This is a genomic window from Dialister sp. i34-0019-2H8, assembly GCF_042846925.1.
Classification (GTDB): Bacteria; Bacillota; Negativicutes; order Veillonellales; family Dialisteraceae; genus Dialister.
Genome location: NZ_BAABYQ010000001.1, coordinates 107672 through 223014 on the forward strand (window position 1 = coordinate 107672; position 115343 = coordinate 223014).

The 115343-nt window shown below is 53.3% G+C and carries 92 protein-coding genes (2 of these 92 running past the window's edge); 63 read left to right on the forward strand and 29 right to left on the reverse strand.

The features are described 5' to 3' along the window. The 5 genes from ACGG9R_RS00345 to ACGG9R_RS00365 form a co-directional block, all read left to right on the forward strand. Positions 1-1148 carry the 3' portion of an ABC transporter ATP-binding protein/permease gene (locus tag ACGG9R_RS00345; RefSeq protein WP_390150120.1) on the forward strand. The gene continues 550 nt to the left of window position 1, outside the view, so 1148 of the gene's 1698 nt are visible here — the last part of the coding sequence; the start codon falls outside the window, past its left edge; it ends in the stop codon at positions 1146-1148. Between the two features lie 196 nt (positions 1149-1344). Then, positions 1345-2112, forward strand: a complete 768-nt coding sequence (locus tag ACGG9R_RS00350; protein WP_390150122.1) for a 6-carboxyhexanoate--CoA ligase — start codon at positions 1345-1347, stop codon at positions 2110-2112. 633 nt (positions 2113-2745) lie between these two features. Next, entirely contained in the window at positions 2746-3903 is a 1158-nt protein-coding gene (locus tag ACGG9R_RS00355) for an aminotransferase class I/II-fold pyridoxal phosphate-dependent enzyme (RefSeq protein WP_390150125.1), read from the forward strand. A gap of 316 nt (positions 3904-4219) precedes the next feature. Then, entirely contained in the window at positions 4220-4723 is a 504-nt protein-coding gene (locus ACGG9R_RS00360; RefSeq protein ID WP_390150128.1) for a hypothetical protein, read from the forward strand. Between the two features lie 895 nt (positions 4724-5618). Then, positions 5619-6863, forward strand: coding sequence for an aromatic amino acid transport family protein (locus ACGG9R_RS00365; protein WP_390150131.1), 1245 nt, complete (start codon positions 5619-5621; stop codon positions 6861-6863). A 513-nt stretch (positions 6864-7376) separates the two neighbouring features. Here ACGG9R_RS00365 and ACGG9R_RS00370 read toward each other — a convergent pair. The 3 genes from ACGG9R_RS00370 to ACGG9R_RS00380 form a co-directional block, all read right to left on the reverse strand. Further along, complete coding sequence (locus ACGG9R_RS00370) at positions 7377-8114, reverse strand: nucleoside phosphorylase (RefSeq protein ID WP_390150134.1); 738 nt, start codon at positions 8112-8114, stop codon at positions 7377-7379. A gap of 44 nt (positions 8115-8158) precedes the next feature. Continuing rightward, complete coding sequence (gene fliB / locus ACGG9R_RS00375) at positions 8159-9091, reverse strand: flagellin lysine-N-methylase (protein WP_390150136.1); 933 nt, start codon at positions 9089-9091, stop codon at positions 8159-8161. Between the two features lie 610 nt (positions 9092-9701). Continuing rightward, positions 9702-10112 carry a peptide deformylase gene (locus ACGG9R_RS00380; protein ID WP_390150139.1) on the reverse strand — a complete coding sequence of 137 codons (411 nt, stop codon included), beginning with the start codon at positions 10110-10112 and terminating at the stop codon, positions 9702-9704. 134 nt (positions 10113-10246) lie between these two features. Here ACGG9R_RS00380 and ACGG9R_RS00385 point away from each other — a divergent pair, with 134 nt between their 5' ends. Next, positions 10247-10807, forward strand: coding sequence for an NAD(P)H-dependent oxidoreductase (locus tag ACGG9R_RS00385; RefSeq protein WP_390150142.1), 561 nt, complete (start codon positions 10247-10249; stop codon positions 10805-10807). Positions 10808-10903: 96 nt separating this feature from the next. Here ACGG9R_RS00385 and ACGG9R_RS00390 read toward each other — a convergent pair whose 3' ends face one another. Beyond that, a complete protein-coding gene (locus tag ACGG9R_RS00390; RefSeq protein ID WP_390150143.1) occupies positions 10904-12082 on the reverse strand; it encodes a hypothetical protein in 1179 nt (392 codons plus the stop codon). 230 nt (positions 12083-12312) lie between these two features. Continuing rightward, entirely contained in the window at positions 12313-12813 is a 501-nt protein-coding gene (locus ACGG9R_RS00395) for a hypothetical protein (RefSeq protein WP_390150146.1), read from the reverse strand. Positions 12814-13056: 243 nt separating this feature from the next. Between ACGG9R_RS00395 and ACGG9R_RS00400 the strand changes: the two genes are divergently transcribed. From ACGG9R_RS00400 to ACGG9R_RS00485, 18 genes are all read left to right on the forward strand, one after another. Further along, positions 13057-13179: a hypothetical protein gene (locus ACGG9R_RS00400; protein WP_390150149.1), complete on the forward strand. Its 123-nt coding sequence runs from the start codon at positions 13057-13059 to the stop codon at positions 13177-13179. 442 nt (positions 13180-13621) lie between these two features. After that, entirely contained in the window at positions 13622-14638 is a 1017-nt protein-coding gene (aroF, locus tag ACGG9R_RS00405) for a 3-deoxy-7-phosphoheptulonate synthase (RefSeq protein WP_390150152.1), read from the forward strand. A 335-nt stretch (positions 14639-14973) separates the two neighbouring features. After that, complete coding sequence (locus ACGG9R_RS00410) at positions 14974-15843, forward strand: prephenate dehydrogenase (protein WP_390150154.1); 870 nt, start codon at positions 14974-14976, stop codon at positions 15841-15843. Next, the gene (gene aroB, locus ACGG9R_RS00415) at positions 15824-16891 is read left to right on the forward strand and encodes a 3-dehydroquinate synthase (protein ID WP_390150157.1); all 1068 of its coding nucleotides are present in this window, start codon (positions 15824-15826) and stop codon (positions 16889-16891) included. The genes ACGG9R_RS00410 and aroB overlap by 20 nt, the downstream gene beginning before the upstream one ends. A gap of 525 nt (positions 16892-17416) precedes the next feature. Continuing rightward, on the forward strand, positions 17417-18697 hold the full coding sequence (gene aroA / locus ACGG9R_RS00420) for a 3-phosphoshikimate 1-carboxyvinyltransferase (RefSeq protein WP_390150159.1): 1281 nt from the start codon (positions 17417-17419) through the stop codon (positions 18695-18697). Positions 18698-19004: 307 nt separating this feature from the next. Then, positions 19005-20090, forward strand: coding sequence for a chorismate synthase (gene aroC, locus ACGG9R_RS00425; protein WP_390150162.1), 1086 nt, complete (start codon positions 19005-19007; stop codon positions 20088-20090). A 331-nt stretch (positions 20091-20421) separates the two neighbouring features. After that, complete coding sequence (pheA, locus tag ACGG9R_RS00430; protein WP_390150165.1) at positions 20422-21255, forward strand: prephenate dehydratase; 834 nt, start codon at positions 20422-20424, stop codon at positions 21253-21255. A gap of 287 nt (positions 21256-21542) precedes the next feature. Continuing rightward, positions 21543-22352, forward strand: coding sequence for a shikimate dehydrogenase family protein (locus ACGG9R_RS00435; RefSeq protein WP_390150168.1), 810 nt, complete (start codon positions 21543-21545; stop codon positions 22350-22352). Between the two features lie 378 nt (positions 22353-22730). Then, the gene (locus ACGG9R_RS00440; protein WP_390150171.1) at positions 22731-23237 is read left to right on the forward strand and encodes a shikimate kinase; all 507 of its coding nucleotides are present in this window, start codon (positions 22731-22733) and stop codon (positions 23235-23237) included. Between the two features lie 509 nt (positions 23238-23746). After that, entirely contained in the window at positions 23747-25732 is a 1986-nt protein-coding gene (locus ACGG9R_RS00445; RefSeq protein WP_390150173.1) for a DHH family phosphoesterase, read from the forward strand. After that, the gene (gene rplI / locus ACGG9R_RS00450) at positions 25729-26175 is read left to right on the forward strand and encodes a 50S ribosomal protein L9 (protein WP_390150175.1); all 447 of its coding nucleotides are present in this window, start codon (positions 25729-25731) and stop codon (positions 26173-26175) included. The genes ACGG9R_RS00445 and rplI overlap by 4 nt, the downstream gene beginning before the upstream one ends. Positions 26176-26435: 260 nt before the next feature. Continuing rightward, positions 26436-27443, forward strand: a complete 1008-nt coding sequence (gene rfaE1, locus ACGG9R_RS00455) for a D-glycero-beta-D-manno-heptose-7-phosphate kinase (protein WP_390150178.1) — start codon at positions 26436-26438, stop codon at positions 27441-27443. A gap of 356 nt (positions 27444-27799) precedes the next feature. After that, positions 27800-28792 carry a glycosyltransferase family 9 protein gene (locus ACGG9R_RS00460; RefSeq protein ID WP_390150181.1) on the forward strand — a complete coding sequence of 331 codons (993 nt, stop codon included), beginning with the start codon at positions 27800-27802 and terminating at the stop codon, positions 28790-28792. A 365-nt stretch (positions 28793-29157) separates the two neighbouring features. Continuing rightward, positions 29158-30360 (forward strand): glycosyltransferase, encoded by a 1203-nt coding sequence (locus tag ACGG9R_RS00465; protein WP_390150183.1) that lies wholly within the window; start codon positions 29158-29160, stop codon positions 30358-30360. Continuing rightward, on the forward strand, positions 30357-31577 hold the full coding sequence (locus ACGG9R_RS00470) for a glycosyltransferase (protein WP_390150186.1): 1221 nt from the start codon (positions 30357-30359) through the stop codon (positions 31575-31577). Before ACGG9R_RS00465 ends, ACGG9R_RS00470 begins: the two co-directional genes overlap by 4 nt. Further along, positions 31574-32737: a glycosyltransferase gene (locus ACGG9R_RS00475; RefSeq protein ID WP_390150188.1), complete on the forward strand. Its 1164-nt coding sequence runs from the start codon at positions 31574-31576 to the stop codon at positions 32735-32737. Before ACGG9R_RS00470 ends, ACGG9R_RS00475 begins: the two co-directional genes overlap by 4 nt. Next, positions 32730-33926: an O-antigen ligase family protein gene (locus ACGG9R_RS00480; protein ID WP_390150191.1), complete on the forward strand. Its 1197-nt coding sequence runs from the start codon at positions 32730-32732 to the stop codon at positions 33924-33926. Before ACGG9R_RS00475 ends, ACGG9R_RS00480 begins: the two co-directional genes overlap by 8 nt. 35 nt (positions 33927-33961) lie before the next feature. Further along, positions 33962-35059 (forward strand): glycosyltransferase family 9 protein, encoded by a 1098-nt coding sequence (locus ACGG9R_RS00485; protein WP_390150194.1) that lies wholly within the window; start codon positions 33962-33964, stop codon positions 35057-35059. A gap of 125 nt (positions 35060-35184) precedes the next feature. Here the strand turns inward: ACGG9R_RS00485 and ACGG9R_RS00490 are convergent, their stop codons facing one another. Next, the gene (locus ACGG9R_RS00490) at positions 35185-36168 is read right to left on the reverse strand and encodes a glycosyltransferase family 8 protein (RefSeq protein ID WP_390150197.1); all 984 of its coding nucleotides are present in this window, start codon (positions 36166-36168) and stop codon (positions 35185-35187) included. 84 nt (positions 36169-36252) lie between these two features. Here ACGG9R_RS00490 and ACGG9R_RS00495 point away from each other — a divergent pair, with 84 nt between their 5' ends. The 3 genes from ACGG9R_RS00495 (at position 36253) to ACGG9R_RS00505 (ending at position 40470) form a co-directional block, all read left to right on the forward strand. After that, complete coding sequence (locus tag ACGG9R_RS00495; RefSeq protein WP_390150200.1) at positions 36253-37338, forward strand: NAD-dependent epimerase/dehydratase family protein; 1086 nt, start codon at positions 36253-36255, stop codon at positions 37336-37338. A gap of 34 nt (positions 37339-37372) precedes the next feature. After that, positions 37373-38605 (forward strand): nucleotide sugar dehydrogenase, encoded by a 1233-nt coding sequence (locus ACGG9R_RS00500; protein WP_390150202.1) that lies wholly within the window; start codon positions 37373-37375, stop codon positions 38603-38605. A gap of 113 nt (positions 38606-38718) precedes the next feature. Next, the gene (locus ACGG9R_RS00505; RefSeq protein WP_390150205.1) at positions 38719-40470 is read left to right on the forward strand and encodes a phosphoethanolamine transferase; all 1752 of its coding nucleotides are present in this window, start codon (positions 38719-38721) and stop codon (positions 40468-40470) included. An 88-nt stretch (positions 40471-40558) separates the two neighbouring features. On the opposite strand, the gene ACGG9R_RS00510 is transcribed toward ACGG9R_RS00505, so the two are convergent. Beyond that, positions 40559-42226, reverse strand: a complete 1668-nt coding sequence (locus ACGG9R_RS00510; RefSeq protein WP_390155016.1) for a ribonuclease J — start codon at positions 42224-42226, stop codon at positions 40559-40561. A gap of 69 nt (positions 42227-42295) precedes the next feature. Here ACGG9R_RS00510 and ACGG9R_RS00515 point away from each other — a divergent pair, with 69 nt between their 5' ends. The 10 genes from ACGG9R_RS00515 to ACGG9R_RS00560 all read left to right on the forward strand — a co-directional run bounded on the left by ACGG9R_RS00515 (position 42296) and on the right by ACGG9R_RS00560 (position 53533). Next, positions 42296-42487 carry a hypothetical protein gene (locus ACGG9R_RS00515; protein ID WP_390150207.1) on the forward strand — a complete coding sequence of 64 codons (192 nt, stop codon included), beginning with the start codon at positions 42296-42298 and terminating at the stop codon, positions 42485-42487. A 53-nt stretch (positions 42488-42540) separates the two neighbouring features. Next, complete coding sequence (locus ACGG9R_RS00520) at positions 42541-43494, forward strand: YybS family protein (RefSeq protein ID WP_390150210.1); 954 nt, start codon at positions 42541-42543, stop codon at positions 43492-43494. A gap of 80 nt (positions 43495-43574) precedes the next feature. Continuing rightward, positions 43575-43766, forward strand: a complete 192-nt coding sequence (locus tag ACGG9R_RS00525; protein WP_390150213.1) for a hypothetical protein — start codon at positions 43575-43577, stop codon at positions 43764-43766. A gap of 129 nt (positions 43767-43895) precedes the next feature. Continuing rightward, a complete protein-coding gene (locus tag ACGG9R_RS00530) occupies positions 43896-44474 on the forward strand; it encodes a prepilin peptidase (protein WP_390150216.1) in 579 nt (192 codons plus the stop codon). Next, positions 44410-44916 carry a hypothetical protein gene (locus ACGG9R_RS00535; protein ID WP_390150219.1) on the forward strand — a complete coding sequence of 169 codons (507 nt, stop codon included), beginning with the start codon at positions 44410-44412 and terminating at the stop codon, positions 44914-44916. The genes ACGG9R_RS00530 and ACGG9R_RS00535 overlap by 65 nt, the downstream gene beginning before the upstream one ends. 500 nt (positions 44917-45416) lie before the next feature. Then, entirely contained in the window at positions 45417-46787 is a 1371-nt protein-coding gene (gene dnaB / locus ACGG9R_RS00540) for a replicative DNA helicase (RefSeq protein WP_390155019.1), read from the forward strand. Between the two features lie 315 nt (positions 46788-47102). Further along, the gene (locus ACGG9R_RS00545; protein ID WP_390150221.1) at positions 47103-47465 is read left to right on the forward strand and encodes a type II secretion system protein; all 363 of its coding nucleotides are present in this window, start codon (positions 47103-47105) and stop codon (positions 47463-47465) included. Between the two features lie 416 nt (positions 47466-47881). Then, complete coding sequence (locus ACGG9R_RS00550) at positions 47882-48877, forward strand: L,D-transpeptidase (RefSeq protein WP_390150224.1); 996 nt, start codon at positions 47882-47884, stop codon at positions 48875-48877. Between the two features lie 478 nt (positions 48878-49355). Continuing rightward, the gene (locus ACGG9R_RS00555; RefSeq protein ID WP_390150226.1) at positions 49356-51419 is read left to right on the forward strand and encodes a transglycosylase domain-containing protein; all 2064 of its coding nucleotides are present in this window, start codon (positions 49356-49358) and stop codon (positions 51417-51419) included. A 536-nt stretch (positions 51420-51955) separates the two neighbouring features. Next, a complete protein-coding gene (locus ACGG9R_RS00560; RefSeq protein ID WP_390150229.1) occupies positions 51956-53533 on the forward strand; it encodes an IS1182 family transposase in 1578 nt (525 codons plus the stop codon). 134 nt (positions 53534-53667) lie between these two features. Here ACGG9R_RS00560 and ACGG9R_RS00565 read toward each other — a convergent pair whose 3' ends face one another. Then, positions 53668-54183 (reverse strand): flavin reductase, encoded by a 516-nt coding sequence (locus ACGG9R_RS00565; RefSeq protein ID WP_390150232.1) that lies wholly within the window; start codon positions 54181-54183, stop codon positions 53668-53670. A gap of 236 nt (positions 54184-54419) precedes the next feature. Between ACGG9R_RS00565 and ACGG9R_RS00570 the strand changes: the two genes are divergently transcribed. Further along, on the forward strand, positions 54420-54677 hold the full coding sequence (locus tag ACGG9R_RS00570) for a hypothetical protein (RefSeq protein ID WP_390150235.1): 258 nt from the start codon (positions 54420-54422) through the stop codon (positions 54675-54677). A gap of 3 nt (positions 54678-54680) precedes the next feature. Continuing rightward, positions 54681-55115, forward strand: coding sequence for a LuxR C-terminal-related transcriptional regulator (locus tag ACGG9R_RS00575; protein ID WP_390150238.1), 435 nt, complete (start codon positions 54681-54683; stop codon positions 55113-55115). Between the two features lie 526 nt (positions 55116-55641). Here ACGG9R_RS00575 and ACGG9R_RS00580 read toward each other — a convergent pair. After that, complete coding sequence (locus ACGG9R_RS00580) at positions 55642-56700, reverse strand: ADP-ribosylglycohydrolase family protein (RefSeq protein WP_390150241.1); 1059 nt, start codon at positions 56698-56700, stop codon at positions 55642-55644. Positions 56701-57109: 409 nt separating this feature from the next. Here ACGG9R_RS00580 and ACGG9R_RS00585 point away from each other — a divergent pair, with 409 nt between their 5' ends. The 6 genes from ACGG9R_RS00585 (at position 57110) to ACGG9R_RS00610 (ending at position 64348) form a co-directional block, all read left to right on the forward strand. Next, positions 57110-57991 carry a DUF2156 domain-containing protein gene (locus ACGG9R_RS00585; protein WP_390150244.1) on the forward strand — a complete coding sequence of 294 codons (882 nt, stop codon included), beginning with the start codon at positions 57110-57112 and terminating at the stop codon, positions 57989-57991. Positions 57992-58145: 154 nt separating this feature from the next. After that, the gene (gene eis, locus ACGG9R_RS00590) at positions 58146-59399 is read left to right on the forward strand and encodes an enhanced intracellular survival protein Eis (RefSeq protein WP_390150247.1); all 1254 of its coding nucleotides are present in this window, start codon (positions 58146-58148) and stop codon (positions 59397-59399) included. A 704-nt stretch (positions 59400-60103) separates the two neighbouring features. Continuing rightward, entirely contained in the window at positions 60104-60373 is a 270-nt protein-coding gene (locus tag ACGG9R_RS00595) for a GIY-YIG nuclease family protein (RefSeq protein ID WP_390150250.1), read from the forward strand. Positions 60374-60416: 43 nt separating this feature from the next. After that, complete coding sequence (locus ACGG9R_RS00600) at positions 60417-61052, forward strand: DUF2232 domain-containing protein (protein WP_390150253.1); 636 nt, start codon at positions 60417-60419, stop codon at positions 61050-61052. A 647-nt stretch (positions 61053-61699) separates the two neighbouring features. Continuing rightward, positions 61700-62605, forward strand: a complete 906-nt coding sequence (locus ACGG9R_RS00605; protein ID WP_390150255.1) for an oxaloacetate decarboxylase — start codon at positions 61700-61702, stop codon at positions 62603-62605. Positions 62606-63688: 1083 nt separating this feature from the next. Next, the gene (locus tag ACGG9R_RS00610; protein ID WP_022106262.1) at positions 63689-64348 is read left to right on the forward strand and encodes a metal-dependent transcriptional regulator; all 660 of its coding nucleotides are present in this window, start codon (positions 63689-63691) and stop codon (positions 64346-64348) included. Between the two features lie 150 nt (positions 64349-64498). Here ACGG9R_RS00610 and ACGG9R_RS00615 read toward each other — a convergent pair whose 3' ends face one another. From ACGG9R_RS00615 to ACGG9R_RS00645, 7 genes are all read right to left on the reverse strand, one after another. Then, positions 64499-65302 carry a helix-turn-helix domain-containing protein gene (locus ACGG9R_RS00615; RefSeq protein WP_390150258.1) on the reverse strand — a complete coding sequence of 268 codons (804 nt, stop codon included), beginning with the start codon at positions 65300-65302 and terminating at the stop codon, positions 64499-64501. 575 nt (positions 65303-65877) lie between these two features. After that, on the reverse strand, positions 65878-66591 hold the full coding sequence (locus tag ACGG9R_RS00620; protein WP_390150261.1) for a hypothetical protein: 714 nt from the start codon (positions 66589-66591) through the stop codon (positions 65878-65880). Between the two features lie 83 nt (positions 66592-66674). Next, a complete protein-coding gene (locus tag ACGG9R_RS00625) occupies positions 66675-67700 on the reverse strand; it encodes an NAD/NADP octopine/nopaline dehydrogenase family protein (RefSeq protein ID WP_390150263.1) in 1026 nt (341 codons plus the stop codon). Positions 67701-68563: 863 nt separating this feature from the next. After that, positions 68564-69631, reverse strand: coding sequence for a 3-dehydroquinate synthase family protein (locus tag ACGG9R_RS00630; RefSeq protein WP_390150266.1), 1068 nt, complete (start codon positions 69629-69631; stop codon positions 68564-68566). A gap of 674 nt (positions 69632-70305) precedes the next feature. After that, positions 70306-70659 (reverse strand): 4-oxalocrotonate tautomerase family protein, encoded by a 354-nt coding sequence (locus ACGG9R_RS00635; protein ID WP_390155022.1) that lies wholly within the window; start codon positions 70657-70659, stop codon positions 70306-70308. 539 nt (positions 70660-71198) lie between these two features. After that, on the reverse strand, positions 71199-72260 hold the full coding sequence (gene trpS / locus ACGG9R_RS00640; RefSeq protein ID WP_022105693.1) for a tryptophan--tRNA ligase: 1062 nt from the start codon (positions 72258-72260) through the stop codon (positions 71199-71201). Between the two features lie 120 nt (positions 72261-72380). Beyond that, positions 72381-73211: an MBL fold metallo-hydrolase gene (locus tag ACGG9R_RS00645; RefSeq protein ID WP_390150269.1), complete on the reverse strand. Its 831-nt coding sequence runs from the start codon at positions 73209-73211 to the stop codon at positions 72381-72383. Between the two features lie 121 nt (positions 73212-73332). On the opposite strand from ACGG9R_RS00645, the gene ACGG9R_RS00650 reads away from it, so the two are divergent. Then, positions 73333-74232, forward strand: a complete 900-nt coding sequence (locus ACGG9R_RS00650) for a LysR substrate-binding domain-containing protein (RefSeq protein WP_390150272.1) — start codon at positions 73333-73335, stop codon at positions 74230-74232. Between the two features lie 272 nt (positions 74233-74504). On the opposite strand, the gene ACGG9R_RS00655 is transcribed toward ACGG9R_RS00650, so the two are convergent. From ACGG9R_RS00655 to ACGG9R_RS00700, 10 genes are all read right to left on the reverse strand, one after another. Next, positions 74505-75095, reverse strand: coding sequence for a virulence RhuM family protein (locus ACGG9R_RS00655; protein WP_390150274.1), 591 nt, complete (start codon positions 75093-75095; stop codon positions 74505-74507). A gap of 68 nt (positions 75096-75163) precedes the next feature. Then, positions 75164-75385: a hypothetical protein gene (locus ACGG9R_RS00660; RefSeq protein ID WP_390150277.1), complete on the reverse strand. Its 222-nt coding sequence runs from the start codon at positions 75383-75385 to the stop codon at positions 75164-75166. A 235-nt stretch (positions 75386-75620) separates the two neighbouring features. Beyond that, on the reverse strand, positions 75621-78707 hold the full coding sequence (locus tag ACGG9R_RS00665) for a type I restriction endonuclease subunit R (protein ID WP_390150280.1): 3087 nt from the start codon (positions 78705-78707) through the stop codon (positions 75621-75623). Between the two features lie 2 nt (positions 78708-78709). Then, a complete protein-coding gene (locus tag ACGG9R_RS00670) occupies positions 78710-79744 on the reverse strand; it encodes a virulence RhuM family protein (RefSeq protein WP_390150283.1) in 1035 nt (344 codons plus the stop codon). Between the two features lie 2 nt (positions 79745-79746). Continuing rightward, positions 79747-81105: a restriction endonuclease subunit S gene (locus ACGG9R_RS00675; RefSeq protein ID WP_390150285.1), complete on the reverse strand. Its 1359-nt coding sequence runs from the start codon at positions 81103-81105 to the stop codon at positions 79747-79749. Next, positions 81102-83108 carry an N-6 DNA methylase gene (locus tag ACGG9R_RS00680; RefSeq protein WP_390150288.1) on the reverse strand — a complete coding sequence of 669 codons (2007 nt, stop codon included), beginning with the start codon at positions 83106-83108 and terminating at the stop codon, positions 81102-81104. The genes ACGG9R_RS00675 and ACGG9R_RS00680 overlap by 4 nt, the downstream gene beginning before the upstream one ends. 84 nt (positions 83109-83192) lie before the next feature. Beyond that, positions 83193-83372 carry an excisionase family DNA-binding protein gene (locus ACGG9R_RS00685; RefSeq protein WP_390150290.1) on the reverse strand — a complete coding sequence of 60 codons (180 nt, stop codon included), beginning with the start codon at positions 83370-83372 and terminating at the stop codon, positions 83193-83195. 262 nt (positions 83373-83634) lie between these two features. Next, on the reverse strand, positions 83635-85011 hold the full coding sequence (gene rlmD / locus ACGG9R_RS00690; protein WP_390150292.1) for a 23S rRNA (uracil(1939)-C(5))-methyltransferase RlmD: 1377 nt from the start codon (positions 85009-85011) through the stop codon (positions 83635-83637). Positions 85012-85247: 236 nt separating this feature from the next. Further along, positions 85248-85859: a M15 family metallopeptidase gene (locus ACGG9R_RS00695; protein WP_390150295.1), complete on the reverse strand. Its 612-nt coding sequence runs from the start codon at positions 85857-85859 to the stop codon at positions 85248-85250. Positions 85860-86292: 433 nt separating this feature from the next. Then, positions 86293-86898, reverse strand: coding sequence for a TetR/AcrR family transcriptional regulator (locus ACGG9R_RS00700; RefSeq protein ID WP_390150297.1), 606 nt, complete (start codon positions 86896-86898; stop codon positions 86293-86295). Between the two features lie 424 nt (positions 86899-87322). Between ACGG9R_RS00700 and ACGG9R_RS00705 the strand changes: the two genes are divergently transcribed. The 4 genes from ACGG9R_RS00705 to ACGG9R_RS00720 all read left to right on the forward strand — a co-directional run bounded on the left by ACGG9R_RS00705 (position 87323) and on the right by ACGG9R_RS00720 (position 92919). Then, positions 87323-88720 carry an NAD(P)/FAD-dependent oxidoreductase gene (locus tag ACGG9R_RS00705; protein ID WP_390150300.1) on the forward strand — a complete coding sequence of 466 codons (1398 nt, stop codon included), beginning with the start codon at positions 87323-87325 and terminating at the stop codon, positions 88718-88720. Then, the gene (purB, locus tag ACGG9R_RS00710; protein WP_055237228.1) at positions 88720-90012 is read left to right on the forward strand and encodes an adenylosuccinate lyase; all 1293 of its coding nucleotides are present in this window, start codon (positions 88720-88722) and stop codon (positions 90010-90012) included. The genes ACGG9R_RS00705 and purB overlap by 1 nt, the downstream gene beginning before the upstream one ends. Positions 90013-90557: 545 nt before the next feature. Next, positions 90558-91208 (forward strand): prepilin peptidase, encoded by a 651-nt coding sequence (locus tag ACGG9R_RS00715; protein WP_390150303.1) that lies wholly within the window; start codon positions 90558-90560, stop codon positions 91206-91208. A 553-nt stretch (positions 91209-91761) separates the two neighbouring features. Beyond that, the gene (locus ACGG9R_RS00720) at positions 91762-92919 is read left to right on the forward strand and encodes an ABC transporter substrate-binding protein (protein WP_390155025.1); all 1158 of its coding nucleotides are present in this window, start codon (positions 91762-91764) and stop codon (positions 92917-92919) included. 457 nt (positions 92920-93376) lie between these two features. Here ACGG9R_RS00720 and ACGG9R_RS00725 read toward each other — a convergent pair whose 3' ends face one another. Together ACGG9R_RS00725 and ACGG9R_RS00730 are read right to left on the reverse strand one after the other, a co-directional pair. Next, complete coding sequence (locus ACGG9R_RS00725; protein ID WP_390150306.1) at positions 93377-94660, reverse strand: glutamate-5-semialdehyde dehydrogenase; 1284 nt, start codon at positions 94658-94660, stop codon at positions 93377-93379. Between the two features lie 110 nt (positions 94661-94770). Further along, positions 94771-95649 (reverse strand): hypothetical protein, encoded by an 879-nt coding sequence (locus ACGG9R_RS00730; protein ID WP_390150309.1) that lies wholly within the window; start codon positions 95647-95649, stop codon positions 94771-94773. Between the two features lie 614 nt (positions 95650-96263). Here ACGG9R_RS00730 and lpxC point away from each other — a divergent pair. From lpxC to lpxA, 3 genes are all read left to right on the forward strand, one after another. Then, positions 96264-97094 (forward strand): UDP-3-O-acyl-N-acetylglucosamine deacetylase, encoded by an 831-nt coding sequence (gene lpxC / locus ACGG9R_RS00735; RefSeq protein ID WP_022105982.1) that lies wholly within the window; start codon positions 96264-96266, stop codon positions 97092-97094. A gap of 96 nt (positions 97095-97190) precedes the next feature. Then, a complete protein-coding gene (gene fabZ, locus ACGG9R_RS00740; RefSeq protein ID WP_390150313.1) occupies positions 97191-97646 on the forward strand; it encodes a 3-hydroxyacyl-ACP dehydratase FabZ in 456 nt (151 codons plus the stop codon). A 242-nt stretch (positions 97647-97888) separates the two neighbouring features. After that, positions 97889-98707, forward strand: coding sequence for an acyl-ACP--UDP-N-acetylglucosamine O-acyltransferase (gene lpxA, locus ACGG9R_RS00745; RefSeq protein ID WP_390150316.1), 819 nt, complete (start codon positions 97889-97891; stop codon positions 98705-98707). A 554-nt stretch (positions 98708-99261) separates the two neighbouring features. On the opposite strand, the gene ACGG9R_RS00750 is transcribed toward lpxA, so the two are convergent. Next, a complete protein-coding gene (locus ACGG9R_RS00750; protein WP_390150319.1) occupies positions 99262-99936 on the reverse strand; it encodes an RsiV family protein in 675 nt (224 codons plus the stop codon). Between the two features lie 338 nt (positions 99937-100274). On the opposite strand from ACGG9R_RS00750, the gene ACGG9R_RS00755 reads away from it, so the two are divergent. From ACGG9R_RS00755 to ACGG9R_RS00800, 10 genes are all read left to right on the forward strand, one after another. After that, positions 100275-101300 carry a deoxyguanosinetriphosphate triphosphohydrolase gene (locus ACGG9R_RS00755; protein WP_390150322.1) on the forward strand — a complete coding sequence of 342 codons (1026 nt, stop codon included), beginning with the start codon at positions 100275-100277 and terminating at the stop codon, positions 101298-101300. 1171 nt (positions 101301-102471) lie between these two features. Continuing rightward, entirely contained in the window at positions 102472-102843 is a 372-nt protein-coding gene (locus tag ACGG9R_RS00760; protein ID WP_390150325.1) for an ArsR/SmtB family transcription factor, read from the forward strand. A gap of 445 nt (positions 102844-103288) precedes the next feature. Continuing rightward, on the forward strand, positions 103289-104632 hold the full coding sequence (locus ACGG9R_RS00765) for a hemolysin family protein (RefSeq protein ID WP_390150327.1): 1344 nt from the start codon (positions 103289-103291) through the stop codon (positions 104630-104632). 3 nt (positions 104633-104635) lie between these two features. After that, a complete protein-coding gene (locus ACGG9R_RS00770; RefSeq protein ID WP_390150330.1) occupies positions 104636-105079 on the forward strand; it encodes a hypothetical protein in 444 nt (147 codons plus the stop codon). Positions 105080-105443: 364 nt separating this feature from the next. Next, complete coding sequence (udp, locus tag ACGG9R_RS00775) at positions 105444-106253, forward strand: uridine phosphorylase (protein ID WP_390150332.1); 810 nt, start codon at positions 105444-105446, stop codon at positions 106251-106253. A 400-nt stretch (positions 106254-106653) separates the two neighbouring features. Beyond that, entirely contained in the window at positions 106654-108033 is a 1380-nt protein-coding gene (mnmE, locus tag ACGG9R_RS00780; protein ID WP_390150335.1) for a tRNA uridine-5-carboxymethylaminomethyl(34) synthesis GTPase MnmE, read from the forward strand. 767 nt (positions 108034-108800) lie between these two features. Beyond that, the gene (mnmG, locus tag ACGG9R_RS00785; RefSeq protein ID WP_390150337.1) at positions 108801-110672 is read left to right on the forward strand and encodes a tRNA uridine-5-carboxymethylaminomethyl(34) synthesis enzyme MnmG; all 1872 of its coding nucleotides are present in this window, start codon (positions 108801-108803) and stop codon (positions 110670-110672) included. Between the two features lie 301 nt (positions 110673-110973). Beyond that, complete coding sequence (gene rsmG / locus ACGG9R_RS00790) at positions 110974-111684, forward strand: 16S rRNA (guanine(527)-N(7))-methyltransferase RsmG (protein WP_390150340.1); 711 nt, start codon at positions 110974-110976, stop codon at positions 111682-111684. 724 nt (positions 111685-112408) lie between these two features. Beyond that, a complete protein-coding gene (locus tag ACGG9R_RS00795; protein ID WP_390150343.1) occupies positions 112409-113764 on the forward strand; it encodes a sodium-dependent transporter in 1356 nt (451 codons plus the stop codon). Between the two features lie 294 nt (positions 113765-114058). After that, positions 114059-115343, forward strand: the 5' portion of a protein-coding gene (locus tag ACGG9R_RS00800) for a sodium-dependent transporter (protein ID WP_022106136.1). Its footprint extends 71 nt past the window's final position; the window shows 1285 of its 1356 coding nt (coding positions 1-1285); its start codon is at positions 114059-114061; its stop codon lies beyond the right edge, outside the window.

Genomic DNA, 115343 nt, shown 5'->3' on the forward strand with positions numbered 1-115343 from the left:
CGTACCATATCTACGGCTATCTCGTGTGGGCAGCACTCATCTACTCCCTCATCGGCACATGGATCACGCACCGGGTCGGGCATCGGCTCGTGGGGCTGAATTTCGTGCAGCAGAAGCTGGAAGCAGACTTCCGCTATGCCATGGTGCGCCTTCGGGAGACGGCGGAAAGCGTCGCCTTCTATGACGGTGCGGCGCGCGAGCGGGGGATCCTTTCCACTCGTTTCGGAAAGCTGATCGAGAATACGATCTACATCATCAAGAAGCAGAAGCAGCTTTCCTGGCTCACCAATTCCTATGGGCAGATCGCGATCATTTTCCCCTTCGTCGTCGCGGCGCCCCGCTATCTTTCGAAGCATATTTCCTTAGGCGGCCTTATGCAGGTGGCGAACTGCTTCGGCAAGGTGCAGGAATCGATGTCCTACTTCGTCGACGTGTACAGCTCGCTGGCGGAGTGGCAGTCCTGCGTGGACAGGCTGCTCACCTTCGATGCACACATGGCGGCCATTCGGGAAGAGACAGAGTGCGCGGGAGAGGCAAAGCGGCGAGAGGGGAAGGAGCTCCGTCTCTCGGATGTGGAGATCGCTGTCCCCGGAGGAAGGGTGCTCTGCCGTCATCTGGATGCGGTCATTCATGCGGGGGAGAAGGTCATCATCAAGGGGCCCTCCGGCTCTGGGAAATCGACGCTCCTTCGTGTGCTCGCCGGTTTCTGGCCCTATGCGAAGGGCGAGATGATCCTGCCTCTCAAAAAGGAGACCATGTTCATCCCGCAGAAGCCCTACATGCCGATGGGAACGCTCGCCGAAGCCGCTTCGTATCCGGATATCGGGCTTTCGCGGAAGGAGTGGGAAGCGCTCTTTGTGTTCTCCGGACTTTCCCACCTGATCCCGCTGCTGGACAGCGAAGGCGACTGGAGCCATATCCTCTCTCTGGGTGAGCAGCAGAAGCTCGCTTTTGCGCGCGTTTTCGCGAAGCGTCCCCGCTGGGTCTTCCTCGATGAAGCGACATCCGCGATGGACGAGGAGACCGAGAGCCGCCTCTACGGGCATCTCGCCGCCCTCCCCGGCATCACCGTCGTCAGCGTGGGTCATCGCTCCACGCTGGACAAGTGGCATGGGAGGGTGTGGCCGCTCAAGACAGAAAAGCACTGAGCGTCGGGGCGGCGGGCAGGGGAGCTATTGTAAACTGCGCGTTATTGTTAATCTTGACAAACGCCGGTCAACCTCTTTACACTATGATATATGCGCCGAAGCGAAGGCCTCGGCTTTTTTTTGGGCCAGATAGTCAACTTGAAGAAACGGGAATGTTTACAAATAGCGAGGGCCAGTCGAATTCTTTCTCAAAGGAGTGACACCATTGTTGTACAGTGTAAAGATGCGTTCGAGCCTGGGCGGCTCACATGGCGTGGGGGGACGTCATATTTCCGGAGCCGAAAGGATCGTGCCCGAGGATGGACTCGAGGAGCAGGTGATCGCCATGCTGCGCCGTGCGAGGACGCACGAGCGCGGGCGCGCCGATTTCATTCAGGTGAAGGTGGGGGAGATCAAAGAGAAGGACATCATGACCTGCCCCCTGATCCCGGTGTACCAGATGGATACCAGAACGAAGAGCGAGGGGCGCAAGGCTGCGAAGAAGGAGCTACTCCGCATCGGCGTCAGCAAGGCCGCGGTAGAAAGCGCCTTCCGCGAGCTGGAGTCTTTGACTGACAGCATGCGCGGAGCGATCGTGATGGATGCGGTGACGGGCGAGCGTCTCGATGACCGCGCCGAGCGAGGTGTGCGCTGCAGCAACATGGACTGCGAGGATACGGCGCTCTATGAAGCGCGCATGGCAGAAAAAGGGCTCGGCGGAGATCATCCGCGCGAAGCCCTCGTCCTCGCCTCGAAGGTGGCCTATGGCCCCGGCACGGTCGCCGAGCTCTGCTGGTCGGATGATCCGGACTATGTGACAGGCTATGTGGGCTCCAAAAAATTCGGCTATGGACGTATCACTGTCATGAAGGACATGGGGGATCCCGTAGGCGGCCGCGTCTTTTTCGTCGAGCACGGCACCGATGTGGCACGGTATGACGACTATATGCAGAATCAGGTCGTGCTTGTGAGGATGGGAGAGTAGGGAGCGGTGTCTAAGAGACCAAGAGACTAAGAGACTGGGAGACATCAGACTTGCGTATCGTCATTTCGAGCGTAAGCGAGAAATCTTCCTTGCAGACCGATAAACGAAGGATGTGTGAAAGTAGAAATACGTAGCACCAAGGCGTCGTTTCCGTACAGTGCCTATGTGATACTGTCGCAGTGCAAGAAAGACCATCGGCTGCGCTCGGGATGACGACGGCGCGAAGCGCTATCAAAATTTCGCGGCGTTTCCATATGATTATGCGCCGTACCACCATTTCGCATTCCTAATTTCTAATTTCTCATGCAAGAGCGACTTTCATCCACGATCAAGGGGCAGTACGTCTCATAGGCGTAATGCTATTAAGTTAAGGAAATCGTTAGCTACGTAACGTCTTGCTTCCCCCTTCGGGGGAAGTGCCGAAGGCAATAGGGGCATGCTAACGGTATAGCGTGCTATGTTGAATAGTCCGATGTTATCGATATTCCAACACTTTCATGCAATACCGCTACGTAGCCCCCTCAGCCCTTCGAGCAGCTCCCCCGATGGGGAGCCAAGAACGTTCTGCCGCTTAACTTAATAGCATTACTCATAGGTGGGCGCTGCACCCATTTTCCTAAGCGAGGTATACCCATGAAACTGCAAGACATTCCATCAGCACTGTCCGCCATTGCGGACGAAGGCCGTTTCCGGAGGGTCGAAGACCTGCGAATGGTGACGGCATCCCGCGGAATAAGGCGGGACGGGAAGGAATACATCGTATTCAACTCCAATGACTACCTGGGCATGACCCATGAAGGCGAAGTCATGGCTGCCGCGCGGCGCGCGGTGATCTATGGCACCGGCTCGGGCGGTGCGCGGCTGACTTCGGGGGCTGTTTTCGAGCTGTCCGAGCTGGAGAAGGCGCTCGCAGCCTTCAAGCATGCAGAAGATGCGGTGATCTTCAATACAGGCTATATGACGAACCTCGGCGTCCTTTATGCGCTCGCCGGCAAGGGCGACGTGATCTTTTCCGATGCGCTGAATCATGCGAGCATCGTGGATGGCTGCCGGATTTCCAAAGCAAGGGTCGTCGTCTATGCGCACTCCGATATGGAGGATCTGGCAAGGCTTCTGGCCGAGACGCCCTGCGAAGGACAGCGCTTCATCGTGACCGATGGCGTTTTTTCCATGGACGGCGACATCTGCCCGCTGCCTCCCCTTCTTTCTTTGAAAAAGAAATACGAGGCCTGTCTCATCGTCGATGATGCACACGGCGTGGGCGTCATCGGCGACACCGGACGCGGCACGGCAGAGTACTATCACGAGAGCGGCATCGACATCCAGGTGGGGACGCTCTCCAAGTCGCTCGGCGCCGAGGGCGGATACGCGGCGGCTTCGAAGGAGATCACGGACTATCTCAGAAATGTCTCCCGCCCCTTCATCTTCTCCACCTCGATCTCTGCGGTGACAGGGGCGAGTGCGCTGGCGGCGCTTCGACTTCTGGAGGAAAATCCTTCTCTCTACATGAGGCGGCTCCGCTTCAATACCGCTTACATGAAGGCGAAGCTCTCAGAGGCAGGCATTCCCGTCCTTCCGGGGGATACCTCCATCCTTCCGATCATCATCGGTGATGAGAAGCAGACGCTCGCTTATGCCAAGGCCTGCCGCGAAGACGGCATCCTTCTCTCTGCCATCCGTCCGCCGACGGTACCTGCCGGTACGAGCCGCATCCGCCTGACCGTCACCGCCGCGCACACGAAAGATGAACTCGGCCGCGCAGCGGAAGTGATGAAGAGGCATTGGAGGTAGAAAGGGTTCAGGGTTCAGGGTTCGGGGCTAGCCCCGGGGCGTGCCGCCCCTTGATTGGGGATGAAAGCTTTGCTCTCTAGTTAGAAGTGAGGAGTTAGGAGTTAGGAGTGGTGGTGCGGCGCATAAAAATCAGAAGCGCCGCAAAGTATAAATAGGGCGATGCCCGAAAGTGGTATGTAAGTCACTAGTCACTCGAGGCTCCTAATCCCTAGCCACTAATCCCTAGCTACTAACCATCCCTGCTTTCAAACTTAGCCCCAGAGGCTCACCTTGAACCCGCTGTCCCCGTCCACCCATTTTCAAAAAGGAGAAAAGCATGCAAAAGGAAAAGGCCATCTGTGCCACCGGAGAAAGAAAACTCATCATTGACTGCTGCGAGACGGCGCTCCTCGCAGTCTTGATCGCCGTATCCGGCACCTTCCGCATACCGGGCATCGTGCCGGGGACGGAGTTCCAACTCTCTGCGCCGATCGCCGTCGCGATCTGCGGTGTCTTCGGCTTCAAGAAATATATCACGGCGGGGATCCTCGCTTCGCTCATCGGGCTCTCGCTCGGAACGGCGACGCTCCTCAATGTGGCGATCCAGATGTCCTTCCGTTTGGGCGTCGGTGCGATTTGGCTTCTGATCGGGTCTGGCAAACTCTTCTACATCATCTCCGGCCCCATCGGTACAGCGCTCGCGCGCGTGGTGATGTACTTCCTCCTTGGAAAAGGCCTGACACTCATGCTCATCGCCGCAGCGCCCGGTATGGCTTTCACTGCCGCGACTGCGTGGATCTTCGCGAAGGTATTCAAGCGCTGTCGGATCAGCGGTGAATGAGAGCAGAGATCAGTGACTGGTGACTAGCAGCTGGTGACTAGGGATCAAGGAAACTTCCGAATCAAGTGAGGAGTGAAGGTACGGCGCATCCAATGAGGAAGCGCCGTGGAGTTTTGATACCGCTTCGCGCCGTCGTCATTTCGAGCGTAGCCGAGAAATCTCTATTGCAGAGCACTCATTGCCTGATGTGAGGCAGCACCAAGACATCGTTTCCCCTCAGTGCATACACGCTGCTTTCCGCAGTGCAGTAGAGATCCCTCGGCTGCGCTCGGGATGACGAGGCCGGAGAATCCCAGTCCTCCGTCCCTAGTCCCTATATTCCCCTTATAAATTTCCTTGACAAGCCCGTTCTTATAGAGTATTCTTTTGGTCGTAGAGAAAGGGCGGAGCAGTATCCCTGTGAGCTGTATCCGAAAAAGCCCTGACGCCGCACAACAATGATCGCTTGGATTGTCACTGACCGAGACGAATGCACAAGAGCTGCATCCTTTTGGGATGCCTTTTTTATGGCTGCACGCAAAGAACCGCATTCCTTTTGGAGTGCGGCTTTTCTTTAGTGAGGAGTGAGGAGTGAGGAGTGATGGAAGGGGCGCAGCCTATTTATAAAGCGCCCCAATACCCCTCTTTTATTCTTGCTGCGCTTTTATATGTAGATGCGCCGCACCTTCACTCCTCACTTAGGGAAACGCTGATTAAATCACAGAATCAGATTTCATATGGATTTTTATCCATAGCGTCGTCGACATCCTTCTTAAATAGCTCGCTATTCGCGCCCTCTGTCTCCTCGCTCTGTATAAAAATCCAAGAATGAAATCCGATAACGATTTAATCAGTGTTTCCCTAGACTATTTTTATGAAAATCAGTGACACTTTCCGGAAAGGATTTCCCTCATCTATGTCTTACCTTGAAAGCGCTGCACCGGTGAAGAGCCGGGCAACAGCCAGCGGACTCAAAACGAGCCGCCTCACCTTCTGTGAAGCGGCGATGATGATCGTCGGATCCACCATCGGATCCGGTGTCTTAGGACTTGCGTATGCTTCGCGGAGGGCAGGCTGGCCGGTGCTCGTCATCTGGCTTGCCGTGGCGGCTTTGATCTCTGCGGTTTCCATGCTCTATGTCGCCGAGGCATCGCTTAGGACACGCCTGCCCCTGCAGCTCTCGGGCCTTGCCGAGAAATATATCGGCAAAGCCGGATCATGGCTCCTATTCTTCGCGGTGGGGGCGACGAGCTTCTGCAGCCTCATCGCCTATACGAATGGCTGCGGGAAGATCCTTGCAGACCTTCTGGGGATCTCCTTCGAGGCGGGGAGCCTGCTCTTCATCCTGCCCGCCGTCGGCGTCATCTGGTTCGGCCTCAAGGCGACGGGCGTTGCGGAGAAATTCATCAGCAGCGGCATGATCGCGATGCTCCTCGTGCTGGCCGGCGCCTCCTTCCTCTCTTCACGTGTGCCGGTGGGGGATATCCTCTACACGGACTGGACGTATGCGATGCCGATCTTCAATATCACGGTATTCTGCTATGCGGTGCAGTACATGGTGCCGGAAGTCGCGCGCGGCTTTTCGCACCAGCCAGGGAAGCTGGTACCCTCGATCCTCGCAGGCTTTGCGATCTCCTTCGTGATCCTTGCGATCGTCCCGCTCTCCGTCTTTCTGATGCTGCCGCTTTCGGAAATCACGGAGGTTGCATCCCTCTCCTGGGGGCGGGCGCTCTCACATCCGATCTTCTACCTGCTGGTGAATGTATTCGCCTTCTGTGCGATGCTGACATCCTTCTGGGTCATTTCAGAAAGCTTCCTGACGAATATGGTCGACCAGTTCAAGCTGAAGGATGAATTCCACGTCCCGACCCGGATCGCGATGCTCGCCTTCATCGTCCTCCCGCCATTCCTGCTCGCCTTCTTCGGCGCCGTGAGCTTCGTGAATGCCATTTTCTTTGCAGGAACGTTCGGTGGCATCATCATGTCCATCCTTCCCGTCTTCATGCTGCGGGGAGCCAGAAGGTCGGGAGATATGGATCCCGTCTGGACCTGCGGCTGGATCGCAGATCGTCCGATTCAGATCCTCCTCATCGTCATTTTCTCCGCGGCCGGTCTTTACGCACTGGCCAGCATGGCCGGGATGCTTCCGGCGGGATGGTGAGCCGATCAGACATGAGAAAAAAGGGGCTGTGAAGAAATGAATCCTCATTTCTTCACAGCCCCGTGGCGGCTTCGCCGCCTTTTTTAGAAGATGGTATTCTCGTATCGCAGCCTTCCCCCTCTAGGGGAAGGTGCCCGAAAGGGGCGGATAGGGTGACTATGGCATGAAAGACAGCTGGGATAAGATTTCCCGGTCACTCTTATGAGAGCTGCAAGTCCCCGCGGCAGATTGAACGCGAAAATGAGATGATCGTTATTTCACATCGCCTTTTCTATTTACTATTTGCGGCAAGCCGCTGCGTTCCCCGTTGAAGTTTGAAAGCAGGGGTTGGGGATTAGTGGCTAGGGATTAGGAGCAGCGAGTGATTTGTGACTTGAATGGTACTTTCGGGCTTCGACATTATTTATACTCCGCGGCGCTTCTATATTTTTATGCGCCGCACCAGCACTCCTCACTCCTCACTCCTCACTCGAGAGCAGAGCTTCCATTCAGGGTCAAAGGGCGATCCCTCTATCACATCACTTGGGCTGCCGCAAGCCCGATCTCCAGCGCAGCGTTTCTACCGCGGTAGCCCCAGCCGCGCGGATCATGGGAGAGAGAGGAAAGCGTATCTGCGGTGAAGAGGATCTGCGCGAATTCCTTCCCGCGGAAGCGGGCGCACGCAGCGAGCGCTGCAGCTTCCATATCGACGACATTACAGCCTGCCCTGCGGCGGGCTTTTATTTTTTCCTTCGTCTCGCGAAAGAAGCCGTCGCTTGTCCATGTGACAGCAGGCGTGAAGGGGATGCCCTTCTCTTTCATCCATGCCTCGATGCGAAGGCGCGGGGCTTCATCGAAGGAAATCCAGTCTCCCGCCTCCTGATAGTGGAAGGATGTCCCTTCCTCGCGGAAGGCTTTTTCTACGGGGAGAAAGGCATTCTCCGGAAGGTCGGTGAGCGCGCCGCAGCAGCCGATGGCGAGGATCTTTTCTGCGCCGTAGGCATAGAGACGCTCCTCCATCAGAACGGCCGCAGGCGCACCGACGGGGGCCTGCATGAGTGCGATGGGGCCGTCTGGCGTCTGGAGCTCATAGATGGGGAAGCTTTTCGTGATCGAGGCGAAGCGTCCGAGGGGCGTTCCGCCTTTTTCTCTGGCAAAGCGCTCGATGCGCGTTTCGCTCAGGAAGGCGAAGAGGCAGCGGGCGGGCAGATGAAGGGAAAGCTGTTCGAAGTCCGGAGCGATGAGCCCGGGCGCGGGATCGAATGGAGTCATGAGGGAGGCCTTTCTGAGGATGACTGGTGACTAGGGACTAGGGATTAGTGATTAGAGATTAGGAAATGAGAAGTCAGCGCCTCGATCTGATCTCTCCAATTATCCGTATCGTACTCGATCTGCTCTGACCAGCGGGAGACGGCGCGGAAGGGATCGCCGGTGCGCATGGCCTCGAGGTAGATGAAGAGCGTACTTTCCGCGGCAAACCGGGCGAGTACGGAGACGGGAACGGCAGGCTGATCCCAGTCCTCGGGGCTCGCAAGGTCCAGCTGGCGATAGATGATGTACTGGTAGATGGCATCCCAGAATCCTGCGGGGACTTTGGGCGGGTGCGCCTTGGCCTCGTTCACTAAGTCTTCGGCGCATGCCTGCATCCAGGAGAGGTCCTTCGTCCATGCGGCATCGATGGGCTCCGTGTCTGCCATCGCATCCAGCATGGCGGACACGGCTTTGGGGGAAAGGTCGAGGGTGAAATGGCATTCTTCCTCGGAGAGGGGAAGAAACAGTTCATCCATGAGCTGGGAAAATGTCACGGTCATGAGTTTCTGTTCGGCTGCTTCCGGATCCAGAAGCTCGAATGTGAGGGGCAGGTGCTCGGCGATCTCTTCCACCGTGCGCTCGCAGCAGAGCCCCGTGCCGGATAGCTCGGCGCCGCATGGGTATTTGTAAAAACGCGGGTGCTCGCGGCAGATGTCGCAGAGCGCATCCTCGCCGAGCTCCAGTACCAGACGGCAGAGCCCGTCTTTGTTCAGGAAATGGCAGTAGCCATTCTCGTTCAGCTTGAAACAGGTGGAACCATCCTCCGACGTTCCCATCCATTGCCGGAGCTCCTGACACAGCGGGTTCTTGAGTGTTTGGTAATAGTCCTTCGTGTCTTCGTCGATGTCGATCTCCCACGTCTGGCAGCAGGTGTGCCGGCAGGCGCCCGCCTTGCAGCGGAAATCAGGGAAGAATGTGGGGAAAATGGTCAGGGACATGGGGATGCCTTCTTTCAAAAAAATAAGGAATGAGTGGCTAGGGATTAGGGATTAGGGATTGGGGATTAGGAGTGACTAGTGACTGGGGTTCTTCGGTATCGTCATCCCGAGCGCAGCCGAGGGATCTCTACTGCCCTGAAGGAATCAGCGTGTATGAGCTGAGGGAAAACGATGTCTTGGTGCTGCCTCACATCAGGCGATGAGTGTTCTGCAATATAGATTTCTCGGTTACGCTCGAAATGACGACAGCGCGAAGCGCTATCAAAACTCCGCGGCGCCTCATTATTTTTTGCGCTGCACCAACCACTTTGAACCTATAGAACCCGCTGAACCTCTTTCATTCACAATCAAGGGATGGCGCGTCCTCGCGGCTAAGTTTGAAAGCAGGGATGAGTAACTAGGGATTAGGGATTGGAGTGACTGGTGACTAGTGACTGGTGACTGAAATGCCATCTTCGGGCATCGCTCTATTTATATTCCGCGGCGCTTCCATATTTTATGCGCCGCACCACCATTCCTAATTCCTCATTCGAGCAAAGCTTTCATTCAGAATCAGTGGACGGCACGCCCCACGGGCTAACCCTGAACCCGCCAACCATCAACCTGAACCCTAAATCAACTTTCCTTCCAGATGATCCATCTCGTGCTGGATGACTTCTGCGACGAAGCCTTTGAATCTCTTTTTCTTCATGCGGAAAAGCTGGTCGAGGTACTTGATCTCGATCTCCTCATAGCGCGTGGTCTTTCGCTCGCCGGAAAGGGAGAGGCAGCCCTCCTCGGCTTCGTAGGGGCGGGCAGCGGAAAGGCGCTCGGGATTGTACATGATGACGATATCCTTCCCCTGACGGAAGGCGATGATGGCTTTGGCAAAGCCGATCATGTTCGCGGCGAGCCCCGCGCAGGTGTCTCTATGGGCGGTGAGGGTGTCTTTCAGGTCTTCGGCGATGGCCTTGTCCTCGAAAGTGGCGGGCGCAGCCTTCTGCTGAAGAAATATGATGTCTTTCACAATGTCTCGTTTCATGGGATGTCCTTTCTGCGGGAGGGGGAACGTGGTAAAATGGGGAAAAGGGGCCACTGGCCTGTTTTGAGAGTCCTTTTGAACCGGCAGGACCCATGGAATCTGCTTTTTTCTATTATACGAAAGAAGGAATCATTATGGCAAAGGTTATTGTAATTTCCGGTCATCCGCATTTGGAACGCTCGATCATGAACAAGACCATTCTGGAAGAGCTGAAAAAGGCTGCCGAAGGCGGTGCATCGATCGCGATCGATGATATCGCAGAGAAGGGCTGCTGCCATTTGGATGTGGCAGCGGAGCAGGCTCTCCTGAAAGAGGCCGATACCATTGTATTCCAGTTCCCTGTCTACTGGTTCAATGCACCGGCCATGTTGAAGCACTGGTACGAAGAAGTCTTCATCCCGGGCTTTGCACATGGCGAAGGGGCGAGCGGGCTTAAGGGCAAGAAGCTCATCATCTCTGCGACGGCCGGCGCTCCGGACGGTGCATACAGCACTGCCGGCATGGGTCATACGCTCGATGAATTCTTCGATAACTTCTATGTCATGGCGGCTATGACCGGTATGGAAATGGCCAAGCCGATCCTGACCTATGGCGCAATGTTCATCCCAGGCGTTTCCACCGAGGCCGACAAAGAGAAGCTCGTATCGCTCGCAAAGGAGCATGCGAAGAAGCTGCTTTGCGAGATCGGTGACTAGTGACTAGGATCGCCTTGCTTTCCGCTCTTACACGGATCTTAGACCCCAAAGGGGCTGTGAAGAAATGAATCCTCATTTCTTCACAGCCCCTTTGTTTTATTCCTGTTGCTCTTCTTTTCTTTTTCGGGCATGTGCATAAATGATCAGGTTGCTTTGCAGTGTTTTTACCGTTGCACTAATTTTGGCAGCACGTTCTTTGCTTATCAGCTCATTTTTGGCAAGTTCTTCCCGGATGGTGTTTTCGATCCAGTCTGAAGGGAGCTTTTCAAACCAGTGATTGGTGAAATCGGTTAGTTTGACCTGTTTTTCCTGTTTTTCTGAAAATGGATAAGCTGGCTGTTTGAATGGACTGATCAGTTCTACGGGTGAATCAAACCAGAGTGAATTGCCGTTATCAAAAATGGGGGCTACGCCTTGAAATTCCAGGGTATTGACATTGCGGATAAATCCAAAATTTCCGAAATGCCGGTCTGTATTATTGATGAGATAATCAAATTGCAGCATGGCATCTATATCCTGTTTGACATGGGGAATGCCTAGTTTCTCTCCGCATGCGATGAAATGCCGGTATGCTCCATCCTGCCTTTTAAAAGGAAGTACCTGTAAAATTTCATAAGCTGGAATGTATTCTGTATCCGGGGTAATAAAGGTTGGACAAATGGAGTAGATATTCTTCTCTATTTTTTTTACTTCATAAGTCACATGAGGTAATTCTGCTTTTTGAAGAATTTTACTTGCGATGATTTCATTGGTAATTTGCTGATAGTACGGCTTTTTACCTGCTTTGGCAAGATAGCGTATGTCATTCTGAATAAACCAGTATTTAGGCAGGTTCCCATTGGAGCTGTAGTCAGGGGAAAATCCTGTGGGTGGTTCCCATGAGGTGATTTCATTTCGGAAACTCATGCCGAGCGGATGTCCTGAAAAGTCATTTTCAAAGAAATTGACATCTTCCCACTGCATGAGGCTACCGTATGGCTTAAACCAGTATTGATCGTTTAGGTTGAGTCCCAAACTTTTTAGAGACAATGAATTGATTCGTATGTCTGTGTTTTTAAATACGCTTCCCGCAAGTGCTCTTGTTTTCGGAATGTTTCTATAATTGATCCATTCCTGGAAAGCCTTTTTCTCTTTCATCCTTTTGTCCCGATATTGAACGGATAATGGAATTCTTCGAGAATCGTGTACTTGCAGGATCTCTTCTACATCTCCATAGTAGGGATCCATTTCTACGTCCATCACTTTGTTGTTTTTTTGCATGAAAGTATATTTCATAGATGGTATCCTCTTTGATCTAAATACAATCTTTCTTTGTCTAGTATATGGAATGTCTTTTGGCGTTGCAAGCCTATGACATGGAATACTAGATGCAAAAAGGGGCTGTAAAATAATAGCTCCATGAACACGAAAAAGGACTTTCGATTTTTGCGAATCAAAAGTCCTTTTTGTCTGAAGTCTCCGAGTCTAAAGGCTCCAAGTCTAAAGATCCTAGTCCCCAGTCCCCATCACAGCGAGAATCCGTCTGTGGCATCGCCCGGTTTATCGAGACGGCGGGCGACGTCTTCGTAGCATTCACCCAGATGGAAGACGAGGACATTCAGCGTGTCGCGGACGGTCTCGGGGTCGAAGTGTTCGTTCGTGGAGGTCACGCAGACATCGAGGAAGACGTTGTCATCGCTGCCGATCGTGTATTTCACGATGGCATGCTCCCCATTCAGCTTGTTCAGGAAAGGGACGAAGGTCTTTCTGGCAGGGCCCTTCGGCGCAGTGCCGAGGTGGACGCGGATCATGGTGTACATGCTGTTGTCCGTGATGACGGCGCAGACCAGGCGGTGCTTGCCCGCAGGCAGTGCGGTCATGAAGACGACGGTGTCGTAGGAGTCATGTGCATCCTGACGGCGGAAGAAATTCAGCCCTTCCTTCTTGAGGTAGGACTCAAATGCATCTGCCTTGAGATTTTTATTGAAATTGCCTTTTGTCGGGAATGGGATCGTATTGTCAGCCATGAGAGAGCCTTTCTGCACCATGTGCGGAGAAAATTTTAATGTGACTTTATTATAGCGGTTCGAGGGGCAGGGGGCAAGGCTTTGGGGCTTTCCGTGGGGCGGATAGGGCGGCTGTGATAGGAAAGATGAATGACCGAGAGAGCCCTCCGGTCTCCGGTCACGCTGCGCCCCGATAAATCTTCTTGACAATCGGAAGGGCGCTGGCTATACTTGGTATAACTTCGAACGAAAGGAAGAACCACCATGAGACAGATCTCTGACACCATGAGAACTGCATATGCGTATGACTTTACCGTCAGCTATTATTATGGCTGCGGCTATTTGGTGTACACAAATTCTCATGAGCGGATCACCCCTTCCAGATAAGCAGGATAGGAATCGAGGACAGGCCCACGAGAGCCTGTCCTTTTTTGTTAGGGGAATGGTTCAGGGTTAGCCCGTGGGGCGTGTCGCCCTTTGATTGTGAATGAAACTTTGTCTGAATGAGGAATTAGGAATGAGGAATTAGGAATGAGGAATTAGGAATGAGGAATTAGGAATGAGGAATTAGGAATGAGGAATTAGGAATGAGGAATTAGGAATGGTGGTGCGGCGCATAAAAATCAGAAGCGCCGCGGAGTATAAATAGTGGCGATGCCCGAAGGCGGTATTCAAGTCACCAGTCACTTGCGACACCTAATCCCTAGCTACTCATCCCCGCTTTCAAACGTAGTTTGTGGGCTTCCCCTGAATCCATAAATCCATTTCTTTCGAAGAACGTATACCGTAGAATAGAAGCATTGCCTGAAGGCAAAGAGGAGGAATTCGTATGATTATCGTTATGAAACAAAATGCACCGCTGACAGAGATCGAAAGACTTGAGGATGAGCTTCGGGAGAAGGGCTTCCAGGTCGACAGAAGCCGCGGCTCGAGCAAGGTCGTACTGGGACTTGTCGGAGATACGACGAGCCTCGATGAGCGCGATTTCCTGAGCAATGAATGGGTCGACAAGGTCATGCGTGTGCAGGAACCATACAAGCGGGCGAGCCGTGCCTTCCATCCGCAGGACTCGGTCGTCGATGTCGCCGGCGTGAAGGTCGGCGGGAAGAAGCTCGTCGTCATGGCAGGGCCGTGCTCCATCGAGACACCGGCGCAGATCGGTACCATTGCATCGGCGGTGAAGGCATCCGGCGCATCGATGCTGCGCGGCGGCGCGTTCAAGCCGAGAACGTCCCCCTACTCTTTTCAGGGGCTTGGCGAGAAGGGGCTCGATATGCTGATCTCCGCGGCCAGAGAAGAGAAGCTCCCCGTCGTGACGGAGCTCATGAGCGCAGACAAGATCGGCATGTTCTTGGAGAAGAAGGTCGACCTCATCCAGATCGGCGCGAGAAATATGCAGAACTTCGATCTTCTGAAAGCGGTCGGCCGTCTCCATGTGCCGGTGCTTCTGAAGCGCGGGATGTCTGCGACGATCGAGGAATGGCTGATGAGTGCGGAATACATCATGTCGGAGGGAAATCACAATGTCATCCTCTGCGAGCGCGGCATCCGTACCTTTGAGAAGGCGACGAGAAATACGCTCGACCTTTCGGCAGTGGCAGCGGTGAAGCGCATGAGCCACCTGCCGATCATCGTCGATCCGAGCCACGCGACCGGCCGCCGCTGGATGGTAGAGTCCATGGCCATGGCAGCGATCGCTGCCGGTGCAGATGGCATCATGTGCGAGGTACATAATGATCCCGAGCATGCATGGTGCGATGGCGCAGAGTCCATCACGCCGGAGACCTTCGAGCATATGATGGGGGATCTTCGAAAGCTCGCCCCGATCGTGGGAAGGGAAATATAGGGGACTAGTGACTGGTGACTGGGAGATGGCAGACTCTCGTATCGTCATTTCGAGCGTAAGCGAGAAATCTTTGTCATTCGCGGTCAGAAGTACGATGTCAGAAAATCCCAAACGGGAAACCTGTTATTCGCAGACCTTCGGGCATCGCCCCATATATACTCGCGGCGAAGCCGCCACCTTCCCCCTTTGAACCTGATGAACCCTTTTGAACCTGCTCCCCCTCTTTCACAAACAATCAAGGGACAGCACGCCCTATGGGCTAACCCTTGAACCCTCTCCCTCTCATATATTACAATGACCATAGCAACACGATTTCAACAGAAAAGAGCACATACATGGACAGCAATCACGACTTTAGCCACTTTACGATCGCCGTTATCGGCCTTGGACTGATGGGCGGCTCCTTTGCCAAACGTTTCAAGGCCATCGGCAGCCGTGTCATCGGGATCAACCGCACGGCAAGTGTCGCGCAGGAAGCACTTCGGATGGGGATCGTGGATTCGATCTCCGAAGAGGATCTGAAAGACGCAGACATCGTCATTTTCTGCACACCGGAAAAGGGGACGATGGCATTCATTGAAAAGAAGATCGGACTTTTGAAGAAGGATGCCGTGCTGACAGACATCGCCGGCGTGAAGAATGATTTCGCCGAAAAAATTCAGGCAAAGCTCCCAGAGGGGATGGATTTCATCAGCGGACATCCGATGTGCGGGCATGAAGGGGCGGGACTCTCGCAGTCGGACGCAGAGATTTTCCTCGGTGCGAACTACGTCATCATCCCACAGGCGGGAAACAGCGCCTCGCACATCACGCTCATCGAGGAGATGGCGCGCGCGCTCGGCTGCCGGCATGTGCCGAAGGTGACAGCCGATGCGCATGACCGTGCGATCGCTTACACGAGCGACCTCACGCATGTCATCGCGACGGCGCTCATCCAAAGCAAGTCCTATAATAAAGAGACGAAGTATTTCATGGGCGGCTCTTTCCGTGATGAGACGCGCGTGGCGGATATCAACGGTCGTCTGTGGACATCGCTTTTCCTGTCGAACCGCGAGAAGCTGCTGGATGAGATCGACCGCTTCAGCGAGAAGCTGCAGGTGCTCAGGGATGCGATCGAGAGAGAGGACAGCGAGGAAATGGAGGCTTTTCTGAATGAGGCAGGCAGACGAAGGAGGGAACTCATGCATGAAGACAGTGAAGGTTGATCTGGGAAGTGATTCGTATCGGATCGAGATCGGGCGCGGTCTCCTTTCGAGCGTCGGTGAAAAGCTGAGGCAGTTGACGAAGGCGGAGAAGATCGCCGTCGTGACGGATGATCATGTGCGCCGCATCTATGGAGAAAGGATCAGAGAGATCCTAAAGGGCGCCGGCTTTGACGTGAAGGTGATCGCCATACCGGCAGGGGAAGCCAGCAAGAATCTTCGTGTCTTCGGTGACGTGCTGGAGGCGCTTGCCGGCTTTGATATGTCAAGAAGCGATGCGCTCGTGACACTCTCCGGCGGCGTTCCGGGGGATCTCGGGGGATTTGCCGCTGCCTCCTACATGAGAGGCATTGATTTCTTCCAGATCCCGACCACCATTCTGGCGCAGATCGACAGCTCTGTCGGCGGCAAGGTCGCTGTCGACCTTCGAAGCGGGAAGAATCTGGCGGGCGCTTTTTATCAGCCCAAGGGCGTATTCATCGATCCGGACCTGCTCTCCACCCTGCCGACCCGCTACGCACATGATGGTCTGGCCGAAGCGGTGAAGTACGGATGCATCGGTGACCGTGAGCTTTTCGAGCTCTTCGAGTCCATCGAGACAAAGGAGGATCTGGAGAAGAATATCGAGGAGATCATCCTGCGGAGCGTCCTGCAAAAGACGAAATTCGTAGAAGAAGACCAGTACGACAATGGCAGCCGGCAGATGCTGAATTTCGGCCATACCATCGGTCATGCCATCGAGCGTTACTTCCATTACAGCACCTACACCCACGGCGAAGGCGTCGCGATCGGCATGAGTCTCCTTTCCGCGCAGAGTGAGAAGCTCGGCTATACGGAGAGCGGATGCACCGACCGCCTGCGTGCTGTCCTGAAGAAGCTCTCGCTTCCGACCGCCATCGGCGTCCCGGCGGAGGAGCTCATCCTGCATGCACTGCACGATAAGAAGCGCCGCGGCAAGGAGATCACCTTAGTCGTTATGAAAGAAATCGGTCGGGCAGAGCTTGTGAAAGTCCCGACAGAAGCGCTCGCTGACTGGATCGTGACGGAATAGAAGAAGGGGTTTAGGGTTCAGGTTGATGGGTTCAGGGCTCTCGTGGCGGCTTCGCTGCAAATATAAATTCTGCGCTTTGTGCCGCACCACTTAGCCTTCCCCTCGAGGGGAAGGCTGACGATACGAGGGAAACCTGCGATCAAGAGACCTTCGGGCATCGCCATTATTTATGCGCCACACCATCCCTGTTGAATCCTCAGAACCTATAGAACCTGCTGAACCTCTTTCACTCGCGATCAAGGGGCGAGTCGCCCCAGGGCTAACCCTGAAGTTTGAAAGCAGGGATGGTTAGTAGCTAGGGATTAGGAGCCTCGAGTGACTAGTGACTTGAATACCACTTTCGGGCATCGCCCTATTTATACTTTGCGGCGCTTCTGATTTTTATGCGCCGGACCACCACTCCTAACTCCTAACTCCTAACTTCTAACTGGAGAGCAAAGCTTTCATCCCCAATCAAGGGGCGGCACGCCCCGGGGCTAGCCCCGAACCCTGAACCCCGAACCCTTTTCCCCAAGGAGTACCACTATGCATATCACCATCACACCCGCGCCGCTTTCCGGCGTGCTCCGCGTGCCGTCCTCAAAAAGCATGACGCATCGCGAGCTGATCGCCGCTGCGCTTGCCAAGGGGGAAACGACGCTCTCCGGCGTGACCCCGTCACAGGACATCGAAGCCACCGTCCGCATCCTTTCGCTGATGGGCGCGCATTTTACAGAAGAGGCTACCGAAGACGGCCTCACCTTCCATATTTCCGGCGGCCTTTCCCCGCAGGAAGGACGGCTCGAAGCTGATGCCGGAGAGTCCGGCTCGACACTGCGTTTCCTCATCCCGCTCGGTCTTATTTCAGGGAATGCCATCCGCTATGTGGGGCATGGCCGCCTCTCGGAGCGCCCGCTGACACCGTACTACGGGATCTTTGATGAGAAGGGAATTTCCTTCGACAACCGGGACGGTCTTCCTCTCACGGTCAAAGGGCAGCTTCCCGGCGGGCGCTATGCGCTTCCCGGAGATGTCAGCTCGCAGTTCTTCACCGGCCTCCTCTTTGCACTGCCGCTTGCCGGGGATGACTCCGTACTTATCAGCACGACCACGCTGGAGTCGAAGAGCTATGTCGATATGACGCTGGATACGCTTGCCCGTCATGGCATCACCATCCATGAGAAAAGCCCCGAGCTTTACGAGATCCCGGGCGGGCAGTCCTACAAGGCGGGCGCATTTGCCGTGGAAGGGGACTACTCGCAGGCCGCCTTCTGGCTAGTCAGCGGTCTCACGGGAGCAGGCATCACGCTGCAGGGACTTTTCCTTGACTCAAAGCAGGGGGACAAAGCGATCCTTACCATCCTTAGCAAGATGGGCGGAGACATCTGCGAAGAGAACGGCATGATCTCTGCTAAGCCATCGAAGACACGGGGGACCGTGATCGATGCCGAAGACTGCCCTGACCTCGTGCCCGCGCTCGCCGCCCTTGCCGCTGTCAGCGAAGGCACGACCGAGATCATTCATGCCTCTCGCGTGCGCCTGAAAGAATGTGACCGTCTCCATGCCATGGCTGTCGAGCTCACGAAGCTCGGCGCGGACATCGAAGAAAAGCCCGACGGCCTCTTGATCCGCGGCCAAGACCACCTCACAGGCGGCGCCGTCTCCTCATGGAACGACCACCGCATCGCTATGGCCCTCGCCGCCGTCTCTGCGAAATGCAGTGCGCCTCTGACCGTCGAAGGTGCTGAAAGCGTCCGGAAATCGTACCCGACATTCTGGGAGGATTTCAAGCGGGTCGGGGGACGGCTTGTGACTGGTGATTCGTGACTGGAAGACTTCAGACTCCCGTATCGTCATTTCGTGCGAAGCGAGAAATCTTTCTTGCAGATCGGTAAGCAGTAAGTACGAGATAGCAGAACAACGTAGCACCAAAACTTCGTTTATTGAATGGCGCATACATGCTGGTCTCCGTACTGCAATAGAGATTTCTCGGCTACGCTCGAAATGACGATACGAGAACATCATAGTCTAAAAATTGCGGCGAAGCCGCCACCACAACCCCGAACCCCGAACCCCGAACCCCGAACCCTGAACCCTGAACCTTGAACCTTGAACCCATCAAAGGACATATTCTATGAGCAATACATTCGGACAAAAACTGAAAGTCACCATTTTCGGTGAATCCCATGGCACTGCCATCGGCTGCATCATCGACGGACTTCCTGCAGGGATCTCCATCGACTGGGACGCCGTGCGCCGGGATATGGCGCGCCGCGCTCCGGGCAGCAGCGCATTGGCGACCCCGCGCAGGGAGAAGGACGCTTTTGAGATCCTCTCCGGCTATTTCAATGACCGCACGACCGGGACACCGCTCGCGATGGAGATCAGAAATGGCGATCAGCATTCGAAGGACTATGGCATTCTGAAAGACTGTATGCGCCCCGGACATGCCGACTACACCGGACATGTGAAGTATGGCGGATACAATGACTACCGCGGCGGCGGCCATTTCTCCGGCCGCATCACCGCGCCCCTGACCTTTGCGGGCTCCATTGCCCGGCAGGTACTCTCTGCCAAAGGCATCCATATCGGCGCGCATGTCACCCGTATCGCGGGGATCGAGGACCGCCGCTTCGATCCTTTGGGAGAGAGCGAGGCGACCTTCGCTTCTCTTCGTGAAGAGACGCTCCCCGTCCTCACCAAGGACATCGGTGAGAAGATGGAAGCCGCCATCCTCGCCGCCAAGGCGGAGGGGGACTCCGTCGGCGGCATCGTCGAATGTATGGTGACCGGCCTTCCCGTAGGGCTTGGCGATCCCTTCTTTGATTCGCTGGAGAGCGAGCTGTCCCACATGATGTTCTCCATCCCCGCCGTGAAGGGCATCGAATTTGGAGACGGCTTCGGCCTTGCGGCGATGAAAGGCTCGGCGGCGAATGATGGCATGCACTGGGCGGAGGGGAAGGTGGAAACAAAGACCAACCACAATGGCGGTATCTTGGGCGGTATCTCCGGCGGCAATCCCGTGATCTTCCGCCTCGCCATCAAGCCGACCGCCTCGATCGGAAAACCTCAGCTCACCGTGAACCTCGCCGAGAGGAAGGACACCCTCCTCACCATCGGCGGCCGTCACGACCCCTGCATCATCCCTCGCGCGATCCCTGTCATCGAGACCGCCGCGGCACTTGTCATCCTGGATGAGATATTGGTGACTGGTGACTAGTGACTGGGGAACAACAGTCCCTCTCGCGTCGTCATTTCGAGCGAAGCGAGAAATCTTTCTTGCAGACCGATAAACGATGCATGTGCGAAAGCAGAAATACGTATACCAAGGCATCGTTTCCCTGCCAGTTCTTATGTGATACTGACCGCAGTGCCAGGAAAGACCCTCGGCTACGCTTCCGATGACAACGGCGCGTAAATTCCGCAGCACTTTTAATTTTTATGCGCCGCACCACCATTTCTCATTCAAGCGAAGCTTTCACCCGCAATCAAAGAGCACCACGCCCCACGGGCTAACCCTGAAGACAGCACCTTTTTTTCGGAGACATCCTATGACACATACACTCAAAGTCGGCTGCTATGGCGCGAAAGGCTCTTACACCTACGAGGCCATGGAGCAGCAATTCGGCAGCAAAGAACGGGAAGAATCCTATTTCCCTTTATTTGAAGACGTCGTGAAAGCCGTGAAAGACGGCACCATCGACTACGGGGTCCTCCCCATCGAGAATTCCTCGACCGGCGGCATCACCGAAGTCTACGACCTCATCCAGAAATACGACTGTGCCGTCGTCGGAGAGCAGATGGTGAAGATCGAGCACAACCTTCTTGGCATTCCCGGCGCGACCTTGGACGACATCGACACCGTCTATTCCCATCCGCAGGGCTTCCGTCAGTGCCGTCCCTTCTTCAATGAGCACAGAGACTGGACGCTCGAGCCGTATTTCTCCACGTCTCGGAGTGCAGAGCGCGTCGCCGAAGACGGCAGGAAGAACCAGGCCGCAGTCGCCAGCCGCACCGCAGCCCGCCTCTACGGGCTCTCCGTCCTTGCGGAAAATATTTATTTCAATCAGAGCAACTACACCCGCTTCTTCATCATCGCCCCGAAGATGGAGATCACCGAAGATGCGGACAAGATCACCCTCGTCATCTCCGTCAAGCATGAGCCGGGCGCGCTCTACCACGTCCTGGGCTACTTCTTCTACGGCGGCATGAATATGACGCACCTCGAGTCCCGTCCCATGGAAGGCCATCCCTTCGAGTACTTCTTCCACATCGACGTCAAAGGCCGCATCCACGACCCATCCAACGCACAGACACTCCACGGGCTCGCTTCTATGTGCACGTACTTCAAGATCCTGGGAAATTATCCGTCGTGTAAGAGATAGTGGCTGGGAGACGTCATCTCCACCTCGTATTGTCATTTCGCGCGAAGCGAGAAATCTTTGTCATTCGCGGGCAGGCGGCCGATGGGGAAGCCTCAAACAGGAAACCCGATGCCTCGCAGATCTTCGGGCCTCGTCCCTTTTCGTCATCCTGAGCGGAGTCAAATGTCGTTTGTTAGAAAAGTCGTGTGCGGAATGTGGAGCACTGAGCCGAAGGATCTCGGCGAAGCCGCCGCCTTCCCATTGAACCTGTTGCCCCCGTAGAACCTGCTAACCCCAAGGAGATTTTTATGAAACTCGGACTGATCGGAGAAGTGCTCGAACACAGCCTTTCTCCTGTAATTCACGAAAAACTATTTCACAAGCTGTCCATCCCCGGGCGCTACGACCTCATCGAGATCCCCAAGGACCACTTCGCTGAAATACTGCGGGATACCCTCACCGCCTCAGACGGGCTGAATGTGACCATCCCCTACAAGCTCGATGTCATCCCCTTTCTGGATGACATTTCCCCGGAAGCAAAGACCATCGGCGCGGTGAATACCATCGCCAGGACAGACGGAAAGCTCGTGGGATACAACACCGACTACTTCGGCTTCCAAAGAACGCTCCGAAAGATCGATGCCAAGGTCAATGGAAAGACCGCCGTCGTCCTCGGTCACGGCGGTGCGTCGCGCGCCATCATCCAGTGCCTTTATGATGAAGGCGCAGCAGAGATCCGCGTCATCTCCCGCCATCCGGAGAAGGTGGACTCCGATCTCCGCTCCTTTGCAGAAGAGCGCCGCGTCCGTCTCATGGACTACGCCGCTTTTGAAAGAGAGGCAGAAGGCGCACTTCTCGTGAACGCCACCCCGGTCGGCATGTATCCCAAGGTCGGCGTTTCACCGATCTCCGAAGAGGCCGCCCGGCATTTCTCCAAGGTCATCGACATCATCTACAACCCGAAGGAGACCCGCCTCCTCCATGACGCTTCGCATGCGGACAAGGCCAATGGCATGTACATGCTCGTCATACAGGCCATCGCGGCGGAAGAGATCTGGCTGGAAAGAGAGATCCCCGATCGCATCGCAGAAGAGATCGCAGAAGAAATGAGTGACTAGTGACTGGGAGACTGGGTGGCATTCTTTCTCATTTGTCTTTCATGCCGCCTGTGTCCTATCCGCCCCTTCGGGGCACCTTCCTCTCGAGGGGAAGGCTGACGATACGAGAATACCATCATCTAACATGGCGGCGAAGCCGCCACTACAAGTTTGAAGGCAGGAATGAGTGACTAGGGATTGGTAGCTAGGGATTAGGTTTGCGATACGAGAAAACCGCTGGTTTCAAACCTCCGCGGCGCTTCTATATTTTTATGCGCCGCACCAGCCCCTTTGAACCTCTTGAACCTATAGAGCCCGCTGAACCTCTTTCATTCGCAATCAAAGGGGCAGCACGCCCCGAGAGGCTAATCCTTAGCCCATTTTCCCAAAGGAGCATTCATGAAAAATATCATCCTGATCGGCATGCCCGGCTGCGGGAAATCCACACTGGGGCGCGCACTGGCCGGAGCCCTGCACCGCTCCTTCGTGGATGCCGACACCTATTTGGAAGAAAAAGAAGGAAAGAGCATCCCCGAGCTCTTCGCCGTGAGCGAAGACTGCTTCCGTGATGCCGAAGAACGCACCATCGAAGCCCTCGCAAAAAGGGAAAGCCTCGTCATTGCGACCGGCGGCGGCGTCGTGAAGCGCGCTGTCAATATCGAGCGACTGAAAAAGACCGGCACCATTTACTTCATCGACCGCCGCCCCGAAGACATCGCAGGCGATGTAGGGGTCAGCACCCGCCCCCTTCTTGCCGAAGGCAGTGCGAAAGTCTACACGCTTTACCATGAGCGCATCACTCTCTATCGCAAGGCGGCAGACGAGATCGTGGTGAATGAGGGTTCGCTGGAAAGCGTGCTCGAAAAATTGACGAAACTGGCGATCAGGGGACAGGGAATCATCTGACGCGGATAACGGGCTTGTAAGAAGAAAGATGACGAAGCGGTGCATGAAAATACAGGCAAGATAGGTTCCTGCGATGAAATATGTCTTTCCCCAAGCACGTATTGATATAGCATAGACCCGTTTTCCCGTTCCCGTGCGATCACCGATAAACAAAGAATCTTAGGCAGAGGAGGGCTCCTTTTTATGGGGCTTTTTTTCTTTGTGAGGCGGGATAGAGGGTCTCGCTTTCTTTCGGTGCATGGATCGAGCTTTTAGCCATGGCGGCGCGTTCCTCATTAGTGGCATGAGGGGCGGCGTTTGTGGACAGACCTTTTATCCTCGAGGCTGTCTGCGATGGATGTCAAAGATCCATTGCCCGAAAGGGCGATGGGGGAGAGCCTCCCCTCTGCCCTCTTGCATTCTTCTCCTGTTTCGAGTACGATAAAGAGTAAGAATCGTCGAAAAAATCGGCGGGTGCTGCCCGTGAGACAGGCCGCCTCCCGATTTCGTAACGAACAAAGGAGACAACTATGCTGAGCGATATATGGGTATATACGAGGACCGCGAAGCTCATGATCGGCCTCCTGCTCCTGGCCGCACTGCTGCTTGCCACGCAGAATTGGCCGCTGGGGCTGCTCTTCTTTATCATCGTGGCCGGGGTCATCGTCTACGTGAAGCGCTCCGACTACGGACAGGAGAAGAAGCTCCTGCGCTATCTGGATGACCTGTCCTCGGGCGTTTCGGCCGGTACGGTGTATGCGGTGAAGAACCTCCCTGTCGGCATCGCGATGATGGATGAGAAGAAAGAGCTGGTCTGGGCGAACAATGTCTTCCGTGGCTGGCTCGGCGAGGGAGCTGAGGTCGGAGTCCGTTTTCAGGATCTCATCACCGGGCAGAAGATCTCCAAGATCTGGGGCAAGACCGGGTGGTTCGAGTGCCATGCGGGCGAGTCCTTCTTCCGTGTTTTCTACAAATTTCTGGACACCGGAGAGAAGAACGATACGCACTTCATGGTATTCTACTTCATGGACCGCACGGATGTCGAAAAAGCGGTGAAGGCGTGCGATGAAGCGCGGCCGGTCTTCTGCCTCATCCGTATCGACAATGTGCCGGAGGTCACCGCGGACCTCACCGATGTCGAGCGCTCGGCCCTGCTCTCGGATGTCACGGAGAAGGTTCTCTCCTCCTTCAATGCGAAAGAGGGCTTCATCAAGCAGTACTCGACGAATGATTTCGTGGCGTGCATTTCACACAAGGCACTTGCGGAAATGATGGAGAGTAATTTCGAGATCCTCGATGCAGTCCGCGCGATCCATACGGTGAACCGCATCCCGGTCACGCTCTCCATCGGCATCGTCCAGAGCAGCGATTCCTTCATGAAACAGTTCGAAGAGGCGCAGGTCTCCCTTGACCTCGCCCTTGGACGCGGCGGGGATCAGGCCATCGTCCGCCTCGGGAAGGAAGTGAAGGCCTTCGGCGGGAAATCGCCGACGTCCGTCTCCTCCACCCGTGTGCGCGTCCGCGTCGTCGCACAGGCGCTGAAGGAGATCATCGAAGACGCAGATATGGTGCTCGTCATGGGGCATAATCATGAAGACTTCGATGCCTTGGGATCGGCGGTCGGCGTTGCCCACCTCGCGCGCGCCTCCCATGTCGAGGCGCATGTCGTCCTCTCGAAGGAGCGTGACACCTGCCGCAAGATGGTCGATGCCATCCAGAAGAGCGGTGCCGCCGAAGGGCTCCTCATCGATGAGAGCGAGGCAAAGGGACTCATGACGGATAAGACCGTCGTTATCATCACCGACACGCACATCCCCGAGCTCGTCGCAGCCCCGGAAGTCCTCAAAAAAGCCGTGAAAAAGGTCGTCATCGATCATCACCGCCGTGCGGCCTCCATCATTAGGCAGCCGCTCTTGACATACATGGAGCCATCCGCCTCATCGGCGTCCGAGCTTGTGACCGAGCTCGTCCAGTACTACGGCGGGGATGAAGAAATGAATGAGATCGAGGCGTCCTGCCTCTATGCAGGCATCGTCGTCGATACGAAGAACTTCGCCGTCCAGACCAGCGTCCGTACCTTCGACGCGGCGAGCTTCCTGCGCCGCTGCGGGGCAGATACGAAGCTCGTCCACAGGCTCTTTGCGGAGGACATCCACTTCATCAAGACCAAGGCAGAGATCCTGGCCCATATGAAGCTCATCGATAACTATATCGCGATCGCCGAGTGCCCGGAGGGGACAGAAGACTCTCAGGTACTCGCCGGACAGATCGCAGACTACCTTGTGACCGTGAAGGAGATCCGGACCAGTTTCCTTTTCTATCACACAGACAATGGACTCTGTCTCTCTGCCCGCTCCGACGGCTCGATCAATGTACAGGTCGTCATGGAAGCCTTGGGCGGCGGCGGTCATCTCACCGTGGCAGGCTGCCAGCTGGGCAAAGATGGAAATAAAGAAGCAGCGGAAAAGGTCATCCTGACCCAAGTCCGTAAACAAGTAGAGGAGGAAAAAGAATGAAAGTCGTATTACTGCAAGACGTAAAGAAAATGGGAAAAAAGGGCGACGTCATCGAAGTCGCTGATGCGTATGGCCGCAACGTGCTCATCCGCAAGGGCCTCGGCGTAGAAGGCACCAAGGCAAACCTCAATACCGCCTCCCAGCGTCAGGAGGCGAAAGAATTCAAGAGCAAGGTCGCAGCAGACGAAGCCGTCATCATGGCCTCCCAGCTCAAGGCCGTCAAAGTCGTCATCAAAGTCCAGAGCGGGGAAGACGGCCGCATCTTCGGCTCCGTCACCGGCAAGGACATCAGCGAAGCTCTTGAGAAGCAGTACAAATTCAAGCTCGAAAAGAAAAATATCCGCCTCAAAGCGCCGATCAAGACCGTCGGTGAATATGACGTAGAGGTCTGGGTCCACCAGCAGGTCACCAGCACCGTCCACGTCTCCGTCATCACAGAATAAGAATGACAAGAATTCCCCGAGATTTATTCCCGGGGAATTTTTCTTTGTATGCGATCAGTGACTGGCGACTAGAGAGCGCTATGCTTCTCTCCCGTAAATGCTTTTTTGATGGAGGAAAACCCAAGAGTGTATAACATCTTTTCCAACTATGAGATCGCTGCCTGCGCTATTTTCCGTGTATTCTCATCGAAGGGAACCTTCAAATGTGATAAAATAAAGCCAATAGAGAGTCCCTTAGAATGATAGGGCAGCTCGGTTATATGATGGAATTTGAGGAACTTATGGATAAGAAGGAACTTTATAGCTTTGTCGCCACGCGCACATCCCAGTGCCGGATCCTTGTCGCAGGTGACGTGATGCTCGATAAATACTACTACAGCGAAGTGACCCGCATTTCACCGGAAGCCCCCGTGCCGATCGCGCACGTGCGATCGGAAATGGAAACGCTGGGAGGCGCAGCAAACGTGGCGCACAATCTGACGCGCCTTGCCTGTCAGGTCAGCATTGCAGGCTTTGTGGGAAAGGACTATCACGGAAAGAGCCTGCTTGAAAAACTGCGCGCCAGAGGAATTGACGGAGCCGGCCTTATTCCGACCGATCGTCCGACCACGACGAAGCTGCGCGTGATCGGCGGTCATCAGCAGATGCTGCGTCTCGACTTTGAAGAGTCCGCCGCTGTGACGGGAAAAGAGGCGGAGCATTTCCTTGCCGGCATCTACAAGAAGCTGGATGAGGGGCTGGACTGTCTCATCATTTCCGACTACGGCAAAGGGGCATGCACCGAAGAAAACTGCCAGAAAATCATCGCCGCCTGTAAAGCGCACCACGTGCCGGTCATCGTGGATCCGAAAGGGACGAACTGGATGAAGTACGCCGGCGCTGACTACATCACGCCGAACCTCAAGGAGATCAATGCGGTGCTCCCCGATCCCATCCGCAATGAAGATCAGCCTGTCGAACAAGCAGCTCGCGACGTGATGAAAAGATTCCATCTCGGCAGCATCATCGTCACCCGCTCCGAAGCCGGTCTCTCCTTCATCCGGGAGGAGGAGATCGAGCACATTCCGACCAAAGCGCAGGAAGTCTTCGATGTCTCCGGCGCAGGGGATACCGTCATCGCCGTCTTCGCTATGGGCATCGCCGGCGGTATCGCACCTGTGGCCAGTGCTTACCTTGCAAATCTCGCTGCCGGTGTCGTAGTCGCCAAGCTCGGCACCTATGCCGTCAGCCGCGAAGAGCTTCTGAAAGCACTTGAAAAAGAAAAATAGAGGCAATGGGTTCCATGGACTTAGGGAAACGCTGATTCCATCGCAGGATCAGATTTTATATGGATTTTTATACATAGCGTTGTCGACGTTCTCCTTAAATAGCTCGCTGTTCGCATCGAATGTCTCCTCGCTCTGTATAAAAATCCACTGATGAAATCCAATAACGATTTCATCAGTGTTTCCTTAAACGATCTACTCTTATGGCAAAAGGACGCGGAATACATCCGCGTCCTTTTTAGTGGAATTTTCATCGAAGCAGCTGCTGAAATGTGATAAAATAAACATATATTTTATCATTCCGATCCGCCAAAGCGCCCAAGATACGGCGAGCTGAGCCGGATCCAAGGACATCTATCATGCCAAAGACGTATAAAAATATCCTGATCATAAAAATGAGCTCCTTGGGGGACATCATCCACGCGCTCCCCTCCCTCTACGCCCTGCGCAAGGCCTATCCCGATGCCAAGATCACATGGGCCGTACATCCTGCCTTTGCGGGGATCCTTCCCGGCAAGCCGTGGATCGATGAAGTCTACCTCGTCGACCGGAAACGCATCAATCAGCTCTCCTACTGGAGAGAGATCCGCAAAGACCTGCATGCGCATCACTTCGACCTCGTCATCGACCTGCAGATGATTGCCAAGAGCGGGCTCATCTCCTTCCTCTCCGGCGGCAAGAAAAAGATCGGCTATCATGATGCACGTGAAGGCAGCTTCCTTTTCAGCAAACCGATCTCCGGCTCCCATAAGCACGGACACATCATCGAGCAGCTCTTAGACGTCATGCGCTATCTGGGCTGCCCCGCAGACAAGATCGAATTTACCCTCCCTGACCTGACAAAAGAAATGGAAACTGTCACCATGCTTCTCCGGACAAACGGCGTCAAAGGCCGTTACGTTCTTCTCGTCCCAGGCACCCGAGGTGACTATAAGAAATGGCCCATCGAGTACTGGGGCGAGCTTGCAAGGAAACTCGCCGAAGACAAGATCACCACCGTCATTGCGGGCTCCAAGGGCGAAATGCCCATGGGCGAAGCCATCCGGAAGCTCTCTCCTTCCCCGTATACCGTGAACCTTATGGGACAGACGAACCTCTTAGAACTCGCCGCTCTTGAAAAAATGGCGGCACTTCACATTTCCAGCGACACCGGCCCCCTCCACATCGCAAACGCCGTCCACACTCCCATCATTGCCCTCTTCGGGCCGACACTTCCGGACAGAAGCGGCCCCTATGGGAATGACAACAGCCACGTCCTTTTGGCAGAGCATCCGGGGACAAAAGAATGTAAGATGGCAAGCCTCCCGATGGAGAAGGTGTATCAGCTGGTGCGGGATATGATGAGCGGGTAGTGCGCTTATTTTCGGATCGTATGGCTCATGTACGTGCGGTGTAATCCATGGGTGGCGCCTGATCCTATGATGCCTGTTTATTTCAGGGAAAGCACGGATTAGATCATCGCTCGCAAGATCCCATGCTTTTCTGGCCTCCAGATGAGCTACGGCTCTATCAGCCAACTACATATGTGTATGGGATCAAAGAGAAAGAAGAGCATGACCGGTGACAGCCATGCTCTTCTTTTTGCATGTTTCACGGAAAATGCCTGTTATCAGAGTATGATATAATGATAGAAAAAACTCTAGGGATGCTGGCAGGTCGCTCTGCTGATTTTTGCCGGCATCCGGGCTAAAAATGTATCATGCAGGGAGAGAGATCCATGAAAGTCATGCTGGCAGATTTTCATAAATTCATTGGCTACAGCGGCGGCATCGAGAACGTCTTTGCTAAAATGGCGAGCGCCCTTTCTGAAAGAGGTTACGACGTCATCGCCGTCTTTGCAGATGAGAAGACAGAGGGAGAGCCCTTCTTCGCCGTGCCCAAGAGCGTGAAGCTCCTGAACCTCTACCACTTGCCGGGAGAGAAAGCGGTGAAACCGAGCGGACTTACGAAAGCGCTCCGCGAAGTCATCCGCCCCTTCTCCAGAGCGGCAGCCCGAGATCAGAATTACCGCCTGCTCTATCAGGCGAAAGCACAGCTGTCACGGCTTCTCGAAAAAGAAAAGCCGGACGTGATCGTCTCCTTCCGTGAACCCACCGGACGGTTGCTTTTGGATGGCGTGGGGACGAAGATCCCCGTGATCTCCATGCTGCACAATGATCCGGATGAGATCTTCCGCGGCTCGCCGGCGGAGGAAAGAAAGGCTTTAGAAAAAAGCGCTGCCATTCAGGTGCTGCTCCCTTCTTTTATTTCCAAAGCGAAAAAATATCTGCACTACGACCACTTCATCGCGATACCGAATGCGGTGAACGCGCCGCACGTCACGGCAGATCATCTCGCAAAGAAGGACAAGTACACCATCACCTGCGTCGGCCGCCTCACCGGCCGTACCAAGCGTCAGCATCTCCTGATCGAAGCCTTCGCCAAGCTCGCTCAAGGCCATCCGGACTGGCAGGTGCAGCTGTGGGGAGACACCTACGATAAGCCCTATGTGGCTTCGCTCAAATCAAAAATAAAGAAGTACGGTCTGGAAAAGCAGGTATTCCTCTGCGGGACGACAAAGGATATGGATGCTGTCTGGAAAGAGACAGACATCTTTGCATTCCCCAGCCATCACGAAGGGTTTGGATTGGCCTTAGTAGAAGCAATGTGCTGCGGCATTCCGGCGGTCGGCTATCGAAGCTGTCCGGCGGTGAATGAGATCATTGTATCGGGGGAGAATGGTATCCTTTGCGAAGACGGGGTAGACCCTTTGTCGCAGGCGCTGGGTCGCTTGATGGATGATCGAATGCTTCGTCGGACCTATGGAGAAGCAGCGAGAAGCATGGCGGAGAAGTATCATGCGGAGAAGGTTTGGGAGCAGTGGGAAGGATTATTGCGTAGATCGTTGGGCATCAGGTATAGCAAAGGAGGCGTTTCATGAATATTTTAATTGCCCATTTTTGCACTCACTGGGTGCAGTGCAGCGGTGGCGTAGAGAAAGTCGTTTGTAAGTTTGCCAATGAAATGCTTAAAAGGGGTCATGAAGTAACCGTATTATATATTGACCAAAAAGAAGGGGCTCCATTTTTTCCTTTGGATCATCGCGTAAAAACAATTAATATCCTTTATGAAAATGGCCAAAAAGCTATTTCTGAAAAACTACCGGTTAGATTGCGCGCATGCCGAGAGTTTTGGAGATTGTTCAGCTTGAAAAAGGCACGAGCAATCAATGCGGAATATAAAGGGAAACTGTATGGACGGCAAATCCAAAAAATGATATTACAACAGAAGCCAGATGTGGTTGTAGCGTGTTCAGAACAGTCTATCAAGTATGTAATTGATGATGCAAAATGTAAAGTTCCAGTAATTGGGATGATTCATTCCGGATGCCACGAAACGATTCCGGAATTATCTGGAGCAGAACTTTTTGCGATGGGGAAATGTAAGGTGATCCAGGTGCTATTGCCTTCCTATATTGATACATGCAAGAAATATATCAGAGGGGGGGCTCGTTTTGTTGCTATTGGAAATGTGGTAGAACCAACTACTAGACTCGCAAAACATAATGAAAAGAAAGAAACACATAAGATCGTGTGCGTGGGGGTGTTTAGTGAACGAAAGAATCAGCAGTTATTGGCAGATGCGTTTACATTGATTGCATCTAAATATCCAAGTTGGAGCGTTGAATTTTGGGGCAATTACCATTCTTCTAAAGGAATGCAGATAAAAAAACATATTGAAAAGGGGGAAAATACCCAATTAAAAATCATGGGAACAACCACAAATATTGAAGAGGTGTATGCTTCTGCGGATGTTTTTTGCATGCCGAGCCATCTGGAAGGATTTCCATTGGCTTTGACGGAAGCCATGGCAGCTGGACTACCCGCAGTCGGACTAAAATCTTGTCATGCGGTGGCAGAGCTTATAGAAAATGAGAAGAGTGGACTTCTGGTGGATAACAGAAAAGAAGCACTGTCTGCTGCCTTGGAAAGATTAATGAATGATTCAACCTTGCGCAAACGAATGGGGAAAGAAGCACGTCATGCTATGAAAGCCTATGCGCCAGATGTGATTTGGGGGAAATGGGAAGACTTGCTTCAGGCTGCAACTGGGGATTTAGCAGAATATAACAAAAATGAAAGGAATAATTTGGTATGAAAATAGTTATGGCCTACTTTGAAAATGTGGCTGATTGCACAGGAGGGCTAGAACGTATTTTATGCGATTTTTCTAATGCAATGGTGGAGAGAGGGCATAGTGTGTCTATTGTGACGAATGATGAGCATGATGGAAGCCCATATTATCCGTTGAATTCTTCTGTTTCTGTTATTAATTTGAAGGCAGTGCTGGGGGGCGAAAGGCGGCTCTCTTATCAAGCGAAGATCATTCGGGAGGTGTTTCGATTTTTTGGAAAGAAATATGTAAGAGTTTGGAAAGAACAATATCGAAATGGATATATAAAAAAGATATTACCGGAAATTATTAGAAACATCTCGCCGGATATTATTGTTTCCTATAATAACGAAACTACTGGGCAACTATATCGGGCAGGCTTGAATATACCTTATGTTACTATGTTTCATAGTACGCCGGATTTTTTGTGTAAAAATATGACTAAGGCAGAGAAAGCGGGGCTGGAAGCAAGTCGAGTTGTTCAGGTACTTACGCCTTTGGCTGTCGAAGAAGCAAAAAAATATTTTAAAAATGACAATATTATTTGTATTCCAAATGAAGTTCACCAATATCGGTACGATGTAAGACGAAAGCGAGAAAAACATATTATAATAAATGTGGCACGCTTAAATAAGTTAGCCAAGAGACAACATTTGTTAGTCGAGGCGTTTGGAAAGGTAGCTGTAGATTATCCTGATTGGGAGTTGCAACTTTGGGGAGATGGAGATGCGAAATATATAAACCTGATAAAGAAGTTTATTGAGAAACACAAGTTAGAAGAGCAGGTTCATTTAATGGGGAAAACCAAGGAAGTTTGCAAAGTTTATAAAAATGCAGATTTATTTGTGTTTCCAAGTGCTTTTGAAGGATTTGGGTTGTCATTGGTCGAGGCTATGTCAGCAGGGTTGCCCTGTATTGGATATAGATCCACTTGTGGAGTAAATGAAATTATTAAAAACGGAAAGAATGGGCTTTTAGTAGATGATGGAGTAGATGCGCTTACAAACGGTCTTAAGATCTTGATGAATGATCAAAGAAAAAGAATCGTTATGGGAGAGTATGCTCAGTCATATGCCAAACTATATTCACCAGAACGAGTATGGGAGCAGTGGGAGAAAATTTTGGAGGGCAGTCGAAATGAATAAAATGCTGCTGAATAACTTAATCGTTGCAATGTTTTTGGGATTGGCAATTACGGTTCCTATGAAAAGTTATTTTACTGCCATGATGGTATTATTCGTTATTTTTTGCATTCTCAATTATGACCATATACGTTGGGAAGACGTAAAAGAGAAAATGAGAAAGACAAATAAAGACATATGGGGGGGCATTGTATCTTTTTTTGCATGTCTTTTTTTAAGCGCGCTTCTTACGTTGGATAAAGACGATATTGGTTTGACTTTTTCATTTTTTAAATCTGCAATGTCGATGGCTATGATCTATTATATGGTGATGAGATTTGGTTCTGCGCAGGGGTGTTATTGGGGAATTTGTGGGGCATCGTTGATTGTCTTTTTATATGCTTTTTTTCAATATATTCAGAATCCCAATGCACGAATTGATAGCTTTTACGGAAATCCCAATAGCTTTGCGATTATGTTACTTTCGCTTATTCCATGCTTGTATTATATTGCAAGAAATACCAGAGGTGCATTTCGTCTTTTATCTGTGGGGGAATGCGCAGCAGCTTTTCTTTTCTTGGTCATGACTGGCTCGAGGGGTTCATTGTTAGGGATAACAATAGGAATGCTAATTTCAGGGGGCGTGATATTATGTCATATGAAGGAGAAAATAACTGCAAAGCGATTAAAATTATGTGCAGTGGCTTTTTTAGTGATTGCTTTTCTTGGGGGAGGTGTTTTATATACAATACAGTCTTCTCGTACAGGAAATGCAGCTATGGGGGGAGAGAGAATTCAAATGTGGGAAGCGAGTGTGGAGATGTTCAGGGATCATCCACTCTATGGCGTGGGTGCTACTAAATGGAACAAAGAGTATGCGGAGACTTATCATCGGCCCGGCGTTATAGAAATACATATTGCATTTCCCCACAATATGTTTATGTATTTTGGTGCATGCTTTGGAATGATTGGGCTGATTGGGTATTTGTCATATTTAATACTTACGGTGAAAGGGCTATACCGAAGTGCGAAAAGTTTTTCAAACAATGAGGTAACATTTTCATTGCTGTTACTTTTTGTGTCATTTATGGTAGAAAGTTGTTTTGATAATACCTTAAATTATAAAATGGTGGCTACACTGTATTTTACTTGCTTTGGCTATTTATTGTCTCAGTATGTATCAAGTCCAAAAGTGGTGAGTGGAGATCTCTAAAAATGGGAATGCTGAAAGGCATTAATGAAAATATTTTGATAAGCTTACAACATAAAAATATCGTCATCATCTACATGCTCTACTTCGGAGACATGGTCTCTCTTTCTCCTTTTCTGGAGATCCTTCGCCGCGAAGCTGTTGGCTCTAAGATCACGCTTGTCATCGATGCCAGATTCCAAGAGGCTGTCCGATATAATCCATGCATCGATACGATCATTCCGGTGGACCGCAAAAAGATGGGTGTCTCCGCTACGTGGAAGCTGGGGAAAGAAATCGGGAAGACGCATCCGGACATTCTCATGGTACTTCATGGGACGACGCGTACTTTCCTCATGGCGAAGGCGATGAAGGCGAAGGTGTGGGTCGGGGAGACAGGAAATCCACTGGGGCGGTTTTTTATCGATGATGAAATACTGGTGGAGCGGCGTGACTGTCATGCGGCAGAAAAGTATGTCAAGGTGCTGGAGCACTTGGGTGTGTCAAACTTGGTCCACCATGGGATGCAGATGTATACCTGCCCTGCATGGGAAGAGGGGGCAAAGGCTTTTTTTGCCGCAGAGGGGGTAAAGCCGGGGGATAGACTGGCGGGATTTTCTGTGGGGAGCTCGACAGCGGAGAAGAATTGGTCTGCAGAGAAATATGGAGAAGTGGCGGACCACTTCGCTCGCCTTGGCTATCGCCCTGTCTTCTTTGGCGTCCCTGGCGAGATGCCGCTCATAGAGAAGGCTTTAGCACATATGAAACGCAGAGATGAGGCCATCGTGGCGGCTGGGAAGCTCTCTATGGGGGAATTCATCGCGGCGGCGTCATGGTGCGCAGTCGCTTTTACGAATGACAGCGGACCGATGTACGTGTTCGATAGCCGCAAGGTGCCGGTGATCGCGATGTTTGGGCCGAGCAATGCGAAGCTCCATCATCCGCTGGGGGAGAAGTCCTGTGCACTGGCGACGACGGATATGCCGCGCACGCAGGATCATGTGAATCATACGATCCGTGACAGGTCTTATACGCCGATAGATGCCATTTCTGCAGGCGATGCTATCCGTGCCGGCGAGTGGGCGCTGGGAATGATAAGTGATGAACGGTATGAGGGGCATCTTGCGTTTGTTGAGGGAAATCGGCATAGCGGATGATGCCGGCGAAGGATAGTCAAATGGCATAGTAAAACGCCCGAGGGGATAGGACGGGTATCCCTTCGGGCGTTTATTGTGGGTATCAGTATATGGTCTTGCCTTTCCAATGAGGTAAGGAGTATGTTTTACAGTTTAGCCCCAAGGTACTTCAGGTACCACATCAGCATTTCGCCGTAGTTTCCATACATACGGGCGCTGCGGGCAGCCTGATGGAGGTTTTTTGTCCCTTTTGGGGGAACGAGGGGGACATCCTTCCAGGGCGTTTTTCTTTGAATGGCAGCGTATTCTTTGACGACGTCCCAGTTCTGTACCCAGTCGTGCCACGGTTTGGCATGGCCGGCGAAGTGAATGATGACTTTATCTTTGTAGTCTTCATTGACGGGCTGCTTGGCAAACAGGGAGTGGCGATCCAGATTGTAGAGGTAGTTGTATTTCTTGTCGATATAAAGGCTTTTACCGTCAAGCATTTCATTATGGATGTCCTGATCATGGTGAGAGAGGCGGTTTCCTACACGCTTGACGTTTTCTTCCGCACGGCGGACGATGTCGTCGAAGAGGTTTTCTTTCATCCAGAGACGTGTATTGATGAGCATCATGCCGGCATTGAAATAACGGGTGGTGTGCATGCGCTTTGCATTGGCTTGTTCTCCGCGATCAGATACGACGGCGACAGCATTTCCTTGAAAATCCAGTTCGGACAGATACTTCAGGGAACCGCGGCAGAGCATATCCCCATCCAGGTACAGGACGCGGTCAGCAACTGGTGCGATGGTCGGTGCGACGAGAAAGCGGTAGAAGAAAGCAGCTACCCCATCAGAGAGAAGGAGTGGCTTGAAGCAGCTGTCGTCGATCAGGTGAACTTCTAGAGGGCTGTCCATGGAAGCCGCGGCCTTTTGAAGATTCGCCTTTTCTTCTTCAGGAAGATGATTGACAAAGAAATGGTAGCAGATGGGGAGGTCTTTATTGTGCTCATGCACAGTGAGAGCTACAATCCCCATGTGTGGGATATAGTCGGGTGTGCCTGTAAGAGCGATGTGGAAAGCATCTTTTGCGGTCGGCTTTCCGAAGTGCAGCGTTTGTGTTATGGCGTTGTCAAGTATATTTGACATATAAAAACTTCATCCTTTCATAGTTTCAACATATCATTTATACTAGTATAAATGATGTAAAACATACTAGCAAGGAGGCCTTGAATGAAACGGAATATTCAGCTCAGTAAAAAGACAATTCTCGTGACTGGTGCAGCTGGTTTTATTGGAGCAAATCTGGTAAGACAGTTACTTTCGATGGATTTACAGGGGACGGTCATCGGTATCGATAATATGAATGACTATTACGATGTTTCTTTAAAAGAGTATCGCCTGCAGGAATTGGAGAAGGTCGCTGCGCTATCGTCCAGTCAGTGGGTATTCATCCATGGGAATATTGCGGATAAGGCGCTGCTTGGAGAAGTCTTTGCTAGGTACAAACCATCGATCGTGGTGAATCTGGCGGCGCAGGCAGGGGTGCGGTATTCGATCACGAATCCAGATGTCTATATCGAGTCGAATCTGCTTGGATTTTATAACATCTTGGAGGCATGCCGCCATTCGTATGATGATGGCGCACCGGGTGTGGAGCATCTGGTCTATGCGTCCTCGTCTTCTGTCTATGGTGGGAATACGAAGGTGCCTTTCAGCACGGATGACAAGGTGGATCACCCGGTGTCTCTCTATGCGGCGACGAAGAAGTCGAATGAGCTTCTGGCTCATTGCTATGCGAAGTTGTACAACATTCCCTGCACGGGGCTGCGCTTCTTTACGGTTTACGGCCCTGCTGGCCGTCCGGATATGGCGTACTTCGGATTTACGAATCAACTTCTGGCAGGAAAGACGATCCAGATCTTCAATCATGGGCATTGTGAGAGAGACTTCACGTATGTGGATGATATTGTCGAAGGTGTTGTCCGTGTGATGAAGGGAGCTCCTGAAAAAAAGAACGGGGCAGACGGGCTCCCGATCCCGCCGTATGCAGTGTATAATATTGGCGGCGGTCATCCGGTGAATCTCTTGGATTTCGTGGATATCCTGCAGCAGGAGCTGGTGCGTGCCGGTGTGCTTCCGATAGACTATGATTTTGAGGCGCATAAGAAATTGGTTCCTATGCAGCCGGGAGATGTGCCCGTGACGTATGCGGATACGGAGGCACTCTCAAGGGATTTCGGCTATTGCCCGATGACTTCGCTCAGAGATGGTCTTAGAAAGTTTGCTGAGTGGTATAAGGCATACTATGTCAAATAAGGAATCATTAGCTTTATATAGGAGATCGAGATCAATGAATATTGCAGTAGCTGGTACAGGGTATGTGGGTCTGTCTCTGGCGACGCTTCTTGCGCAGCACAATCATGTGATGGCAGTGGATATCATCCCAGAAAAGGTGGACATGGTGAATCATAGAAAGTCGCCGATCCAGGATGACTATATCGAGAAGTACTTGGCAGAGAAGGCTCTGGATCTGACGGCGACGATGGATGCGGAAGCGGCGTACAAGGACGCGGACTTCGTCATTATTGCGACGCCGACCAATTATGATTCGAGAAAGAATTTCTTTGACACCAGCTCTGTCGAAGCGGTCATTCAGCTGGTGATGCAGTACAATCCGGATGCCATCATGGTCATCAAGTCGACGATTCCCGTCGGCTATACGAAGAGCGTCCGTGAGAAGTTTGGTACGAAGAATATCATCTTTAGCCCGGAATTTCTGCGTGAAAGCAAGGCGCTCTATGATAACCTTTATCCGAGCCGCATCATCGTCGGAACAGACCCGACGGATGAGAAGCTGGTGAAGGCAGCACATACCTTCGCAGGACTCCTTCAGGAAGGAGCGATCAAGCAGGACATCCCGACACGGTTCATGGGATTTACGGAAGCGGAAGCGGTGAAGCTTTTCGCAAATACGTATCTGGCAATGCGTGTATCGTATTTCAATGAGCTTGATACCTATGCGGAGACGAAAGGCCTTAGTACGGCGGAGATCATCGATGGCATCTGTCTGGATCCACGAATCGGTGAATTCTATAACAATCCGTCTTTTGGTTATGGCGGCTATTGTCTCCCCAAAGATACAAAGCAGCTTTTGGCAAATTATGAGAATGTGCCGGAGAATCTGATCGAGGCGATCGTGAAGTCGAATCGGACGAGAAAGGATTATATCGCTGATAAGGTGTTGGAAATCGCGGGTTACTACCACGACAACAGTGAGTATGATCCGCGTAGGGAAGAGTCAATGACGATCGGCGTATATCGTCTGACGATGAAGTCAAATTCGGATAATTTCCGCCAGAGCAGCATCCAAGGCGTCATGAAACGCATCAAGGCGAAGGGTGCGCAGGTCATCATCTATGAACCGACGCTAGAGGATGGTACGACGTTCTTTGGCAGTCTTGTGGTGAATGACCTGGCAAGGTTCAAAGAGCAGAGCCATGGCATCATTGCGAATCGCTATGATCACTCGCTCGATGATGTAAGAAGCAAGGTCTATACGAGAGATTTATTTGAACGGGATTGAAACGAGTGTTCAAAATGATTAGTCTAAAAGGTGAAGGCCTTTCCTTGAGGGATATTTTGAAGAAAATAGTCATTCCTTCCGTGTGCTTCCCATGGGGGATAGCCGCATTTCTTATGTTTATTCTTCATTTCGGGGGAGACTTCCCTGATATCTACAGCTACGCACAGCCGCGTCTGGGCGCGGCTTTTGCGGTCATGCTCATCGTTTCCTTTGGGCTTTTTTCCGTTTTCAGTAAAGACTATCTGAAGCGGCTCCTGCCGTGGGCGGTGATCCTGCCGCTTCTTTGGGCGGGTACTTTTACTTGGGCGTATGGATTTGCTTCGCTGCCGGAGAAAAAACATTTGGGAGATTACTACGTGCTGGGGGCGTTGCTCTTTTCTCTGCCTTATGTGTATACGATCGGGCTTACGAAATGCGGCGGCTGTGTACGCGCGGCTTTGCAGGTCATGTACGGCGCTTTCAATTTTTTCATGCTGCTATTTCCGCTGATTTATATCAGTTATTATTGGCGATTCGGCGGAGAAATGGATCTCTTTGCTTTGATGGCTGTCCGCGCTACGCATTGGGAAGAGGTGAAGGAGTTCCTCAGCACCATGGGATCTCCTTTGTCGCTTGGATTGGCTATTGGTGTGCTCCTGCTGCTCCTGCTGGCAGCTTATGTGCTGACGCAACAGATGGGACGATGTGCGGAGAGCGGTGAGGCTTTATTGCGAGGCAATGGGAAGAAGGTCAAGGTCGGCCTGATCGTGATCTCCATCCTTTTCTTTGGCGGCTTTATCCGACAAATCATCCATGTATTCCCGATCAATTTATATCGTACAATGAACAGCAAGGGGAGCGAGTTTCAGCTTTTGCAGAATTTTAATACCAATCTGGATAAAAATACAGTCGGGTTGAAGCTTATAGATCCTGCGGATGGGCTGGATGAGGGGACACATATCGTCATCATCGGGGAGAGTGCAAATAGGGATCATTTGAAGGCATTCACGCCGAGCTATCCAGAAGACACGACACCTTGGCTTTCTTCTAAGGTCAATGATCCCGATTTTTCGTTGAACTACATGGCGTATTCGAATTTTCCGAATACCCTCATGTCGCTTTCGTATGCGATGACGAGTGCGAACCAGTATGGAGATATGGATCTGTCTCATGCGGTCAGTATGGTGGATGCGGCCCGGGCTGCAGGGTATCGCACGGACTGGATCTCTTTCCAGAATAGAAGCTCGCTCTCGAGCGCGGGCGTGACGCTGATCGCAGAGCGTAGTGATGCGTCCTTTTGGGAGAAAAATTATGATGAATATGCCGTCGATGTCATGAAGAAGCTGCCGCCGGCGAAGCGGCGTGTGCTTTTCATTAACATCATGGGCAGCCACTATACGTATCTGGCGCGCGTGCCGGCGGATCAGAGGGGTGCGCTGGGGATCTCTGAAAATGATCCCTACTATGGCTATGATCTGACGGTCGCGTATACTGATCGGGTCATCCGGGATATTTTCGAGTATGCCAAGGCACATATGAACTTAAAGTCGCTTGTCTATTTCTCTGACCATGGGGAGAATATGGAACATTTCCACTCCACTTCTCCATTTTTCTATGATATGGTACATATTCCATTTTTCGTCTATTTGTCGCCGGACTACCAGGCAGCGCATCCGTCTCTGATGCCGGCGCTGAAGAGTCATGAGAAACGGCCTTTCACCAATGATCTGGCTTTCGATACGGTCACGGGTCTGTGGCAGGCAAAGACGAATTTCTATCACGCTGCTTATGATATTTCTTCTCCGAACTATGCGATCACGATGGAGGATGCGAAGACGTTTGGTGGAAAGCGGATGGTGAAGGATGATCCGGCGCTGGCGAAATAGCGGATGCCTGAGGATCCATAGATGACACGATCCGACAATAAAAAATCCTCCCTCGGTGTGAAACCGAGGGAGGATTTTTTATTGCCATTTATTTCACTTCCTGGATGATGGTCAAGATCATCGGGCGGCGCTTGGTGCGGTCGAAGAAGTATTTGCCGAGGGCGTCTCTCACCTGGGTCTTGATGGCGTTCCATTCGGAGACGTTGCCGGCTTCGCAGCGGTCAAGGACGGACTCGATGCGTTCTCTGGCTTCGGTCAGGAGGGCTTCGCTGTCTCTCACGTAGACGAAGCCGCGGGAGACGATGTCGGGGCCGGCTAAGACTTGGTTGCTGCCTTTTTCGAGGGCGATGACGACGATGACGACGCCGTCCTGGGCGAGCTGCTGGCGGTCGCGGATGACGATGTTTCCTACGTCGCCTACGCCGAGGCCGTCGACGAAGACGGGGCCGGCCTGGACGCGCTGCGGATTGATCTTGCCGCCGCGGCTGGTGAATTCGAAGAGGGTGCCGTTTTCGCCGATCAGGATGTTTTTCTTTTCGACGCCGAGGCTTTCTGCGAGTTCTGCGTGGCTGACGAGCATGCGGTGTTCGCCGTGGACGGGGATGAAGTATTTCGGCTTGACGAGGGAGAGCATGGTCTTCAGGTCTTCCTGAGAGCCGTGGCCGGATACGTGGACGCGGGTGGTGGTGCTGGTGACGACGTGGGCGCCGAGGCGCATCAGGCTGTCGATGGTGCGGCCGACGCTGGTCTCATTGCCCGGGATCGGGGAGGCGGAGATGATGACGGTGTCGCCTGCGTGGATCTGGACCTGGCGGTGGGAGCCGTCGGCCATGCGGGAGAGGCCGGCCATCGGTTCGCCTTGGCTGCCAGTGGTCAGGATGCAGAGGCGGTCGTCTCTGTAGTGGCCAAGCTCTTCCGGCTCGATGAAGGTGCCTTCCGGGGCTTTGAGGTAGCCGAGCTCTTGGGCGATGCCGACGACGTTCACCATGGAGCGGCCGAAGACGCAGACTTTTCTTTTGTTAGCGACTGCTGCGTCGACGGCCATCTGGATGCGGGAGACGTTCGATGCGAAGGTGGCAAGGATGATGCGGCCTTTGGCATCGGCGTAAGCGCTCATGAGGGACTTGGATACGATGGCTTCGGAAGGGGTGTAGCCGGGATTCTGTGCGTTCGTGGAGTCGGCGAGGAGGCAGAGGACGCCTCTGTGGCCGAGCTCGGCGAGCTTGTACATGTCGGTGAGTTCGCCGTCGACCGGAGAGTGGTCGAATTTGAAGTCGCCGGTATGGACGATGGTGCCGACCGGGGTGCGCAGGTAGATGCCGCAGGAGTCCGGTATGGAGTGGCAGACGTGGAAGAAGCCGAATTTGAAAAGGCCTGTTTTGAATTCGTCACCGGGTTTGACGGTGTGCAGGTCGTAGTTTGTGATGTGTGCTTCTTTGAGTTTGCCTTCGATGAGGCCGCAGGTGAGGCGTGTGGCGTAGACCGGGGCGTTCACTTCGCGAAGCAGGTAGGAAAGGGACCCGATGTGATCTTCGTGTCCGTGGGTGATGAGGATGGCTTTGATCTCGTCTTTGTGTTCGATGAGGTAGGAAAAGTCAGGGATGACGATGTCGATCCCGAGCATGTCTTCTTCTGGGAATGCCATGCCTGCATCGATTACGATAATTTCGTCGCCGTAACGGAATACAGTCATGTTCTTCCCGATTTCTCCAAGGCCTCCTAATGGAATGATCTGTAATCTTGCTTTTGCCAAAATGGATAGAACCTCCTATTCAGTTGTCGGAGCCGGCAGTCGCCGGCTCTTAAAAAAATATTTTTGCATTGTATGTCAAAAATAAAAGCCGTTCATAGTCGCTTTTCCTATTATATCACATGGGGGAAGGAAATAGGGGATGCGAATGGAGAAAATAGTAAGGAGGAGAGAAGCATGATCGGCGGGCTTGGGGCTTTGCGCGATAAAAAGCAGCGATGCGCTTGGCGAGGAGGAAGCCTTTTCCTATTCTTTCTTCAAGTATGATAGAATATGGGTATAAAAAGGCGATATACATTTATATTCTGGAAGGAGTAGTTATGAATCAGTTCAAAGCGGGCGACACGAATGCGGTTGTCCTGGCAGGGATGTGTACGGCGCTGGCCGTGGTGCTTTCTATGGTGGGCTTCTATGTGCCGGGGATCTCTCTTCTGGCGCTGCTTTCGCTGCCGCTGCCGATCGCGTACATGGGGATCCGCGAGGGTGTGAAGTGGGCAGTGATCGCGACGTCGGGGATCATGATCCTGGACTCGGCGTTCTTCGGGATCACGACGGCGTTCTTTCTGGTGGTGATGTTCGGCTTCGCAGGGATCGCGATGGCGTACTGCTATCAGAAGCGCGCATCGGCGCTCCACACCTTTGGGACGATCGTGGTCGTGATGTTTTTCGCGATGCTTTTGAATCTTCTGGGTACGGTGGTCATGATGGGGATGCCCTGGGATCAGGTGTATGGAAGTACGCTGGATCAGATGCAGGGGATGGCGAAGGAAATGTCAGGTCTCATGGCGTCCGGGGATCAGCTGGATCAGGTGAATCAGCAGACGGAGGAAATGATCAAAACGATCCGAAAGATGATCCCGGCGGCGATGGTGATGGCACCGATGGTGCTCGCCTGGGCGGTGATGCAAATCGAGAAGGTGGTTTTCCGCCGTCTGGGGCTGACGGATTTTCCTCAGTTTCCTCCGCTGGAGCGCTGGCATTTCCCTCGCTGGGTACTGCTGCTCCTTCTTCTGTCTGTAGGGACGCAGTACATGCCGCTCACCGAGCAGGTGAAGGATCTTGCGTATAATGTGGGCGCGGTGTGCTACTTCGTGCTGTGGATCCAGGGGATCGCGACGCTCTGGTGGCTGCCGCATATCTATCCGGTGGTGAAGCGGCTGCGTCTGCTCATTGTCATCATTTCGATCTGGATCCCTCTCCTGCAGCTCTTCACGGTGTATCTCGGCGTGGCGGATATGGCGCTGAATTACAGGAAGAAGAGAGGGTATGAGTGAAATGAGGGCTCAGGGTTATCCCGTGGAGAGGCTCGCCCTTTGATTCCATTTGAAAATTTCGCTTGAATTAGAAATTAGAAATGAGAAATGCGAAATGGTGGTGCGGCTTCGCCGAGATCGATGACGAGGTCGCAGCTGTTCTGGCATTCGTTATCTCACATACGACGTTTCTCGCCGCTCAGGATAACGAAACGGGGCGATGCCCGAAGGTATGCGGAGAGCAGGTTTCCCGTTTCGAGCTTTACAAACATCGACCGCAGGGCCGCGAATGACAAAGATTTCTTGCTTGCGCTCGAAATGACGACACGAGAGAGCCCCGATGGCTCCTAGTCTTTTGGTCTTCTAGTCTCCTAATCCCTAGCTGCTAGTCACAAGTCACTAAACATCGAAAGGAGCTCCCTATGCGAATGTTCGACCTTCTGACGAGCGGTGTGATCTTTGCGGGGCGGCGGGGATGGGGCGTCGTGGCGGCGCTGGGACTTGCCTTTGGCGTGACACTTGCGCTGGGAGGCTCGTGGGCGAGATGGGTCTATCTGCTTTTCCTGCTCTTTCCGGCGCTGGAGGATGCGCGGACGGGGTATGTGTCGGATGGCTGGCCGCTCGTTCTTTCGGTGTGCGGCGCTTTACTGATGCTCTCCCGGGGGGCGTTTCTCCTCTGTCTTTTGACGGGCGTAGGAATGGGGGCGCTCTATGGACTGCTGTATCTGATCTCTAAGCGATCTCTTGGGCTTGCGGATGTGTTTCTGGCCGCGGCCTCTTCGCTTTGGCTGCTGCCGATGTATGGTCTTCTTTCTCTATGGCTGACATCGCTGGCGGCCCTTTTATGGTGTGCGTTTTTGCTTCTGCGGGGACGGCTGGGGCGAAGGACGGAGATCCGCTTCGTGCCCTTCCTGGCGATCGGAGGTGCTTTGGCGTATGGGGTGCAGGAAACGGTGGGAATGGCTTTCCTTCTCGCATCGCTCGGGCTTTCTTCTCTTTGAGCTGCTGCTCGTCCTTTTCCTCTTTGCGCTCGCCTCTGCGGCAGCGGTGCCGATGCTCTGGGACTGGCAGGAGGAGAGGGAGCTCGATCTTGCATCGGAGGAGGTGGCTTCGGCGATCCGTGAGGCACAGATGATGGTGAAAAGCGGTCATGAGGATATAACCATGGCGGCGATGTCGGTCACCTTCTACTGCGACGAGGAGGCGGGGCGTGTGTCGTACCTCACCAAGCGCGGGGTGAAATTCATCCAGCCGCGGGGGACGCTGTCTGCCAATATCCGTGCAGGGGGAAGGCTCTATGTCGTCTTCCGCAAGGATGGCTTCGCGGGCTCGGAAGGAAATGGGAAGTATACCATGCGGCTCCGGACGAAGGATGGAAAGCATGAGAAGGAGATTACAGTCGCTATGTATACGGGGCGTGTCAGGGTGACGAGGATCAAATGAGGAATGAGGAATGCGGAATGAAGGTGGCGGCTTCGCCGCAATTTTTAGGGAAACACTGATTAAATCGCTGTCCGAACAAACGTAGAATGACGCCCTATCCCCCCAGCATCGCTTCGCTCGCCGGCCCCTTCCTAAGGAAGGGGCTCTTTTGCGTATCGGGGGGAGGTTTCTCGTTTAGAAAGTTCCTCATACCATTCGATTGTCCGCAAACAAAAAAGATTCCTCGACTTCGCTCGGAATGACGATACGGGAGTACCGCTTGGTTTAAAACTTGCGGCGCCTTATAAATATGATGCGCCGCACCACAACCCTGAACCCATCAACCTGAACCCGCCCCCTCTCCTGTCCACCACACATGTTCTCTTGAACCTACTTTCTTGAACCCGTATAATGAAACCATGATTTCATATAAAGGAGGAAGCGTTGTGGCAGAGAACGAGAACAAGCCGAAGGGAAATTGGAAGAAAGAGGGCTGGGGGAAGAAGCCGGACACGGATACGATGATCGTGACGCGCATTCCGCCGCAGAATATAGACGCAGAAAAGTCCGTCCTGGGGGCGATGCTGCTCGACAAGGACGCGATCATGACGGCCGAGGACAAGCTGACGGCCGCGGATTTCTACCGCGAAGCGAATGCGATCGTATTTCAGGCGATCCTGAATCTGGCGCACAAGGGCGAGCCGGCGGATATCCTGACGGTGACGGAAGAGCTGAAGCGCATGGGGCGTCTGGATGATGTGGGGGGCGTCCTCTATGTCAATGATCTGCCGGCGAATGTGGCTACCACGAAGATGGTAGACCGCCACGCTGACATCGTCGCAAACAAGGCGAAGCTCCGGCGGCTGATCGATGCAGCCGGCGTCATCACGGATGAGGCGTACTCGGAGCGTGATGATGTCGAGGATATCACGGACAATGCGGAGAAAACGATCCTTGCCGTGACGCGGGATGATCGCCGCTCGGATTTCACCTCGATCGGCGAGGCGGTGCAGAATGAGCTGCAGGAGATCACGCGGAAATTCAAAAACAAGGAGTCCATCACCGGGCTTCCGAGCGGATTCCCTTCCCTTGATGCGCTGACGAGCGGCTTCCAGAAGGGCGACTTCATCATCGTGGCGGCGCGCCCATCCATGGGTAAGACGGCTTTTGTGCTGAATATCGCGAAGAACATGAGCATTTCCTCGGCGCACAAGCACGTCGCCTTCTTCTCGCTGGAAATGTCACGCGAGCAGCTCGTGCAAAGACTGCTCTGCTCGACCGCGCTCGTCGACAGCGCGAAGCTCCGCACCGGGCGGATCTCCACGCAGAAGGAGTGGGACCAGCTCGCCTCTGCGGCCAGCGTCCTTATGGATGCGCCGCTCTTCATCGATGATACGCCGGGCGTCTCCGTTTCGGAGATCCGCTCCAAGTGCCGCCGCCTCAAGGCGGAGCAGGGGCTCGACATCATCATGATCGACTATCTTCAGCTCATGCAGGCGAAGAATACGCTCCGAAACGGAGATAACCGCCAGCAGGAGATCTCCGAGATCTCCCGATCGCTGAAGAGTCTGGCGCGTGAGCTGAATGTCCCGGTCATCGCTCTTTCGCAGCTGTCCCGAAGCGTCGAGGCCCGTCAGGACCATCGACCGCTCCTTTCTGACCTGCGAGAATCCGGCTCTCTGGAGCAGGATGCGGACATGGTGTCCTTCCTCTTCCGTCCCGCGTACTACGACCGCGACATGGAGGATGACAATCCGCAGAAAAATGAGACGGAGATCATCCTCGCCAAGAACCGCAACGGCCCCGTCGATACGGTGAAGCTCCTCTTCGCCGGCCAGTTCACGCTCTTCTATGAACTCACCAATCAGGAACCGCCGCCGGATATGATGTGAGCAGGGGATCAGGGTCAGGGTTAGCCAGTGGGGCGTGCCGCCCTTTGATTATGTTTGAAAGCTTCGTTTGAATGAGAAATTAGAAATGAGAAATGCGAAATGGTGGTGCGGCGCCAGATCCTTCGACTCAGTTCTCACTGTTCCGCCTTTACATGATCGAACATCCGGCATTTCACTCCGCTCAGGATGACGAAATGCGCCGCGGAGTATAAATCATGATGATGTCCGAAGGTTGTATTTAGTCACTAGTCACCAGTCACTCCTAATCCCTAATCCCCAATCCCTAATCCCTGGCTCTTTTCCTAAGGAGGCAAAATGAAAACACATCGCGGCTTCCTCATGGTCTGGGCACTCGCAGGGATCACGGTCATCCTGATCCTTGCCGGCAGCGTCGCGCTGACGCTTTCGCAGGCGATGCGCCGGGAGGTCAGGATGGAGATCGCGACCGATGAAGCGCTCATTGTACAGGAAGCGCTGGAGCAGGGGAAAGCGGCGGTGCGCTTTGGTACGCCGCTTTCCATCTCAAAAGGAGACGTGGTAAGGAATGGGAGAACGTACCGCGTAGATTTCCATCAGGAAGAGACCGCAGTAGAGGGAGCCGCCGTCATCCGCCTTTCCTGTGAAGTCACGCATGAAAGCGGGGAGACCTACCGAGCCGAGACGCTGGTGGATCGGTGATTGATAGTTGGGGACTAGTGACTAGTAGCTAGTGACTGGGGATTGGGTTTCAAAGAACTCCTCCCAGCTGAGCAGCCCCTTGAAGAAGGGGCGCGTCGAAGGCGGAGGATAGAGTGCCTCGCAGAGGCACCATTCATCATAGCCGCATCCCTTCCTCTGCGTCAGACGTTTTACTTGCTATCCCCTATATCCGCTGACCGTTCTGCGGAATTCTGCCCCTTCGGGGCAGTCCATCCCGGCCTTTGGCCGCCCCCTTCTCCAAGGGGGAACGCATGAAAGAGTATCCCTATTCCTCTTTCATCCCCTCGCGAGGTAACGATACGAGGACACCGCTTTCTCATGGCCTGCGGGCAAATCTTGAACCCTCTGCTAAACATGTTATAATAAAGAGAAATCAATGCAAAGGTGGGGTTTCTTTGTTGAAAAAAATACTCATGACCATGGCGCTCTGCGCCGCCAGTGCCATGCCTTTTGTTTCCGATGCGAAGGACAATGCGGGCGCCCAGCTCCTTGCTCAGGCGGAAGCGACGCAGGGAAAAGCGGAAGACACGCTGAAGAGACCGGCTTTCGAGGACAAGCGGATCGAGATCAATCTGGCGAGCCGCCTTCTCACCCTGTATCAGGGGGACGTCGGCATCCGCATGTATCCTGTCGCACCGGGCAAGCCGGATTCTCCGACACCGACCGGGCGGCGCAAGGTGGTCGATATGGAGATCAATCCGACCTGGGTCGATCCGGATGATCCGAAGACCGAGGTGCCGTCGGGGCCGGACTGTCCGCTCGGCTACCGCTGGATCGGGATCGGCGGTAATTATGGGATCCATGGGACGAATGTGCCGTCCTCCATCGGCGGCTACGCCTCCCACGGCTGTGTCCGCATGTACGAGAAGGATGTCGAAGACCTCTTCGATCACATCGTGAAGGGGATCCCTGTCGACATCAAGTATGAACGTGTCGTGGCAGAGATGGATCCGGACAAAACCGTCGTTTACTACGTATACCCTGACGGCTATGGGCGAGAGCCGCTCGAGATCTCTGATGTCAGAAAGAAACTGGCGGAGCTGGGGGCGGGCGGTCTTGCTGATGATGCGAGCATCCAGCAGGCGATCGACAGTTCGGACGGACAGCCTCGCTATGTGGCAAAGGTCTATGACCTGTATCTCAAAGGAAAGTTGCTCGATGTCCACGCCTATGGCAAGGACGGACACGTGTATCTTCCCGTGATGGCCATCGCGAAGGCCGCCGGCATCCGCACGGAGTGGTCGCCGAACTGGAAGCGCTTCACCACCACCTTCGGAAAGGCACCCGGCCTCAAGAGAGGGAAATATATCTATATCGATGCGAGTGATGCGCCGGCGCTTTTTCGCCTCACGGGGCATCTGGATGAGAAGCATAATTTCATACTGGAATGAGAAGATCCGCTCTGGAAGGGGCGGATTTTTTGTGCTGGGGATTGGTGACTAGTGACTAGGGATTAGGGATTAGAAATCTCAAGTGACTAGTGACTGGTGACTAGGGACTGGTGACTAGTGGCTAGGAGACTAGGAGGCATTAGACTCTCTCGTATCGTCATTTCGAGCGAAGCGAGAAATCTTTGTCATTCGCGACCCCGCGGTCGATGTTTGGAGAACTCAAAACGGGAAACCTGCACTCTCCAAGACCTTCGGGCATCGCCCCATAAATGTTCGCGGCGAAGCCGCCACCACAACCTTGAACCTTGAACCTTGAACCCTGAACCCACAACCCTGAACCCTTGAGCCCTGAACCATTAAACCCTGTTTCTGTTTCTCATTCCCAACCTGTGTTATAATATAGATACTTGTATGCCCATTGCGTTTTTTGATGAAATAGGAAGAACGCGATTTACATTTTCGATCACAGGAGCGATCTATGAAGAATTCAGATATTCGCAGGGAGCAGCCGAAGAAGCGATCCACTTTCAAGAAAGTGCTGGTCTTTCTCTTCGTGATCTGCTTCATCGCAGCTGCGGGCGCGGCGGCCGGATTTTTTGTGTCTGTCTCGAGCCATCTGCCGGACGTGGCAGGAAACATTACGCCGAATGCGTCCTCGCGCATCTATGATGACAAGGGACGGCTCATCACGACCGTCCATGCGGAAGAGAACCGCATCCCGGTGCCGATCTCTCAGGTGCCGCAGAATCTGCAGAATGCATTCGTCGCGGCCGAGGATGTGCGTTTCTATGAGCATCATGGCGTCGATCCGCGCGGCATCCTGCGTGCGGTCTTTGCGAATCTGACGAGCGGCAATGCGACAGGGCAGGGCGGTTCGACCATCACCCAGCAGCTCGCGCGCAATGCCTTCCTCACGCAGGAGCAGACGCTGAAAAGAAAGCTGCTCGAAGTGGTGCTGGCTTTTGAGATCGAAAGCAAGTACACCAAGAAGCAGATCCTGGAAATGTACATGAACCAGATCTATTTCGGTCAGGGCTGCTATGGCATCCAGACCGCGGCGCATGTGTATTTCGGGAAGGATGTGAAGGATCTCTCGCTCTCGCAGTGTGCGATGCTGGCAGGCCTTCCGAACAGTCCGAACTATTACTCGCCTTTCCGCAGTTTGGAAGCAGCAAAGTACCGTCAGGGCATCGTACTCGATCAGATGGCGAAGTACGGCTACATTTCCGCAGCGGACGCACAGGCGGCGAAAGCGGCCGATGTGCATCTGGCCAAGCAGAACAAAGGAAAATCCGGTGCGGGGACCGCGCAGTATTTCATCAACTATGTCATCCAGTCCATCAGCGATAAGTATGACTCGGATGCGATCTACAAAGAAGGACTGCAGGTCTACACCACGCTGAATCTCGACATGCAGAAGGAAGCAGAGAAGGCACTCGCTGCCGAGCTGCCGAAAGGGAATAAGAACAGCAAGGGTCTCACCCAGCCACAGGGAGCGCTCGTCACCATCGAGACAGGTACGGGCCATGTCAAAGCCATGGTCGGCGGACGCGGTGAAGACCAGTTCAACCGCGCGACACAGATGGTCCGTCAGCCGGGCTCGGCCTTCAAGCCGTTCGTGTATCTGACGGCGTTTGAAAACAAGTACAGCCCTTACGATACCATCAGCAATGAGAAAAAGACCTATGCGGGCGGCTGGACGCCGAAGAATTACGGCGGCACCTCGGGCGGCAAGGTGACGCTCGAAGAAGCGCTCGTACATTCCATGAATATCCCGACCATTGACCTCGCAGACAAGGTCGGCATGTCGAAGATCCTCGCTACTGCGGAGGCCTGCGGCATTTCTACCCTCGTAAAGGACGGCAAGGCGAATGATAACAACCTCGCGGCCTCCATCGGCGGCTTGACCAATGGCGTCTCCCTGATCGATATGGCGAAGGCGTATAGCGTCTTTGCGAATGGCGGCAAGCTCGTCGAACCGACGGCGATCCTGAAGGTCGTCGATCGCAATGGCAATGTGCTCGAGGACCATTCGCAGGCCGCTCCCGGCAAGCAGGTCGTGAGTGAAAATGCGGTATATCGTCTGACCAGCATTCTGGAAGAGGTCGTTTCCAGAGGCACCGGCGGCAACGCCTCTATCGGACGCACCGCAGCCGGCAAGACCGGGACCACTGATGATGAGCACGATGCCTGGTTCGTCGGCTACACGCCGGAGCTCGTCACCGCGGTCTGGATCGGCGACGATACCTCGACCAATGCTGGCTACACCGGTGGTACGATCCCGGCAGCCATCTGGCGCGATTTCATGAGCGTGGCTCTTGGTCAGTACAAGTCGAAGTCTTTCGAGATTCCGGATTCTGTACGTGCTGAAATGGCAAAAGCCCGTGAGGCACAGGCGAAGAAGGAAGCCGAAGACAAAGCCAAGGCAGAAAAAGAGAAGAAGGATAAGGAAAAGAAATCCGCCGGCAGCAAGCTCCTCGACCGCATCACCGGAAAAACACCGGCGAAGCCGCAGGAGGGAACGGATAAGCCGACGAATTGAGAGTTCACGGTTCCATAAAAATCCCGCTATCTTGAAAGATAGCGGGATTTTTACGTGGAGGATCATGGATGCCATGTCGGGGGCTGGAGACTAGGGAAACACTGATTCAATCGTTGTCAGATTTTACTCTTGAAATTTTATGCATAGCGAGGAATAGACTGACGCGAATAGCGAGCTATTTAAGGAAGGTTATGACGAAGCCATGTATAAAAATTCTTGTAAAATCTGACTCTGCGATTTAATCAGCGTTTCCCTCGGACTCACGCTTTCTCCACATGTGCCGCGCCCTTTTCCGCTTTCATCATCCTCTTTCATACCGCCAGTGCCCTATCCGCCCCTTCGGGGCACTTTCCCCTAGAGAAGAAGGCTGCGATACGAGGATATCATCCTCTAAAAAGGCGGCGAAGCCGCCTCCATCCCATGGGCTGCCTCTTGCATCGAAAAAGGAGCTGTGAAATAATAGCTCCATGAACACAAAAAAGGACTTTCGATTTTTGCGAATCAAAAGTCCTTTTTTGTGTTAGAATTTAACTGCAATGAAAAACCTAACTGTGTATTATAGTACTCCCAAACAGGGAATTTTACCAGCATTTTTTTCTGAGTGCCTAGATATCACAGATCCGGTTTTCACGTTTGACAGATTTATGGAGGAAATCGATTTACGCAAATATCTGAGCAAACTCCCTGCTCATAAGTTGGGAAGAATCAGATATAATCCCGTCAATATGTTGAAAACGGTTCTGTTCGGGTTTATGGATGAAGGATGCATCTCTCTCAGAAAGCTGGAAGACAATTGCAAAGTCAATATCCGCTATAAATACCTTATGGACGGTAAACGCCCGTCCTATCGGACTTTCGGATATTTCATCAATACTGTCCTGATGAATCAAGCTGAATCGCTCTTTTATGAAATCACCCAGGAAATCATCACCAAAGAACATGTGGACCTGGACCACCTTTATATCGATGGCTCCAAATTCGAAGCCAATGCCAACAAGTACTCCTGGGTCTGGAAAAAAGGTACGGAGAAGTCGAGATTCCGTCTGTATACCAAAATTTCAGCACTCCTGGAAGAAATCAATGGAATGTTGGGCTGTAGTGGTCTGAAAGTCGAGATCAATTCAGAATATGCTCCTGAATATCTGGAGCTCATCCTGAGCAAACTTCATGAAATCTGGAGCCTGGACGAGGAAAAATTTGTCCATGGCAAAGGGCACCATAAGAGTCCGGAACAGCGGAATTACGAAAAGCTAAAAATGTATCTGCATAAAATCAAGGAATATGGGGAAAAGTTGAGTATCTGTGGAGAGAATCGTAACAGCTATTCTAAAACGGATCATTCAGCTACGTTCATGCGGATCAAGAGAGACTACATGGGGAACGACCAGCTGCTGCCGGCATATAACGTCCAAGTTGGCATAGCCGATGAATACATAGCAGTCCTTGACGTAAACCAGTACAGGTCAGATATGGACTGCTTCGTTCCCCTTCTGGAAAAGTTTTATGAGCACCATGAGATATATCCAAAATATCCAGTAGCTGACGCAGGGTATGGTTCATTTAATAACTATCTGTACTGCAGCAAACATGGGATGGAAGCCTGTATGAAATTTCCCATGTTCTTCAAAGAAACGACGAACAAGAAGTATCGCGAGGACCCATTCCGTGCAGTCAATTTCAAGACGACGGTGGATGGAGCGCTGCTCTGTCCCAATGGAAAGAAGTTCAAATTCGTCTACAGGAAAAACATTCGAGGCAACCAATATGGCCGTCAGGAAGAAATCTATGAATGTGAGGACTGCAGTGGCTGTCCTTATGCAGAACGTTGCAAGAAAACACCTCATAACAGACGGATCAGCCTGAATCGTGAACTTACAAAGGTCCATGTTGAAGTCATTGGACGATTGACAGATACCCGTGGATTTCTGCTAAGGAGGAACCGTGCGATCCAGGCAGAAGGTACTTTCGGAGTGATGAAGAACGACCGGGAATATGACCGGATTGTCCGAAGAGGTATGGATTCAGTGAAAATGGAAGTGTTTTTGGTTTCTATTGGCTTCAACCTGTACAAATACCATAGGAAGCAACAGGCACATATGGATATGGCAGCTTAATTTTAAAAAGCCAATTTTTGGGGGGAAAGGGGGAAGTATGCCCTTTTCCTCTTGTTTTTTACTACCAGGAGTGAAAAGGACACAAAAGAAGGAGCTATGAAGAAATGAATCTTCATTTCTTCACAGCTCCTTTTTTATTCTTTCACCAGTACCTTTTCGATCGCACCGATGTACATGGTGTGGAAATTTCCTGCTTCCTTTCCATCGTACCAGCGCTTTTCCATAGACGGATCGAGGAAGGTTTTGTCGTCGAGCTTTGTCTGAAGCATTTTCCGGCACACGAGGATCACATCTGCTTCCGCTACGCCGCAGGTGCCGTCCACGGGATAGGGATGGAGACCGCATGCTTCCCACTTGTCACCATCGTGACCCGAGTGGGAGCCCATGTATCCCAGCTCTTTCTTATAGCTTTCCGGAAGTGCCGAGATAGTGAAGGTCTCCTTCGCATCGATGAATTCCTTCGTGCAGCGGTTCTGCCGGATATAGATGGTCGCTGCGTCCTTGCCCCACCATACGCCAAGGCCGCCCCAGCTGACGGTCATGGTATTCGATGCCTTTTCATCCCCTGCCGTCACCAGGAACCAGCCCTTGCCGATCTGTGTGAATGGATTCCAAGTCAGTTCTTCTGCTTTGATTTCTTTAAAAGCCATGATATCGCTCCTTTTGTAAATGGTTTTAGCTGGTTTTATTATAGCACAGATGGTCATAGCCGCGGAGAAGGTGCGAGGCATGTCCGCTGCCAGGGCCTTCCGTGGGGAGGGGATCACGCATGTCCATGACATAAGAAAGGCGGCACGGCCTTCCAGCCCCCATCCAATGGCAGCAGTCCGGTGGCTTACGGCCATTTTTCTTTTATGCTATAATACGGACATTAAGGGGGAGCGTTATGGAGGAGACAAAGAGGAAGTACTGGGAAAAGGAAGCGATACGCATCAGTGAGATGATGCATCGCGGATTCTATGAAAAGACGATCCATCCCAAGGATCTGGATGGCTATCTGTCACAGGAAAGCTTCAGCTGGATCGGCGCCGTAGAGGGCGAGAACTATCTGAGCAAGAAAGACGCCATCACTGCTTTCTCTCGCCAGCGCGATCTGCAGGAGGTCCCGCTGATCGGTGTGGGAAAAGGCCGCTACCGCGTGTAGTGGGTGAGCGACACTGTCCTTCTGGTCCTTTCCATCATTCCTCTTTCGACGAAGAAGGAAACAGGGCTTCTTCTCTCGGAGAACCAGCGCAGCACCATGATCTTTCATATCGAGGAGGATGCACTTCGCATCGTGCATATCCATGTATCAAATCCGTGGAGCATGATGCCTGACAAGAAACAGTTTCCCCGCTCGCAAGGCCGCTCAAACTATGAGTATGTCCAGCAGGTGCTCTCCGAACGGACGCTTTCCCGCTATCCCGACCTTTCGCCCCGGCAGAAGCTCATCTTAGAGCTTCTCTCTCAAGGAAAAACATATAAGGCCATTGCCGAAGCGCTCTCCATCTCGCCCCGCACCGTCCGCTACCATGTGAATGAGCTGCTCACAAAGTTCAAGGTGCGTACAAGAGCGGAGCTGCTCACAGCGGTGCAGAAGTGAGCAGGCGGGCCTCACGGGAAAGACGCTTCGCCCTGAAATGACATGGAGAGAGTCTCTCCATTCACTAAAGGAAACGCTGATTAAATAGCAGAGTCAGATTTTACAAGAATTTTTATACATAGCTTCGTCATAACCTTCCTTAAATAGCACGCTATTCGCGTCAGATTATTCCTTGCTATGCATAAAAATTTAAGAGTAAAATCTGACAACGATTTAATCAGTGTTTCCTAAAAAAGGCGATGTGAAATAACGATCATCTCATTTTCGCGTTCCATCTGCCGTGGGGGACTTGCAGCTCTCATAGGAGTGACCGGGAAACCTTATCCCAGCTGTCTTTCATGCCATAGTCACCCTATCCGCCCCTTTCGGGCACCTTCCCCTAGAGGGGAAGGCTGCGATACGAGAATACTATCTTCTAAAAAAGGCGGCGAAGCCGCCACGAGAGCCCTGAACCCTGAACCAAATGAAAGCAAAGTAAAAAGGGGCTGTGAAGAAATGGGGATTCATTTCTTCACAGCCCCTTTTTTTATGGATTATATTTCTGATATACATAGAAGAGCTTGTCGGACATGAAGGAGATGACATTCTGTCCCTCCAGGATATCGGCCCAATAGTCAGGCATGAAGGCGGTGCCGAAGCGGGCGCCTTCGATGGCTCCTGTCACGGCGGCCGTGGTATTGCTCTTGCCGCCATGGTTGGCAGCGGTGATGAGTGCATCGAGCGGATCATCAAGCGCGAGGACGGAGTAGATGGCGATGGCGAGGGCTTCATCGGCATTTGCGCCGCTTCCCAGGGAGGCGATGCTGTCGATGTGGTCCCATGTGCCGCTCTTTCCGGCGGGGCGGGCATTCGCCTGCTCGACCGCGGCGGTGAGGAGACCGATGATGCCTGTCGTCTTGTGCTGCTTCGAGAGGAGGACGGTCACACGCTCCAGAGACTTCGGCAGCGTCAGGCCATAGGTGAGACAGGAAATGAGCGCGGCCAGAGCGCCGGCGCTGTAGTAGGCTGTCGGATTTGAATGAGAGAGCGCAGCGAGCTTCACCGCAGTGTCGAAGGCGAGCTTCTCATCACCGGCAAAAAGGAGACCCACAGGGACGGCTCTCATGAGAGCGGCGCTGCCCTTGCTGTCATTCACCTTGAGCTTCGTCGAGCCGCGGCCGTCTTTTGAGAAGGCGGAGAGCAGCCCTTCCTCCGGATTGCGGCGGGCGTGCATGAATTTTTCTCGGACGAGGCAGAATTCTCTTTCATGCGGCTGGCGGCGCATCCATGTCTTCTGTCCGCGGCGCGGTTCTTCGCCCGTCTGGCTGTAAAACCAGCGCATGTATCCGCGGTACACCCCTTCCAAGATATCCAGCTTCTTGGCATCTGCCCATAAGATCCCATCGATCGTTGCCAGTACCATCTGGGTGTTGTCTGACACAGGCGCTAGTTTTCCATTCTTCGCGTCCCGCACCAGCGTGCGCAGCCCGAAAGGCCCGAAGCGGCGCTGGATACGACTGACGGAAAAACTTTGCAGCGGATAACCTAACGCATCACCGCAGGCTCCTCCGAGAAGCGCTCCGCGAAATTGATCTATCCCTGCCATGGTATCCTCCTTTTCTTGAAATACAGCTTTCCCCTGTGGGTGATCCTTGATCGGCGAAGAGAAGCGTCCCGGGCAGGGGATCTCTTCTGCTTCATCACATCATCCTTGGATAAGCGGCCGGTACCCCGGTCCGCCTTACAGGGAAAGAAAAGTTTCTGACAATCGCTTGCAGAAACCTCTACTTGTGCGGAAATCAGACGCTGATACCCGTACTGTATCATATTAATTCTATTATAGCATAAGGACGAAGGGTTGGAAATGGGGAACGGAATGCACTTCCAGCTCCTTTCTTTCTTGTCCCCTTGCAGGCTGTGGTAAAATAGAAACAGATTATTTAATTTTTTGAATATAAGAGTGCCATGACCGGCGACCGGTCACAGATCGCCTCACAAGGAGCATAGACATTACCATGGAATTCAAACCCTTTCGCATAGAAGACAAAGCACGGATCGACAGCTACTTTGCCGTGCATCATTACGAGCAGATCGACTGCACCTTCAATACACTTTTCCTGTGGCAGGATGCGTATCAGACGTCCTGGGCGGAGCAGGACGGCATACTTTTCGTCCGCGCAGGGACAGGGAAGGATACCTTCTTCATGCCGCCGTTTGCCAAGGAGGAGGAAAATTTCGTACACGGGCTTGCCCTTATCCATGAGGAGTACGACAGGCTGGGACTGCCTTTCCGCTTGAAGTCCGCTTCTTCCTGGGTGACAGAGCAGATCGAACGTCTCGTGCCGGGCAAATATGATTTCATCGAAGACCGGGACAACGAAGAGTACATCTACAGGACGGAGGATATGATCCGTTTGCCGGGCAAGAAGCTCCGCATGAAGAAGAACCATCTGAACGGATTCCTTCGCCAGTACGCAGACTATCAGTACGAGGCTATCACAAAGGAGAATCTGGAGGATGCAAAGGCGGGGATCCACGACTGGTTCCTCCGTCACGGAGACATCGAGGAAGAGGAGCAGGCGATCAAGCGCTGCTTTGACAACTGGGATGCGCTCGGCGTGAAGGGTGCGGTCATTCGCATCTACGGCAAGGTCGAGGCCTTCACGAATGGCGATAGCATCAATGAAAAAATGGCGCATATCATTTTCGAAAAAGCAAATCCGGAGATCCGCGGTCTCTATCAGGCGATCAACCGTGATTTCCTCATGCATGAATTTGCGGAGACCGAATTCGTGAACCGCGAAGAGGACCTCGGTCTCCCGGGCCTTCGCGAAGCCAAGATGGGCTATCATCCCGATCATCTGACGAAGAAATATGATGTGGTGCTGAAACAGTGACTGGTAGCTGGTGGCTAGTGACTGGTGACTAGTGACTAGTGACTTAAATACTACTTTCGGGCATCGCCAACTTTATACTGCGGCGAAGCCGCCACCACAACCCTGAACCCTGAACCCCTTCCCCTTTTTATTTTCCCACAATGAGGTAGACAAAATGAAAATTCGAAAAGCCTCTCCGGCGGATGAGCGCGCCGTGAGATCACTCTGGAGCTACTGCTTCGAGCCGGCGACCGATCCGTTCTTCATCTGGTACTTCCAGCGGCTGGTTCATATGGAGGAGGTCCTCGTGGGGGAAGAGGGCGGTAGCATCGCCTGTGACCTGCACCTGCGTCCCTATGAGATCTCCGTCCGGGGCCATTCCTATCAGACGGACTACATCGTCGGCGTCGCGACACATCCGGCGGCGCGCGGACGGGGGCTCGCCAAGGAGCTCCTGCGCGGCAGCTTCCATGCAGCACAGCGGGAAGGGAGAGCCTTCCAGATCCTCATGCCGTCAGCGGCATCCTTCTACCTGCCGCTCGGCTTCGGCTTCTACTGCCACCAGTGGGCGCGGTCGGCTGCGCCGGAGAAGCTGGCCCTCTTGGGGAAACGGGCAGCGCGCGCGAAGTCGATCTCCTCTGCGGATGAATGGCAGGAGCTTGCCTCCGTGTATGATGCCTATACCGGAAACAGAAATGGCTATGCGCTCCGCGACGAGGCCTCCTGGCGGCGGCACATCGAGGCCGCCCTGCTCGAGGGCTATGGCGCGCTGGTCTATGACGGAGATGGGCCCTGCGGCTATCTCTTCTACACCATCTCTGACCGGAAGCTCGCCGTTTCCGAGATGGCCTTCTCTTCGGAAGCGGGGCGGCGCGGTCTGTATGCCTTCCTTGCCGGCCATCAGGGCTCGGTCAGGGAATGTCTTTGGTACGAACCGCTCGATGACACCTCCTATCGTACATGGCCGGATGGTGCGGAGCACTGCTATATCGAGAACCGCACCTTCCCCTTCATGCTCGGACGCATCGTCGACCCGGTGGCGGCGTTCGACGGTCTTTCCTGCGACAGGCGCCTTAGCGGTGAATTGGCCTTCCAGCTGACAGACGCTTTTCTTCCGGAGAACAGCGGCATCTACGTCCTCCGCGCAGAGGACGGACGCATCCGTGCGCTGAAGGAGGATGTTTTCTACTCTCTCAAGTGCCACATCGAGGACATCTCCGGCCTGCCCTTGGGAGAACACATCCCTGAGCCTTCCTTCACCCTCTCCGCCTCCGCACTCGCCGAATGGTTCTTCGGCGCGGCGGATCTCTCCGAGCTTCTTGCACTGGACCTGATCCGCTGGCTTGACGGCGCAGACAGAGATCAGATCCAGCGCCTTGCAGATGCCATGCTGCCGAAGCAGAAGAACTGGATCAATGAGTGGTACTAAGGAAACGCTGATTCAATCGCAGAATTCGATTTCACATGTATTTTCATACAACGCTTCGTCATAACCCTCCTTAAATAGCTCGCTATTCGCGTCGGATGATTCCTTGCGCTGCATGAAAACACAAGAGTAAAATCGAACAACGATTTAATCAGTGTTTCCTTAAAAAATGAGTGACTGGCGGCGGGTGACTAGAAGACTGGAAGACTTACGTATCGTCATTGAAAGCGTTGCCGAGAAATCTTTCTTGCAGACCGCTAAACGAAGAATGTTTGAAAGCAGAAATACGTAGCACCAAGGCGTCGTTTTCCTGCCGGTGTTTATGTGATACTGACCGCAGTGGATCCCTCGGCTGCGCTCGGGATGACGATACGGGAAAGGGATACCCCAAAAAAGTTTGAGAGCAGGGATGAGTAGCTAGGGATTGGGTGTCGCAAGTGACTGGTGACTAGTGACTGGCATGCCAGCTCATGGCATCGCCATTATTTATGCTTCGCGGCGCATTTCGTCATCCTGAGCGGAGTGAAATGTCGGATGTTCGATCATGTAAAGGCAAAGCAGTGAGAACTGAGTCGAAGGATCTGGTGCCGCACCACCCTCGTTGAATCCTCTGAACCTGTTGAACTCGCCGAACCTCTTTCGCATGCAATCAAAGGGCGGCACGCCCCACGGGCTGACACTCCCCCCATTTCTCAAAGGAACGATGTATGTCTGAAACAAAACGTGCTTACTTCACCTACATGGTCCGCTGTGCGGACGGGACGCTTTATACGGGCTTCACGGTGGACGATGTCCATCGCCGCATCGCGATGCACAATGCGGGGAAAGGCGCCAAATATACGAAAAGCCGCCGCCCGGTGGAGCTTGTGTGGTATCATGAATGGGAGAGCGAGCACGAGGCAAGAAGTGCCGAGTATCATACGAAGAAGCTCTCGCGCAGAGAGAAAGAAGAGCTGGTCAAAGAGTTTGGGGACTAGCATTTCCTCACCCCTCTTGTTCATTTTCTGAAAGGAGCCGCTATTGACACCTACAAATCCTTCTGTAAGGAAAACAAAATATATGACGGAGGCCGCAGCAGCGGCAGCGATCGCAGCCATTCTGGTGCTCTTGAAGCTTGTCATGCCCTTTCTGGTCGCGGTCACGATGATGGCATCCGCCGTGCCGATCGCGGTCATTGCCGGATTGCACGGTATGCGCTGGGGCATCGGTACGGCGGTCGCAGAGATCCTGCTCGTGAACATGATCGGCGGGCCGGAGATCGGCCTCACGACAGCCTTTTATGCGGCAGCACTGGGGCTTGCACTGGGCTACAGCTTCATCCACGGACTGTCCTTTGTGAAGTCCGTGCATGTGGTCGCGCTGGCCTTTCTGGTGGAAATGACATACAAGGTGACATTCTCCATCTATATCCTCGGTATCGCAGACGCACTGGCGGCGAGCATCGAACGTCTGGCTTCTGTCATCCGCTGGATCTGGCAGCCGCTCGCGCGTCTCTTCTCGATGGACCCCAGTCCGGAGAAAGCAGCCTATACCACGGGCGGCATGGTCTTCTTCGCCATCCTCTTTATCATCGAGGCCTATATCTATGCGTACTGGAATGTGGAGATCGGGCGCAACATACTGAAACGATTGAAGGCAGGAATGCGTGAGAATTAAGGAAACGCTGATTCAATCGCAGAGTCAGATTTCATATGGATTTTTATACATAGCTTCGTCATCATTTTCCTTACATAGCTCGCTATTTGCGTCAGATGATTCCTTGCTCTGTATAAAAATCCAAGAATAAAATCTGACAACGATTGAATCAGTGTTTCCTTACGCCGGAGGAGGGGCTTGATAGGTCTTTTCTATGACCTCTTGACAATGTCCATCCCTCTGCCCTATAATAATCCCCATAAAGACATGCGAGGATCAGGAGTAAGCTGGACTTGGATATCAAAGAGAGCCGGACAAGGTGGGAACCGGTATGGAAAAGCAGCGTGTCACCTGAGAGCACTTCGTTGAAATCAGTAAGCGAAGCGTTGGTCCGCGTTAAGGATAAGCCTAAGTATAATGCAAGGTGGTACCGCGTATGACGCCCTTGTCCGTAAGGACAGGGGCTTTTCTTTTTGCGATACCTGCATGATGGACGGCAAAGTGAGAAACAGGAGTGGTACCGCGCTGATGCGCCTCCCTGACCGAAGGGTCGGGGAGGCTTTTTTAGATGCGGAATGAGACGTGAAAAAATCGGAGCGAGAGCCGGCCCCTGTTTCCCTGCCGACAATTCATTTACGATCATCGATCATCCCAAGGAGGAAGCCATTATGAAAATCATGAAAACTGCCACTGAAAAACGTATCGCTTTCCGTGAAAACCTGAAATCCGGACACATTATGATCGCCCCGGGCGTCGGTGATGCGCTGGGCGCCAAGATCGCAGAGATGGCGGGCATCCCGGCCCTTGCCATGGGCGGATACTCCGTCTCCGCGTCCCGTCTCGGACAGCCGGATGTCGGCCTTCTTTCCTGCACGGAAATGGCAGAGCAGCTGACCGGCATCTGCCATGCGGTCAATATCCCGATCATCGCTGACGGGGATACCGGCTACGGCAATGCGCTCAATATTATCCGCACAGAGCAGATGTTCGAACAGGCAGGCGCTGCCTGCATCTTCTTCGAAGACCAGGCATGGCCGAAACGCTGCGGCCACATGGAAGGCAAGCAGGTCATCGCTGCGGAAGAACACGCACAGAAGATCCGCGCCGCCGTCGATGCCCGCTTCGATAAGGAGACGATGATCATGTCCCGTACGGACAGCCGCGCTGTCTACGGCATCGATGATGCCATCGAAAGAAGCAAGCGCTATGCGGATGCGGGCGCGGAGATCTGCTTCGCTGATGGCATCGGCAGCTGCGAAGAGCTGGAAAAATTTGCCAGAGGTCTTGAAGGAAGCGGTGCATACCTCGTAGCAAATATGATCGAAGGCGGCAAGACACCGCTCATCCCGGCCAAAGAGCTTGAGGAAATGGGATACTCCGTCGTTTTCTGGGCTTGCAGTGCAGTCTATGCGATCTCCAAGACCCTGTATGATCTCTTCACCGACCTGAAAGAAAAAGGAACGACCGAAGATCACCTGAAGAATATGATCGAATTCGGACACTTCAACAGCATCATCGGCCTCGATACATACAAAGAACTCGAACGTAAATACAAAGTCGACAGAGACGACTGAGAAGGCCCCGAGTGAAGTCACTCGCCTCTGGTTCAGGGGTGCGGTGGCGGCATCGACGAGATCGATGGCTCAGGTCGCAACTGTTCTGGCATTCGTTATCTCACATACGACGTTTCTCGCCGCTCAGGATGACGAAACAGGGCGATGCCCGATTAAGAATCATTCTCGCCCCTTCCTCTGAAAGGGGCAGACGAGCGAAGCGAGGCGGGGGTGGCATCCCCGCATGTGAAAATACCGCTTCACGCGGCCAACCTCCGCCCCTTCGGGGTACCTCCTTCCAAAGGAAGGAGGGAGAAAAGTGGAGTGCGTTGACTGGTAACTAGGGCTCAAGGCTAAGGTGGCAGCTTTGCCGCATTTCAGATGACGGTATCCTCGTATCGTCAGCCTTCCCCTCAAGGGGAAGGTGCCCCGAAGGGGCGGATAGGGCACTAGCGGTATGAAAGAGAGTGGGAAAGAGCGTCTCAAGTACGTCGTTTATGAGAGCACCCGAGCGCCGCTCCGCGTCAATTTATATAAAGGGTGATGCCTGATTAAGAATCATTCTCGCCCCTTCCTTTGGAAGGGGCAGACGAGCGAAGCGAGGCGGGGTTGGTATCCCCGCGTGTGAAAATACCGCTTCGAGAGCCAACCTCCGCCCCTACGGGGCACCTCCTTCCAAAGGAAGGAGGGAGAAAAGTGGAGTGTGTTGACTGGTAACTAGGGCTCAGGGGTGCGATGGCGGCATCGCCGCGATCCTTCGGCTCAGTCCCCTGCTTTCTGCGTACGGCTTTTCTAACAAATGACAGTTCACTCCGCTCAGGATGACGAAAAGAGGCGATGTCCGAAGGTCTTATGAACTGACGCGGCCCTCGTATCGTCAGCCTTCCCCTCAAGGGGAAGGTGCCCCGAAGGGGCGGATAGGGGGCTTTGGTATGAAAGATGAATGACCGGACGCCTAACAGTCACTATTCCCTAATCCGTATTTTCTTTTCCCTCTTCCCAAAAATTTAATTATGACCTATAATATCTATAATGAATCGTTAGGCATAAAAATTTAGGGGATGAGGGATTTTTATTTCCTCTCTTCCGGAAAGAGGGATGGATATGACATCAGGGAAGGAAGACTACTTAAAGGCCATTTACATCATCAGCGAGAGCCATGAACTGGTGACGAATAAGGAGCTCTCCGAGATGCTTCATGTATCGCCGCCGTCTGTCAGCGAAATGATCGCAAAGCTGCAGAAGCAGGGCTACGTGGATTACACCGCCTACAAAGGCAGCCGGATGACGAAGAAGGGACGCAGGGAAGCCGGACGTCTTATGCGGTATCATGCGCTGTGGGAGGTCTTTCTGGTGAAGTGTCTGCATTTCTCATGGAGCGGAGCCCATGAGCTGGCAGAAGGCCTCGAGCATCAGACAAATGAGGAGCTCTGCAGCAAGCTCGATGCATATCTGGGAAATCCGGAGTACTGCCCGCACGGTGATCCGATCCCTCGTGTGGATGGCAGCAGGAGCGGCATCACGAGCCGCGTCCTTGTCGAGCTGGAGGAGGGCGAGAAGACCCATGTGCGCCGCGTCATGGAGGACTACAGCCTGATGGACTATATCCAGAGCAAGGGGATCGAGATCGATATGCCCGTCACCGTGCTGGAAAAGGAGCCTTACGAAGGACCGATCCTTCTGGAAACGCCGAAGGGAAATACGTCTCTCAGCTATAAAGCGGCACAGCAGATCTTTGTCGATGATGAGGAAGAGGACGAATAAGAATCAGAAAACCGCACCCCGGGATGAGCAGGGTGCGGTTTTTTTATGAAGGAGATGCCTGCCTGTCCGTGATCGGATCTCATTCCCAGATAGGAGGCGATGACAGAAAAGAGGCGGGCGGACGGATGCGTCTAGCCCGCCTCTTTTGCGTTATTTGACGAACCGCATGGCCTCAGCCATGCGCTCGGGGAGGGACTGACCGAAGAGCCGCTCCATGGCTTCGCGGCGGACGAGCCAGATGCGGCCTGATTTTCTGCGGTCGCCTTCGTGCATGCGGGCGGCGGCGTGGCCGGCACCGCCCGCCGCGCTTCTGACGACGCCGCTGTCGCGGTTCCAGATGTGGGCGGCTTCGACCGTGGAGAAGACGAGGAGAAGGGGATCGATGGCATAGGCTGGCATTTCCTTTCCTTCGTAGACGCGAAGAGCGGCATTTCTCGTGAGGAGCCATGTATTTCCGGAGCGGCGTGTCTCAGCGAGGGAAAAGACGGCGCTTTCACCGGCGTGTTCACAGTCCCACTGGATGCGCTTGGCATCGACATGGTAGAGCTTCGCCGCTTCCTGCGGGGTCAGGACCTCTTCGAGCGGATCAAAGGAGAGCGAGAAGGGCTCCATCTTTCCGAGGTCAGCCTCATAGAGCTCGGCAGGGAAGACAGTGATGCCATCCTTTCCTGCCGCCAGCGCAGTCCCGGCAGGGAGGCGACGGCCGGAAAGAAAGGCACGGTAGACGGAGATGCTCTGCATCTGGGAAGAGATGCCGGAGCGGATCCAGCTGACCGGCCCGAAGGAGACGGGGACGCCGCGCCCTTCAGGGAGAGGCGGAAGAGAATCCATCAGAAAAAGATGGGGGCCTGACACAAGGAAGCAGCCCTCCGTAGGAAGGCTGCCGGTCAGAAAAGCGGCGTAGCACGCTTCAGAAGCGGCTGCGGAAAGAGCAGATATATAAATGCGTGGCATGGATGGGATACCTCGGGGAATGGGAGTTAGGGTTCAGGGTTCAAGAAAATGAGGAATGAGGAATGAAGGTGGCGGCTTCGCCGCATTTTAGAAGATGGTATTCTCGTATCGTCAGCCTTCCCCTCGAGGGGAAGGTGCCCCGAAGGGGCGGATAGGGCACTAGCGGTATGAAAGAGAGCGGGAAAGAGCGTCTCAAGCAGGCGATTTATGAAAGCACCCTATCCACCGCTCCGCGTCAATTTATATAAATAGCGATGCCCGATTAAGAATCATTCTCGCCCCTTCCTCTGGAAAGGGCAGACGAGCGGAGCGAGGCGGGGTTGGCATCCCCGCGTGTGAAAAAAACGCATCGAGAGCCAACCTCCGCCCCTTCGGGGCACCTCCTTCCAAAGGAAGGAGGGAGAAAAGAGGAGTGTGTTGACTGGTAACTAGGGCTCAAGGCTGAGGTGGCGGTTTCGCCGCATTTTAGATGACGGTATCCTCGTATCGCCAGCCTTCCCTTCTAGGGGAAGGTGGCCCGAAGGGGCGGATAGGGTGACTATGATAGGAAGGATCGAGGGCCGGATGCCTATCCGTCACTTCAATCTTCCTGCATCGACTTCGCCCTTGATATAGCGGTGGACTTGGTCCATCGGGGTGTCGGGGAGGATGGGGGCGCGCTCGGTGGAGCCTCGTCCATGGTTTTTTATTTTACCATCAAAATCATATTCTGTCATGGAAAGGGTCTGCACCTTTTTATTCGGCACGTCCATGCGGACATGATAGATGACCTGAGAGAAGTCCTGGTCCTTCCACGGGTAGGCGATGCGGAGGAAGAAGGTGGCGTAGCCATTCTTATAGCGGAGCGTCTGCTTCTCGATGTCATAGGTGCTGCCGTGGAATTTCACGCCGCTTTCTTTGAAGAGAGGAAGCCATTGGGGATTCGTGAAATGGGGGATCGGCTGCTCGATGAAGTGGGTATACACACTCTTTCCGAAGGAATTGGGCAGGAGCGGGCTCCAGCTGTCGTCAGAAAAGCGGGTGCTTTCCTGGATGCTCCCGTCAGCAGCAAGGGTCTTCACCGCCGCAATGTGGTAGGTGCGGCGGTCCTTGTCAAATTCCATGGTGGAAATGATAGATGTGCCGTCAAGGGAGAGCTTCAGGTCCATCGATGCGCGGACGCCGCTGTCGAAGTAGGAGTCGGTGTCGACTTCGGCACTTTCGCTCGCAGGGAGCGGGACCCAGTTTGCGGCAGAGACAGGAGAGAATGCGCCTGCCATGAGGAGAAGGGCGGTGATAAATGGTTTCATAATGGATGCTCCTAAAAGGGTTCAGGTGGATGGGCATAGGGAAAATGAGGAATGATCAGCCGACCGCTTCCGGTCATGCCGCCTCACTTCAATCCCTTCACCACGCGCAGATCCTGCAGGGTGAGGAAGGGGCGGTAGGGCTGGCGGAGGTAGAGCGCCATGGTGTAGACGAGAGCGGTGATGTGGGGGCAGTCCACGTGCATCATGTCCGAGAGGTCGAGAAGGCTGGTAAGGCCGCAGGGAAGGTCTTCGGTGATGTAGCGGCTCGTCAGAGTCGTCGGGCCTTTGACGGCCAGGTACGATGGGTTTTCCGTGAGCGCTTCATAGAGCGTTTCGGCGCGGGTACCCCTGAAGGAGTTCAGCGTGGCAAGAAGGGGCGCGAGCTCCAGGCCGAGGGCTTTTCCGATGGCGAGGCGCTCCTTGTCGCACTCTTCCATGAAGGCGGCCGTGCGCTTCGTGAGGGGGGCTCCGAAGAAATCAAAGTCCTCCCCGTTTTCGATGCGGGAAAGATTGAAGAGGCACTGCGTTACGTGAATGATGGGATTCGTCGCGGAGAGCGAGGTCGCGGCCGGCGAAGAGACGCGTGTCACCTTCGGCGCGAGCTTGTGCAGAAGCTCACTCAGCAGGGTTTCATCCCCGATGGCGGAGTAGGCGATCTCGTCTTTCATGGCTTTGAAATGAAGCGAGGTGTGGTCGGAGGAGAGCGCAGCGATGAAAGGCATATTTGCCGTCTCACCGATGGTGATCGGCACGGCTCCCTGCGCTTTCTGGAAGGCACGGTAGGCCTTCACCGCGCCCCAGCAGCCGTTCAGGAAGAGCAGGCACTGCCCCTTTTTCATGTAGGGCATCACTTCCTCGGTGACAGCCTCATGATCGCCCGCACGGGTGAAGACAAGAAGGACGTCGGCCTCGCAGGCTTCTTCGAGCGAGCGTGCCATGGGCAGGTAGAGGGAGGTATTCACCTTGCCGCTGACATTGAGCGGATGCGTCTCCCAGAGCTTTCTCTTCTCTTCGTTTCTGACGTAGATCGTGAAGGGGACGGAGATGAGATGCAGATAGGCGGCGGCAGCGAGTCCTGTCGCTCCCGCACCGATGATGGAAATTTTCATAAGAGATCCTCGATTCGATGAGTTCGATATATTTATATATTATATATATATCAAGGCCATGGTTCAAGGGTGCGGGGGCGGCGATGGCAGGCAGCGGATCCATATCAGAAACATCCATTCTCTTATGCCCCTTCTGCCGCTATGCTATAGTATACACAAATCATCATTTTGCGAGGAAGAGAGAGTACAGCGATGGCCATCCTTCTCTCTTTCTTCTTCAACTGGTGGGGAAACGGATGCGTGCCAAAGGATTTTAATCAAAAACACGCCGGATGTCGTGAGACGTCCGGCGTGTTTTGTTGTGAAAGGGGGACAGGGTTGTGGGTTCAGGGTTGTGGTGGCGGCTTCGCCGCATGTTAGATGACGGTATCCTCGTATCGTCAGCCTTCCCCAATGGGGAAGGTGCCCCGAAGGGGCGGATAGGGCACTAGCGGTATGAAAGAGAGCGGGGGAAAAGCGTCTCAAGTCGACGATTTATGAAAGCACCCTATCCACCGCTCCGCGTCAATTTATATAAAGAGCGAAGCCCGATTAAGAATCATTCTCGCCCCTTCCTCTGGAAGGGGCAGACGAGCGAAGCGAGGCGGGGTTGGCATCTCCGCGTGTGAAAATACCGCATCGAGAGCCAACCTCCGCCCCTTCGGGGCACCTCCTTCCAAAGGAAGGAGGGAGAAAAGAGGAGTGTGTTGACTGGAAACTAGGGCTCAAGGCTGAGGTGGCGGCTTCGCCGCATACTAGATGACGGTATTCTCGTATCGTCCGCCTTCCCCTCGAGGGGAAGGTACCCCGAAGGGGCGGATAGGGTACTGGCGGTATGAAAGGCAGAAGGACGAAGATGTCACCTGGTATCCTGATCCCCGTCCTTATTTCACATACTTGGCAAGCTCTTCGACCGTCACTTCCTTCAGGAAGCCCTGACCGATCTCCTTCATGAGGGCGAGCTGGAGTTTCCCTTCCTTGACATGCTTGCTTTTTGCCATATCCGCAGCGAGGATCTCGGGAGCGATGTGTGTCTCCGTGGGGAGGGCGAGGGATTTCAAGACGTACTCGAGACGGCTCGTGGCGCCGCGGGTGGTGAGCCCGAGAAGCTCGGCGCGCTTGGTGACGAGGTACATGCCGATCGCTGTCGCTTCGCCGTGGGTGATCGTTTTGTCATCGTAGCGGCAGCAGCGCTCGATGGCTCCGCCGATGGTGTGTCCGAAGTCGAGCAGGCGGCGTTCCTTCTTGCCGGTGGGGTCGATCTCTACATAGTGCGCCTTGATGGTGCAGCAGCGGCGGATGATCTCCGGCAGCACGCGCAGGAGCTCTATGTCGGAATTGGCTTTTTCGAAAAGTTCGAAGAGCTCCTTGTCACAGACGCAGCCGAGCTTCACGGCCTCGCCCATGCCATTGTGCAGGTATTTTCTCGGCAGCGTCTTGGCCATGCCGGGGTCGATATAGACGGCGCGCGGCTGATAGAAGGCGCCGACGAGATTCTTGCCCGCCGTGATGTCGAGCGTGATCTTGCCGCCGATGGCGCTGCCGATCTGCGAGAGCACGGATGTCGGGAACTGGATGTATGCGATGCCGCGGTGGTAGGTGGCTGCGACGAAGCCGGTGATGTCACCGACGACGCGTCCGCCGAGTGCGATGAGTACGCCGTCGGAGGGCAGGCCGAAGTCGACGAGCGCGCCGTAGACGCGGTTCACGATGGAGAGGCTTCTTGATTTCTCACTCGAGGGGACGACGATCATCTGGGTGCGGATGCCAGCGGATTCGAGGGATTTCACAAGATCCATGCCGTAGAGGCGATCGATCCCATCCTCTGTGATGATGGCCGCATCATGCGCGCCCGTGAGGGAAGAGACCGCATCTCCTGCGTGGCGGATGAGCCCGCTGTCGATCACGATGTCGTAGGAATCCTTACCGAGGTTGATATGTATTTTTTCCATAAAGAAGCCTCCTTTTGAGAAATAAGAGTTTCATTAAATATATTATAACGTAAGGACGAAGGTGGGGGAAGGGGGAGCCTTGGGGAAGCAGATCCCATCACGGCGGCGGATCTCCTGCATATTTCTATACATAGCCAAGCCTCTCGCCATGGCAAGGCTTTCCGGCGTGCTCCGGCGGTGGGTGAAATGAAAAATGATGGTGCGGCTTCGCGCCAATAGAAAAGCCAGAACACACTGGATGCGTGTTCTGGCTTTTTTGCTGCTCGGAGTGACTGGGGTTCAGGGGTGAGGGTTCAAGGTTCAGGGTTCAAGGTTCAGGGTAAGGTGGCGGCTTCGCCGCATTTTAGATGACGGTATCCTCGTATCGTCAGCCTTCCCCCATGGGGAAGGCTTAGGCAGAGCGACGCTCCGCGTCAATTTATATAAAGAGCGAAGCCCGATTAAGAATCATTCTCGCCCCTTCCTCTGGAAGGGGCAGACGAGCGAAGCGAGGCGGGGTTGGCATCCCCGCGTGCGAAAATCCCGCTTCGAGAGCCAACCTTCGCCCCTTCGGGGCCCCTCCTTCCAAAGTAAGGAGGGAGAAAAGCGGAGTGCGTTTATAAAATGCGGCGAAGCCACCACCATTTCGCATTTCTCATTCGGGCCGAGCTTTCGTCCACGATCAAGGGCTCACACTATTTCTTTTGATTCTTCGCTCTGGCAACAAGGATCGGATCGCCGCCGAGGCCCCAGTTTTCCAGAGGCACTTCATCGATGGTGACGACAGTCGAAGCCGGATTTTTGTGCAGGACATTGGCCAGAAGATCCGTGACACCACGGATGAGCGCAGCTTTCTGCTCGGGGGTCACATGGCCTTCTCGGGTGATTTTGATATTGACGTATGGCATAGCGGACTCCTTTGACTGGTAACAAGGGCTCAGGGCTCTCGTGGCGGCTTCGCCGCATTTTAGATGACGGTATCCTCGTATCGTCAGCCTTCCCCTCGAGGGGAAGGTGCCCCGAAGGGGCGGATAGGGCACTAGCGGCATGAAAGAGAGCAGGAAAGAGCGTCTCAAGTACGGCGTTTATGAGAGCAGAGCACCCTATCCACCGCTGACGCGGTCCCCCTTCCCCAATGGGGAAGGCTAAGAGGTGCGACGCTCCGCGTCAATTTATATAAAGAGCGAAGCCCGATCAAGAATCATTCTCGCCACTTCCTCTGGAAGGGGCAGACGAGCGAAGCGAGGCGGGGTTGGCATCCCCGCGTGTGGAAATACCGCTTCGAGAGCCAACCTCCGCCCCTTCGGGGCACCTCCTTCCAAAGGACGGAGGGAGTGTGCCGCCTTCCCGCATCGTCATTTCGAGCGAAAGCGAGAAATCTTTTTCGTTTGCGGTCAAGAAAGGATGTGAGGAGAGGGATCACGGGAAACACCGTACTCCCAACGACTTCATCCCGCTTCGAGAGCCAACCTCCGCCCTTCGGGGCACCTCCTTCCAAAGGAAGGAGGGAGAAAAGTGGAATGAGGAATGAATGCGGCGAAGCCGCCACCTTCATTCCTCATTCCTGATTTTCTTGAATCCCTTCACCTTATTTCAGCAGATTTCCATCCTCGAAGTAATTGATCCGCATCGCGCGGCGGACTTCGGCGAGGGTCTTGGCTGCGGTATTTTCCGCTTTTTCGCAGCCAGCCTTCAGGATATCCTGGACATCTTCCAGATGGGCTTCCCAATATTCACGGCGTTCGCGGATGGGGCGGAGAGTCTCCTGCATGACGTTATTGAGGAAGCGCTTTACCTTCACGTCGCCGAGGCCGCCTCTCGTGTAGTGATCCTTCATTTCCTGAAGGCAGCTGTACTCGGGGCAGAAGGCTGCGAAGTGTTCATCGCTGCTGAATGCATCGAGGTAGGTGAAGACGGGATTTCCTTCCACGTGCCCCGGGTCGTCGCGGCGCAGGTGGGTCGGGTCGGTGAACATGGACATGATCTTCGTCTCGATATCCTTCGGCGAATCAGCAAGGTAGATGCAGTTGCCGATGGACTTGCTCATCTTCGCTTTGCCGTCGGTGCCGGGCAGGCGCAGGCAGGCTTTGTTTGTGGAAAGGACGATGTCTGGTTCGACAAGGACTTCGCCGTAGATGTCATTGAATTTGCGGACGATCTCGCGTGTCTGCTCGAGCATCGGCTCCTGGTCTTCGCCGGTCGGGACATGGGTGGCCTTGAAGGCCGTGATGTCGCTCGCCTGGCTGACAGGGTAGCAGAGGAAGCCGGCCGGGATGCTGGCTTCGAAATTCTTCTGCTGGATCTCCGCTTTGACAGTCGGATTTCTCTGAAGACGAGAAACAGTGACGAGATTCATGTAGTACATGGTGAGCTCGGTGAGCTCAGGCACCATGGACTGGATGAAGATGCAGGACTTCGCCGGATCGATGCCGACAGCGAGGTAGTCAAGAGCGACCTCGCGCACATTTCTTCTGACCTTCTCCGGATTGTCCGCATTGTCCGTGAGCGCCTGCGCGTCAGCGATCATGATGTAGATGTCGTCGAATTTACCGGAGTTCTGCAGCTCGACACGCTCACGCAGGGAGCCGACGTAGTGGCCGACATGAAGGCGGCCGGTCGGGCGGTCGCCGGTAAGAATGATTTTTCTCATATGATTTCTCCTATCATAAATGGAAGATGTATAGTTATCCTTTTCATTATACTCCATATGAGAGGAAATCGGTAGGCGTGGGAGAAAGCGGCCTTTCCTATCGCTCCGGCATGACCTCGCTCAATCGCTGCCTTTTGCGAGAAGAGGTTCGTCAGAAAGATATACCACACTTTCGCCATCGAGGGGCATATCGTAATTGACGATGCCGCGAGAAGCCAGACGGCCGCGCATCGTATACCGAGTGAGGGCTGCGTGTGCCACGTTATCCATATGCGTGATATAAAGCTGGGCATGAGGAGCGGCAAGCGACACATTCCAGACATCTTCATCATTCATGATGAGACGGCCATTCTCAAGAGTCTCGGCCGAACAGGCATTGAGGGCGATCACTTCCGGCTGGTATTTCTTAATGGTCGCAGCAACTTCCTCATACCAGATGGTATCGCCGGCCAGATAGAATGTTTTTTCCTCTTTGGCTTCAAAGAGGACGCCCATGGCGTTTCCGCAGGGGATATACGTGCCATGGAGAGCCGGGACCTGACGAATGGTGGCATCTCCTATCTGAATTCCTTCCTTAGGAAGGATGGTGATATCCTGAAATCCGGATCTTTTCAGCACAGCCGCATCCGCCTCGTTTTGGCAGAAAATGGGGACTCTCTTATCCAGCGGGGCGCCGACTGTACCGTCTGTGACGGACATGTCGATGTGATCGGGATGGAGATGCGTAACGATGATATAGTCGACATCCTGCAAGACCTCGCTGACAGAGACGGGAAGGTCATAGAATGGCATCGGCAGGTGCTCCTTCATCGGGTCGGGAATATGGTAGGGGCGGCCGGGAACGTCGACGAAGCTGAAGGCATGCCGGGGGGCAAGCCATGGATCGATGAGAAATGTTTTGCCGGCGTATACCAGGCGATTGGTTGCACTGCGGATCTGTGTGATTTTCATAGAATGTGAATCCTCCTTTTCTAGGCGTTATTATACGTGAGGCATGTCGCCGGAAAAAGAAAAAAATGAGATGATTGAAGCAACCATATGGTTGCACTATAATGAAAACAGGAGGTGCTCTATGAATCAAAAACAGCTGCAATACTTCGTGACCGTCTATCAGACACAGAATATAAAAACAGCGGCAGACACCCTCTATGTCTCGCGGCAAGGCGTCAGCAAGGTGATCCGCCTGCTTGAGGAAGAGCTTGGTCAGCCGCTCTTTATCCGCAGCATAAGAGGAGTCATTCCAACGGACTATGCAACGACTCTCTTGCCGCATGCCAAAAGCCTTCTGGAGGAATACGATGCCATCCGCAGCCTCCGCACGCTTGCAGCTAAGTCCCAGAGCGTAGTCACCATTTATGCGCTCGATCATGTACTCGCCTATCTCGGAGCCTCCCTGATCGAAGACTTCCACGAGGCCTATCCTTCTATCATTTTAAGTGTAGTAGATACGACAGATGCCCATGCGATAGCTGCATTGGCATCGCAGCAGTGCAGCTTTGCCATCACGGCGGGACCACTGGATGAGACGCGCTTCGAAGGAGACCCTCTTTTTTTCAGCCATTACAGTGTACGGATGCACAGATCGCATCCGCTGGCGAAGCTCCCTGCCTTGACCTATGACGATCTGGACGGGCAGACCATCATCAGCAAAGGCCGTGCCTACGATTGCTTCCGTCACCATATCGACAAGTACTTCCTCGCGCCCGGAAGGAAGATCCACATTCTTGCGGAAACAGCGGATGAAAGTATCATCCGCACACTTCTCCTTCACAACAAAGCCATCAACATTGGCTATGACTATGCCGATCCCCTGTACCCGCATCCCGACATCGTGAGCCGGACACTGAAGGAAGAAATCAGCGGGCAGATGATCTACCTTGTAAGCAATCCGCAGGTCCGCAAGACAAAGGCAGCCTGTCTTTTCCGTGATTATCTGATGGAATGGATGAAGAAAAAAGCGGCCAGAGGGTAGTGCCATGGACAGGCAACGGATGGAACGGGAAAGGATCTCCCCAAAGTCCAGTCCAAAGAGCGGAAGGGAAGAGGGATCGCTGTCAAAAAAACTCCTTACTGGGTGTCCAGTAAGGAGAGTACATATCCTGTCAAAACGGAAACATGTCCGCTACTGATGAAATCGCACATTCACAGCTGCAACCAGGTGCAATCTGTGGTAAAATTGACATCCATATCAAGGTCTTGACCATCGAAGTCTATGGGAACAAGTCGGTATAAGGTCTTTTCCACCTATATCATGCAAGGTGCTTTTATATGGCAGCTGCCCGCCACTCTCGATAGTGGCGGGCAGTGAATAACGCTCAACTTCTGTACAGTGATCTTCTGATAGAACTTTCTTTCGCTGGCACGGATCTCACGGATGCGCTCTAACTGCTCGTCGAAATACTTCTCTGTCAGATACGTTCCTCGTTTGAGACATTCATCATCCATCACCCAGCCTTTGAGGGTGTAGTCCTTGGCGATCTGGTTTACCCATTTACGAAACTGTACGGCACGCTCAGAATTGACTTTAAAGCCTACGGCAATGATCATCTCCAAGGAATAGTGATTTGTATTGTAACTTTTTCCATCAGGAGCAGTTATTCGAAATTTTCGAATAACTGGCTCTTCCTGTAGCTCACTATCCTCGAATATCTTTTTTATAGGATAATTGATTGTATTGGTACCAACATCATACAATGTGGCCATCATCTTCTGCGTCAGCCATATATTCTCATCCTCATAGCGCATCTCAATGCTGTCCGGCTGATCGCCGATAGAGGCAACATAGGTCAGGTATTCCGCAGCACTGGAACGGGTGGTCATTTCTTTCTTTTTCAAATAGGAGACCTCCTTCCAAGCAGAATCTCGTCCTTGATAAACATTCTCATTATAAAAAGATTTCCCATTCATTTTTGGCCAGAATAACTAAAGTATGGGTCTGTCAAATAATCATTTCTGAACTGTTCAAATATCTTTTCAAACACATTAATATCCTGATATTCAGAATTGATGATCTGTAAACCTTGATGGTTGCCAGCACTCGAAAAAACAGAACCAGCATATAGCTTTACCAAGCTATCTTGTGGATGCAACTCATTCAACAGGATAATTAATTCTTGAGCCCACATCTTATGGCTATCACTATTGGTCGGATGAGTCGATTTCGACAGTAAATCTGCAAATCTAAGTGCATCCTTCAGATTATATCCTTTTTACCCAGCTTGAATATGAAAGAGTTTTTTCATTTCTTTCGGATTGAACATATTGTTACGAATATTCAAATGAAAAAGGCGCATCTCTCCTGGCATTATCCACGATACTGGGCATGATGGTGTTACTTCACGAAATACCGCGTCAACTTCGTTATTTTTTTGCTCCGTAAGGTGTAGGTGACTCAGCCACCATACTTGCGGTAGATTTAACTTGTGGGCATTCAACAATCTTTGAAACACTCTTAGGATCATAAGTCATATTAAATACCATATCTGAGAGCCATTTCTTAAAGGACGGATTGTCCTGAAATTGTTTGAATAGCTCCATATTGTCTGCCATGATCGAGAAAATAACCTGCTGCAAAGCTCGTTCACTTTCGGTACGAGCTTCCTGTTCATCTGAGTTCTTCATGGCATTCTGATACTTTTTATCTTTCGATACCATCTCAGGAATGGCCAGAATCTGACGTTGAATATTGTCGGCATCGTTCCAGTTGATGTTCCCGAACATATCATTGAAGTCCATGATAATCTTGGAAAGCAAATCCATTTCCGGTTCAACAATATGGCTAACCTTGCCAGCAGGTACCGGTGCAATTTCAGCATCAGTATCTTCCAGCTTAATAGCAATAGCATCCTGCGCTTCATTCCTGTAGCTGCTCAGATCTATCGTCTGAAGGATGCCTTCCGAAAGGTCATCGTCACGTGGTGACGGAAGTTTCGGTATCAGCAAGTTCAGGAAGATTGACAGCTTCTCCCAGTCAACATTTCCATAAGGTAGGATTGCGCCAAGGAAACCATAAGTACGTACAAAGGACTTAGCGGCGCTCTTGAATTTAATTTGATCGTCCAACTCCAGTTGCTTATAAGTAGCAGTGCAGGCATCCAAAATCGGATCGAGCCTATCGCGCTCCGCACCACTTAGGAAAAGATCTACCAGCTTTTCAACATCACTGCCGTCATACACCTGATATTCCTCCATAATGGTAATCAGGTCATACAGCTTGTTGGGATCAGTCTCTCCAGAGAGAATCGTCGTCCTGTAAAACTTCTGGAAGGCTTCTTCAATTGTGGATGTCTTATTTGCAAAGTCCAGAACGTAAACTTCATCCTTGCCGGGATACGCTCTGTTCAAGCGGGACAGTGTCTGCACCGCAGCAATATTATAGAGTGGCTTATCCACATACATTGTCTGCAGGAGCGGCTCGTCAAAGCCGGTCTGAAACATATCAGCAACAATCAAAATCCGATACGGATCTTTCTTGAACTCCTTAGGAATCTTGGCATCTGGGAAGCCGTTCATGGCTGCCGACGTCAATGCCGGTTCCTGTCCGCTATATTTATGCTCGCCGGAAAAGGCCACAATAGTCTTATATGGACTGTGTCTGTCAGCGAGACACTTGTTAAGTGCATAGTAGTATTCGATACACCGCGGAATGCTGGCTGTAACCACCATCGCACGTGCTTTGCCGCCCAGCTTCTTCTTGGCAACAACCTGCTCATGAAAGTGCTCTACCATCATGACGGCCTTCTTTGCAATGACGTCAGGATTACCCTCGACGAAAGCACGCAGCTTCTTCTGTGCACGCTTCTTGTCAAACATTGGATCATCCTCGACCATCTTCATGATCTTGTACCAACTATCAATGGTCGTATAGTTTCGGAGTACGTCAAGAATAAAGCCTTCCTGAATAGCCTGCTTCATGGTGTAGATATGGAATGGGCGATGCTTGATTTCACCATTCTCTTCATAGGCGACACCGAACATTTCCTCAGTTTTGTTCTTTGGAGTAGCCGTGAAGGCAAAGTAGCTTGCAGAGGAGACAAGCTTACGTCCCTCCATCATGGCATTGATCTTGTCCTCGTTGTCCGCATTGTCATCTGTGGCAAGACCGGAAAGCGCCAGATTCATATTTGCGGAATTACGCCCACTCTGGCCGGAGTGCGCCTCATCAATGATGATGGCAAATTTGTTATTCTTATGTTCCTGCCCAATATCAGAGATGATGTATGGAAACTTTTCAATCGTAGATATAATGATGCGCTTGCCGTCCTGTATGGCCTTGCGCAAATCACCAGAATGCTCTGCCCACGTTACGGTGTTCTTGACCTGCATGAACTGCTTGATCGTATTGCGGATCTGCTTATCCAAAATACGGCGGTCAGTGACTACCAGAACGGAGTCAATCATTGGATGTCCGTCTTTTTCAAGGCCGATCAGCTGATGTGCGAGCCATGCGATAGAATTTGATTTTCCGCTACCTGCACTATGCTGGATCAGGTATCGTTTGCCGACACCATTTTCCTGCACATCCGCCAGTAGCTTCTCCACACAGTCGAGCTGATGATAACGCGGCCAGATCTGTTTGATGGACTTCTTCTTAGTATCCTCGTCCACCTCTTCGATGACCTGCGCGTAATTTTCTATAATGCGAGACAGTTTTCTCTTGGTAAGGATATCCTTCCAAAGGTAGTCTGTCATAAGGCCATCCGGATTCGGCGGATTTCCTGCGCCATCGTTGTAGCCTTTATTGAACGGTAGGAACCAGCTATCCTTACCCGCGAGTTTTGTGCAGAACTGGATCGTCGCATCATCCACAGCAAAATGAACCATGCACCGCTTGAAGGAGAATAAAATATCGTGAAAATCCCGGTCTTCCTTATACTGGCGCACAGCGTTCTCTGTGTTCTGTTTTGTGAGCTGGTTTTTCAGCTCCATCGTGATAACCGGGAGGCCATTGATAAACAGACAAACATCCAGAGCTAGCTTTCCGGCATCCTGTGAATAACGTAGCTGGCGTGTCACATAAGATGGAAGCTCAGAATAATCACCGAAATCCTGTGAATAACGTAGCTGGCGTGTCACGCTGAAGATGTTCTTCTCATACATAATTCTGGCCTGCTCGTTATTTTCGGTCGGTGTCAGGTAGAACATGATGAGGTCTGCCGGATATACCTTCACGCCATTGCGAAGCACATCAATAATGCCTCGCTTGGCTATCTCTCCCGACAGACGGTTCAGGAACTGTCGCTTCTTTATATCTGAAGTAAAGACGCCCAACTTGCTCATTTCCTTGGGCTGCGTATCCAGCAGAAAACGGAATAGTCGAGTCTCATCTATGGCATGCTCTTTATTATAATCGGCGTTAGAGCCTTCCTCATAGCCGTTGTGCTCGACAAGCCATTTTACGATAAGCGTCTCAAGTCCGCTTTCTCTTGTATTTGTGAAGCCAGCCATGTTCATTCTCCCTTCGCTTTTTTCTTTGCCGTCTTTTCGACCTCTTTGATCGTTTGCAGATACGCCTCCTCAACTGGAGAGAGATTTTGCATCAGAAAACGCTGATACTCCTGGTTTGCTTTTTCCATTGCCTGTTTATGGCTGACCTTACCCGCACCGACCAGAAGCTGTTCCCCCGTGGAGGAAAGCACCCGATCCAGATGCTCCACATAGTCGCTCATATGCATGGGGCGGTGGCGCATCGCCTGTACTTCTGCAAAATCGAAATATCCCGAAACGATGCCGTTCAATATATGCAATTCTTCTTCGGTCAGGTAGTTCTTGGCAATGCCGATGTCTTTTGCTGTCGGGAAATCGCCGGAGAAGGCGGTCAGCCCCATAAACGGCTTATCTGCGTCAGCCCGCTCGTAAATAACCTCCGCCGCCGTGTGACCGTGTGCGGCATAGTGCAGCTTGTTTTGCACCATTTTGAAAAATGCCACGGATTCCGAGCTTCTCGGATCATAGTCCACGCTGGTGGCATACAGGTCAAGCACCTGCCGATACATAACCTTTTCAGAGGAACGGATATCCCGGATACGGGCGAGAAGCTCTTTCCAGTAGTTTCCGCCGCCGAGTTTTTTTAGGCGTTCATCATCCATAGTGAAGCCCTTGACCATGTATTCCTTCAACAGCTCCGTTGCCCAGCGGCGGAAGTGAGTGGCAATCATGGATTTCACGCGATAGCCAAGGGAGATGATCATATCGAGATTGTAGTACGGAATCTCTCTGGTGACCTGTCTGCTGCCCTCGGTGCGAACCTGTCGGAATTTCCGACAGGTTGAAGCCTCGTCCAATTCGCCCTCTTCATAGATGTGCCGGATATGCTCCACGATGTTGGTGCGGGAGGATTGAAACAGATCAGCCATCTGCTGCTGCGTCAGCCATACGGTTTCATCCACAAAGCGGACATCTATTTTTGTATCGCCATCTTTGGTCTGATAGATAACGATATCGCCTTGGTTTTCTTCAAGAGCGAGGTCTTTTGTATCAGCCATGCTCAATCCTCCTGTTCCTCAGTTTCTTCTTCGCAGCCCTCGCTGTCTCCGTCAATGGTTTCTTCCACAAATTCATATTCGGGGATTTCAATGCCGCGGACATCAATTTTGCCGGTGACGGTGTCTGCGATAATCTTTGCTTTATATTCCTCTAATACCTCAACTTCCGCAGTTAGCTTTTCAATGGCGTTATTGTACGTTGGTAATGTATTTTTTATATGTTCCACGATGGCATTTTGCTCGTCAGAGGGCGGAATGATAAAAGGGATTTCCTTCATCTTATCCATTTGCAAGTCCCACTGTCCCACACGAATACCATCGGACGCCTGGGCAAAGAAATTCACATATACTTTGCTACGGATGGCATAGTGAAAGTATTCCAGATTCTCAAAAGCCATATCAAAGATGAAGTAGGCGGGGCTGACAATTCCCGTATAGTCTGAAATTCCATAGGAACCTTGCCATGCTTTCATTTTGTTCATGGCGAATTGGCCTTTTTTCACAACTTTGTATCCGCTCAAATCGTCTGGAATATAATTGTGATTGGATTCTGTATCTTCGATATCTCGAAGGATAACCCCATGTTCACGGACAACGGACAGCAGTGGAAGCTCAGGATGATTTTTCTCACTGACAGGGTGAAGTATTTGTCGCAATTTCATAATCCGCCAATGAGCCGGAATGTTTCCGAGCCACTTAACGCCACTGTACTTCATCGGTGCGTCTGCTGACAGCCCATGCGTGATGGCATGGCTTATCAGAGACCTTTTCAAAGCATCAATATCTTTGATTTCCTTTTTCTTTATGTTAATTAGCCTATTGATACTCGAAACTTTCCAGTCCAGAAAGCGCACGATCTGATCCTGCTCGTCACGGAAAGGAATTAGGACTTTCGTTCGTTTTAGTGCAGGCCAATATATATTTCTTTGAATAGAACCCACGCTTTTGGAATTAATCAGGTATTGTTCAACCATAATGCGAGATCGGAAAAGATAATTTGCATACCTGCTATCAAGATAATCATTCATCGACAGAACTACATACGCAGGGCTGACAATTCCTGTATCGAATGATATTCCGACCGATCCACGCCATGCCTGCTGATTGTTGAGAACAAAATCTCCGAAGTCAACACGCTGATACTTAGATAGATCTTTACTTGTTACATTCGTCCGTTTTTCTGCCTTCGCTGAAAACGGAACTACGCCAACATCTAAATATACAGAAAGCAATGGCAAGTCTACGCAATTGCAAATAGATTTTTCCTTAGCAACTGCATACATCGGAAGAACGCACCAATGGCTCGGAAATTCTTTGTTCCACAAAGAAGGGCAGATAGTGTATGATTCATATTTCTTCACTGCACTCCCTCCATAACTTCAGCCAGTAACCCATCGGCCTCTGTTTCTAATTCTTTCAGGTTTTGCAGAATATCACTCAATTTGCGAAGCTCCACTGGCTTATAGAAGTATTTCGTAAAGCTGATCTCATAGCCGATTTGCGTTTTCTTCTCGTTCACCCAAGCATCCGGCGCATAGGTCAGAACCTCGTTCTTAATAAATGCATCAATGCCGCCCTCATAGGTGAAGGGAATGTTCTCCGTGTCGCGCAGGTCAACATCCGGCTCACCGTCAATCGGCTTTGTGGTCGGGTCTTTCTCTGTGATAAAAGGGCGCAACTTTTTCAATGCAGCGGCTTTCAGCCCAGTGGCTTTGGCAAATGCCGTCCAGTCGTCCAGCGGCGCAGTTTCGGCAGCTTTTGCAATAGCAGAAGTCACAGTTTCATATTCATCTGCCTTTTTGAACAGGTCGGCAGGAATCGTGCGGTCGGGATATATGCGAAGACGGAGTGGGCGTTCCACCGTCACATTCCAATAGGCAAATTCATCATTATTGAAAATCATGCTGACATCGCTTTCTTCCATATCGAGGAAGATGCGAACGATCTCCTTGCGGATTTCTTCGGTAAATTCACAGTTTTTCTTGCCCATATTCTTGCGGAGGGGTTCTTTCATTGCCGTAGCGTCAATAAGTTGGATTTTGCCTTTGCGCCGTTTCTCTTTCTTGTTGGAAAGCACCCAGATGAATGTGCCGATGCCTGTATTGTAGAACATATTTTCCGGAACGGCTATAATGGCTTCTACTAGGTCATTCTCAATCATATAACGGCGGGCATTACTTTCGCCGCTGCCTGCGTCGCCGGTGAAAATGGACGAGCCGTTATGTACTTCTGCAATGCGGCTACCCAGCGGCGTGCCCGTTTTCATCTTCGACACATTGTTCAGCAGGAACAGGAGCTGTCCGTCACTGGTGCGTGGGAGCATTGTCATAGTATCTCCGCTTTTCAGATATGTATTGAAACGCGTGTCGAGAATATCCTTTTTGCCACCCATTTTCTCTGCATCGGTCTTCCAACTCTTTCCATAAGGCGGATTCGAGAGCATAAAGTCAAACTGACGTGCTGCATGCTGATCACCAGAAAGTGTAGAGCCATACATGATATGCTCAGCCTCTTCGCCATCACCTTTCAGCAGCATATCCGCAGTACAGATAGCATAGGTTTCTGGATTGATTTCCTGCCCAAATAGATGAATGGCGACTTCCTTGCCACGCCTCTTGGCCAGCGTCAAAAGTCTGTCCTGAGCAACAGTGAGCATACCTCCCGTACCGCAAGCTCCGTCATAGCAGGAATACGATGCGTCCTTGATTTTGTCGGCAATCGGCATAAACACTAGGTCAGCCATGAGTTCTACCACATCACGAGGCGTCCAGTGTTCACCTGCCTCCTCGTTATTTTCTTCATTAAACTTACGAATCAGTTCTTCAAAAATAGTCCCCATTCCATGATTATCCAACGCAGGCAACTTGATGGTAGTCATTGTATCGTCCGTATAGACTGGCTTTGGACTCAAGTTGATGGTCGGGGAAACAAATTTTTCGATGACAGCACCAAGAATATCTGCATCAATCATCGTATCAATCTGATTACGGAATTTGAATTTGTCTAATATTTCTTGAACATTAGGAGAATAACCATCCAAATAAGCCTCAAAGTCGGCCTTCAGCGTCTGCTTCTTGGCACGGCTTGTTAAATCTCTAAGCAAAAACGGCGATGAATTACAGAATGCCTGTCCTGCAGCATTGCAGAGTGCAGGCCACTGGTTTGTGATACCAGCCTTATCCATAGTATCTTTCATTTTAAGAACGTCTGCCTTTGTATCTTCTAGCATTGCATCCAAACGACGAATAACTGTCATCGGGAGAATGACGTCACGATACTTACCACGTACATATACATCCCTTAAACAATCATCTGCAATTCCCCAAATAAAACTCACTATGGAGTTTTGAATTTGATTATCCATATCAATTTACCTTCAACCTTTCATCTGTTTGTTTTGTGTCTTTATCCATTCTAAATGACTAGGTGTCCATTAATCCAGTCTCCATTAACCTTCTGTACCAGAATTGTCATCAGCAGCTCCTTCGGAGAGAATCCAATCATCCACTTCGGATAATTTAAATTTCCTGAGGCGGCTCACTTTATAGGCAGGCGTATTTCTTTTTGGAATCCATTGTAAAATCGTCTCTCTTCCAGATCCAAGATACTCCTGCACTTCATTTTTCAATCACATCTAATCCATTGCCTGCATCCACCAAAAAATGGTCGGGCAGCCGGATTGTTTGTCATCCATTTTTATTATACAAAATTCATTCCAAAATGCTTAACATCTAACCAACCGTCTCAAATTGCGACATCTAATCCGAGGTCACAACCAGACACATATTTTGCAGCAGATATGTTTCCCTATAAGAAAACCGGGCTTTCTATAAGGCTTCTCTGATGATGATGACCTCATAAAAGCCCGGACATACACCGACTTTCGGTACTTATTTTTCTTTTCTTGTCAGCAGAGCCACGGTCTCCACGTGCATGGTCTGCGGGAACATGTCGACAGGGGTGACTTCCTTCACTTTGTAGCCAAGTCCGGCGAGGATCTTCGCATCGCGGGCGAAGGTCGCCACGTTGCAGGAGACGTAGACGATGCGTGAGGGCTGCATGCCGGCCGCAGCGGATAGGACGGTCTCGCTGCAGCCGGCGCGTACGGGGTCCATGACGATGACGTCGGGGCGAAGGCCTTCTTGGTAGAGCTTTGGCATGAATTCTCCGGCATCCGCAGCGTAGAATTCGGCGTTTTCTATGTGGTTGAAGGCGGCGTTTTTCTTCGCGTCTTCGATGGCTTCTTTCACGATCTCGATGCCGATGACGCGTCCGGCTTTTTGGGCGAGGCAGAGGGAGATGGTACCTGTCCCGCAGTAGGCATCGATCACGGTCTCTCCGCCGTGGAGGTCGGCATAGGCGAGGGCTTTCTCATAGAGGAGCTCGGCCTGCGGTTTGTGTACCTGAAAGAAGGAGAAGGGGGAGACTTCGAAGGCGAGGCCGCAAAGGGAGGAGGTCAGGGTCTTTTTGCCCCAGAGGTGATGGATCTCTTTTCCGAGGATGGCATTGCCTTTGTGGCTTTGGACATTGTGATAGATGGAGACGACTTCGGGGAGGAGTTTTCTCATTTCGGAGACCCAGAGGTCGGCGAGCGGGAGCTTTTCCGAAGCGGTCACGATGACGGCCATGACTTCGCCGTGATCGCCGACGCGTCCCATGATGTGGCGGACGCTGCCGCGGCCTGTTTTTTCGTTGTAGCCGGTGAGCTGATGGCGTGTCATGAAGCCTTGTGCAAAGCGCAGCAGACGGTTGTTTTCTTCTTCCTGAATGGCGCAGCTCGCGATCGGGATGACCTGATGACTGCCCTGCCGGTAGTAGCCAAGGACGGGGCCGCTCGTCACCTGAGTGACGGGGACGGCCATTTTATTGCGGTAGTTCCATGGGCGGGAGGCGCCGGCGATGGGACGGACAAGGCTCTCTTCGCAGCCGCCGATGCGCACCATCACGTCTTTCACGCGCCGCTCTTTCACGGCAAGCTGGCCTTCATAGGTGAGGTGGGAGATCTGACAGCCGCCGCAGGCGTGGCAGACCGGGCAGGCGGGCGTGGTGCGATGCGCGGAGGGGATCTCGATGGAGATGAGCCGCCCTGTGGCGTAGGATTTTTTCGCGGTCACGATCATCGCCTGTATGGTCTCGCCGGGGAGAGCGCCGGGGACGAAGACAGTGAAGTCATCGACAGCTCCGATGCCTTCGCCGTGGATGCCAAGATCGCGGATGGTGAGGGTGTATGTTTCGTTTGGTTTGACGGGAATGTTTTTCTTAGACATAGAATGCTCCGAGGGGGTTGAGGGGTGAGGGTTAGCCCGTGGGGCGGGGCGCCCACTGATTGTGGATGAAAGCTTTGCTCGCCAGTGAGGAGTGAGGAGTGAGGAGTGAGGAGTGCTGGTGCGGCGCATAAAAATATGGAAGCACCGCAGAGTATAGATAGTGGCGATGCCCGAAAGTGGCATTTAGTCACCAGTCACCAGCCACCAGTCACCAGTCACGAGTCACTAGCCACTAGTCACCAGTTTTTGATCACGTCGTCGGGGATCTCAAAGTGCTGGTAGTCTTTGCGGTCTTCCCAGCTGCCGCCCCATTCGAATCCATATCGGGTAAAGAGGCGAAAGGCGAGGTCGTCCTCATCGATTTTCATGGGGAAGTCACGGCTTCGGTCTACATAGGGGGCGCCGGCAGCGGGCTCGATCAGGAGGCGGCCGTCTACGTATTTCACGTAGGGGTTATAGAGTGGATTGATGTCGATGGCAACGCCCATGCCGTGTTTGGAGACTTTCGTGGTATGGGAGATGAAGCGGAAGTTGAAGGAGGAGCTGTTGTTGTCGGTCATGGAGCGTTCATCGTCGGCATCGTAGTGATCGATAAGGCGGATCTTCTCGATGGGATATTTGGCGGCATAGAGCTCTTGGAAGATGGAGAGGACGGTTTCTGCAATGCGGCGGTTGACCACCATTTCGCCGCATTGCGTTTTCCCTTGGAGATCCACATAGCGGAGGCGAAGGTAGGAGAGCTCCTCTCTGGGGATGGGGCAGTCCGTCTTGAATGACTTGCCCTTCATGATTTCAAAAATGGAGTCAGGGATCGGGGCACAGGAAAAACCTTCGATACATGTAGTCATGGTGAGATGACCTCCTTTTCCGGGGGCAACATAAGAAATGCGATGATGGTGCGGTGCAAGACCATAGGAAAACGCCGTGAGCTTTGCATGGATACATCTGTATCATACATCGCAAAGCCTCGCGGCGCTATAGCATTTGTGATAAAAGGGTGGTCGTTTTCTTCCAGATGGCGAGTCCGTTGCCCCATACGGTAAGCGCGAAGACAAATCAGCGGCGGCATCGCCGCAGTGTCAAGGGGGCAATGCTCGAAGGTTGGCAGGCAGCAGAGTCAGCCCGTGGGCGTGCCGCCCCTTGATGGTGGATGAAAGCTCTGCTCGAATGAGAAATTAGAAATGATAAATGAAGGTGGCGGCTTCGCCGCGAGTATATGGGGCGATGCCCGAAGGCGGTATTCAAGTCCCCAGTCCCCAGTCCCTAGTCCCTAGTCACTAGTCACTTCTCCACGTACGGCCCGAGGAGATTTTCGATGTTGAGCTTCAGGTAGTTTTCGGAGTCTTTGGCGAGGTTGAAGGAGGCATTCAGCATGCACCAGACGGTGATGACGCCGATGAAGTAGCTGACCAAGATGCGGCAGAGGATGGTCTTGGGGACATCACTGCGGAGCTCCCCTTTGCCTTCGCCCTGATGGATGGAGAGGATCTTCTCGAGGGCGAGATAGAGGTCGTAGAGGGCTTCTGTATTCTGCTCGGGGTGTGCGTGCTTGTTTTCCACGCTGTCACGGAGCCATTGACGGACGATACGGACGCCGCTCCACATGCAGTCCTTGTAGATCTCGCCAAAATAGAAGCAGCAGCGCTCGATCACATCGCCGTCATGGGCGATGGCGCGCTCGATGGTCGCCATGGCTGTTTTGCGGGAGAGCTCGCGGACAACGTCTTCCTTGCATTCGAAGTAGTGATAGAAGGTGCCTTTGGCCACGCCGGAGTCCTTCGTGATGTCTTCCACGGATACATTGTCGAAGCCATGTGCGCTGATCAGGCGCTGGGCAGAATCCAGAAGCTTTGCTTTTGTCCGTTCCGCTTTCTTTGTGAGTGCCATGAATCCTCCTGTAAGGAAATACTGATTTTGTGTGCAAGCCAACATTTTCTTCATTTATTTTATAGATTACATATGATTTATAGTATACAGGAAATCGAAAGGGTTCGCAATGACCAGTGGTCGAAAGGGGCGGCGGACACTCTTTCGCCTCATAGCCTTCCGCCGTTCCCTCCGGTCTTGTCGTATTTGACACGCACTCTTCTTTTGCGTAAAATAGGACAAGGGATACGTAAAATGTATCTGGCCCCCATGCGGGGCTTTTTTTATGCCTGCATGAGAGTGACTGGCAGATGGGTGAGCTGTGACCGGAGCCGTATTCATAGGTGGCGTTGTTTGGCGCTGCACGACCCTGTCACCTGCCGCATCTGTCACTAGCCATGAACGCAAGCATCCATGGGTGCATTACGAGAAACGGGGGTTTCTTATGCCAAACGATTTCGATCTCATTATCATCGGTGCCGGTCCGGCGGGGATATTCACGGCGCTCGAGCTGGCCGATACCGGGATGTCCATCCTGATCCTGGAGAAGGGGCTGGATATTCGTGAGCGCATCGCGCTCAATAAGAATAGGCAGGCGAAGGCGGCCGACCGCTATGCGAATATCGTATCCGGCTGGGGCGGCGCGGGGGCCTTCTCTGACGGGAAGCTGACGCTCACGACGGACTATGGCGGAAATCTGGATGACTATATGAATAAGGGCGAGCTCGCCCGGCTGATCTCCTATGTGGACGGCGTGTACTGCCGCTACGGCGGGGCTGATCGCAAGGTCTACGGGGATGAGTACAAGGAGGAGCTGCATGAATTGAAGCGGCGGGCGGCAGCCGCCGACTTGTCCTTCATCCCAGCGCGCATCCGCCATCTGGGGACGGATGTGAATGGAGAGATCCTCTCCCGCATGCGTGACAGTCTGCCGGCCAATGTGACGGTGAAGTCAAAGTGTCCGGTGGATACGATCCTTGTGAGCGATGGCGTGGTGCAGGGCGTCATTGCGGGCGGCGAGACGTACCGCTGCAAGTACCTCGTGGCCGCACCGGGGCGTGACGGCGCGGAGTGGTTCACCGGAGAAGCGAAGCGGATCGGTCTTCCGACCGAGTCGAATGCAGTCGACATCGGCGTCCGCGTGGAGTCGCCGGCCGAAGTCTTCGAGCCGATCACGAACATCTGCTATGAGTCAAAGCTGGTGTATTTCTCCAGATCCTTCGACGACCGTGTACGCACGTTCTGCATGAATCCGTATGGTTTCGTCGTGACGGAGAACAACAACGGACTTATGACGGTGAATGGGCATTCGTATGCACACAAAAAAAGTGAGAATACCAATTTCGCCATTCTGGTGTCGAAGCAGTTCACCGAGCCCTTTCATGAACCGATCGAGTACGGGAAATACATAGCGACACTGGCAAACATGCTGGGCGGCGGACCCATCGTGCAGCGCCTGGGCGACCTGCGTGACGGCCGTCGTTCGACGGCAGAGCGCATACGAAGAGGGCTGATCCATCCCACCATGCCCTCGGCAACGCCGGGAGATCTATCTTTGGTCTTGCCATATCGCTTCTTAAAGGATATTATGGAGATGTTTGAAGCGCTGGATGAAGCATGCCCGGGAGCGAACTCGCGCCACACCCTTCTCTATGGCGTGGAAGTGAAGTTCTACTCCTCCCGCATCGCACTGTCTTCCCAGCTGGAAACGAAGATTCCCAATTTCTTCGCTATTGGTGATGGAGCCGGCATCACCAGGGGCCTGGTACAGGCCTCCGCCGCCGGTGTAGTCGTCGGGCGCGAGATCGCGGCCCGCATTGGTCAACCGAAGGGAGAACTCTGATGATACCGAGGTACACACGTCCAGTCATGGAAAAGATCTGGAATGAAAGAAATGAATGGCAGACAATGCTTGATGTAGAGATCGCAGCCTGCGAAGCAAATGCAGAGCTGGGCCGCATTCCGAAGGAAGCGGTCGAAGTGATCAAAGCGAAGGCAGACTTTGATGTCGACCGCATCCATGAGATCGATCGTGAGATCAATCACGACATCATTGCTTTCCTCACGAATGTCGGGGAATATGTAGGCGATGATGCCAAGTACATCCACATGGGCCTTACCTCCACCGACGTGAAGGATACCGGCCTCAATGTACAGATCAAACAGGCCTCTGCTGTCCTTCTGGAAGATCTGGAAAAGCTGGCAGAAGTCCTGAAGAGAAGAGCTGTCGAATTCAAGTATACCCCGACCATCGGCCGCACCCACGGTGTCCATGCAGAACCGACCACCTTCGGTCTGAAGCTGCTCCTTTGGTACTCCGAGACGCTCAGAAACATTGACCGCATGAAGAGAGCCGCAGAAGAAATGGCTGTCGGCAAGCTGTCCGGCGCGGTAGGCACCTATGCAGACATCGATCCATACGTCGAAGAATATGTCTGCAAGAAGATGGGCCTTGCCAAAGAAGTCGTAGCGACTCAGGTCGTACAGCGTGACCACCACGCCGAATACATCACGACCTTAGGCGTCATCGCCGGCACCCTTGCCCAAATGGCTCTGGAAGTCCGCCACCTGCAGAGAACCGAAGTGAGAGAAGCGGAAGAATATTTCAGCCCGAAGCAGAAGGGCTCCTCTGCGATGCCGCATAAGAGAAATCCGGTCAAGTCCGAAAGGATCTGCGGCATGGCACGCCTCATCCAGGGCTACAGCCTCCCTGCCTTCGAAGACATCCCGCTCTGGCACGAAAGAGATATTTCCCACTCCTCCGTCGAACGCGTCATGTTCCCGGATGCGACCATCGCTCTGGACTACATCCTCGCACAGACCACCGACCTCATCGACAAGCTCCTCGTCTATCCGGACAAGATGCTCGCTGATCTGAACCTCACCGGCGGCCTCATTTACAGCCCGCGCGTCCTCCTCGCTCTCGTAGCGAAAGGCGCTTACCGCGACACCGCATATCGCTGGGTACAGAGAAATGCGATGAAACGCTGGCTTCAGGGCGAAGATTTCTACGAAAATCTTTGCAAGGATGAAGATGTCAGAAAGTATCTGAACGAAGAAGAGATCAAAGCCTGCTTCGACTACAAGCCGATGCTCGTCCATGTCGATGAGATCTTCGCTCGTTTCGGACTGTAATTCCCTTCACGCAAAAAGCCTCGACCCGTAAGGGCGAGGCTTTTTGCGTGAAGGGAAATGGAGAAGTTCATAGCCGCGCGGCTATGAACGGACATCATTTTATGGTATGATACGGGCGGTGCCATCGTAAACGATAGGCGGTTAAGGAAACACTGATTCAATCGTTGTCAGATTTCATTCTTGGATTTTTATATAGAGCGAGGAATCATTTGACGCGAATAGCGAGCTATTTAAGGAAGATGATGACGAAGCTATGTATAAAATCCATATGAAATCCGACTCTGCGATTGAATCAGCGTTTCCTTAAATAAAGACCCCGAAAGGGGTGGGTCAGATGACGAAATACGATTTTTTTACAGTTGTTTTTCTGATGACGGTGTGCATTGCCGCATTGCTGAAATAGCCAATAGAAAAACCGCCTTAGCCCTGGAAAGTTAAGCGGTTTTTCTACACTTGATAATCATATGGAGCCATAACCGTTTATCGGATGGCACCGTTTCTATCTGTATTGTAAGATATCCAGCGAAAGAATGCAAGGTAGACATATGGACTTCTTTTACTTGATCGGCGGCGCGGCTGTGCTGCTCATGACATTTCTGCTGCATCGCTTTGGAAATGCATGGATTGACCGTCTCTATGCGTCGCACCGGGACATCCTGACCTTTCCTTTGGCGGTCAAAGAACGGGGACGCTTGCGGCGTTTTCTTCTCCCGCTCGCTTTCCTTCTCTGCGGCGCGCGCGCGGTCTACATCGCATCTAGCCCTGTCGAGCTTTTCTTTCTGCTCTTCGCCTCCGCGTTCCTTCTGCTCATGACGGCGACTGACTTTGAGCAGTACTGCCTTTTTGATGCGATGATGCTTCCCTTCGCGGCGGGCGGGCTTCTCCTCTCGCTCCTCCAACTTCCCCGCCTGAGCGATCATCTCCTTGCAGCCGCTATTGGCGGCGCGGCCTTCCTCGTGCTTGCCATCCTCTCGCGCGGGGCTTTGGGCGGGGGCGATGTGAAGCTCATCGCCTCGCTTGGTCTCTGGCTGGGGACAGATGCTCTCCTCTTCGTCACGATGGCCGGTATCATCCTTGGCGGTCTCGCCGCCCTTCTCCTGATGCTCCTTCGGCTCAAGAAGCGCAAGAGCGCCTTCGCCTATGGCCCGTACTTTGCGCTCACTGCGCTTACCCTCTTCCTGATGCGGAGCGTGTGACCGGGGACTTTTCTCGTCCTCTATCGCATCGACGCATACCTGTTATGCGTACCTATTCCAAAACAGCATACAAAGAAAAATCGTTTGACAGACGGCGCGTTGCCGTGTATGATTAGTGCAACTCAATACCCCATGCGATGACTGGGATCAAGTGATATGATGTTCTTTTCAGAGAGCCGATGGTTGGTGAAAATCGGCAGGAAGCATATGACGAACTCTCCCAAGAGCTCCGGATCGAAGCAGTGATGCCGTAGAGAAGGCGGAAGTCCCCGTTACGGATGAACCATGAAAGTATAATGCAGGGTGGTACCGCGAAACCTCGCCCCTGTCTCGGAAGAGACAGGGGCTTTTATATTATACGAAGTGGAAGAGAGATAAGCACAGAGTGGTACAGCGCAGACGCGCCTCTGTCCGAGGGATCGGACGGAGGCGCTTTTTCTTTCATGGTGAGTGATAAATCAGGGTGGCACCGCGGAAAACCGCCCCTGGGAGAGGAAAGCCTCTTTCAGGGGCGGTTTTTATGATCCATGTAAACTAGGAGGAAACACAGATGATGCATATGAGAAAAGTAATGAAGACGATCGGTATTTGTTCCATGGCTGCCATCATGATGGCAGGGCTCTCCGGCTGCGGCGGCAAGACGGGCGGCGCGGTGTCTTCCGGCGCGAAGAATGCGGCGAAGATCGGCTTCACGGCAGCGCTGACGGGCGGTGCGGCCGCATATGGCAAGTCGGAGGAGGAGGGCGTACGCCTCGCTGTCGAGGAGATCAATAAGAAGGGCGATTTCCCGATCGATCTCTTGGTGGAGGATACGAAGGCTGTCCCGGCGGACTCGATGAATGCGACGAAGAAGCTGATCCAGGAGAAGGTATCGATGATCATCGGGCCAATGACATCCAATGAGGCGAAGGCGGCAGGCCCCGTCATCCAGAATGCAAAGGTGCCGTCGCTGGAGATCTCCGTCACGGCGGAAAACATCACGGATATCGGAGACTGCATTTTCAGAAATTCCGTGCCGGAGTCGAAGAATATCCCGCAGACGGTGAAGAAGACGCACAAGCTCTTAGGCTACAAGACCGCAGCGATCCTCTATGCCCATGACAATGAGCAGCATGTGACCGCGCAGAAATATTTCCAGAAGACGATGGAAGAGGAAGGCGTGCAGGTCATCGATGTCGAGACCTTCGGCAGCAAGGACAGCGAGTATTCCGCGCAGCTGACGAATATCCAGCACAAGGCCCCGGATGTCATCGTCGTATGCAGTTACTATCAGGAAGGCTCCCGCATCCTGAAGAAGATGAGAGAGATGGGGATGGATCAGCCGGTCTTAGGGGACAATGGCTTCGTTTCGCCGGAGCTGGGCAAGATGGCAGGCGCGGCTGCGGACAATGTCTATGTATCGTCCATGTGGTCGGCGGATCGCAAGGATGAAAAGGTGCAGAAATTCGTGGAAAGCTACACGAAGGCCTATGGCCGTGCGCCAGATCAGTTTGCCGCCAGTGCGTATGACGGCGTCTACATGGCGATGGATGCGATGCAGCGTGCGGGTACGACCACCGATCACAAGAAGATCCGCGATGCGCTGGCGCAGATGAAGGACTTCAAGGGTGTCTGCGGCACATTCAGCTTCGACGAAAAGCGCGATCCGGTCGTCGATCTGATCCTGATGAAGATGCAGGATGGGAAATTCGGCGTCGTGGATGTGAAGTAAAAGGGTTGATGGGTTCAGGGCTAGCCTGTGGGGCGTGCTGCCCCTTGACTGGGGATGAAAGCTTTGCTTGAATGAGAAATTAGAAATGCGAAATGGCGGTGCGGCGCATCAGAATATAGAAGCGCCGCGGAGTATAAATAATGGCGATGCCCGAAGGTCTGCGGATAAGCAGGTTTTCTCGTTTGGGATTCCCTGATATCGACCGCCTGACCGCAAATGACAAAGATTTTTCGCTTACGCTCGAAATGACGATACGAGAGAGTCACAAGTCACTAGTTACTTGAGACCTCTAAACCCTGAACCTCATCGGGTGTCATACAATGGTAAAACGGGCGGCAGAAACGATTTCGTTTCTGCCGCCCGTCTTTTGCGTGGGGGATGGCGCGAAGCGCCGCACCGTCCTCGTTGAACCTAATCCCTAATCCCTAATCCCTAGCTACTAGTCACTAGTCACTCATTACTTCAGATCCTTAAAATGGAACTGTTTCTTCCCCGATGCGTAGTCGCCTACGATCTGGCCGTGGCCGAAGAGCTTGTACTTGTAGGAGATGAGGCCTTCGAGGCCGACAGGGCCTCTGGCGTGGATCTTGGAGGTGGAGATGCCGACTTCTGCGCCGAAGCCGTAGCGGAAGCCGTCAGCGAAGCGGGTGGAGGCATTCTGATAGACGCCTGCGGAGTCGACGAGTGCCATGAAGCGTTTGGCAGCCGCTTCATTTTTCGTCATGATGCAGTCGGTGTGATGGCTGCCGAAGGTATTGATGTGGGAGATCGCTTCGTCGAGGTCGCCGATGAGCTTGATGGCAAGGGTGAGGGAGAGGTATTCCTTGTGGAAGCTTTCGCTCTCAGGAATGACATCGACAGGGATGATGTCATTCACCTCTTTCGTGCCGCGGATCGTGACGCCGGCATCGGTGAGGGCGCGGGCGAGCTTCGGCAGGAAATCCTTCGCTATGCTCCGATGGACAAGGATGGTCTCGACTGCATTGCAGGCAGCGGGATACTGCACCTTGGCATCTACGATGGCGGGGATGGCGATCTCTTCCTCATAGTCCTTGTCGACGTAGATATGGCACACGCCGTCCGCATGGCCGAGGACAGGGATCGCGGTGTGAGACATGATGTACTGCACGAATGCATTCGAGCCGCGCGGGATGAGGAGGTCGACGGATTCGTGACATTCGAGAAGCTCGTCGATCTCATTGTGCTGCTCGGCCTGGAGCAGTGCATTCTCCGGAAGACCGGCAGCGATGGCGGCCTTCTGGATCAGACGGAAGAGGACGCGGTTTGTGTAGGTCGTTTCTTTGCCGCCCTTCAGGATGGCACAGTTGCCGCTCTTCAGGCAGAGGGAGGAGATCTGTACCAGCGCATCGGGGCGGGCTTCGAAGATGACGCCGATGACGCCGATGGGGCAGGTCACACGGTAGAGAGAGAGCCCTTCGTCGAGCTCGCGGGCGAGCGTCACGCGATCGATCGGATCCGGCAGAGCGATGAGGCCGGTGAGCTCTGCTTCTACGTCAGCGAGCTTTCCTTCATCGAATTTGAGGCGCTTCTTGACGGCAGGGGCGATGCCGCTTTCTTCTGCCAGCGCGAGGTCTTTGTGATTGGCGGCAAAGATCTCTTCCTTGCTTGCAAGGAGCGATTCGCGGATGAGGGCGAGTGCGTGATTCCTTTTTTCGAGCGAAGCCGCAGCCAGAATGGGAGAGGCGAGCTTCATTTTGCGGGTTTCTTCTTTGATGTTCATGGGAGGGTCCTTTCGGGTGGGGTGACTGGGGATCAGGATTGGGGGGCGGTGCGCCGTATCCAGAGAAGCGCCGCATTTGTACCGCATCCCCTGTGGGGGCCTGTCCATACTCACAGGGTCGTATTTTTTATGTACTCGATATATTCATTGTACTGCTTGGCGGTTTCGTAGTCGTGGAGGGGGAAGCATTCACTCGCCCAGCGCAGGAAGAGCCACAGACAGCCGAAGAAAACGAGAAATTGCAGCATACGGTGAATGACGGAGTAGGACTTTCTGTTCTTCGGGATCCACTTCGGAGAGAGACAGTAGGCGCTGCGGTAGATCCATTTTGCGTAGAGCGCCGCGAAGGCGAGCGCCAGCGTGAGAAAGAAGAGGAGCAGCATCGGCGAGATGTGCGACAGCACGATGCGTTCGAACCAGCGGCTGGTATTCGTCAGGGCGAAAAACATTTCCTTCGATGTCATCATGATCCCCATGAATTCGTAATGCGTGAGGAAGATGAAGGCATTGAAGGTGAAGAAGCAGACGAGCGCAAGACAGATCAGCGTCGCGAGCCGTTTGCCGACATAGACGCGGCTGATCACATTCATCACGAAGAAGAGGAGGAGCAGGATCGCCATCGCGGTCAGAAAGTAGGGCGAGAGGTGGTTGAAGGAGGCGTCCGTCATGCCGTTCACTGCGTGCGTCAGCACGTAGGGGAAGATCAGGATCCATGAGAAGAAGGGGATGTATCCGATCCGCCAGAAGGGATGCAGAAGGCTGCGCCTCGTGACGAGCTCGGTCAGGAAGAAGAGCAGGCCGCATTCGGCAAAGTTGCGAAGGCAGCGGTACCACTCCGTGAGTCCCGTGATGCCGAGCGCGGCATAGTATAGATAAACAGGGAGGAGAAGGGCAAGGGTGAGCAGCAGGTAGAGCGTGATCTCTTTCGCGGAGATCGCCGCCCACCAGAGTGAGAGCTTCTCATGCTCCTGCGCGAGGAAATTTTTCATAGAGATCTCCTTATCAGGAATGAGTTACTTCTATTAGTATAGAGTCCTTACGAGATTTCAGCAAGAGAAATCAGGCTGGAGGGTTCAGGGTGAGTTCGTGGGGCGGGGCGTCCTTTGCTTACGTTTGAAAGCCTCGATTGAATGAGAAATGAGAAATTAGAAATGCGAAATGGTGGTGCGGTGCATAAAAATATGGAAGCGCCGCGGAGTATAAAATAATGGCGATGCCCGAAGGTCTCCCGGCTGGCAGGTTTCTTGTTTTGAACTTTCCAAACATTGTCCGCCTGACCGCGAATGACAAAGATTTCTCGCTTGCGCTCGAAATGACGATACGGGAGTCTGATGTCTCCTAGTCTCTTAGTCACAAGTCACTTGAGATTTCTAATCCCCAATCCCCAATCCCCAATCCCTAGCCACTCATTCCTAATCGCCAGTCACTGCTTCCGAAATTCTCAAGAAGATGCGAAAAATCTTGAACAGTTCTTGAAAAAAGTATATAATTAACTAGTTATCATGAATACATATATAACGGCATCGCGGGGACGGGGCTTTGCATCGGGGGCATTCCGGCCGCTTCCTGCCGTGATCTTTCTTTCTCATGAAAGGTACTCATCGTGAATAGAAAACAGCACACCATCCAGAAATCCGTCACCTACAAAGGCAATGGCCTGCACTCCGGGCTGCCTGTGACCATGACCATGCATCCGGCCAAAGCAGGGACGGGCATCCTCTTCCGGAGAGTCGATCTTGCGGGCGCACCGACAGTCGCTGCGAAGAGCCAGAATATCACCAATACCATGCGCGCGACTACGCTCGAGGACGGCGCGGCGAAGGTCTTCACCGTCGAGCATGTCCTCTCCGCACTCTTTGCGCTCCACATCGACAACTGCCTGATCGAGATGGACTCTGCCGAGCCGCCGGTCGGAGACGGCTCGTCCAAGACCTTTGTCGACATGGTGCTCGAAGGCGGCATCGAAGAGCAGGAAGAGACCATCCCGGTCCTCACGCTCGATCACAGCGTCGCTGTCTATGAGGGCGATAAGAAATTCATTGCGGCACTCCCCTATGATGGTCTTCGTGTGACCTTCACATCCATGAATCCGCACCCGCTCCTCGGCTGCCAGACGCTGGATGTGATCCTTGATGAAGAGAGCTACCGCAAGGAGATCTCTCCTGCCCGCACCATCGGCTTCACATGGGAGCTTGAAGCCATGAGAAAGATGGGGCTTGGCAAAGGCGGCACGCTGGAAAATGCGGTCGTCTATTCCGAAGACAAATGTCTCTCGAAGCTCCGCTTTCAGGATGAACTGGTCCGTCACAAGATCTTAGATATTCTGGGCGACATTTCCCTCGTAGGGCCGCTGCAGGCGCACATCATCGCCGTTCTCGGCAGCCACAAGCTGAATGCCGAGCTGTCCGAAAAGCTGCAGGCTCTGAAGAAATAATAATGAATCCCATCTTCTATCCTTGGAGGAAACCTTTGCCTGCGAGCGATAGTCATCATCGATAAGAACCCCGTCATTTTCAAGGAGGAAACACTTATGGAACTCAACGTAGAAGAAATCATGGAAATCCTGCCGCATCGCTATCCGATGCTTCTGGTCGACAAGATCACCGAGCTGGTCCCGATGGACTATGCGGTCGGCGTAAAATCCGTCACCATGAATGAACCATTTTTCCAGGGACATTTCCCGGGACATCCCGTCATGCCGGGCGCTCTCATCTGTGAAGCCATGGCGCAGGTCGGTGGCGTAGCGCTCCAGTATCCGGAAGAAAACAGAGGCCTTATCCCGCTGTTCACCGGTATGGATCATGTCCGTTTCCGCTCTCCGGTCCTCCCCGGCGACCAGATGGTCACCAAGGCTGTCATCAAGAAGATCATCGGCCGCATGGGCAAGGTCCACTGCGAATGCTCGGTCGAGGGCGTGCATAAGGCAGAAGCGGACTTCCTCTTCTATCTTCTCGACCCGAATGAAGGCCCGGAAGATAAGAAATAAAAGGGCAGAAGGGACCTCCGGCATCATGCCGGCTGCCGTTTGAAGTTTTTTCAAAAATTGAAAATGGTTAAAAATCAGCGAAATAGAGAGAAAATAATAATAAACGGCGACAGAACGCCGGATTTCGCTTGAGATGGAAGTATAATTCGACTGCTTGCGAACGGATTATGTATTATGAAAACTTAAATTCGCCTTCGGGCGATCAAAAGATCAGTGCAAGCTGTCATAAAGGGGAAAGAACAATGGAACTCAAAGTCTTGAAAAATGAGGCACCGGATATCCATCCGTCGGCCGTGATTCATCCGAGCGCGATCATTCACAAGAATGTCGTCATCGGTGCTTATGCCTATATCGGAGAAAACTGCGAGATCGGCGAAGGCACCATCATCGGGCCGCACGCTGTCATCGCGAAGAATGTCCGCATGGGCAAAGAGAATCACATTTATCCGCATGCGGTCATTGGAGAAGACCCGCAGGATCTGAAATTCGCAGACGAATACAGCACCGTCGTCATCGGCGATCACAATCTTCTCCGTGAATACGTCACCATTCACAGAGCGACCGGGGAAAACTGCGAGACACGCATCGGCTCTTACAATATGCTGCAGGCCTATACCCACGTCGCACATAACTGCTGCTTCGGCGACCACATCGTCATGTCCTCCTTCTCGGGCGCGGCAGGCCATGTCACTGTCGAAGACCATGCCGTCATCGGCGGCATGAGCGGCCTTCACCAGTTCGTCAAGATCGGCGCCTGTGCTATGGTCGGCGGCATGTCCAAGATCGTGCAGGATGTCTGCCCTTATGTCATCGCAGATGGCAATCCGGCCCGCGTCGTAGGGCTGAACAGTGTCGGACTTTCCAGAAATGGCATCACGCCGGAAGGCAAGAGCCTCCTCAAGAAGGCCTATCGCATCATTTTCCGCTCCGGTATGAAGCTCTCTGAAGCCATCGAAGAAATGGAACAGGACTTCCCGTCCACACCGGAGGTGGAGCATCTTCTCCGCTTCCTGCGCAACTGTGAACGCGGCCTCTGCCGTACCAGAGAAAGAGACAGATAAAAAAGCCATCAAAAAGCACCCGCAGCGTACCCCTTCGCTGCGGGTGTTTTGATTTGTCGTGCTAAGACCATCTCATTTTCCTGAAAAACGTCGGGGAAAAGTGAGGAGTGAGGAGTGAGGAGTGGAGGAAGGGGCGCGCAATTCATAAAGCGCCCCAATACCCCTTTATATGAAATTCCGCGGCGCTTCCTTATTGTTATGCGCCGCACCACCATTTCGCATTTCTCATTTCTAATTTCTCATTCGCGCAAGACTTTCAAACGCAATCAGGGGGGGCGGCACGCCCCACGTAATGCTATTAAGTTAAGCGGCAGATCATTCTTGGCTCCCCATCGGGGGAGCTGCCCGGAGGGCTGAGGGGGCTACGTAGCGGTATTGCCTGAAAATGTTGGAATATCGATAGCATCGGACTATTCAACATGGAGCGTTATACCGTTAGCATGCCCCTATTGCCTTCGGCACTTCCCCCGAAGGGGGAAGCAAGTCGTTACGGCGCTAACATTTTCCTTAACTTAATAGCATTACCGCCCCACGAACTCACCCTGAACCTGCTTTCAGATCTTACCGATCGCGATCGATACGACACCTTCGGAGTAGGGCGCGATGTCGTAGGGCTGATAAATGGCATAGACCACACGGTTCTTGCCGACGTAGAAATTGGTCGGAAGCTCCGTCACGGCATGATCGTCGAAGAGACGAATGTTCTTCTTCTTCGCAGTCACCTCGATGCACTGGTTCACATCATAGACCGTGAGATCAGGAAGGATATCCTTCAGGGAGAGGAGATCGCCGGCGCTGTTCCATGTGAGCCCCTTGGCGTGTGTTTCGCCATGCGCGGCACCGGCGCGGAGCATCTGAGAGATGAGGACGATGCTCGTGATGCCCTGCGTGTTATTGATGTAGTTGCCGATCATCCCTTCATGCCAGGTCATCCAGCCAAGCGTCTTGCCGTATTCATTCTCCGTGCGGAGGGACGCCGTGAAGTCAGCCTTTTCGCGGCCGATGACGGCATTCACCTTGCCGGCGTACTCCGCATTGTTGGCCTGCGAGAGGAGATAGGGTGTCTTCATCACCGCATGGTCCGTGTCGAAGGCATCCGTGCGGAAAGCGCCCGAGCGTTCCTGAGCTGTCGTCCCCAGTCCCGGCCAGAGCGAAGCCTCCGCAGAAGGCATCGCCAAAAGAAGCGCACCGGTGAGCGCGAAGATGGAGAGATACTTTGTGAGTTTCATGGGAAAGCCCCCTTTCTTTTCTTCATTATAGCATAAAAAAGGTTCAGGGTTAGCCCCGGGGACGTGCTGTCCCTTGATCGCGTGCGAAAGCTCTGCTCGAATGAGGAATGAGGAGTGAGGAATTAGGAGTGAAGGTGGCGGCTTCGCCGCGAAGTATATATGGGGCGATGCCCGAAAGTGGTATTCAAGTCACTTGAGATTTCTAATCCCTAATCCCTAGCTACTCATCGCGGCTTTCAAATGGAATCAAAGGGCAGCACGCCCCACGGGTGAACCCCGAACTCTTTTTTATGCTACAATAAAATAAACACACCATCATTTTTCCAAGGAGGCCTACTATGAATCCACGGGAACGGATCGAAGAGAGAGAATACGATGCCCTGTCGCCGCGCGCCTTTCATGTGAAGGAGGCGAAGCGGGCGCATGCGGAGGCGAAGGATCCGCTCCGGACGGACTTTGCGCGGGATCGTGACCGCATCCTCCACAGCAATTCCTTCCGGCGGATGAAGCACAAGACGCAGGTCTACATCGCGCCGCAGGGCGATCATTATCGGACGCGGATGACGCACACCCTCGAGGTCGCACAGATCGGGCGGACGATGGCGCGCGCGCTGTCCCTGAATGAAGACCTCGTGGAGGCGATCGCACTCGGACATGACCTTGGGCACACGCCCTTTGGCCACGTCGGGGAACAGGCGCTCAAGGAGATCTATGGCCATTTCGAGCATAATGAGCAGAGCGTCCGCATCGCAGAGAGGCTCGAACGGGACGGTGCGGGGCTGAATCTGACGCTCCCTGTGCTCGACGGCATGCTGAACCACTGCGGACCGCTCAAGGCGCACACGCTCGAAGGCAGTCTGATCAAGTATGCCGATCGCATCGCCTACCTCTGCCACGACTATGAGGATGCGGAGTCCATGGGGCTCATCACCGCGACGGATGTGCCCGAGGAGATCCGCCGCCGCATCGGGACGACGCACTCCTCCATGATCACTGCGATGGTGACTGACGTCGTGGAGCATTCGATGCAGGATGAGACGGACGGCATCCATATGTGTGAGGAGGGCGACAGGATCCTTTTGGATTTCAGGCGATTCATGTTCCGCGCCGTCTATATGTCGGATAACCTCATCCCCGATCGCGATCGCGGAAGCCATGTGGTGAAGATGCTCTTTTCCTATTACACGGAGAGGGACAGGTCGGGGGCCTGCTACGACCGTCTTCCGGAGAAGCAGCTCCGACTTGCCGGGGGTGACATTCCCCGTGCGGCTGTCGACTACATCTCGGGGCTGACTGATAATTTCGCCATCAATCTTTATGAAGACATCTTCGTGCCGAGGTATTGGACATTTAAAAAGGAGTAGCCCTGGGGCGTGCTGCCCCTTGATTGTGGATGAAAGCTTTGCTCGAATGAGAAATTAGAAATGAGAAATTAGAAATGTTGGTGCGGCGCATAATAATGAGAAAGCGCCGCAAACATAAAAGTCGGTTTTTGTGCAATAAGACGTATGATATACTATACACGTCACACTGCAACTCCCCATGCATAGTCTTGTGACTGAAGGGAGGTGCTTTTGCGAATGCTGGAATCATTTTTTCTCTCGGTCGCAGCAAGTGTAGTCGCGTACTACATTTGCAAATGGCTTGACCGGTAAAGGGGCAGTGAGTGATAAGCCGAAGCTTATTCTTGTGCTTTGAACAAGAAGAGCCCCCTTGAGATGGTCGAGATCTCAAGGGGGCTCATTCTTTTGTGCTTTTACGGATGCTGGAATCCATTTCGCATCCTCATTGTAGCACGATCACATGGGGCGGTCAAGAACTTCTGGGCGCGCATGACTATAGCTTTCGCAGGGTTCGCTTCCGATAACGACGGCGCGAAGCGTCATCAAAACTCCGCGGCACCTCATTATTTTTTGCGCCGCACCACCCCCCGTTGAACCCTCTGAACCTGTTGAACCCGCTCCCCCCTCTTTCGCACGCAATTAAAGGGCGGCACGCCCAAGGAACTAACCCCGAAGTTTGAAAGCAGGGATGAGTAGCTAGGGATTAGGGATTGGGGATTAGGAGTGACTGGGATTGTCCGGCATCGTCATCCTGAGCGCAGCCGAGGAATCTTTACTGCACTGCGGGAATCAGCGTGTATGCGCCGAGGGAAAACGATGTCCTGGTACTGCCTCACATGCGGCAATGAGCGTTCTGCAATAAAGATCGAGGGCTACGCTCGAAATGACGATGCGCGCGAAGCGCTATCAAAACTCCGCGGCGCTTCTGATTTTTATGCGCCGCACCAGCACTCCTAACTCCTAACTCCTAACTCCTAACTCCTAACTGGTGAGTAGAGCTTTCACATGCAATCAAAGGGCGGCAGGCCCATGGGCTAACCCTGAACCCCAAACCTTGAACCTCAAATCCAACCGTCCCTTGTTTGACAGTCCGCTTCATTTGCGATAAAATGTTTTCTATACATTTAAATCTATCGATGACAGGCGGCGGACAGAAACGGCGCACGTGGACTGGAAGAAGAGGGGGTTTGTTATGGATTTTCAGCCAAGTTATAAAGAGTTTGCATTGATTTTCAAAGCGCTTTCCGATGAGACGCGACTGCGGGTGATCGACATGCTGTCATGCCGGGAGATGTCTGCCTGCGACATTCTTTCGAATTTCACGCTGTCGCAGTCGACGCTGTCTTATCACATGAAGATCCTGATCGAGTCCGGCGTGGTGAATGCGCGTCGCGAGGGTCTGTGGACGAAGTACAGGATCAATGATGAGACCTTTACGAAGCTGATGGATTTCCTGCCCGAGCTGTACAAGCTGAAGGACAAGTGCATCTGCAAGCAGATCAAGTACTGCAAGGCGGAAGCACCGGAAGCACCGGAGGAAGGAAAGGACGTATTTGGCAACTAAGAAAAGCCGCCTTGATGATCTCAAGGCGGCTTTTTTACGTGCTGTGAGGTGGCTGGGGATGAGTGACTAGGGACTAGTATTGCGTATTTCGATGAAGAGGACTTTCAATCGACATACAAATGCAGTCAGAATTAACGTCGGAGCGACTTGCTTTCCCCTTCGGGCAGCTCCCCCGATGGGGAGCCGAGAACGTTCTGCCGCTTAACTTAATAGCATTACCCTAGCGGGGAAGGCTGCGATACGAGAATACCATCCTCTAAAAAAGGCGGTGAAGCCGCCACTTCACCCCTGAACCCTGAACCCTGAACCCTGAACCCTGAACCCTCAACCTTGAACCTTGAACCCTGAACCTTTATCCGTCCATCTTTTTCCCTCGCGGCATTTATTTCATGCTATAATAGAGACACATCGTTCAATAGTGTTTTCCCAGGAGGTAGAAAAGAAGATGGACGACGGCCACATATGGCTTGAACTGATCATTATTATCCTGCTTGTTTTAGGCAATGCGGTATGTTCTCTGGCGGAGATCGCCATCGTCGGAGCGCGGAAGACGAAGCTGCAGGAGCTCATCGACGAGGGCAATAAGAGCGCGGTGTATGCGCTGCGCCTTGCCGAGGAGAAGGAAGAGCTTTTTGCGACCATTCAGGTGGGCATCACCACCATCAGCATCATCACGGGTATGTTTTCAGGAGCGTCGCTGGCGGGGCCTTTGGCGAGTGAGATGGAGAAGATCTCCCTGCTCGCTCCGTATGCGCGCGAGATCAGCATGGTGACGGTGATGGTGCTCGTCACTTATTTCTCGCTCATCATCGGCGAGCTGGTACCGAAGTGGATCGCCATCGCGGTGCCGGAGAAGGCGGCGTGCGTCATCGCGCGTCCGATGATTATCATGGCGACGGCATGCCGGCCGCTGGTGTGGTTCTCCACATGGTCGACGAAGATCGTGGTGGGCTTCCTCGGTGTGAAGATGGGCGGCGAGCAGCCGGTGTCGGAGGAGGAGATCAAGGTCCTTCTTCAGCAGGGCGCGCGCCTCGGTACCTTCGATAAGGAAGAGCCTGAGATCATTGATAATGTTTTTGAGCTGAATGACCGCACGGCGTCGGACTGCATGACGGCGCGTCCGCAGCTTGACTGGCTGGATCTGGAGGATGAAGAGAAGAAGATCTGGGCGGATATGATGGAGACATCCCATTTCCGCCTGCCGGTCGGCAAGGGCTCGCTGGATGACTTCAAGGGGCTTGCGGATGTGTCGGAGATCCTGATCGATCAGCACAAGCATCCGGGCAAGCCTTTGAAAGCATCGATCATGGATACGATCCATCAGCCGCTTTTCATCCCGGAGACGCTCATCCTGACGAAGCTCCTGCAGCTCTTCCGCACGCGCGGGGTGCATGAGGCGATCGTCATCGATGAGTACGGGACGCTGTCCGGCCTTGTGACGCTGCATGATGTACTGGAGGAGATCGTAGGGGATATGCCCGGAGACAAGGAGGATATTCTGGAGGAGCAGAATAAATTCATCCGTCGCGGCGAACATGCCTGGCTGGTGGAGGGGCTGTGCTCCATTGATGATTTCCGTGAGCATTTCCATATCGAGGGAGAACTGCCCGGAGAGAAAGAGGCCTACTACAAGACGCTCGGCGGTTTCCTCACTTACCTTCTGGGCTACATCCCGAAGGAAACGGAGAAGGTCACATATGGGCGTTTTACCTTTGAGATCGTAGACTGCGACAACAGGCGCATCGACAAGGTATTGGTGACGGAAGGCACGGCTTCCGCAAAGGAGTAACAAATGGAGACGAAGAACTGGAAGGAAACGCTCTCGGCTATGAGCCGGCGGATCGATGAAGACCGCGCATTCCTGCAGAGCTACATGCTGGATCCGAGCTTGGATAACCGTCCGGCGGAGGAAGAGCGTCTGAAGGATATCATCGCTCTTGCCGATGAGATGGAGGAGATCCTGACCGACCTGATCGAGAAGGGCGGCGAAGCGGCTGTCTCTCTGGATACGGATGGGAGCGATATCAATATCGAGTACAAGACCCATACGCTGGGACGGCCCGATGGCGAAGATAATATCGACGGCGACTGGGAGCTCTCCGAAGAGGAGATGTATCCGGCCGGCGAGGAGCTGACGCTTCCAGAGGAGGAGAGGCTCATCTCCGCCAAGATTAAGAAGTGCAAGAAGCACAAAAAAGGCAAGAAGGATAAGAAAAAGAAGAAAAATAAAAAGTAAGGGCAAAGGGGACTTGGATGGGGACAAGTCCCCTTTTGTGGTTTAGGGGGAGGGTTAGCCCGTGGGCGGGGCGCCCTTTCGGGGATGAAGACTTTGGTTGAATGAGAAATTAGAAATGCGAAATGCGAAATGGTGGTGCGGCGCCAGATCCTTCGACTCAGTTCTTACTGTTCCGCCTTTACATGATCGAACATCCGACATTTCACTCCGCTCAGGATGACGAAATGCGCCGCGGAGTATAAAGGGGCGATGCCCGAAAGTCGTATTCAAGTCACCAGTCACTCGCGGTTCCTAATCCCTAATCCCTAGCTACTAATCCCCAGTCACTAGTCACCAGTCCCCAGTCACCCAAAGGAGGTCCACTATGAGAAACTATCACTATGCCAAGGCAGGCGAGGTCATGTATCACACGGGTCTTACGAAGGAACAGCTGGCGGGCGCGCGCTACGCTGTCGTGCCCGGAGATCCGGGGCGGGTGCCGGGGCTGGCGAAGGCGCTGGATCCGTCTGCCGTTTTTCTCACCTCGCATCGCGACTATACGAGCTGGCTGGCCCGCGTCTCCGGTGAGCCGGTGCTTGTCATGTCGACGGGGATGGGCGGGCCGTGCATGAGCTTTGCTGTGGAAGAGCTGGCGCGTCTCGGGGTCACGACCTTTCTCCGCGCGGGGACGACGGGCTCCATTCAGGAAGAACTTGAGCTCGGCGATCTGGTGATCGATCGGGCTTCGGTGCGTCGCGACGGCGCGTCGAAGGCCTATGCACCCGCGGAGTATCCGGCTGTGGCGGATATGACGGTGACACTGGCGCTCATGAAAGCGGCGGAAAGCCTCAAGGTGCCGTATCAGGTCGGCATCTCCGTCTCGACGGATTCCTTCTGGCCGGGGCAGGAGCGCTATGACAGCTTCTCTGGCTATGTCAGGACCTCGTATCAGGGGCTTCTCTCTGATTTTCAGGCGATGGGATGTACGAATTTTGAGATGGAAAATGCGACGCTCTTCACGCTGGCGAGCGTCATGGGCCTTCGTGCCGGCTCCGTCTGCGGTGTCGTGGCGAAACGGACGGAGAGTGAGTCCATCGCAGCGCAAGAGGTGTATGTGCTTGCAGAGGAGCGCTTCCAAAAGACAGTGAAACGGGCGCTTGAGATGCTGATCGGGCATTTCATGGTGACGCTGTAAAAAAGAGCATCCGCATAGCGGGTGCTCTTTTTGGGTGCATAAGTTTATGCTTCCGAAAGGTTGAATGCAGAAAATAAGATCTGCGCTTTATGTTTGTCCTCATAGGCTAAAAGGGGCTGAAGGTTCGAAAGGCTCACGGGTTTCTCACCTTTCGAGAATACCGCATATTTCAAAACTTTGTGGTACTTCTGGTTTTTATGCGCCGCACCCATATGCCTCACTTCTCACTCGAAAGCAGAGCTTTCATTGGCGATCAAAGAGCGGTACGCCCAAGGGGCTGACCCCAAATTCCCTAGCCACTTCCTTCTGTGTTCGTTATAATAGGATAAAAGTGAGCAGTGACTGTCCTCCAGTCACTGCCATGATTTGTGGGATTACCATTCCGAAGGAGTACCAACCTATGTACGAAGAGACCACCATCGCGGCGATCGCGACCAGCCCGGGCGAGGGCGGGATCGGCATCATCCGCATTTCCGGCATGCAGGCGGCGGATGTCGCAGACCGCGTATTTCATACGAAGAAGATCAAGAGTTTTCATGAAGCGGAGCCGTACCGCATGTATTTCGGCCGTGTCATGGAAGGGGATCGGCAGGTGGACGAGGGGCTCGCCGTCTACATGAGATCGCCGCATTCCTATACGGGCGAGGATGTCGTGGAGATCCAGATCCACGGCTCGATGGAGGCGCTCCGCCAGACGCTCTCGCTCGTTCTGGAAAAGGGGGCCGTCCCCGCGCACCGCGGTGAATTCACGAAGCGGGCCTTCCTGAATGGCCGCCTCGACTTGTCGCAGGCGGAAGCCGTGATGGATATCATCGAGGCGAAGGGGGCAGCGGCGCTCTCGCAGGCAGAAAGCCATCTCTCGGGCGCGCTTTCCTCCTTCGTGCGTGCTTCGCGCGACCAACTGAAGGATCTGATCGCCAAGCTCGAAGTCACCATCGACTATCCGGAGGAAGACCTGGAGGATCTCACGAATGAGGAGATCGAAGAGGGGCTTTCTGCCATCGATTCATCGCTTCGGAGGCTGCTCTCTCGCTCTGAAGAGGGGCGCATCATCCGCGATGGCCTGCGCACGGCGATCGTGGGCCGCCCGAATGCAGGGAAATCGAGCCTTTTGAATGCACTTTTGCAGGAGGAGCGGGCCATCGTGACGGACATTCCCGGGACGACGCGCGACACCATCGAGGAGTCCATCAAGATCGGCGGTGTGCCGCTCATCCTGATGGATACAGCCGGCATCCGTGAGACGGAGAACAAGATCGAGCGCATCGGCATCGAGCGCGCGAAGAAGTCCATGGAGAAGGCTGACCTCATCATGGCAGTCATCGACGGCTCTCGCCCGCTCTCGGAAGAGGACCGCGCGCTGCTCGCCTCTCTTCGCGGAAGAAAGGCGCTTGTCATTCTGAATAAGTATGACCTGCCGCAGGAGATCGAGACGAGAGATGTGAAAGCACTCGCCGGGGATATTCCGGTCGTGCCGATCTCCGCTCGCTACGGCAGCGGCATGGCCGAGCTGGAGGAGGAGCTTCATCATATCACTCAGCATCAGGATGTCTCCGCGGGCCGTGAGCTCTTCTTGACGAACCTGCGGCATGTGGATCTGGTGAAGAAAGCTCTCGCGGCCGTCCGCCGCGCCGAAGAGTCCATCCACTCTGGCATGCCTGCGGACTGCATCACCATTGATGTCACCGAGGCGTGGCATACGCTGGGGGAGATCACCGGAGACACGGTGGATCAGGAGCTCATCAATTCCATCTTCGAAAGATTCTGCGTGGGGAAATAAAGGTTGTCTGGTTCAGGGTTCGGGGTTCAGGTTGCGCGAAGGGGACACCGCACAACGTCATCCCGACCGAAGTGGAGGGATCTCTATGGCAGGCAGGAAATCGACGTATGTTTGGTGACGGGAAACGAGAGGTATTGAGGATGCTACCAGGGCACAATCTTCGATAACCGTTATGCAAGAAAGATTTCTCGACTACGCTCGAAATGACGATACGAGAGTGCCGCTAATCTCACAGCCAGCGGGCATCGTCCCGTTTCGTCATCCTGAGCGGCGAGAAACGTCGTATGTGAGATAACGAATGCCAGAACAGCTGCGAGCTGAGCCGAAGGATCTCGGCAAAGCCGCTACCACCATTTCTCATTTCTCATTGTGTTCACCCCGAACCCTGAAGTTTGAAAGCAGGGATTAGTGGCTAGGGATTAGGAGTGACTAGTGACTGGTGACTTAAATGCCACTTTGGGGCATCGCCCTATTTATACTCCGCGGCGCATTTCGTCATCCTGAGCGGAGTGAAATGTCGGATGTTCGATAATGTAAAGGCAAAGCAGTGAGAACTGAGTCGAAGGATCTGGCGCCGCACCAACCCTGTTGAACCTTCCGAACCCTTAGAACCTGTTGAACCCTCCACCCCGAACCCCGAACCCGCCAACCTTCTTCTATTCTTTCTTTGAAATGGACGAAAAAATTTTATATAATAAGACTTTGGAATATAAGCAATCAACAAGTGCAGGAGAAGAGCTCCTGCGAGGCAAAGAAAGAAGGATACCATGTATCTCATTGATACGTATGATGTGATCGTCGTCGGCGCAGGCCATGCAGGCTGCGAGGCGGCACTTGCGGCAGCGCGCATGGGGATGAAGACGCTGCTCACCACGATCTCTCTGGAAAATGTCGCCATGATGCCATGCAATCCGGCGATCGGCGGACCGGGGAAGAGCCATCTTGTGAAGGAGATCGATGCACTGGGCGGTGAGATGGGCATCGCAGCCGATGCGACAGCCATCCAGATGCGCATGCTGAATCTCGGCAAGGGGCCGGCGGTCTACGCGCTCCGTGCGCAGTCGGACAAGAACAAGTACCACACCTATATGAAGAAGGTGGTGGAAAATACAGAGAATCTCGACCTGAAGCAGGTGCAGGTGATGGATATCCTCGTGGAAGACGGGGCATGCGTCGGCATCACGACCGAGCTTCATGAAGAGTACCGCGCGAAGGCAGTCATTCTGGCGACGGGGACGTACCTCGACAGCGAGATCATCATCGGCGAGACGATGTACTCCGGCGGCCCGAATGGCATGCGTCCCTCGGTCGGTCTGTCAGAGAATTTGAAGAAGCACGGGCTAAAGATCCTCCGCTTCAAGACCGGCACGCCGAGCCGTGTCGATATCCGAAGTCTGCATCTGGATCATATGGCGCTCGAAAAGGGCGATCCGATGAACCATGCCTTCTCCTTCATGAATGAACGGGAGGACAGAAATCAGCGAAACTGCTGGCTCACCTATACCAATGAGGAAACGCACCAGATCATCCGTGATAACCTGATGCGCGCCCCGAAGTATGCGGGCAAGATCCACGGTGTCGGTGCGCGCTACTGCCCATCCATCGAGGATAAGGTCGTCCGCTTTGCCGATAAGAAGCGTCACCAGCTCTTCATCGAGCCGGAAGGCCTTGACACGAATGAAATGTACGTCCAGGGCATGTCGACGTCCATGCCGATCGACGTGCAGTACGCCTTCCTGCGCACCATCCCGGGGCTCGAGGATGTGAAGCTCATGCGTCCGGCCTATGCGATCGAGTATGACCTCTTAGACCCGCTCCAGCTCTATCCGACGCTCGAGGTGAAGAAGCTCCCGGGTCTCTACTCCGCGGGACAGGCAAACGGCACGAGCGGCTATGAGGAAGCCGCGGCACAGGGGCTCATGGCCGGCATCAATGCGGCGCTCAAGATCAAGGGAAAAGAGCCTTTCATCCTCGCCCGCCACGAAGCCTACATCGGTGCGCTCATCGATGACCTCGTCACGAAGGGGACGAATGAACCGTACCGCATGATGACCAGCCGCAGCGAGTACCGCCTGATCCTCCGTCAGGACAATGCGGATCTTCGCCTCACCGAGAAGGGCCATGACATCGGTCTTGTGACAGAAGAGCGCTACGCGCATTTCCTTTCCCGTAAAAAGGCCTATGAGGAAGCGATGGCCTATATCCATGCGAAGCGCTTCACGCCCAAGGCGGCTGTCAATGCAGCGCTTGCAAGCGTCGGCTCTGCTCCGCTCACGACAGGCATCGGCGCGGATAAGATCTTAAAGCGTCCCGAGATGACCTACCAGACCATGGTCGATGTCCTTGGCTGCCCCGCTTTCGATCCGGAGGCCATCGAGGAGATGGAGATCACGGTGAAGTACGAGGGCTATATCGCCCGTCAGGAAGCCGCCGTCCAAAAGGCAGTGCGTATGGAAAAGGAAAAGATGCCGGAAGATATCGACTATCTCCATCTGGACGGCATCTCCATCGAAGCCCGCCAGAAGCTCGATCAGATCCGCCCGCTCTCTCTGGGGCAGGCCTCCCGCATCTCCGGCGTCTCTCCGGCGGATATGTCGGTCCTGATGGTCTACGTGAAGCGAATGAAGGGAAATCAGTGACTAGTGATTAGGCTGATGCTGCATCTACCCCCTTCCTCAGGAAGGGGGATGCCCGAAGGGCAGGGGGGTGGCCGAGGAAGGCGGGATTCGCGGTTTGCATACTGCAAGCGAGCATCGTCCCTTTTCGTCATCCTGAGCGGAGTAAAATGCCGTTTGTTAGAGAAGTCGTGTTCAGAAAGTTGGGGACTGAGCCGAAGGATCTCGGCGAAGCCGCCACCATAACCTTGAACCCTGAACCCTGAACCTTGAACCCTGAACCCATATATCACCATTCTCAAGTAATTTTGAAAGGGAAATCAAAATGACAGTTGCAGAAATGATGGAAGCTCTGGGTCTCGCAGCGAATGAGGACGCGGCGAGAAAAATGACAGAGTACAATGCCATGCTGATGGCCATGAACAAGAAAGTGAATCTCACCGGCATCAAAGACGGGGAAGAGAGTCTCATCAAGAACATTTATGACTCCATGACCGTCTATGACCCGGCCTATTTTCCGCAGAATGGCCGCGTACTTGACCTTGGGACAGGCGCCGGATTTCCCGGCGTGCCGCTCGCGATCCTGCGTCCCGACATGTACGTGGTGCTCGTGGACTCCATCCAGAAGAAGCTCACCTTCATCGAGGATGCCTGCCGCGAGCTGGGCATCCGGAATGTGAAGTGCGTCCATATCCGTGCAGAAGAAGGCGGCCGCCGCAGAAAGACCCGTGAGTCCTTCGACGTCGTCACCGCCAGAGCCGTGAAGGCGATGCCCGTGATCTCAGAGTGGGCAATGCCCTTCGTCAAGGTCGGCGGCGTCTTCTGCGCCATGAAAGGCCCCGGCGCGGAAGAGGAGCTCAAGCAGGCAGGCCGTATCCTGCGTGAGCTCCATGGCACGCTCGAGGAAAAGAAGGAGCTCACCCTCCCCGCCGGCGACCAGCGCGTGATCCTCTATATCAGAAAGACTGCGCCCTGTCCTAAGACCTATCCCAGAAAAGTAGGTATCGCAGAAAAAAAGCCGATCATCGGAGAATAAAAAAGGAGTTGTGAAATAACGATCATCTCATTTTCGCGTTCCATCTGCCGCGGGGACTTGCAGCTCTTATAAGAGTGACCGGGAAATCTTATCCCAGCTGTCTTTCATGCCATAGTCACCCTATCCGCCCCTTTCGGGCACCTTCCCCTAGAGGGGAAGGCTGCGATACGAGAATGCCATCTTCTAAAAAAAGGCGGCGAAGCCGCCACGAGAACCCTGAGCCCTAGTTACCAGTCAACGCACTCCGCTTTTCTCCCTCCTTCCTTTGGAAGGAGGTGCCCCGAAGGGGCGGAGGTTGGCTGCGTGAATCGGTATTTTCACACACGGGGATGCCAACCCCGCCTCGCTTCGCTCGTCTGCCCCTTCCAGAGGAAGGGGCGAGAATGATTCTTGATCGGGCATCGCCCCATATATAATTGCGGCGAAGCCGCCACCTGAACCCTGAACCCTGAACCCTAAACCCTAAACCTTGAACCTTGAACCTTGAACCCTGAACCCTGAACCAAATGAAAGCAAAGTAAGAAGGAGCTGTGAAGAAATGAATCCTCATTTCTTCACAGTCCCTTTTTGGTTGGAGTGACCGGCAGAGAGCAGATGGCAGGGAGGCGGACGAAAGGTCTGCCGCCTAAGGCCGTCGCACGTCCCGCTTTTTCCGTTCTTCCCTTGAACCTTCCCTGCATTCCGTGTAAAATAAATGAGATTATGCATTTGGGAGGATATTTCAATGAATGAACGTGATAGCTTCAAATCCCGTCTGGGCTTCCTGCTGGTCAGTGCAGGGTGCGCGATCGGGATCGGGAATGTATGGAAATTCCCCTATGTGACAGGCGAATACGGCGGCGCGGTATTCGTCCTCTTTTACCTGCTCTTTCTGGTGCTGATGGGCATCCCCGTCATGACGATGGAGCTGGCTGTGGGCCGCGCGAGCAGAAAAAGTGCAGTCAAGGGCTACGCCGCGCTGGAGAAACCGGGCTCGAAGTGGCATATCCATGGATGGTTCTGCGTCCTTGGATGCTATCTGCTCATGATGTACTACACGACGGTATCCGGCTGGATGCTTGCCTATTTCTGGAAATTCGTCAATGGCACCTTCGCCTCTGCGAAAGCGGACGGGGTCGGCGAGGTCTTCGGCGCGATGCTGGCAAGTCCCTGGGAGATGGGCTTTTTCATGGCGATGACGGTCGTCGGCGGATTCCTCGTCTGCGGACTGGGGCTCCAGAGTGGTGTAGAGCGCATCACGAAGATCATGATGCTCTGCCTTCTTGCGCTCATCGTCGTGCTTGCCGTGCATAGTGCATTCCTCGAAGGCGGCGGGCCGGGACTCTCCTTCTACCTGCTTCCGGACTGGGAACGTGCGGTAGAAGCCGGTATCGGCAATGTGGCATCCGCCGCGATGAATCAGGCCTTCTTCACGCTGTCCCTCGGCATTGCCGCGATCGAGATCTTCGGAAGCTACATGTCGGATGATTTTACGCTGGGGGGAGAAGCCGTGCGCATCGCGATGCTCGATACCTTCGTCGCTATCATGGCAGGGCTCATCATTTTCCCGGCGTGCTTCGCCTACGATGTGCAGCCGGATCAGGGGCCGTCGCTCATTTTTATCACCCTTCCGAAGATCTTCGGCCACATGTCCATGGGCCAGCTTTGGGGATCGCTCTTCTTCGTATTCATGACCTTTGCAAGCTTCTCGACGGTCACGGCAGTCTTTGAGAATCTCATCGCAAGCAGCATGGATAATTTCGGATGGAGCCGCAAGAAAGCGGTCCTGCTGAATCTGGCGATCATTTTCGTTTTCTCCATCCCCTGCGTTCTCGGCTACAATGTGCTCTCCGGCGTGCATTTCCTCGGAGACCGCGATGTCCTGGACAGTGAAGACTTCCTTGTGAGCAATATCCTGCTCCCGGCAGGCTCTCTCATCTACCTGCTCTTCTGTACGACCAAGTGGGGCTGGGGCTTTGATAAGTACATCGCGGAAGTCAATACAGGCCGCGGTCTCAAGATGCCGCTCTGGCTCAAGCCATATTTTCAGTATGTACTGCCTGTGCTGATACTCGTCATTTTGATTCGAGGACTGGTATAAAATTAGGAATTAGGAATGGCGGCAGCAGCTTCGCAGCTCTTTTACCCTGTATCGTCATTTCGAGCGAAGTCGAGAAATCTTTATTGCAGTACGGGAATCAGTACGTATGCGCCATTCTATAAACGATGCTTTGACGCTGCGCTTTTCTGCCATCCCGCACTTACTGTTTATCGGTGTGCAAGAAAGATCCCTCGGCTACGCTCGGGATGACGATGCGGGAGAATCCCTAATCCCTAATCCCTAGTCACTAGTCACCAATCCCTAGTCACTTATCAAAAAATGGAGGAAAGAAGAATGGAAGCAAGAGATAGTTTCAAGTCCCGCTTGGGATTTATTCTGGTCAGCGCCGGCTGCGCCATCGGCATCGGGAATGTCTGGCGTTTCCCGTATGTGACGGGCGAGTACGGCGGGGCCGTCTTTGTCTTATTTTATCTGCTCTTTTTGGTGATCCTCGGGATCCCCGTCGTCACCATGGAGCTGGCTGTCGGCCGTGCGAGCCGCAAGAGCGTGAAGGAAGGCTTCATGAAGCTCGAGCCGCCGGGGACATGGTGGCACCTTCACGGCTGGATCGCACTGGCGGGGAGCTTCGTGCTCATGATCTACTACACCACGATCTCCGGCTGGATGGTGGACTATTTCGTTCGTTTTCTGGACGGCTCCTTTCAGGGGCTTTCGACGAAAGAGGTCGCGGATGTCTTCGGCAGTATGCTGGCAAATCCCACAGAGCTCTTAGGCTTCATGGGGCTCAATGTCCTCATCGGCTTTGCGGTCTGCGCGGGCGGCGTCGCCAAGAGCCTTGAAAAGGTGACGAAGGTGATGATGCTCGGGCTCCTCTTCCTCATCGTCATTCTGGCAGGAAACAGCCTGCTCCTTCCCGGCGCAGAAGAAGGACTTCGTTTCTACCTGCTCCCGGACTGGGACCGCGCGGCAGCCGCCGGTCTTGGCAATGTGGCTTCCGCAGCGATGTTTCAGGCCTTCTTTACACTCTCTGTCGGACAGGGCTCTATGGAGATCTTTGCCAGCTATATGAGCAAGGACAATTCACTCACTGGTGAAGCGGTACGCATCACGATCCTCGACACCTTTGTCGCCATCATGGCAGGCCTCATCATTTTCCCTGCCTGCTTTGCCTTCGGCGTCGCTCCGGCGGAAGGACCGTCCCTTATTTTCGTGGCGCTGCCGAATATTTTCATCAATATGCCGATGGGACAGCTCTGGGGCGGGCTCTTCTTCCTGTTCATGACCTTTGCGAGCTTCTCGACCGTCACGGCGGTCTTTGAAAGTCTCATCGGCAACTGCATGGACAACTTCGGCTGGAGCCGCAAAAAAAGTGTCCTCATCCTGCTCCCGCTCGTTTTCTTCGGCTCCATCCCCTGCGTCCTAGGCTTCAATGTCTGGCAGGACGTCCACCTCTTGGGCGCACGCGGTATCCTCGATACGGAAGACTTCTTCGTCTCGAGCCTTGTCCTTCCCGGCGGCTCTCTCCTCTTCGTCCTCTTCTGCACCACCCGCTATGGCTGGGGCTTCGACAAGTACATGGCGGAGGTCAATATGGGAACCGGCGTGAAGATGCCCCGCT

Coding starts and splice junctions, on each gene's coding strand:
- ACGG9R_RS00355 (WP_390150125.1), top strand. CDS start 2,746: ATGAAACTGCAAGACATTCCATCAGCACTGTCCGCCATTGCGGACGAA.
- ACGG9R_RS00360 (WP_390150128.1), top strand. CDS start 4,220: ATGCAAAAGGAAAAGGCCATCTGTGCCACCGGAGAAAGAAAACTCATC.
- ACGG9R_RS00365 (WP_390150131.1), top strand. CDS start 5,619: ATGTCTTACCTTGAAAGCGCTGCACCGGTGAAGAGCCGGGCAACAGCC.
- ACGG9R_RS00370 (WP_390150134.1), bottom strand. CDS start 8,114: ATGACTCCATTCGATCCCGCGCCCGGGCTCATCGCTCCGGACTTCGAA.
- fliB (WP_390150136.1), bottom strand. CDS start 9,091: ATGTCCCTGACCATTTTCCCCACATTCTTCCCTGATTTCCGCTGCAAG.
- ACGG9R_RS00380 (WP_390150139.1), bottom strand. CDS start 10,112: ATGAAACGAGACATTGTGAAAGACATCATATTTCTTCAGCAGAAGGCT.
- ACGG9R_RS00385 (WP_390150142.1), top strand. CDS start 10,247: ATGGCAAAGGTTATTGTAATTTCCGGTCATCCGCATTTGGAACGCTCG.
- ACGG9R_RS00390 (WP_390150143.1), bottom strand. CDS start 12,082: ATGAAATATACTTTCATGCAAAAAAACAACAAAGTGATGGACGTAGAA.
- ACGG9R_RS00395 (WP_390150146.1), bottom strand. CDS start 12,813: ATGGCTGACAATACGATCCCATTCCCGACAAAAGGCAATTTCAATAAA.
- ACGG9R_RS00400 (WP_390150149.1), top strand. CDS start 13,057: ATGAGACAGATCTCTGACACCATGAGAACTGCATATGCGTATGACTTT.
- aroF (WP_390150152.1), top strand. CDS start 13,622: ATGATTATCGTTATGAAACAAAATGCACCGCTGACAGAGATCGAAAGA.
- ACGG9R_RS00410 (WP_390150154.1), top strand. CDS start 14,974: ATGGACAGCAATCACGACTTTAGCCACTTTACGATCGCCGTTATCGGC.
- aroB (WP_390150157.1), top strand. CDS start 15,824: ATGAAGACAGTGAAGGTTGATCTGGGAAGTGATTCGTATCGGATCGAG.
- aroA (WP_390150159.1), top strand. CDS start 17,417: ATGCATATCACCATCACACCCGCGCCGCTTTCCGGCGTGCTCCGCGTG.
- aroC (WP_390150162.1), top strand. CDS start 19,005: ATGAGCAATACATTCGGACAAAAACTGAAAGTCACCATTTTCGGTGAA.
- pheA (WP_390150165.1), top strand. CDS start 20,422: ATGACACATACACTCAAAGTCGGCTGCTATGGCGCGAAAGGCTCTTAC.
- ACGG9R_RS00435 (WP_390150168.1), top strand. CDS start 21,543: ATGAAACTCGGACTGATCGGAGAAGTGCTCGAACACAGCCTTTCTCCT.
- ACGG9R_RS00440 (WP_390150171.1), top strand. CDS start 22,731: ATGAAAAATATCATCCTGATCGGCATGCCCGGCTGCGGGAAATCCACA.
- ACGG9R_RS00445 (WP_390150173.1), top strand. CDS start 23,747: ATGCTGAGCGATATATGGGTATATACGAGGACCGCGAAGCTCATGATC.
- rplI (WP_390150175.1), top strand. CDS start 25,729: ATGAAAGTCGTATTACTGCAAGACGTAAAGAAAATGGGAAAAAAGGGC.
- rfaE1 (WP_390150178.1), top strand. CDS start 26,436: ATGATGGAATTTGAGGAACTTATGGATAAGAAGGAACTTTATAGCTTT.
- ACGG9R_RS00460 (WP_390150181.1), top strand. CDS start 27,800: ATGCCAAAGACGTATAAAAATATCCTGATCATAAAAATGAGCTCCTTG.
- ACGG9R_RS00465 (WP_390150183.1), top strand. CDS start 29,158: ATGAAAGTCATGCTGGCAGATTTTCATAAATTCATTGGCTACAGCGGC.
- ACGG9R_RS00470 (WP_390150186.1), top strand. CDS start 30,357: ATGAATATTTTAATTGCCCATTTTTGCACTCACTGGGTGCAGTGCAGC.
- ACGG9R_RS00475 (WP_390150188.1), top strand. CDS start 31,574: ATGAAAATAGTTATGGCCTACTTTGAAAATGTGGCTGATTGCACAGGA.
- ACGG9R_RS00480 (WP_390150191.1), top strand. CDS start 32,730: ATGAATAAAATGCTGCTGAATAACTTAATCGTTGCAATGTTTTTGGGA.
- ACGG9R_RS00490 (WP_390150197.1), bottom strand. CDS start 36,168: ATGTCAAATATACTTGACAACGCCATAACACAAACGCTGCACTTCGGA.
- ACGG9R_RS00495 (WP_390150200.1), top strand. CDS start 36,253: ATGAAACGGAATATTCAGCTCAGTAAAAAGACAATTCTCGTGACTGGT.
- ACGG9R_RS00500 (WP_390150202.1), top strand. CDS start 37,373: ATGAATATTGCAGTAGCTGGTACAGGGTATGTGGGTCTGTCTCTGGCG.
- ACGG9R_RS00505 (WP_390150205.1), top strand. CDS start 38,719: ATGTTTATTCTTCATTTCGGGGGAGACTTCCCTGATATCTACAGCTAC.
- ACGG9R_RS00515 (WP_390150207.1), top strand. CDS start 42,296: ATGTCAAAAATAAAAGCCGTTCATAGTCGCTTTTCCTATTATATCACA.
- ACGG9R_RS00520 (WP_390150210.1), top strand. CDS start 42,541: ATGAATCAGTTCAAAGCGGGCGACACGAATGCGGTTGTCCTGGCAGGG.
- ACGG9R_RS00525 (WP_390150213.1), top strand. CDS start 43,575: ATGAGAAATGCGAAATGGTGGTGCGGCTTCGCCGAGATCGATGACGAG.
- ACGG9R_RS00530 (WP_390150216.1), top strand. CDS start 43,896: ATGCGAATGTTCGACCTTCTGACGAGCGGTGTGATCTTTGCGGGGCGG.
- ACGG9R_RS00535 (WP_390150219.1), top strand. CDS start 44,410: ATGGGGTGCAGGAAACGGTGGGAATGGCTTTCCTTCTCGCATCGCTCG.
- dnaB (WP_390155019.1), top strand. CDS start 45,417: ATGATCGTGACGCGCATTCCGCCGCAGAATATAGACGCAGAAAAGTCC.
- ACGG9R_RS00545 (WP_390150221.1), top strand. CDS start 47,103: ATGAAAACACATCGCGGCTTCCTCATGGTCTGGGCACTCGCAGGGATC.
- ACGG9R_RS00555 (WP_390150226.1), top strand. CDS start 49,356: ATGAAGAATTCAGATATTCGCAGGGAGCAGCCGAAGAAGCGATCCACT.
- ACGG9R_RS00560 (WP_390150229.1), top strand. CDS start 51,956: ATGAAAAACCTAACTGTGTATTATAGTACTCCCAAACAGGGAATTTTA.
- ACGG9R_RS00565 (WP_390150232.1), bottom strand. CDS start 54,183: ATGGCTTTTAAAGAAATCAAAGCAGAAGAACTGACTTGGAATCCATTC.
- ACGG9R_RS00570 (WP_390150235.1), top strand. CDS start 54,420: ATGGAGGAGACAAAGAGGAAGTACTGGGAAAAGGAAGCGATACGCATC.
- ACGG9R_RS00580 (WP_390150241.1), bottom strand. CDS start 56,700: ATGGCAGGGATAGATCAATTTCGCGGAGCGCTTCTCGGAGGAGCCTGC.
- ACGG9R_RS00585 (WP_390150244.1), top strand. CDS start 57,110: ATGGAATTCAAACCCTTTCGCATAGAAGACAAAGCACGGATCGACAGC.
- eis (WP_390150247.1), top strand. CDS start 58,146: ATGAAAATTCGAAAAGCCTCTCCGGCGGATGAGCGCGCCGTGAGATCA.
- ACGG9R_RS00595 (WP_390150250.1), top strand. CDS start 60,104: ATGTCTGAAACAAAACGTGCTTACTTCACCTACATGGTCCGCTGTGCG.
- ACGG9R_RS00605 (WP_390150255.1), top strand. CDS start 61,700: ATGAAAATCATGAAAACTGCCACTGAAAAACGTATCGCTTTCCGTGAA.
- ACGG9R_RS00610 (WP_022106262.1), top strand. CDS start 63,689: ATGACATCAGGGAAGGAAGACTACTTAAAGGCCATTTACATCATCAGC.
- ACGG9R_RS00615 (WP_390150258.1), bottom strand. CDS start 65,302: ATGCCACGCATTTATATATCTGCTCTTTCCGCAGCCGCTTCTGAAGCG.
- ACGG9R_RS00620 (WP_390150261.1), bottom strand. CDS start 66,591: ATGAAACCATTTATCACCGCCCTTCTCCTCATGGCAGGCGCATTCTCT.
- ACGG9R_RS00625 (WP_390150263.1), bottom strand. CDS start 67,700: ATGAAAATTTCCATCATCGGTGCGGGAGCGACAGGACTCGCTGCCGCC.
- ACGG9R_RS00630 (WP_390150266.1), bottom strand. CDS start 69,631: ATGGAAAAAATACATATCAACCTCGGTAAGGATTCCTACGACATCGTG.
- ACGG9R_RS00635 (WP_390155022.1), bottom strand. CDS start 70,659: ATGCCGCTAGTGCCCTATCCGCCCCTTCGGGGCACCTTCCCCTCGAGG.
- trpS (WP_022105693.1), bottom strand. CDS start 72,260: ATGAGAAAAATCATTCTTACCGGCGACCGCCCGACCGGCCGCCTTCAT.
- ACGG9R_RS00645 (WP_390150269.1), bottom strand. CDS start 73,211: ATGAAAATCACACAGATCCGCAGTGCAACCAATCGCCTGGTATACGCC.
- ACGG9R_RS00650 (WP_390150272.1), top strand. CDS start 73,333: ATGAATCAAAAACAGCTGCAATACTTCGTGACCGTCTATCAGACACAG.
- ACGG9R_RS00660 (WP_390150277.1), bottom strand. CDS start 75,385: ATGTGGGCTCAAGAATTAATTATCCTGTTGAATGAGTTGCATCCACAA.
- ACGG9R_RS00665 (WP_390150280.1), bottom strand. CDS start 78,707: ATGGCTGGCTTCACAAATACAAGAGAAAGCGGACTTGAGACGCTTATC.
- ACGG9R_RS00670 (WP_390150283.1), bottom strand. CDS start 79,744: ATGGCTGATACAAAAGACCTCGCTCTTGAAGAAAACCAAGGCGATATC.
- ACGG9R_RS00680 (WP_390150288.1), bottom strand. CDS start 83,108: ATGGATAATCAAATTCAAAACTCCATAGTGAGTTTTATTTGGGGAATT.
- rlmD (WP_390150292.1), bottom strand. CDS start 85,011: ATGTCTAAGAAAAACATTCCCGTCAAACCAAACGAAACATACACCCTC.
- ACGG9R_RS00695 (WP_390150295.1), bottom strand. CDS start 85,859: ATGACTACATGTATCGAAGGTTTTTCCTGTGCCCCGATCCCTGACTCC.
- ACGG9R_RS00700 (WP_390150297.1), bottom strand. CDS start 86,898: ATGGCACTCACAAAGAAAGCGGAACGGACAAAAGCAAAGCTTCTGGAT.
- ACGG9R_RS00705 (WP_390150300.1), top strand. CDS start 87,323: ATGCCAAACGATTTCGATCTCATTATCATCGGTGCCGGTCCGGCGGGG.
- purB (WP_055237228.1), top strand. CDS start 88,720: ATGATACCGAGGTACACACGTCCAGTCATGGAAAAGATCTGGAATGAA.
- ACGG9R_RS00715 (WP_390150303.1), top strand. CDS start 90,558: ATGGACTTCTTTTACTTGATCGGCGGCGCGGCTGTGCTGCTCATGACA.
- ACGG9R_RS00720 (WP_390155025.1), top strand. CDS start 91,762: ATGCATATGAGAAAAGTAATGAAGACGATCGGTATTTGTTCCATGGCT.
- ACGG9R_RS00725 (WP_390150306.1), bottom strand. CDS start 94,660: ATGAACATCAAAGAAGAAACCCGCAAAATGAAGCTCGCCTCTCCCATT.
- ACGG9R_RS00730 (WP_390150309.1), bottom strand. CDS start 95,649: ATGAAAAATTTCCTCGCGCAGGAGCATGAGAAGCTCTCACTCTGGTGG.
- fabZ (WP_390150313.1), top strand. CDS start 97,191: ATGGAACTCAACGTAGAAGAAATCATGGAAATCCTGCCGCATCGCTAT.
- lpxA (WP_390150316.1), top strand. CDS start 97,889: ATGGAACTCAAAGTCTTGAAAAATGAGGCACCGGATATCCATCCGTCG.
- ACGG9R_RS00750 (WP_390150319.1), bottom strand. CDS start 99,936: ATGAAACTCACAAAGTATCTCTCCATCTTCGCGCTCACCGGTGCGCTT.
- ACGG9R_RS00755 (WP_390150322.1), top strand. CDS start 100,275: ATGAATCCACGGGAACGGATCGAAGAGAGAGAATACGATGCCCTGTCG.
- ACGG9R_RS00760 (WP_390150325.1), top strand. CDS start 102,472: ATGGATTTTCAGCCAAGTTATAAAGAGTTTGCATTGATTTTCAAAGCG.
- ACGG9R_RS00765 (WP_390150327.1), top strand. CDS start 103,289: ATGGACGACGGCCACATATGGCTTGAACTGATCATTATTATCCTGCTT.
- ACGG9R_RS00770 (WP_390150330.1), top strand. CDS start 104,636: ATGGAGACGAAGAACTGGAAGGAAACGCTCTCGGCTATGAGCCGGCGG.
- udp (WP_390150332.1), top strand. CDS start 105,444: ATGAGAAACTATCACTATGCCAAGGCAGGCGAGGTCATGTATCACACG.
- mnmE (WP_390150335.1), top strand. CDS start 106,654: ATGTACGAAGAGACCACCATCGCGGCGATCGCGACCAGCCCGGGCGAG.
- mnmG (WP_390150337.1), top strand. CDS start 108,801: ATGTATCTCATTGATACGTATGATGTGATCGTCGTCGGCGCAGGCCAT.
- rsmG (WP_390150340.1), top strand. CDS start 110,974: ATGACAGTTGCAGAAATGATGGAAGCTCTGGGTCTCGCAGCGAATGAG.
- ACGG9R_RS00795 (WP_390150343.1), top strand. CDS start 112,409: ATGAATGAACGTGATAGCTTCAAATCCCGTCTGGGCTTCCTGCTGGTC.